General features: G+C 68.4%; 98 protein-coding genes, 2 tRNA genes and 1 riboswitch (2 of these 101 running past the window's edge). Of the genes, 54 read left to right on the top strand and 46 right to left on the bottom strand.

The window, feature by feature from the left end; all coding sequences use genetic code 11:
• The 3 genes from ligA to ACZ7OI_RS27505 all read left to right on the top strand — a co-directional run.
• Positions 1-782, top strand: partial view of an NAD-dependent DNA ligase LigA gene (gene ligA, locus ACZ7OI_RS27515; protein ID WP_470267039.1) — the final stretch only. Its footprint begins 1,378 nt before the window's first position; only the last 782 of its 2,160 coding nucleotides appear in the window; the start codon falls outside the window, past its left edge; its stop codon occupies positions 780-782.
• Positions 775-1,269 carry a GNAT family N-acetyltransferase gene (locus ACZ7OI_RS27510; protein ID WP_470267038.1) on the top strand — a complete coding sequence of 165 codons (495 nt, stop codon included), beginning with the start codon at positions 775-777 and terminating at the stop codon, positions 1,267-1,269. The genes ligA and ACZ7OI_RS27510 overlap by 8 nt, the downstream gene beginning before the upstream one ends.
• Positions 1,270-1,590: 321 nt before the next feature.
• Positions 1,591-1,995 carry a PASTA domain-containing protein gene (locus ACZ7OI_RS27505; RefSeq protein ID WP_470267037.1) on the top strand — a complete coding sequence of 135 codons (405 nt, stop codon included), beginning with the start codon at positions 1,591-1,593 and terminating at the stop codon, positions 1,993-1,995.
• Between the two features lie 232 nt (positions 1,996-2,227).
• Here the strand turns inward: ACZ7OI_RS27505 and ACZ7OI_RS27500 are convergent, their stop codons facing one another.
• Entirely contained in the window at positions 2,228-2,881 is a 654-nt protein-coding gene (locus tag ACZ7OI_RS27500; RefSeq protein WP_470267036.1) for an ACT domain-containing protein, read from the bottom strand.
• Positions 2,882-3,102: 221 nt separating this feature from the next.
• Between ACZ7OI_RS27500 and gatC the strand changes: the two genes are divergently transcribed.
• The 4 genes from gatC to ACZ7OI_RS27480 are packed head-to-tail and all read left to right on the top strand — an operon-like array spanning position 3,103 to position 6,937.
• Positions 3,103-3,402: an Asp-tRNA(Asn)/Glu-tRNA(Gln) amidotransferase subunit GatC gene (gene gatC, locus ACZ7OI_RS27495; RefSeq protein WP_009073996.1), complete on the top strand. Its 300-nt coding sequence runs from the start codon at positions 3,103-3,105 to the stop codon at positions 3,400-3,402.
• Positions 3,399-4,916 carry an Asp-tRNA(Asn)/Glu-tRNA(Gln) amidotransferase subunit GatA gene (gene gatA, locus ACZ7OI_RS27490; protein WP_470267035.1) on the top strand — a complete coding sequence of 506 codons (1,518 nt, stop codon included), beginning with the start codon at positions 3,399-3,401 and terminating at the stop codon, positions 4,914-4,916. The genes gatC and gatA overlap by 4 nt, the downstream gene beginning before the upstream one ends.
• Positions 4,913-6,418 carry an Asp-tRNA(Asn)/Glu-tRNA(Gln) amidotransferase subunit GatB gene (gene gatB, locus ACZ7OI_RS27485; RefSeq protein ID WP_470267034.1) on the top strand — a complete coding sequence of 502 codons (1,506 nt, stop codon included), beginning with the start codon at positions 4,913-4,915 and terminating at the stop codon, positions 6,416-6,418. Before gatA ends, gatB begins: the two co-directional genes overlap by 4 nt.
• Complete coding sequence (locus ACZ7OI_RS27480; RefSeq protein ID WP_470267033.1) at positions 6,419-6,937, top strand: hypothetical protein; 519 nt, start codon at positions 6,419-6,421, stop codon at positions 6,935-6,937. It abuts the gene before it with no gap.
• A gap of 762 nt (positions 6,938-7,699) precedes the next feature.
• Here the strand turns inward: ACZ7OI_RS27480 and ACZ7OI_RS27475 are convergent.
• Positions 7,700-8,908 carry a PQQ-dependent sugar dehydrogenase gene (locus tag ACZ7OI_RS27475; protein ID WP_470267164.1) on the bottom strand — a complete coding sequence of 403 codons (1,209 nt, stop codon included), beginning with the start codon at positions 8,906-8,908 and terminating at the stop codon, positions 7,700-7,702.
• Between the two features lie 58 nt (positions 8,909-8,966).
• Between ACZ7OI_RS27475 and ACZ7OI_RS27470 the strand changes: the two genes are divergently transcribed.
• Positions 8,967-9,875: a 2-hydroxyacid dehydrogenase gene (locus ACZ7OI_RS27470; RefSeq protein ID WP_470267032.1), complete on the top strand. Its 909-nt coding sequence runs from the start codon at positions 8,967-8,969 to the stop codon at positions 9,873-9,875.
• A gap of 105 nt (positions 9,876-9,980) precedes the next feature.
• A complete protein-coding gene (locus ACZ7OI_RS27465; RefSeq protein ID WP_470267031.1) occupies positions 9,981-10,556 on the top strand; it encodes a DoxX family protein in 576 nt (191 codons plus the stop codon).
• 700 nt (positions 10,557-11,256) lie between these two features.
• On the opposite strand, the gene ilvD is transcribed toward ACZ7OI_RS27465, so the two are convergent.
• Both ilvD and ACZ7OI_RS27455 read right to left on the bottom strand, forming a co-directional pair.
• Positions 11,257-13,101: a dihydroxy-acid dehydratase gene (ilvD, locus tag ACZ7OI_RS27460; RefSeq protein WP_470267030.1), complete on the bottom strand. Its 1,845-nt coding sequence runs from the start codon at positions 13,099-13,101 to the stop codon at positions 11,257-11,259.
• A 72-nt stretch (positions 13,102-13,173) separates the two neighbouring features.
• The gene (locus tag ACZ7OI_RS27455; RefSeq protein WP_470267029.1) at positions 13,174-13,764 is read right to left on the bottom strand and encodes a PH domain-containing protein; all 591 of its coding nucleotides are present in this window, start codon (positions 13,762-13,764) and stop codon (positions 13,174-13,176) included.
• A gap of 324 nt (positions 13,765-14,088) precedes the next feature.
• On the opposite strand from ACZ7OI_RS27455, the gene ACZ7OI_RS27450 reads away from it, so the two are divergent.
• The 4 genes from ACZ7OI_RS27450 to ACZ7OI_RS27435 all read left to right on the top strand — a co-directional run bounded on the left by ACZ7OI_RS27450 (position 14,089) and on the right by ACZ7OI_RS27435 (position 17,901).
• Positions 14,089-15,975, top strand: coding sequence for an acetolactate synthase large subunit (locus ACZ7OI_RS27450; protein ID WP_470267028.1), 1,887 nt, complete (start codon positions 14,089-14,091; stop codon positions 15,973-15,975).
• Positions 15,972-16,478 (top strand): acetolactate synthase small subunit, encoded by a 507-nt coding sequence (gene ilvN / locus ACZ7OI_RS27445; protein WP_184780531.1) that lies wholly within the window; start codon positions 15,972-15,974, stop codon positions 16,476-16,478. Before ACZ7OI_RS27450 ends, ilvN begins: the two co-directional genes overlap by 4 nt.
• A 42-nt stretch (positions 16,479-16,520) precedes the next feature.
• The gene (ilvC, locus tag ACZ7OI_RS27440) at positions 16,521-17,534 is read left to right on the top strand and encodes a ketol-acid reductoisomerase (protein WP_378310188.1); all 1,014 of its coding nucleotides are present in this window, start codon (positions 16,521-16,523) and stop codon (positions 17,532-17,534) included.
• Positions 17,535-17,634: 100 nt separating this feature from the next.
• Entirely contained in the window at positions 17,635-17,901 is a 267-nt protein-coding gene (locus tag ACZ7OI_RS27435) for a DUF397 domain-containing protein (RefSeq protein ID WP_009074021.1), read from the top strand.
• 184 nt (positions 17,902-18,085) lie between these two features.
• On the opposite strand, the gene ACZ7OI_RS27430 is transcribed toward ACZ7OI_RS27435, so the two are convergent.
• Both ACZ7OI_RS27430 and ACZ7OI_RS27425 read right to left on the bottom strand, forming a co-directional pair.
• Entirely contained in the window at positions 18,086-18,910 is an 825-nt protein-coding gene (locus ACZ7OI_RS27430; protein ID WP_470267027.1) for a M55 family metallopeptidase, read from the bottom strand.
• Between the two features lie 220 nt (positions 18,911-19,130).
• Positions 19,131-19,691, bottom strand: a complete 561-nt coding sequence (locus ACZ7OI_RS27425) for a TetR/AcrR family transcriptional regulator (RefSeq protein ID WP_470267026.1) — start codon at positions 19,689-19,691, stop codon at positions 19,131-19,133.
• Between the two features lie 105 nt (positions 19,692-19,796).
• Here ACZ7OI_RS27425 and ACZ7OI_RS27420 point away from each other — a divergent pair, with 105 nt between their 5' ends.
• The 3 genes from ACZ7OI_RS27420 (at position 19,797) to ACZ7OI_RS27410 (ending at position 22,146) form a co-directional block, all read left to right on the top strand.
• Positions 19,797-20,336 (top strand): cupin domain-containing protein, encoded by a 540-nt coding sequence (locus ACZ7OI_RS27420; RefSeq protein WP_470267025.1) that lies wholly within the window; start codon positions 19,797-19,799, stop codon positions 20,334-20,336.
• A gap of 107 nt (positions 20,337-20,443) precedes the next feature.
• Complete coding sequence (locus tag ACZ7OI_RS27415) at positions 20,444-21,124, top strand: HEAT repeat domain-containing protein (protein WP_470267024.1); 681 nt, start codon at positions 20,444-20,446, stop codon at positions 21,122-21,124.
• Positions 21,118-22,146, top strand: a complete 1,029-nt coding sequence (locus tag ACZ7OI_RS27410; RefSeq protein ID WP_470267023.1) for a MerR family transcriptional regulator — start codon at positions 21,118-21,120, stop codon at positions 22,144-22,146. The genes ACZ7OI_RS27415 and ACZ7OI_RS27410 overlap by 7 nt, the downstream gene beginning before the upstream one ends.
• 549 nt (positions 22,147-22,695) lie before the next feature.
• Here ACZ7OI_RS27410 and ACZ7OI_RS27405 read toward each other — a convergent pair.
• The 4 genes from ACZ7OI_RS27405 to ACZ7OI_RS27390 all read right to left on the bottom strand — a co-directional run bounded on the left by ACZ7OI_RS27405 (position 22,696) and on the right by ACZ7OI_RS27390 (position 26,996).
• Positions 22,696-23,592 (bottom strand): nuclear transport factor 2 family protein, encoded by an 897-nt coding sequence (locus tag ACZ7OI_RS27405; RefSeq protein ID WP_470267022.1) that lies wholly within the window; start codon positions 23,590-23,592, stop codon positions 22,696-22,698.
• A 92-nt stretch (positions 23,593-23,684) separates the two neighbouring features.
• Entirely contained in the window at positions 23,685-25,031 is a 1,347-nt protein-coding gene (locus ACZ7OI_RS27400; protein WP_470267021.1) for an ankyrin repeat domain-containing protein, read from the bottom strand.
• Between the two features lie 155 nt (positions 25,032-25,186).
• Entirely contained in the window at positions 25,187-25,813 is a 627-nt protein-coding gene (locus tag ACZ7OI_RS27395) for a DUF1345 domain-containing protein (protein ID WP_470267020.1), read from the bottom strand.
• A 337-nt stretch (positions 25,814-26,150) separates the two neighbouring features.
• Complete coding sequence (locus tag ACZ7OI_RS27390) at positions 26,151-26,996, bottom strand: TIGR03620 family F420-dependent LLM class oxidoreductase (protein WP_470267019.1); 846 nt, start codon at positions 26,994-26,996, stop codon at positions 26,151-26,153.
• Between the two features lie 205 nt (positions 26,997-27,201).
• Between ACZ7OI_RS27390 and ACZ7OI_RS27385 the strand changes: the two genes are divergently transcribed.
• The 9 genes from ACZ7OI_RS27385 to ACZ7OI_RS27345 all read left to right on the top strand — a co-directional run bounded on the left by ACZ7OI_RS27385 (position 27,202) and on the right by ACZ7OI_RS27345 (position 41,264).
• A complete protein-coding gene (locus ACZ7OI_RS27385) occupies positions 27,202-27,801 on the top strand; it encodes a TetR/AcrR family transcriptional regulator (RefSeq protein WP_470267018.1) in 600 nt (199 codons plus the stop codon).
• An 80-nt stretch (positions 27,802-27,881) separates the two neighbouring features.
• Positions 27,882-29,480 carry a phosphoglycerate dehydrogenase gene (serA, locus tag ACZ7OI_RS27380; protein WP_470230659.1) on the top strand — a complete coding sequence of 533 codons (1,599 nt, stop codon included), beginning with the start codon at positions 27,882-27,884 and terminating at the stop codon, positions 29,478-29,480.
• Between the two features lie 253 nt (positions 29,481-29,733).
• A complete protein-coding gene (locus ACZ7OI_RS27375) occupies positions 29,734-33,066 on the top strand; it encodes a S8 family peptidase (protein WP_470267017.1) in 3,333 nt (1,110 codons plus the stop codon).
• Between the two features lie 262 nt (positions 33,067-33,328).
• Positions 33,329-34,372: a 3-isopropylmalate dehydrogenase gene (locus ACZ7OI_RS27370; RefSeq protein ID WP_470267016.1), complete on the top strand. Its 1,044-nt coding sequence runs from the start codon at positions 33,329-33,331 to the stop codon at positions 34,370-34,372.
• Positions 34,340-34,504, top strand: a riboswitch (cobalamin riboswitch). (Overlaps the previous gene by 33 nt.)
• 1,032 nt (positions 34,505-35,536) lie before the next feature.
• Entirely contained in the window at positions 35,537-36,559 is a 1,023-nt protein-coding gene (locus tag ACZ7OI_RS27365) for a FecCD family ABC transporter permease (RefSeq protein ID WP_470267163.1), read from the top strand.
• A complete protein-coding gene (locus ACZ7OI_RS27360) occupies positions 36,560-37,348 on the top strand; it encodes an ABC transporter ATP-binding protein (RefSeq protein WP_470267015.1) in 789 nt (262 codons plus the stop codon).
• Positions 37,349-37,358: 10 nt separating this feature from the next.
• Positions 37,359-38,345, top strand: coding sequence for an ABC transporter substrate-binding protein (locus ACZ7OI_RS27355; RefSeq protein WP_470267014.1), 987 nt, complete (start codon positions 37,359-37,361; stop codon positions 38,343-38,345).
• A 209-nt stretch (positions 38,346-38,554) separates the two neighbouring features.
• On the top strand, positions 38,555-40,225 hold the full coding sequence (gene cimA, locus ACZ7OI_RS27350; RefSeq protein ID WP_470267013.1) for a citramalate synthase: 1,671 nt from the start codon (positions 38,555-38,557) through the stop codon (positions 40,223-40,225).
• Between the two features lie 268 nt (positions 40,226-40,493).
• Positions 40,494-41,264: a fumarylacetoacetate hydrolase family protein gene (locus ACZ7OI_RS27345; RefSeq protein WP_470267012.1), complete on the top strand. Its 771-nt coding sequence runs from the start codon at positions 40,494-40,496 to the stop codon at positions 41,262-41,264.
• 417 nt (positions 41,265-41,681) lie between these two features.
• Here the strand turns inward: ACZ7OI_RS27345 and ACZ7OI_RS27340 are convergent, their stop codons facing one another.
• Positions 41,682-42,920, bottom strand: a complete 1,239-nt coding sequence (locus ACZ7OI_RS27340) for an FAD-dependent oxidoreductase (protein WP_470267011.1) — start codon at positions 42,918-42,920, stop codon at positions 41,682-41,684.
• An 831-nt stretch (positions 42,921-43,751) separates the two neighbouring features.
• Between ACZ7OI_RS27340 and ACZ7OI_RS27335 the strand changes: the two genes are divergently transcribed.
• The 3 genes from ACZ7OI_RS27335 (at position 43,752) to ACZ7OI_RS27325 (ending at position 44,872) form a co-directional block, all read left to right on the top strand.
• Entirely contained in the window at positions 43,752-44,588 is an 837-nt protein-coding gene (locus tag ACZ7OI_RS27335; protein ID WP_470267010.1) for an HAD family hydrolase, read from the top strand.
• A gap of 49 nt (positions 44,589-44,637) precedes the next feature.
• Positions 44,638-44,709 (top strand) — tRNA-Gln (locus tag ACZ7OI_RS27330).
• Between the two features lie 90 nt (positions 44,710-44,799).
• A tRNA-Glu gene (locus ACZ7OI_RS27325) sits at positions 44,800-44,872 on the top strand.
• Between the two features lie 699 nt (positions 44,873-45,571).
• Here ACZ7OI_RS27325 and ACZ7OI_RS27320 read toward each other — a convergent pair.
• A complete protein-coding gene (locus tag ACZ7OI_RS27320) occupies positions 45,572-46,627 on the bottom strand; it encodes an FAD-dependent monooxygenase (RefSeq protein ID WP_470267009.1) in 1,056 nt (351 codons plus the stop codon).
• A gap of 76 nt (positions 46,628-46,703) precedes the next feature.
• Here ACZ7OI_RS27320 and ACZ7OI_RS27315 point away from each other — a divergent pair, with 76 nt between their 5' ends.
• A complete protein-coding gene (locus tag ACZ7OI_RS27315) occupies positions 46,704-47,192 on the top strand; it encodes a TetR family transcriptional regulator (RefSeq protein ID WP_470267008.1) in 489 nt (162 codons plus the stop codon).
• Here ACZ7OI_RS27315 and ACZ7OI_RS27310 read toward each other — a convergent pair.
• From ACZ7OI_RS27310 to ACZ7OI_RS27285, 6 genes are all read right to left on the bottom strand, one after another.
• Positions 47,189-47,689: a MarR family winged helix-turn-helix transcriptional regulator gene (locus tag ACZ7OI_RS27310; protein WP_470267007.1), complete on the bottom strand. Its 501-nt coding sequence runs from the start codon at positions 47,687-47,689 to the stop codon at positions 47,189-47,191. The two genes, ACZ7OI_RS27315 and ACZ7OI_RS27310, sit on opposite strands and share 4 nt — an antisense overlap.
• Positions 47,690-47,846: 157 nt before the next feature.
• Positions 47,847-48,755: a glycine betaine ABC transporter substrate-binding protein gene (locus ACZ7OI_RS27305; RefSeq protein ID WP_470267006.1), complete on the bottom strand. Its 909-nt coding sequence runs from the start codon at positions 48,753-48,755 to the stop codon at positions 47,847-47,849.
• A gap of 33 nt (positions 48,756-48,788) precedes the next feature.
• A complete protein-coding gene (locus tag ACZ7OI_RS27300) occupies positions 48,789-49,673 on the bottom strand; it encodes an ABC transporter permease (RefSeq protein WP_470267005.1) in 885 nt (294 codons plus the stop codon).
• On the bottom strand, positions 49,666-50,934 hold the full coding sequence (locus tag ACZ7OI_RS27295; RefSeq protein ID WP_470267004.1) for a quaternary amine ABC transporter ATP-binding protein: 1,269 nt from the start codon (positions 50,932-50,934) through the stop codon (positions 49,666-49,668). The genes ACZ7OI_RS27300 and ACZ7OI_RS27295 overlap by 8 nt, the downstream gene beginning before the upstream one ends.
• Positions 50,935-51,675: 741 nt before the next feature.
• Positions 51,676-52,299 (bottom strand): HU family DNA-binding protein, encoded by a 624-nt coding sequence (locus ACZ7OI_RS27290; RefSeq protein ID WP_452075716.1) that lies wholly within the window; start codon positions 52,297-52,299, stop codon positions 51,676-51,678.
• Between the two features lie 946 nt (positions 52,300-53,245).
• Positions 53,246-53,947, bottom strand: coding sequence for an IclR family transcriptional regulator (locus ACZ7OI_RS27285; protein ID WP_009074079.1), 702 nt, complete (start codon positions 53,945-53,947; stop codon positions 53,246-53,248).
• Between the two features lie 145 nt (positions 53,948-54,092).
• Between ACZ7OI_RS27285 and leuC the strand changes: the two genes are divergently transcribed.
• From leuC to ACZ7OI_RS27270, 3 genes are all read left to right on the top strand, one after another.
• Positions 54,093-55,517: a 3-isopropylmalate dehydratase large subunit gene (leuC, locus tag ACZ7OI_RS27280; protein ID WP_470267003.1), complete on the top strand. Its 1,425-nt coding sequence runs from the start codon at positions 54,093-54,095 to the stop codon at positions 55,515-55,517.
• 23 nt (positions 55,518-55,540) lie between these two features.
• Positions 55,541-56,143: a 3-isopropylmalate dehydratase small subunit gene (leuD, locus tag ACZ7OI_RS27275; protein ID WP_470267002.1), complete on the top strand. Its 603-nt coding sequence runs from the start codon at positions 55,541-55,543 to the stop codon at positions 56,141-56,143.
• Between the two features lie 242 nt (positions 56,144-56,385).
• Entirely contained in the window at positions 56,386-57,051 is a 666-nt protein-coding gene (locus ACZ7OI_RS27270; RefSeq protein WP_470267001.1) for an HU family DNA-binding protein, read from the top strand.
• An 802-nt stretch (positions 57,052-57,853) separates the two neighbouring features.
• On the opposite strand, the gene ACZ7OI_RS27265 is transcribed toward ACZ7OI_RS27270, so the two are convergent.
• From ACZ7OI_RS27265 to cofC, 3 genes are read right to left on the bottom strand one after another with little or no spacing between them, the layout of a single operon-like run.
• Positions 57,854-58,801 (bottom strand): NUDIX hydrolase, encoded by a 948-nt coding sequence (locus ACZ7OI_RS27265; protein WP_470267000.1) that lies wholly within the window; start codon positions 58,799-58,801, stop codon positions 57,854-57,856.
• Positions 58,798-61,209, bottom strand: coding sequence for an RNA degradosome polyphosphate kinase (locus ACZ7OI_RS27260; protein ID WP_470266999.1), 2,412 nt, complete (start codon positions 61,207-61,209; stop codon positions 58,798-58,800). The genes ACZ7OI_RS27265 and ACZ7OI_RS27260 overlap by 4 nt, the downstream gene beginning before the upstream one ends.
• Before the next feature lie 55 nt (positions 61,210-61,264).
• Positions 61,265-61,897 carry a 2-phospho-L-lactate guanylyltransferase gene (cofC, locus tag ACZ7OI_RS27255; protein ID WP_470266998.1) on the bottom strand — a complete coding sequence of 211 codons (633 nt, stop codon included), beginning with the start codon at positions 61,895-61,897 and terminating at the stop codon, positions 61,265-61,267.
• A gap of 175 nt (positions 61,898-62,072) precedes the next feature.
• Between cofC and ACZ7OI_RS27250 the strand changes: the two genes are divergently transcribed.
• The 3 genes from ACZ7OI_RS27250 (at position 62,073) to ACZ7OI_RS27240 (ending at position 64,577) form a co-directional block, all read left to right on the top strand.
• Complete coding sequence (locus ACZ7OI_RS27250) at positions 62,073-62,786, top strand: lysophospholipid acyltransferase family protein (protein WP_470267162.1); 714 nt, start codon at positions 62,073-62,075, stop codon at positions 62,784-62,786.
• Positions 62,786-63,811 carry an NAD(P)H-dependent glycerol-3-phosphate dehydrogenase gene (locus ACZ7OI_RS27245; RefSeq protein WP_470266997.1) on the top strand — a complete coding sequence of 342 codons (1,026 nt, stop codon included), beginning with the start codon at positions 62,786-62,788 and terminating at the stop codon, positions 63,809-63,811. The genes ACZ7OI_RS27250 and ACZ7OI_RS27245 overlap by 1 nt, the downstream gene beginning before the upstream one ends.
• Before the next feature lie 286 nt (positions 63,812-64,097).
• On the top strand, positions 64,098-64,577 hold the full coding sequence (locus ACZ7OI_RS27240; RefSeq protein ID WP_470266996.1) for a cysteine dioxygenase: 480 nt from the start codon (positions 64,098-64,100) through the stop codon (positions 64,575-64,577).
• Here ACZ7OI_RS27240 and ACZ7OI_RS27235 read toward each other — a convergent pair whose 3' ends face one another.
• From ACZ7OI_RS27235 to ACZ7OI_RS27225, 3 genes are read right to left on the bottom strand one after another with little or no spacing between them, the layout of a single operon-like run.
• Complete coding sequence (locus ACZ7OI_RS27235) at positions 64,578-65,564, bottom strand: asparaginase (protein ID WP_470266995.1); 987 nt, start codon at positions 65,562-65,564, stop codon at positions 64,578-64,580.
• Positions 65,565-65,574: 10 nt separating this feature from the next.
• Positions 65,575-66,396: a class I SAM-dependent methyltransferase gene (locus ACZ7OI_RS27230; RefSeq protein WP_470266994.1), complete on the bottom strand. Its 822-nt coding sequence runs from the start codon at positions 66,394-66,396 to the stop codon at positions 65,575-65,577.
• Entirely contained in the window at positions 66,393-66,767 is a 375-nt protein-coding gene (locus ACZ7OI_RS27225) for a VOC family protein (protein WP_470266993.1), read from the bottom strand. Before ACZ7OI_RS27225 ends, ACZ7OI_RS27230 begins: the two co-directional genes overlap by 4 nt.
• 138 nt (positions 66,768-66,905) lie before the next feature.
• Between ACZ7OI_RS27225 and ACZ7OI_RS27220 the strand changes: the two genes are divergently transcribed.
• Complete coding sequence (locus ACZ7OI_RS27220) at positions 66,906-67,607, top strand: response regulator transcription factor (protein WP_470266992.1); 702 nt, start codon at positions 66,906-66,908, stop codon at positions 67,605-67,607.
• On the top strand, positions 67,604-69,055 hold the full coding sequence (locus tag ACZ7OI_RS27215) for a sensor histidine kinase (protein ID WP_470266991.1): 1,452 nt from the start codon (positions 67,604-67,606) through the stop codon (positions 69,053-69,055). The genes ACZ7OI_RS27220 and ACZ7OI_RS27215 overlap by 4 nt, the downstream gene beginning before the upstream one ends.
• Here the strand turns inward: ACZ7OI_RS27215 and ACZ7OI_RS27210 are convergent.
• A complete protein-coding gene (locus ACZ7OI_RS27210; RefSeq protein ID WP_470266990.1) occupies positions 69,027-69,701 on the bottom strand; it encodes a pyridoxamine 5'-phosphate oxidase family protein in 675 nt (224 codons plus the stop codon). The two genes, ACZ7OI_RS27215 and ACZ7OI_RS27210, sit on opposite strands and share 29 nt — an antisense overlap.
• 89 nt (positions 69,702-69,790) lie before the next feature.
• Between ACZ7OI_RS27210 and pdxR the strand changes: the two genes are divergently transcribed.
• The 3 genes from pdxR to ACZ7OI_RS27195 all read left to right on the top strand — a co-directional run bounded on the left by pdxR (position 69,791) and on the right by ACZ7OI_RS27195 (position 73,763).
• Entirely contained in the window at positions 69,791-71,161 is a 1,371-nt protein-coding gene (gene pdxR, locus ACZ7OI_RS27205) for a MocR-like pyridoxine biosynthesis transcription factor PdxR (RefSeq protein WP_470266989.1), read from the top strand.
• Between the two features lie 141 nt (positions 71,162-71,302).
• Entirely contained in the window at positions 71,303-72,400 is a 1,098-nt protein-coding gene (locus tag ACZ7OI_RS27200) for a D-alanine--D-alanine ligase family protein (RefSeq protein WP_470266988.1), read from the top strand.
• A 22-nt stretch (positions 72,401-72,422) separates the two neighbouring features.
• The gene (locus ACZ7OI_RS27195; RefSeq protein ID WP_470266987.1) at positions 72,423-73,763 is read left to right on the top strand and encodes an MFS transporter; all 1,341 of its coding nucleotides are present in this window, start codon (positions 72,423-72,425) and stop codon (positions 73,761-73,763) included.
• On the opposite strand, the gene ACZ7OI_RS27190 is transcribed toward ACZ7OI_RS27195, so the two are convergent.
• Positions 73,744-74,283: a DUF3515 domain-containing protein gene (locus ACZ7OI_RS27190; RefSeq protein WP_470266986.1), complete on the bottom strand. Its 540-nt coding sequence runs from the start codon at positions 74,281-74,283 to the stop codon at positions 73,744-73,746. The genes ACZ7OI_RS27195 and ACZ7OI_RS27190 overlap by 20 nt on opposite strands.
• 19 nt (positions 74,284-74,302) lie before the next feature.
• Positions 74,303-74,536: an Lrp/AsnC ligand binding domain-containing protein gene (locus ACZ7OI_RS27185; RefSeq protein WP_009074118.1), complete on the bottom strand. Its 234-nt coding sequence runs from the start codon at positions 74,534-74,536 to the stop codon at positions 74,303-74,305.
• A 146-nt stretch (positions 74,537-74,682) separates the two neighbouring features.
• Here ACZ7OI_RS27185 and ACZ7OI_RS27180 point away from each other — a divergent pair, with 146 nt between their 5' ends.
• The 5 genes from ACZ7OI_RS27180 to ACZ7OI_RS27160 all read left to right on the top strand — a co-directional run bounded on the left by ACZ7OI_RS27180 (position 74,683) and on the right by ACZ7OI_RS27160 (position 78,270).
• A complete protein-coding gene (locus tag ACZ7OI_RS27180; RefSeq protein ID WP_470266985.1) occupies positions 74,683-75,642 on the top strand; it encodes a thiamine-phosphate kinase in 960 nt (319 codons plus the stop codon).
• A gap of 20 nt (positions 75,643-75,662) precedes the next feature.
• Entirely contained in the window at positions 75,663-76,142 is a 480-nt protein-coding gene (locus tag ACZ7OI_RS27175; protein WP_470266984.1) for a GNAT family N-acetyltransferase, read from the top strand.
• A gap of 26 nt (positions 76,143-76,168) precedes the next feature.
• Positions 76,169-76,699 carry a gamma carbonic anhydrase family protein gene (locus ACZ7OI_RS27170; protein WP_470266983.1) on the top strand — a complete coding sequence of 177 codons (531 nt, stop codon included), beginning with the start codon at positions 76,169-76,171 and terminating at the stop codon, positions 76,697-76,699.
• Positions 76,700-76,730: 31 nt separating this feature from the next.
• Positions 76,731-77,408 carry a uracil-DNA glycosylase gene (locus tag ACZ7OI_RS27165; RefSeq protein WP_470266982.1) on the top strand — a complete coding sequence of 226 codons (678 nt, stop codon included), beginning with the start codon at positions 76,731-76,733 and terminating at the stop codon, positions 77,406-77,408.
• Between the two features lie 73 nt (positions 77,409-77,481).
• Positions 77,482-78,270 carry an alpha/beta fold hydrolase gene (locus ACZ7OI_RS27160; RefSeq protein ID WP_470266981.1) on the top strand — a complete coding sequence of 263 codons (789 nt, stop codon included), beginning with the start codon at positions 77,482-77,484 and terminating at the stop codon, positions 78,268-78,270.
• 210 nt (positions 78,271-78,480) lie between these two features.
• On the opposite strand, the gene rpmB is transcribed toward ACZ7OI_RS27160, so the two are convergent.
• Positions 78,481-78,672 (bottom strand): 50S ribosomal protein L28, encoded by a 192-nt coding sequence (gene rpmB / locus ACZ7OI_RS27155; RefSeq protein ID WP_009074135.1) that lies wholly within the window; start codon positions 78,670-78,672, stop codon positions 78,481-78,483.
• A 134-nt stretch (positions 78,673-78,806) separates the two neighbouring features.
• On the opposite strand from rpmB, the gene ACZ7OI_RS27150 reads away from it, so the two are divergent.
• Together ACZ7OI_RS27150 and recG are read left to right on the top strand one after the other, a co-directional pair.
• Complete coding sequence (locus tag ACZ7OI_RS27150; RefSeq protein ID WP_470266980.1) at positions 78,807-80,393, top strand: DAK2 domain-containing protein; 1,587 nt, start codon at positions 78,807-78,809, stop codon at positions 80,391-80,393.
• A 2-nt stretch (positions 80,394-80,395) separates the two neighbouring features.
• Positions 80,396-82,549, top strand: coding sequence for an ATP-dependent DNA helicase RecG (gene recG / locus ACZ7OI_RS27145; RefSeq protein ID WP_470266979.1), 2,154 nt, complete (start codon positions 80,396-80,398; stop codon positions 82,547-82,549).
• 105 nt (positions 82,550-82,654) lie between these two features.
• Here the strand turns inward: recG and ACZ7OI_RS27140 are convergent, their stop codons facing one another.
• Positions 82,655-88,126, bottom strand: a complete 5,472-nt coding sequence (locus ACZ7OI_RS27140; RefSeq protein ID WP_470266978.1) for an RHS repeat-associated core domain-containing protein — start codon at positions 88,124-88,126, stop codon at positions 82,655-82,657.
• Positions 88,127-88,413: 287 nt separating this feature from the next.
• Here ACZ7OI_RS27140 and ACZ7OI_RS27135 point away from each other — a divergent pair, with 287 nt between their 5' ends.
• Positions 88,414-88,941: a GNAT family N-acetyltransferase gene (locus tag ACZ7OI_RS27135; RefSeq protein ID WP_470266977.1), complete on the top strand. Its 528-nt coding sequence runs from the start codon at positions 88,414-88,416 to the stop codon at positions 88,939-88,941.
• A 542-nt stretch (positions 88,942-89,483) separates the two neighbouring features.
• On the opposite strand, the gene ACZ7OI_RS27130 is transcribed toward ACZ7OI_RS27135, so the two are convergent.
• A complete protein-coding gene (locus ACZ7OI_RS27130) occupies positions 89,484-90,116 on the bottom strand; it encodes a TetR/AcrR family transcriptional regulator (RefSeq protein ID WP_470266976.1) in 633 nt (210 codons plus the stop codon).
• 31 nt (positions 90,117-90,147) lie between these two features.
• Here ACZ7OI_RS27130 and ACZ7OI_RS27125 point away from each other — a divergent pair, with 31 nt between their 5' ends.
• From ACZ7OI_RS27125 to ACZ7OI_RS27110, 4 genes are all read left to right on the top strand, one after another.
• Positions 90,148-91,365: an erythromycin esterase family protein gene (locus ACZ7OI_RS27125; protein ID WP_470266975.1), complete on the top strand. Its 1,218-nt coding sequence runs from the start codon at positions 90,148-90,150 to the stop codon at positions 91,363-91,365.
• A gap of 407 nt (positions 91,366-91,772) precedes the next feature.
• Positions 91,773-92,705, top strand: a complete 933-nt coding sequence (locus ACZ7OI_RS27120; RefSeq protein ID WP_470266974.1) for a S8 family peptidase — start codon at positions 91,773-91,775, stop codon at positions 92,703-92,705.
• Positions 92,706-92,847: 142 nt separating this feature from the next.
• Positions 92,848-96,225, top strand: a complete 3,378-nt coding sequence (locus ACZ7OI_RS27115) for a pyruvate carboxylase (RefSeq protein ID WP_470266973.1) — start codon at positions 92,848-92,850, stop codon at positions 96,223-96,225.
• 119 nt (positions 96,226-96,344) lie between these two features.
• Entirely contained in the window at positions 96,345-97,142 is a 798-nt protein-coding gene (locus ACZ7OI_RS27110; RefSeq protein ID WP_470266972.1) for an arginase family protein, read from the top strand.
• Positions 97,143-97,289: 147 nt separating this feature from the next.
• Here ACZ7OI_RS27110 and ACZ7OI_RS27105 read toward each other — a convergent pair whose 3' ends face one another.
• Entirely contained in the window at positions 97,290-97,676 is a 387-nt protein-coding gene (locus tag ACZ7OI_RS27105; protein ID WP_470266971.1) for a GntR family transcriptional regulator, read from the bottom strand.
• Positions 97,677-98,411 carry a hypothetical protein gene (locus ACZ7OI_RS27100; RefSeq protein WP_470266970.1) on the bottom strand — a complete coding sequence of 245 codons (735 nt, stop codon included), beginning with the start codon at positions 98,409-98,411 and terminating at the stop codon, positions 97,677-97,679.
• 350 nt (positions 98,412-98,761) lie between these two features.
• Between ACZ7OI_RS27100 and ACZ7OI_RS27095 the strand changes: the two genes are divergently transcribed.
• Positions 98,762-100,060, top strand: a complete 1,299-nt coding sequence (locus ACZ7OI_RS27095; RefSeq protein WP_470266969.1) for a PucR family transcriptional regulator — start codon at positions 98,762-98,764, stop codon at positions 100,058-100,060.
• A 367-nt stretch (positions 100,061-100,427) separates the two neighbouring features.
• Here ACZ7OI_RS27095 and ACZ7OI_RS27090 read toward each other — a convergent pair whose 3' ends face one another.
• Positions 100,428-101,972 (bottom strand): DUF6801 domain-containing protein, encoded by a 1,545-nt coding sequence (locus ACZ7OI_RS27090; RefSeq protein WP_470266968.1) that lies wholly within the window; start codon positions 101,970-101,972, stop codon positions 100,428-100,430.
• Between the two features lie 229 nt (positions 101,973-102,201).
• Between ACZ7OI_RS27090 and ACZ7OI_RS27085 the strand changes: the two genes are divergently transcribed.
• The gene (locus tag ACZ7OI_RS27085; protein ID WP_470266967.1) at positions 102,202-103,152 is read left to right on the top strand and encodes an RCC1 domain-containing protein; all 951 of its coding nucleotides are present in this window, start codon (positions 102,202-102,204) and stop codon (positions 103,150-103,152) included.
• A 47-nt stretch (positions 103,153-103,199) separates the two neighbouring features.
• Here ACZ7OI_RS27085 and ACZ7OI_RS27080 read toward each other — a convergent pair whose 3' ends face one another.
• The 13 genes from ACZ7OI_RS27080 to ACZ7OI_RS27020 form a co-directional block, all read right to left on the bottom strand.
• Positions 103,200-103,811, bottom strand: coding sequence for a DUF6801 domain-containing protein (locus ACZ7OI_RS27080; protein ID WP_470266966.1), 612 nt, complete (start codon positions 103,809-103,811; stop codon positions 103,200-103,202).
• A 330-nt stretch (positions 103,812-104,141) separates the two neighbouring features.
• On the bottom strand, positions 104,142-104,777 hold the full coding sequence (locus tag ACZ7OI_RS27075; RefSeq protein ID WP_470266965.1) for a hypothetical protein: 636 nt from the start codon (positions 104,775-104,777) through the stop codon (positions 104,142-104,144).
• A 34-nt stretch (positions 104,778-104,811) separates the two neighbouring features.
• A complete protein-coding gene (locus ACZ7OI_RS27070) occupies positions 104,812-105,282 on the bottom strand; it encodes a hypothetical protein (RefSeq protein WP_470266964.1) in 471 nt (156 codons plus the stop codon).
• A 653-nt stretch (positions 105,283-105,935) separates the two neighbouring features.
• Entirely contained in the window at positions 105,936-106,637 is a 702-nt protein-coding gene (locus ACZ7OI_RS27065) for a hypothetical protein (protein WP_470266963.1), read from the bottom strand.
• The gene (locus tag ACZ7OI_RS27060) at positions 106,616-107,821 is read right to left on the bottom strand and encodes an MCE family protein (RefSeq protein WP_470266962.1); all 1,206 of its coding nucleotides are present in this window, start codon (positions 107,819-107,821) and stop codon (positions 106,616-106,618) included. Before ACZ7OI_RS27060 ends, ACZ7OI_RS27065 begins: the two co-directional genes overlap by 22 nt.
• Positions 107,821-108,873, bottom strand: coding sequence for an MCE family protein (locus ACZ7OI_RS27055; RefSeq protein ID WP_470266961.1), 1,053 nt, complete (start codon positions 108,871-108,873; stop codon positions 107,821-107,823). The genes ACZ7OI_RS27060 and ACZ7OI_RS27055 overlap by 1 nt, the downstream gene beginning before the upstream one ends.
• Positions 108,870-109,868 (bottom strand): MCE family protein, encoded by a 999-nt coding sequence (locus tag ACZ7OI_RS27050; protein WP_470266960.1) that lies wholly within the window; start codon positions 109,866-109,868, stop codon positions 108,870-108,872. Before ACZ7OI_RS27050 ends, ACZ7OI_RS27055 begins: the two co-directional genes overlap by 4 nt.
• Complete coding sequence (locus ACZ7OI_RS27045; protein ID WP_470266959.1) at positions 109,865-110,848, bottom strand: MCE family protein; 984 nt, start codon at positions 110,846-110,848, stop codon at positions 109,865-109,867. Before ACZ7OI_RS27045 ends, ACZ7OI_RS27050 begins: the two co-directional genes overlap by 4 nt.
• Complete coding sequence (locus tag ACZ7OI_RS27040) at positions 110,845-111,846, bottom strand: MCE family protein (RefSeq protein WP_470266958.1); 1,002 nt, start codon at positions 111,844-111,846, stop codon at positions 110,845-110,847. The genes ACZ7OI_RS27045 and ACZ7OI_RS27040 overlap by 4 nt, the downstream gene beginning before the upstream one ends.
• Positions 111,843-113,084, bottom strand: coding sequence for an MCE family protein (locus ACZ7OI_RS27035; protein ID WP_470266957.1), 1,242 nt, complete (start codon positions 113,082-113,084; stop codon positions 111,843-111,845). Before ACZ7OI_RS27035 ends, ACZ7OI_RS27040 begins: the two co-directional genes overlap by 4 nt.
• Positions 113,081-113,923, bottom strand: coding sequence for an MlaE family ABC transporter permease (locus tag ACZ7OI_RS27030; RefSeq protein ID WP_470266956.1), 843 nt, complete (start codon positions 113,921-113,923; stop codon positions 113,081-113,083). The genes ACZ7OI_RS27035 and ACZ7OI_RS27030 overlap by 4 nt, the downstream gene beginning before the upstream one ends.
• Positions 113,923-114,696, bottom strand: a complete 774-nt coding sequence (locus ACZ7OI_RS27025) for an MlaE family ABC transporter permease (protein ID WP_470266955.1) — start codon at positions 114,694-114,696, stop codon at positions 113,923-113,925. Before ACZ7OI_RS27025 ends, ACZ7OI_RS27030 begins: the two co-directional genes overlap by 1 nt.
• 289 nt (positions 114,697-114,985) lie before the next feature.
• Positions 114,986-115,343 carry the final stretch of an alpha/beta fold hydrolase gene (locus ACZ7OI_RS27020; RefSeq protein ID WP_470266954.1) on the bottom strand. Its footprint extends 446 nt past the window's final position, so the window shows 358 of its 804 coding nt (coding positions 447-804); its start codon lies off the right edge, out of view — the gene reads right to left on this strand; it ends in the stop codon at positions 114,986-114,988.

Below are 115,343 nucleotides of genomic sequence, written 5' to 3'. Positions count from 1 at the left end.
AAAGGCTGTTCCACCTCGCCGGGCGCGGTGCGTTCGACATCGAGGTGCTCGGGTACGAGGCGGCTGTCGCGTTGCTTGACGCGAGGGTGGTCGCCGACGAGGGCGACGTGTTCGACCTCAGCGAGGAGTCGCTCGCCGAGGTGGAGTTGTTCCGTACCAAGGCGGGCGACCTGTCGGCGAACGCACGGAAGCTCCTGGCGAACCTCGATTCGGCGAAGGACCGTCCGCTGTGGAAAGTGATCGTCGCGCTGTCGATCCGGCATGTCGGGCCGACCGCGGCGCAGGCGCTCGCGCGGGAATTCGGTTCGCTGCAACGGATCGAGGACGCAAGCGAGGAGGAACTCGCGGACGTCGACGGCGTAGGCCCGACCATCGCGCACGCGGTGCAGGAATGGTTCGAGGTCGGCTGGCACCGGGAAATCGTCGAAAAATGGCGACGGTCCGGGGTTCGGATGGAGGAAGAGCGCGACGAGTCCATCCCGCGGAATCTCGAAGGCCTGTCGATCGTGGTGACCGGCTCGCTCGACGGGTTTTCCCGTGATGAGGCGAAAGAAGTCATCATGGCGCGCGGTGGCAAGGCCGCAGGATCCGTGTCGAAGAAAACGGCGTTCGTCGTGGTGGGCGACGCGCCGGGGTCGAAGTACGAGAAGGCTGTGCAGTTGAAGGTGCCGGTGCTGGACGAGAACGGGTTCCGCGCGTTGCTGGAGCGCGGTCCGGAAGCGGCTGCGGAACTTGCGCTCGACACCGGCGCGGACGAGGAAGCTGAGGGCGGCGATGAGTGACGTGGAGATTCGCCCGGCGCGGCCGGAGGAGTTCGATGCGCTCGGCGAGGTGACCGTCGAGGCTTACCGGATCGAGGGATTCTTCGATACTGATGCCGCGTACGAGGCGAAACTTCGGGACGTTTCAGGACGGGCGCAGCACGCCGAATTGCTGGTCGCGGTCGATCCGGACGGTCAGGTCGTGGGGTCGGTCGCGATTGTCCAGCCGGGGAGCAAGCTCTCCGAGATTTCCCAGCCGGGGGAGTTGGAGTTCCGCATGCTGGCGGTCTCGTCGGCCGCGCGCGGTCGAGGGGTCGGGGAGGCGCTTACCCAGGCGGTGCTGGCCCGCGGCCGGGAACTCGGCGTCGACCGGGTGGTGCTGAGCAGCCTCGACGTGATGCGGAAGGCGCACCGGCTTTACGAGCGGATCGGGTTCCGGCGGTTGCCGGGGCGGGACTGGCATCCGCATCCGGGGGTCAACCTGATCGCGTACGAATACGGCTTCTGAGGCTTCATTCTCGCAGGTCAGAGGCTTTTGCCGTTTTTTGGCGAAAGCGTTGGGCGGGGTTCGCCGGTGGTATTCGCCGTTGAGTGGCGACGGTTTGGTGGACCCCGCCCCGGCTCTCGTCCGCTGCTGGTGGGTGCTTGGTCTGCCTGGCCGTGAGCGTTGGTCCGGCTCGATCGGTCACGGACGTCGTTAGTGGATGGGCTGTGCGTGGCGTGTCTGCTTGGCGAGCTTCAACCGGCTATGGGTTGTAACGTGTAGATGTCTGGCTTCGACTCAAGCTGTCACGCGTTAAGTACCGACTCGTACCGAGGAAGCGTGATCATGGCGAAGTTCGTTCAAGCCGCCGTTCCGGTCGTTGGCGTTGCCGCGTTTCTTGCCGTCGCGTGTAATGCAGCACCACAGCCCGGTGGCACCTCAACGACGACGGTCACGGCGGCGACCGTGACCGCGACGGTAGCCGAGTCCGCGACGGCGACCATGAGCGCGCCGATTAGCGCTGCGCAGCCGGCGACAATCAAAGTCCCTGACGTGTCCGGCATGAATCACCAGGATGCGCAGGACGCCATGCAGGCGGCCGGGCTGTACAACTTGCGAGAGGTCGATTCGTCCGGGAAGAAGCGCATCATGATCATCGACCGGAACTGGTGTCAGACCGGGCAGGATCCCAAGCCCGGTGCCGTGGTTTCGGCCGGCACAGTCGTCACGCTCTATGCCGACAAGTGTTGATTGCCGCCGTCCGGCACGCCAAGGAACCGGTCGCCGGACAGATTCCCCCTCTCCGGGGAGATTGTCTGCACTTGAGGACAGCGGATTGCGAGTAAGGCCGCACGCAATGAACCGCTGAGCCAGCCCGCACTGCTTCCAGAAACGGTCTGAACAGTCGGGTACCAGTATCCGAAACGCCCGGCCAAACGCTCAGCTGCCCGACCTGTTTAGGACAGCCGACCCAGCACTTGGATCAGCCGTCCAGAACCACCGCGACGATCCCGGCGAAGTGCGCCAGCCGAGCGACCTCCGCGGCGCGGAAGTTGGGTCCACCAGGCCGGGCGACGAGCATCGCCTTCCCGGGCTTGCCGAGCGGAGTAGCAGCCAGCTCGGTGCCGAGTTCCTTCCACGTCTCCGGAACCCAGGAATCCTCGCCGTCCAGGACGGTCGCACGCTCCAGCGGCAGCCAAGGCAAGTCTGTGAACGGGTTCTCTGGCGCCGCACTCGACGAAGCCAAGCGTCGCGGCCCCGATTCCGTATGCTCGACGATCACCGCCCAGCCAGCACGGATGATCTTCGGCACACCTTCGGCGAGCAAGTCCAGCCCGGCTTTTGGCTGAGCGGCGATCTCTTCGACCAGCTCCAGCTCGCGGTGGGTGTCGAGGATGCCCGCGTACGGCCGCACCGCGTCGACCTCGACGCCTTCCACGCTCTCGGCCGCGGTGATCAGCGCGTCCGGGAGCCGGCCCGACGGGAGTTCGACCACCAGGTCGTCGATCGCGAGCCCGCCGCCGCGTTCCACCACGTCCACGCTCAGGATGTCGGCCCCGACTGTGCCGAGCGCGGTCGCGACCGCGCCGAGCGTGCCGGGGGAGTCCGGTAGCTGGACCCGGATCAGGAACGACACCACGCGCCCCTCTCGCCTCAGGCGTCCCAGCCCTGTCGTGGGACGCGCTTGCCGGGCGCCGATTGTGACAGACCGGGTACCCGCGGGGGCCCGCTGTCCGGCAAGCGGGACGCCCTGCCCGGCGCCCGCGGCCCGATAACCCGGTCGAACCGTCCGACGCCGTCACCATAGACTTGCAGCTTCCGAGAGCACCCGCACAGCACACCCCGGGAGTCACCCGCGTGCCCAACATTTCCCGAGACGAGGTCGCACACCTCGCCAGGCTGGCCAGGCTGGCCGTGACCGACGACGAGCTGGACGTTTTCGCCGGCCAGCTCGACCAGATCCTCGACTCGGTGGCGAAGGTCAGCGAAGTCGCCGCGGAGGACGTCCCGCCGACCTCGCACGCCGTGCCGCTGACGAACGTCTTCCGCGAGGACACCGTCCGGCCCAGCCTCGAGCAACAGGACGCGTTGGCCGCCGCGCCGGCCGCCGAGGACGGCCGGTTCCGGGTGCCGCGGATCCTGGGAGAAGAACAGTGAGCGAACTCGTCAAGCTGACCGCCGCCGAGCTGGCGGCGAAGATCCACACGCGCGAGGTGTCCGCGGTCGAGGTCGCGCAGGCGCACCTGGACCGCATCGCCGCGGTGGACGACCACGTGCACGCGTTCCTGCACGTCGACACCGAAGGCGCGCTCGGCGCGGCCAAGGCTGTCGACGAGCAGCTGGCCGCGGGGGAGCAGCCGGCGTCGCCGCTGGCAGGCGTCCCGCTGGCGCTGAAGGACGTGCTGACCACGAAGGGCGTGCCGACGACCTGTGGGTCTCGCACGCTCGAGGGCTGGCTGCCGCCGTACGACGCGACGGTCACGCGCAAGCTGCGCGAAGCCGGCGTCGTGATCCTCGGCAAGACGAACATGGACGAGTTCGCGATGGGCTCCTCCACGGAGAACTCGGCGTACGGCCCGACGCACAACCCGTGGGACCACGCGCGCATCCCGGGCGGTTCGGGCGGTGGCTCCTCAGCGGCGATTTCGGCGTTCGAGGCGGCTCTCGCGATCGGTACGGACACTGGCGGCTCGATCCGTCAGCCCGGCTCTGTCACCGGCACTGTGGGCGTGAAGCCGACGTACGGCGGAGTGTCGCGCTATGGCCTCGTGGCGTTCTCGTCTTCGCTCGACCAGGCCGGCCCGTGTGCGCGTACGGTGCTTGACGCCGCGCTGCTGCACGAAGCGATCGCTGGCTACGACCCGATGGACTCGACGTCCATCAACGCACCGGTGCCGCCGGTTGTCGCTGCGGCGCGCGAAGGCGCGAAGGGCGACCTGACCGGCGTACGCGTCGGCGTCGTGAAGGAGTTCAGCGGCGACGGTTACCAGCCGGGCGTGCTGCGGTCGTTCGAGGCGGCCGTGGAGCAGCTTCGCGCTCTCGGCGCCGAAGTGGTCGAGGTGTCGTGCCCGCACTTCACGTACGCGCTGCCTGCGTACTACCTGATCGCGCCGAGTGAGGCGTCGTCGAACCTCGCGCGCTTCGACGCGATGCGGTACGGCCTGCGCGTCTCGGACGACGGCCAGCACAGTGCCGAAGAAGTCATGTCGCTGACGCGCGAGAAGGGCTTCGGCGCTGAGGTGAAGCGTCGCATCATGCTTGGCACGTACGCGCTTTCGTCGGGCTACTACGACGCGTACTACGGCTCCGCGCAGAAGGTGCGCACGCTCATCACGCGCGACTTCACGCAGGCCTTCGAGAAGGTCGACGTGCTCGTGTCGCCGACGACGCCGACCACGGCGTTCAAGCTCGGCGAGCGCGTGGACGATCCGATGGCGATGTACCTCGCCGACTTGTGCACCATCCCGTCGAATCTCGCCGGGAACGCCGCCATGAGCGTCCCGAGCGGACTGTCCGACGAGGACGGGCTGCCGGTCGGCCTGCAGATCATGGCCCCCGCGCTCGCCGACGACCGGCTGTACCGCGTCGGCGCCGCGTACGAGGCCGCGCGCGACGCCGCTGCCGGCGGCTCGCTCGTGCACCAGGCTCCGGAGCTGGGAGGAACGAAGTGACTGCCGTGGCCGAGTTGATGGACTACGCCGAGGTCCTCGAGCGCTTCGACCCCGTGCTCGGGCTCGAGGTCCACGTGGAGCTCAGCACGAACACCAAGATGTTCTGCGGCTGCGTCAACGAGTTCGGCGGCGAGCCGAACACCAAGACGTGCCCGACCTGCCTCGGCCTGCCCGGTTCGCTGCCGGCCGTGAACGGCAAGGCGGTCGAGGGCGCGATCCGGATCGGTCTCGCGCTCAACTGCGAGATCGCGGAGTGGTGCCGGTTCGCCCGGAAGAACTACTTCTACCCGGACATGCCGAAGAACTTCCAGACGTCGCAGTACGACGAGCCGATCGCGTTCGACGGCTACCTCGACGTGACGCTGGACGACGGCGAGGTCGTGCGCGTCGAGATCGAGCGCGCGCACATGGAGGAGGACACCGGCAAGTCGCTGCACATCGGCGGCGCGACCGGTCGGATCCACGGTGCCGAGCACTCGCTGCTCGACTACAACCGCGCCGGCGTGCCGCTGATCGAGATCGTCACCAAGCCGATCACCGGCACCGGCGAGCGGGCGCCCGAAGTGGCGCGCGCGTACGTCACCGCGTTGCGCGACCTGCTGCGGGCGCTTGACGTGTCCGACGTCCGCATGGACCAGGGCTCGCTGCGCTGCGACGCGAACGTGTCGCTCATGGCCAAGGACGCAACGGAATTCGGCACGCGCACGGAGACGAAGAACGTCAACTCCCTGCGCAGCGTCGAACGCGCGGTGAGGTACGAGATGACGCGCCAGGCGGCAATTCTTGCCGAGGGCGGGTCGATCCGGCAGGAGACGCGGCACTTCCAGGAGGCCGACGGCACCACGTCGTCCGGGCGCGCCAAGGAAACCGCGGAGGACTACCGGTACTTCCCGGAGCCCGACCTCGTGCCGATCGCGCCGTCGCGCGAATGGGTCGAGGAACTGCGCGCGACGCTGCCGGAGATGCCGTGGGAGCGGCGCAAGCGGATCCAGGAAGAGTGGAAACTCTCCGACGAAGCGCTGCGTGACCTGCTGAACGTCGGTGCCGTCGACCTCGTCGCGGCAACGGTCGAGGCTGGCGCGAAGCCGGACGAGGCGCGCGGCTGGTGGGTCAACACGCTGGCGCAGGAAGCGAACACGCGCGAGGTCGAGCTGACCGAGCTGGCGATCACGCCGGCGCAGGTCGCCGAGGTGATCGGGCTCGTGTCCTCCGGTGAGCTGACGAACAAGCTCGCCAAGGAGGTCGTGCAGGGCATTCTCGCGGGCGAGGGTTCGCCGCGCGAGGTCGTCGAGAAGCGCGGTCTGAAGGTCGTCTCCGACGATTCGGCGCTGCTCACCGCTGTCGACGAAGCGTTGGCCGCGCAGCCGGACATCGCCGACAAGATCCGCGGCGGCAAGGTCGCCGCGGCGGGCGCGATCGTCGGCGCGGTGATGAAGGCGACCAAGGGCCAGGCCGACGCCAAGCGCGTGCGCGAGCTGATCATCGAGCGCGTCGGTTCCTGAGTGGCTTTCTCGCTCCGACGCGTCACCTGGCGCGAGTGGCTCGGCCTGGCGGCCGGGCTGCTCGCGGTCGGGTCGACGCCGCTGCCCTGGACTGTGCTGTCGGCGGACACCGCGACGTCGGACGTCCGCGACGCGTTCGGGACGTTGCCGCACAGCGACGTCGTGCGTACGGCGTGGCATTCGGATCTCTTCTCGTGGGGTCCTCCGCTGTTGCTCGTCGTGGTCGGGCTGGCGGTGGTGTTGTTCGGGCAGGTCACGAAGGCGCGCGTGAGCGGGTTGCCGCAGCTGTGGCTGGTCGGCGGACTGGTGACGGTTTTGCTGATGGTGATCGGCTGGACGACGCTGGACTGGGTGTTCGACAGCGATCAGCGTGCGTTCCTGGACGCTGCCGGGGTGTCGATCTCTGGCGGGATCGGGCGATATCTGGGGATGGCGTTCGCGGTCGGGTCGGTCGTGGTGGCGATTGTGGACATCCGGGCGGCTCGGGCGGAGAGCCGGGCTTCGCGTCGTCGCCGCTGAACGGCGATCCGGTGGTGCCTGGATTAGGGAACTTCTGGCGGATTCGCCGTTGAACGGCGACGGGGCAGGGACTCCTGGTTGATGCGGGTTTTGGCGGATTTGCCGCTGTGTGGCGACGGTGCTCCGGGTTGAGAGGTGCCGTCTCGCAGATTCGCCATCAAGCGGCGACTAGGCGCTCTCGATTGGGCGGCGGCTTCGGACGGATTTGCCGTTGAGCGGCTGTCAGGTGCTCTCAGCTGGGGCGGTTTGAGGGATTTGCCGTTGAGTGGCTACGGGGTGCTCCTGGTTGAGAGGGCAGTTTTTCGCGGAGTTGCTTCCGACTGACGGGGTTTCGGAGTTGTGCTGCCGTTGCTACCGAGTTTGCCGTTGGGTGCCGAAATGGGTAGCGGGGTGCTCGGAGCGGGCTGTCGTCGCTACCGAGTTTTGCCATTGGCCGACGACAGGGACAGCGGCGGATCTCGCGGGTGGCCGTTGAGCGGCGACGGCGACGGACCGATGCCGATGTTGGTGGTGATGTCGGGGCGACGTCGATCTTGAGTCGGTGCCGTCAGCGTCGATGGCGGGTCGGTGATCGTCGCCGTTTAGTGGCGACTCCCGCCGGAACCGATGCCGACCGGGAGCGCACGGCAGGGGAGACAGGCGGCTTGCGTCAGGCCGAGTCGCTGGCCGCGGCGACCGGATCGGTTATTGCCACTAAACGGCTAACCGCAGGTCAACCAGCCAAACGACCCGGAAACGGCTCTCAACCAGACGCGCCCGGCATCAGTCCTTGCCCGGACCGCCGCCCGTGTCGCTCACCACGATCAGGACCACGCGGTCATCGCTGGAGACTGGCTTTCCGCCGTCCTTGTTGACGGTCCCGGCGACCGCCAGCTGGGGGTTGATCATGCTCATGGAAGAGAGCCGGCCGTACGTCGTGGCGGCCTTGCTTTTGCCGTCGAGGGTGACCGTCGGCTTGCCGGTGACCGCGCCGTCCTTGTTGACCGGCACGTTCTGCATGCCGGTGGAGGACGCGATGCCGAGGATGCCGTTCGCGTCGACGAAATCGACGCACCCGCCTAGAGAGGGCTTGTCCTGCCAGGTCCACGCGGGTGCGCTGAGCGGCTGCCCGGACTGGAGGCGGTACACGGCGTCCGGACCGCTGGCCGGGTGGTCGGTCACCCAGGTGCGCTTCCCGTCGGACGAGCGGCAGACGCCGCCGGGGGAGTGCAGGCCCGAGGAGTAGACGGCGGATCCGGATGTCGGATTTCCGGTCGCCGGTTTTCCGGACACGTCGATGCGCAGGACCTTGCCTGCCAGGGAATTCGGGTCCGCGGCTGCGGCAGGATTGCCCGCGTCGCCCGTCGCGACGAGCAGTGCGCCGCTTCCGTCGCTGGCCAGTGCGCCGCGGTTGCCGGTCGAGCCCTTCGGGATTCCGGTCAGCACCGGCTTTGGAGCCTGGCCCTTGGCGAAGCGCACGACTCGGTTGTCCGACGCCGTGGTTACGTACGCGAAGACCAGCTGGTCCTCGACGTAACTAGGCGACAGCGCAAGGCTGGTGAGCCCGCCATCGCCGTCGGCTCGGACGTCCAGTTGCGCGAACGACGTCGCGTCGTGTCCGGAGCTGGCCAGCATGACCCGGCCGGTTTTCCGTTCGCCGGCGAGAGCGGCGGGTGCGGATCCCTCGCCGGGAAGTCCCGCGACGGCGGCGACCGTGTCCAGGCAAGTCGCGATGACCGCCTTGTCGAAGTCCTTGCAGCCCTGCGGAGGCGGAACCGGCGAGGGCGGCGCTTGCGCGGGCCCGGTGCGCGGACCGTTGCCGGAGCCGTCGCCGTGCTCCTGGACCTGCGGCGGAGATTCAGGGCTCGGCACCGGTGCGGGAGTGAATGTCTGGCCGGCGGCAGTGTCGTCGAACCGGGCGCAGCCGGAGAGCACGAGGCCGCCGCAGGCGAGGAGGGCCAGCGGCGCCGACCACCGGTACCGGGTACGCATGATGCCCCAGCCTAGGTGGCGCGGCGTGAGCCACTGGTAAGTGGCTACCGTGGTGATCATGACAGTCACCGTGCTGGTCCCGGACGACGAGGGCGTCGCCGTGCTGTCCGAAATCCCTCTCGTCAACGCGGTGCGTTACGAATGGGGCCGCCCGCTGCCACCGGAGGCTGCGAAAGCCGAGGTGCTCGTCCCGGCCATGGATTCGGTGGGCGACGACATCTGGAGCGATCTGCCGAACCTCAAGCTGGTGCAGCTCCTGACCGCGGGCGCGGAAGACTGGGTCGGTCGGGTCCCGGACGGCGTCTTGTTGTCCACCTGCCGAGGTGCGCACAGCGGCAGCCTGGCGGAATGGGTGGTTGGCGTCCTGCTCTCGATGTACCGGAACCTGGACGTTTACGCGGCGGCGCAGCGGGCTGGGCGTTGGGAGCAGTTGCCGTCGGACACTCTGCAGGGCCAGCGCGTATTGATCGTCGGGGCTGGGGACGTCGGGCGGCAGCTGCGGCGGCGGTTGGAACCGTTCGACGTGCGCTGCACGATGGTGGGGATGTCGGCGCGTGAAGGCGTACACGGTGTCGACGAGTTGCCGAAGCTGCTGCCGAACCACGATGTGGTGGTCATGATGGTGCCGCTTACTTCGCGGACGCGGGGCATGGTCGACGCCGACTTCCTCGCGGCGATGCGTGATGAAGCGGTGCTGGTCAATGCTGCTCAAGGGCCAGTTGTGGTCACTGACGCGCTCGCGGCGGAACTCGCTGCGGGAAGGCTTCGTGCCGCGCTCGATGTGACCGATCCGGAACCGTTGCCAGCGGGCCATCCGCTGTGGACAGCACCTGGTTTCGTGCTGACGCCGCACGTGGCGGGCGCGGTGCGGGGCGTCCGGCGGCGCGCTTATTTGGTGGCCGCGGCGGAAATCGCCCGGTACGCTGGCGGTGAGCTACCTGGCAATCTCGTGCGCGGCGAATACTGATCATTTCCCGAATGTCGGCTCAGGCCTCAGGGTGAACCCTGAAAGAGCCCCTGACCTCGGCGTGCTCGCTCGCGGGTCACGGCTGAATCCCCTAACCTTCGCCGCGTGACCACTCAAGGGGACGACTACCAGACCAGCGTGCTGTCCGGTGTCGAGGACTCTGCCGGCAACGACTACGACGAACCGCGGCAGGGCGGTCTCGGCTTCGGCCTGCTCGTCTTGCGCCTGGGGCTCGGCGTGATCATGGGTGCGCACGGGCTGCAGCATTTGTTCGGCGCTTTCGGCGGGCCGGGCGTCGGCGGGTTCGCGCAGGTGCTCGAGATGTTCGGGTACCACAAACAGACGACGCTGCTGTCCTGGATCACGGGCATCACCGAGGTCGCGGGCAGTGCGCTGCTGATCGTCGGCCTGTTCACGCCGCTCGCCGCTGCGGGGCTGCTGGGCGTGGCCGCGAACATCGTCTACGCGAAGTTCCACGGCGGCTTTTTCGAGGGCAACGGTCAGGGCTGGGAGTACGAGCTGCTGCTGGGGCTCTGTGCGCTGACGCTGATCTTCACCGGGGCGGGCACCATCTCGCTGGAGCGGAACACACCGTGGCGGAAGCGGCCGTTGCCCCTGGGGCTTATTTCGCTGCTGTTGGCCGCGGCTGCGTCTGTGGTGGTCATCGTTCTGACTCGCTGACGCGTCCGGCGGCAATGTTGCTGACGCCTCCGGCACCCCGACGGTGCTTACGCGTCCGATGCTGCCGTTGCTGACTGTCTGGGCGGACGTCATTGACACGTCGGCGACTGCACGAGGCCGCGCCGGGGTCGATGGGTCGTTTCGCCGCTTACCAGGCCGTGGGTGTGTTGCCGTTCCGTGGCGAATGCCTGGTCAGAGGGCAGAATTCAGGCGATGGCAGGTCGTTCGTCGCCGACGGATTGGCTCGTGAGCGGCGAGGGCGTTGACAGCTGGAGGCTAAACCGCGACCGGGCAGTCTGAGGCGAGAGACCCGGCGGCGTGTTGGTGAGAGGTCAGCAGGGGCGCGACGGCAGAGAGCTCGGGTGGTGTGGGGACCGTGTGCGCGGGCGGCCGGGCTCGACCGGTGGCTCTTGCACGCGGAGCGTGCGGCGGGTTCGCCGCCGGGCGGAAGGTTCTCCAGGCGTGGCGGTGGGTCTGCCTCGATGCGCGCGTGTGACAGCGGTCGGTGGCCCGGGCCTCGGGTTCTGGCGCAGCCGAGGGGACCGTTAGCCGTTTAGCGGCGAATTGCGTTGACCAGGGCTCTGACGACAGCGGACCTGAGAGCTCAGCGGTCGAAGCCGTCTAGTCGAAGCACAAGAAAGGGGCCCGTGCACCACGCGCGGGCCCCTTCCCTCAAAAGCAAAACCGGAACAGCGGGGGATCAGCGGCTCGGGTCCCGAACCGCGCCGGTGTCGGCCGACGTGGCCATCCGGGCGTACGCCCGCAGCGCCGCGGTGATCGGACGCTGCCGGTCCTTCGGCTGCCACGGACGTTCCGAAGCGTCCATCTTCGCCCGCCGCTCGGCCAGAACCTCCGGTTCGACCAGCAGCTCAAGCCGGCGCTCGTGGACGTCCAGGACGATCTGGTCGCCGTTCTCCACCAGGCCGATCAGGCCGCCCGCGGCGGCTTCCGGCGAGATGTGGCCGACCGAGATGCCCGAGGAGCCGCCGGAGAACCGGCCGTCGGTGATCAGGGCGCACTTCTTGCCGAGGCCGGAGCCCTTGAGGAAGGCCGTCGGGTGCAGCATTTCCTGCATGCCGGGACCGCCTGCCGGGCCCTCGTAGCGGATGACCAGCACCTCGCCCGGCTGGATCTCCTTCTTGAGGATCGCCGAGACGGCTTCCTCCTGGCTCTCCAGCACCCGTGCCGGGCCCTGGAAATGCCACAGATCCTCGTCGATTCCCGCGGACTTGATCACAGCGCCGTTCTCGGCCAGGTTGCCGCGCAGGATCGCGAGGCCCCCGTCCTTCGTGTAGGCGTGTTCGACGTCCCGGATGCAGCCGCCGGCGGCGTCGGTGTCCAGCGACGACCAGCGGTTTTCCGTCGAGAACGCCTTCGTGGTCCGGACTCCGCCCGGCGCGGCGTGGAACAGCTCCACCGCCCTTTCTGACGGAGACTCGGCGCGGATGTCCCACTCGTTCAGCCACGTGGCGATGTCCGGAGCGTGGACCGCGTGCACGTCGGTGTTCAGCAGCCCGCCGCGGTACAGCTCGCCCAGGATGGCGGGGATTCCGCCGGCCCGGTGGACGTCTTCCATGTGGTAATCGGAGTTCGGCGCGACCTTCGACAGGCACGGCACCCGCCGCCCGATGGCGTCGATGTCGCTGATCGTGAAGTCGACCTCGCCCTCCTGTGCGGCGGCGAGGATGTGCAGCACGGTGTTCGTCGACCCGCCCATGGCCATGTCGAGCGCCATCGCGTTCTCGAACGCCTTCTTCGTGGCGATCGAACGCGGCAACGCCGACTCGTCGTCATCGCCGTACCAGCGCTTGCACAGCTCGACCACCGTGCGTCCGGCGTTGGAGAACAGGTCTCGCCGGGCGGCGTGCGTCGCGAGCGTGGAACCGTTGCCCGGCAGCGACAAGCCCAGCGCTTCGGTGAGGCAGTTCATCGAGTTCGCGGTGAACATGCCGGAGCACGAACCGCAGGTCGGGCAGGCGGAGCGCTCGACCTCGGACAGGCCCGCCTCGTCGATCGCCGAGTTCGCGGACGCCGCGATGGTGGTGATCAAGTCGGTCGGGGCCTGCGCGACGCCCTCGACGACCACAGCCTTGCCGGCTTCCATCGGACCGCCGGAGACGAACACGGTCGGGATGTTCAGCCGCATCGCGGCGTTGAGCATGCCCGGCGTGATCTTGTCGCAGTTGGAGATGCACACCAGCGCGTCGGCCTGGTGCGCGTTGACCATGTACTCCACCGAGTCGGCGATGATCTCGCGCGAGGGCAGCGAGTAGAGCATGCCCGAGTGGCCCATCGCGATGCCGTCGTCGACCGCGATCGTGTGGAATTCGCGCGCGATGCCGCCGGCTTCGGCGACCGCCTCGGCGACGATCTCGCCGAGGTCCTTGAGGTGCACGTGGCCGGGCACGAACTGGGTGTAGGAGTTGGCGATCGCGACGATCGGCTTGCCGAAATCGCTGTCGGTCATTCCGGTCGCACGCCAGAGCGAGCGTGCGCCCGCCGCGTTGCGACCGTGGGTGGTGGTCCGGGAACGGAGGTGCGGCACGGCATTCTCCCAGGTCAGAAGGCTGAACCAGGCGGAGGGGAACTGCGGCTCCGCAAACTGGTCCTACCAATTCTACTCGGCTGGTTTGCCGTTGCCTCCGCCGGTCCGTTCCGCCTCGGCGGAAGGCTCCGGTTCGACGGGCTCCGGAGCCTGCTCTGGAGCCGATTCCGGGGCAGACTCAGGAGCAGGTTCAGGAGCGGTCTCCGGCGACGTCTCAGCGGCCGGTTTCCGCCCGGTGAGCTCCTCGTCGCTCAGCACGCCCGACGGGTCCTTGATCTTGCCCTCGCTGACCAGAGCCAGTACCGGAAGGTGCCGCGTCCGCACCGTGGGAAGGCCGACCTGGGTGTCGTCGCCGAGAACCGCGCGCACGCGGGCCTTGTTCGTGATCGCCAGGCCCTTCAGCGACGACCACGGCAGATCGCGCTTCCCGAAGACCGTCCGGATGTGCAGTCCTTCGCGCGTCGCGACGGTGCGCGTGCGCGCGACGAACACGAGCAGCGCGAGCGGGAAGACGTACAGCCACTGGAATCCGCCGATCTCGCCCAGTGCGATAGGTGTCACACAGACGGTCAGCAGACCGATCGCGAGATACGCCGTGGTCGGGATGCGGAACACGGCCTTCCGGCCCTCGTCCGCACGCTGGTCCTGCTGTTTCTTGGCCACGCAGGAATGGTGCACCGATGCCGGGAGTGACCTGCGTCCGGGTCGCGCGGGAGCAGTACTGGCCGTCCACGATGCGGAATCGCCGTCCCGCAGAGTTGACACTCGCCTGGGCGCGCGACTAACGTCGGGGCCGTGATTACGCAGACCGGTCTCGTACTTCCTCAGCGCGCCGACGCTTAGGAAGAGTCCTCTGCGTCGACGCGCGACCCTCGTGCGACCTTACGGTCGGCGGGGGTTTTTTGTTGCGTGAAACCGGTTCCCCGACCGGAAGTACGGCCCAGACAACCCGAACGAGTGACACCGAGAACCCACGAGGCAGAACCGATGACCAGTGCCACGTCGCGCAGCGACGCGAAGCCCGGGCCGACCGCGCCCGGTGTCCCAGGAGCACGTCCGAAGCCCGCCCCGCCGGCGGGTACGCCGGTGCGCGTCACCGGCGCGCAGTCGCTCGTCCGCTCCCTCGAGGCGGTCGGCGCGGAGGTCGTGTTCGGCATTCCGGGTGGCACCATCCTTCCCGCCTACGACCCGTTGCTCGACTCGACGAAGGTCCGGCACGTCCTCGTCCGCCACGAGCAGGGCGCCGGGCACGCCGCCACCGGTTACGCGCAGGCGACCGGCAAGGTCGGCGTCTGCATGGCCACCTCGGGTCCGGGCGCCACGAACCTCGTCACTCCGCTGGCCGACGCCAACATGGACTCGGTCCCGGTCGTCGCCATCACCGGGCAGCAGTCGCGCAGCCTGATCGGCACCGACGCGTTCCAGGAAGCCGACATCTGCGGCATCACCATGCCGATCACCAAGCACAACTTCCTCGTCACCGACCCGGCGGAGATCCCGCGGGCGATCGCCGAGGCGTTCCACCTGGCCGCGACCGGACGTCCGGGCCCGGTCCTGGTGGACATCCCCAAGGACGTGCTGCAGGAGATGACCTCGTTCTCCTGGCCGCCCGAACTCCGGCTGCCCGGCTACCGCCCGACGCTGCGCCCGCACGGCAAGCAGGTCCGCGAAGCCGCGAAGCTGATCGCGCAGGCCCAGCGGCCGGTGCTGTACGTCGGCGGCGGCGTGATCAAGGCCGAGGCGTCCGAGCAGCTGCTTGCGCTGGCCGAGCTGACGGGCATCCCGGTCGCTACCACGCTGATGGCACGCGGCGCTTTCCCCGACTCGCACCGCCAGCACGTCGGCATGCCGGGCATGCACGGTTCGGTCGCCGCAGTCGCCTCGATGCAGCGTGCCGACCTGCTGGTCGCGCTCGGCGCCCGGTTCGACGACCGCGTCACCGGTCAGCTGTCGTCGTTCGCGCCGGACGCGAAGATCGTCCACGCGGACATCGACCCGGCCGAGATCTCCAAGAACCGCAAGGCGGACGTGCCGATCGTCGGCGACTGCAAGGAGATCATCGGCGAGCTGATCGACGCGGTGAAGACCGAGTTCGAGCGCGAACGTCCCGACCTGAGCGACTGGTGGACGCAGGTCGACTCGTGGCGCGACGACTACCCGTCGGGCTACGAATGGCCCGACGACGGTTCGCTGTCGCCGCAGTACGTCATCGAGCGGATCGGCGAGCTGGTCGGCCCGGACGCGGTGTACGCCGCGGGCGTCGGGCAGCACCAGATGTGGGCCGCGCAGTTCGTGAAGTACGAGAAGCCGCGCACCTGGATCAACTCCGGCGGCCTCGGCACCATGGGCTTCGCCGTCCCGGCCGCGATGGGCGCGCAGTTCGGCCTGCCGGACACGCCCGTCTGGGCGATCGACGGCGACGGCTGCTTCCAGATGACCAACCAGGAACTCGCCACGTGCGCCATCGAGGGCGCGCCGATCAAGGTCGCCGTGATCAACAACGGCAACCTCGGCATGGTCCGCCAGTGGCAGAACCTGTTCTACTCCGAGCGGTACTCCAACACCGACCTCGGCACGCACAAGCACCGCATCCCGGACTTCACGCTGCTGGCCGAGGCTCTCGGCTGCGCCGGCCTGCGCTGCGAGGCCAAGGAGGACGTCGACGCGACGATCCGGCGCGCGATGGAGATCAACGACCGCCCCGTCGTGATCGATTTCGTCGTGGGGAAGGATGCCCAGGTGTGGCCGATGGTCGCCGCGGGCACCGGGAACGACGAGATCATGGCCGTGCGCGGCATCCGGCCGCTGTTCGACGACGACGAGGTTTCGCAGGAAGCCGCCGAGGCCGCGGCCGCGGAGGGAGAGCAAGCATGACTGTCCACACGCTGAGCGTGCTGGTCGAGAACAAGCCCGGTGTGCTCGCCCGGGTCTCCGGACTGTTCTCCCGCCGCGGCTTCAACATCGAGTCCCTTGCTGTCGGGCCCACGGAGAACCCCGAGGTGTCCCGGATGACGATCGTGGTCGCCGTTGAGGAGCTACCGCTCGAACAGGTGACCAAACAGCTCAACAAGCTGGTGAACGTGATCAAGATCGTCGAGCTGGAAGCAGGCAGCGCGGTGCAGCGCGAACTGCTCCTCGTCAAGGTCAGGGCCGACGCCACCGTGCGCAGCCAGGTCCTCGAGACCGTCCAGCTCTTCCGCGCCAAGGTGGTGGACGTCTCGCCCGAGGCGCTCACCGTCGAGGCGACCGGGACGTCGGACAAGATCGGCGCGCTGCTGCGGATGCTGGAGCCGTACGGCATCCGCGAACTCGTCCAGTCCGGCATGGTCGCGGTGGGCCGCGGGGCCCGCTCGATCACCGCCACTTCTCCCCGCTGAACCAAAGATTTCGTGTAAGTACGGAAGGAAGTAGTACCCCCCATGGCAGTGGAAATCTTCTACGACGACGACGCCGACCTGTCGATCATCCAGGGTCGCAAGGTCGCCGTGATCGGCTACGGCAGCCAGGGCCACGCGCACTCGCTCAGCCTGCGCGACTCGGGCGTCGACGTCCGGATCGGCCTGCAGGAGGGGTCCAAGTCCCGGGCGAAGGCCGAGGAGCAGGGCCTGCGCGTGCTGTCGGTCGCCGAGGCGGCCGCCGAGGCCGACGTGATCATGATCCTCGCGCCGGACACGAAGCAGCGCTTCATCTACGACGAGCACATCGCGCCGAACCTCAAGGACGGCGACGCGCTCTTCTTCGGCCACGGCTTCAACATCCGGTACGACCTGATCAAGCCGCCGGCCAACGTCGACGTCGCCATGGTCGCTCCGAAGGGCCCGGGCCACCTGGTCCGCCGCCAGTTCGTGGACGGCAAGGGCGTGCCCTGCCTGATCGCGGTCGAGCAGGACGCTTCGGGCAACGCCCAGGCGCTCGCGCTGTCCTACGCCGCGGCGATCGGCGGCGCGCGGGCCGGCGTCATCAAGACGACCTTCACCGAGGAGACCGAGACCGACCTGTTCGGCGAGCAGGCCGTGCTGTGCGGCGGCGCGTCCGCGCTGGTGCAGACCGGTTTCGAGGTGCTCACCGAGGCCGGCTACGCCCCGGAGATCGCCTACTTCGAGGTGCTGCACGAGCTGAAGCTGATCGTCGACCTCATGTACGAGGGCGGCATCGCGCGCCAGCGCTACTCCATCTCCGACACCGCCGAGTACGGCGACCTCACCCGCGGCCCGCGCGTCATCTCGCCAGCCGTCAAGGAGGAGATGAAGAAGATCCTGGGCGAGATCCAGGACGGCACCTTCGCCCGCGAGTGGGTCGCCGAGGACGAGGCCGGACGGCCGAAGTTCACGAAGCTCGAGGAAGAGGGCAACCAGCACCCGATCGAGAAGACCGGCAAGAAGCTGCGCGACCTGATGTCGTGGGTGGACCGGCCGATCACCGAGACCGCCTGACCCGGTATCTCAGGAAGAGGCCCTGTCGTCCGTTCGCCGGACGGCGGGGCCTCTTTTCCGTTCCAAGGCGGTGCCGCCGAACGGCGGATACGCTGTGCCGATGAGCCGCCCGACCGACGACAAGGCGCACATCAGGCACGAACTCGACCTGACCGGCGCGACCTGGATCCGCGCCGAACCGGCGGGCGTGACCCTGGAGCATTGCGCGGAGTACGCGTTCGTCCCGCATTCGGACGGGGTGACCTACGTGGCCATCCGGCAGCCGACGGACCCGGACGGGGCGGTGCTGGTTTTTACGCCTTCGGAATGGGACGCGTTCACGCGCGGGGTCCGGGATGGCGAGTTCGAGTTGCCGGGGGAGTCGTAGGCCTTCGCTTGCGTGGCTTCGTGCTGGGAGGAGCGGGATGGGCTGGATGCCTGGCCTGTGGACGGTAGTTGCCCCGTAGAGGCGAATGTGACGTTTGCGGCGTGACTGTCTAGGCCGGAGGTCAGTGTCGAGTGCCCGCGCCTCCGGCGTTCCCTGCCAGTGGGTTAGACCGGGTCGTCCGGGATCAGACGGCTCCGAGGGTCGCGATGAGTTCGATGACCTGGTAGGCCGTCGGAAAGTCCGGCGCCTGGTAGCGCAGGGTGCGGCCGTCGGCGAGTTCCATTCCCGGCACCAGCAGCGCGTGTTCGGTCATCCGGGGCCGATGTACCTGGACTTCCAGCTGGACCAGGCCGTCGAAGCGCAGCGGCCGGACGTCCTCGCGACCGGCCAGCGCCTCGGGTACCGCCTGCTCGATACGGTCGCATGCCTCGTCAGGATGCAGCATCGCCGCTGCGAGAGCACCCAGCGCGCGTTTGACCACTACTGAGCGGATGCCCGGCGCAACCTCGGCCGCCTCGGTCGCGACAGTGTCATCGCCGCTTACCAGCACGGGCGGTGCGCCGAAGTGCGCCGCGAGCGCGGTGTTCAGACCGAGTTCGCCCAATGAACGGCCATTGCAACGCACGTCCGCGACGGTCCCGCCGGAGATGGTGTGCGACATGACCGAACGGGGCGTGCCGGCCTTGCCGTGATAGCCGATGAACAGCACAGCGTCCGTCTCTTCGGCCAATCCCGCCATCATCCCGCCGGGTTTGGGCGTGCCGCGGAGCAACTCGACTCGTCGGTCCAGCAATTCGGGCAGGAGGTTCCGGAAGCTCGCGTGCGCCTCGGTGACCTGTACCTGTGCGGCCGCGTCGAAGGCGTAAATCCCTCGGACTGCGGCATTGGCCTCCGCGGTGAGCAGCTTGCGGTTGCGCTCGTATTCGCTGTGCCCGGGAATGACCTCTTCGCCGTGGACCACCCCGGCGATTCCCTCCATGTCGACCGAGACGAGCACCCGCATCCCCATCACACCTTCCTCGGCGTCGCGCGGCTAGAGATGCCACCTTATCGAGCGATCCGGTGCGATCACCTTGTCTCGCTGGGATGAGTTCTCGGGCCGGCTAATCCCCAGCTGACCAGGGATTAGCCGATTCGCGGCGAATCTGTCTTCGTCGGACCATCGCGTGTCCCGGCGATTCGCCACCAGGAGGCCAGAGCGGCCGCTGCCGGTCTGCTCGGGCCGGCCGTCAGGACGGCAGGAAGATCGCGGCCGCCGCGTCCGCGAGTGCGTCGGGGCTCGGCGAATCCGACTCGGTTTGCGCCAGGTGCTGTAGCCCGAGAATGGCCGCGTAAGCGACTCGCGCCCGGTTCGCCGCCTGGTCCGGCGGGAGGCCAAGCTCGCGGTAAGTGTTGGTCAGAAGGTTCAGCCTAGCTTGATTGACGCGGCTGACCGCTTCCTTGACCCGAGGGTCGTTCCGGTCGCCGAGCAAGCTCAGGTGCACCGACGGCGCTAACGGCTGGACGGAGCGCACGACGGCGGTGAGCAGCTCGCGCAGTCGTTGCCCCGGATCGGCGATCGCGGCGTACTCGGCGAGTCCCGCTTCGCCGTGGTTTCGCCACCAATCGGCGAGAGCCGCGGTGATCAGCTCGTCCCGGTTGCGGAAGTGCGCGTAAAAGCTGCCCTTGGTCACGCCGAGCGTCCGCGCGAGCGGTTCGACTCCGACCGCGGCCAGCCCGCCGTCCGCGATCGCCTTCAGCGCGGCCCGTGTCCAGTCCTGGGCGGACAGCCGGGGCGAATCGTTCACCATGCGCGGAGGATACGCCACCGTATTGACGGCTTGCCTCGCGCTGGATACGGTGGCGTATCAATACGCACCCGTATCCATACGCTGCCGTACTGGGGAGTGATCGAAATGGCACATCCGAAGGTTCGCCGAGTAGTCACCGGACATGACTCCGACGGCAAGTCCCGTGTGGTCGACGACTGTGTCGTCGAGCCGATCACTTCCGACCTGATGCCCGGCTGCGCGGTCTACCGGCTTTGGGGGCGGGACGAACGGCCGATGTTCCCGGACGACGGTTCGCCACGTCGCGGCGAGGCGTACTACCCGTCGCGAGACGGTTCGCGGTTCATGATCAACACGATCGCGCCCGGCGAGCTGACACCGTCGCCGGATGTCGACCTGACTACCGCCTGGGAAAAGCTGGAGCGCCAAGCACCGGGCGCAGCCGCCGTGATGGAGCCTGACGCGCCAGGCATGCACACCACCGACAGCCTCGATTACGTCCTCGTCGTCTCGGGCGAGGTCACGTTGGAACTGGACGACGGAGACCAGGCGGTCCTGCGTGCAGGCGATGTCCTCATCCAGAACGGCACGCGGCACGCCTGGCGAAACCACGGTGCCGAACCGTGCACGATCGTCGGCGTCGCTGTCGGCGCGGATCGGGCGTAGACCAGGTTTCGCCGCTGAGTGGCGACGGCTCTTTTGCGGATCTTTGCCCGCCGGGTTTGACATTGACATTGTGACAAGGTCTTCACTGGTCGGCGGAGGTGATCCCGATGAACTCGACACAAATGAAATCCCAGCTCACGCGACTGATCGAGGCGTTGGGTGCCGGGGACTCGTCGACGCGGCTGCGGGTCGCGCTGAGGATCGGAACGCACCCGGACGGCCCTGGTCTCGTCGAGGCGCTCGTCGCACGGTGCGCGATCGAGCCGGACTTTTTCGTGCGCGACATGCTCACCTGGGCGTTGACCCGGTTCCCGGCAGAGGACACGGTGCCGCGGCTTCTCGAGGAACTGCGGTCCGCGGTCGCGCAGGCCAGGAGCCAATCGCTGCACACGTTGTCGAAAATCGGTGACCGGAACGTGTGGCCAGCGATCACCCGATCGTTGCTGCGCGACGCCGACGACGAGGTCGCGAGAAGCGCCTGGCGGGCGGCTGTCGTCCTCGTGCCCGACGAGGACAAGGCCGGACTGGCCGCAGAACTGGCGACACAGCTCGGCCGCGGCGACCGGGCACTGCAGCTCAGCCTCAGCCGGGCGTTGGTCGCGCTCGGCACCGTGATCGAGCCGGCATTGGAGGCCACACTGATGAGTGCTGACCCGGCCGTTCGGGCACACGCCGTCGCCACTGAGCGGCTGCTTCGTGACCCGGACACCGGTTTCGACCAGGCCGTGGACGAGGCGAAACGGATCGTCGCGCTGGGTCCGGAGCGGGCTCAGGAAACCGCGTGCTGATCGGCGAGGTCGCCCGCCGCTCGGGGGTGAGTACCCGGATGCTCCGGCACTACGACGCCCTCGGGCTGGTGCGGCCGACCGGCCGCACCGTGGGCGGCTATCGCGAATACTCCGCCGACGACATCCGCCGGATCTTCCACGTGGAGAGTCTCCGGTCGCTCGGGATGTCGCTGCGGCAGATCGGCCGAGCGCTGGAGGATCCCGCTTTCGTGCCGGCGGAGCTGGTCGGCGATCTCATCCGGCGGACTGAAGACCGGCTGAAGCGGGAGCAGGAACTGCTCGACCGGCTCCGTGCGGTCGATGCGTCGGCACCCTCCGGGTGGGAGGGTGCCTTGCGCATCGTCGAGCTGCTGCGCGGGCTCAATTCGCCTGGTGCTGCTCGCCGGCAGCAGACCGTTTTGTCTCCCACCGACGACGTGCCGGTCCCCGCTGAGGTCCTGGCCAGAGCAGTCCTCGCCGAATCCGATCCGAACGTCGCCGGTGCCTTGCGATGGGCTCTTGCCCGGACTGAGGGCGACATAGTGGCGAATGTGGCGTCCGGTCTTCGCTCGGAAAACGCCGAAATCCGCCGACGCGCGATCCTGGCGCTCATCGAGTTGCCCGGCGACGACTCGACGGCGGTGTTGATGGACGCGCTCGCCGCCTCGGACGTTGTGGTCCGTCGGCATGCGGCGCTCGCCTTGGGGGCACGCGGTGCCGAGGAAGCTGTGCCGACGCTTGTCGAAATGGTCGTCGAGGGGCGAAATGACGTCGAGGCGGCTGAAGTTTTGGGCGCGCTGGCGGATGAGGGTGTGGATGGGATTGTCGGCGCGTTGGCTGATGCGGTGGCGGCGCATCCCGCGGATTCCGCGGTGCGGATCCGGTTGACGCAGGCGCTCGCGGAGATGCCGGGGACTCTTGCGCTGGAGGCGTTGCGGTTGCTGGCGGGGGACAGGGACCCGGCTGTGGCGTTGGTGGCTTCGGCGCTTGCGAAGGTTGTTGGAGAGCGTGGGGGCACTGGTGGGGTCGCTGGAAGCAACTAGGGCTTGCGCGGCTGGCTTGGGGAGATTCGGGGATTGGCGCTGGTCAGAGGTATTTGCCATTTAATGGCGAAAGCTGTGATCGGGCGCGTTGTTGTTCAGCGGCGACTGGGGCGTGGCCGGTTGGGCGGCGGCTTACGGGATGAATTGCCGTTGCTTGGCGAAAGCTGTCGGGTTGTCTGCGGCCAGCCAACGGGGGCGGGCATTCGCCGTTCAGCGACGAGAGTTGCGGGGGATTCGGCTGAGCAGCGAAAGCTGCGATGGCGGGTGTTTGCCGTTTAGAGGCGAGGGCTGGGCTGAGTTCTTGCTGCGCATTCGCCGGGAGCCGGTGGTGGATGTTGCCGCTGAATGGCGACGGTGGTTTCAACGGTCGGTTGGTTGCTGCCCGGCGAGGTGAAGCCGAGTTGCCGTTAAGGGGCGAGGTTGTGGTGAACCGTCGCTGTGCGGTGACGGTGTCCACCATCGGTGAGGATGTCGCCATTTAGTGGCGACGGTGGTCCAGTCCCGGCCGAGGCGTTGCCGTTCGGCGGCGACACTGTGGTGGAGTTGCCGTCATTCGGCGACGCGGGCGATGAGTTCTGGCAGGCGGCCGGTGGCCGCGGCCAGGGCGAGGTGGTCGCCGTAGTCGCGGGATTCGATGATCTGGCCGTCGCGGATGCGCATGGCGAAGATGTTGTTCACCTGGAACGCCGTCCCGGAACTGGTTTCGCCTACGTAGGTCGACTCGCCGATGATGACTTCTGGGTCGGTGCTCAGATGGAGCACTAAGTCGGTCACTTCGATTTGGAGGGCCAGCGCGGCACCGGCGGCGAAGTGCGCGCGCAGGTCATCTCGGGTGCGGAGGATGGGGGCACCGGGCAGAAACGGGTGTCGGATATCGGTTTTTGCCGCATAGAGGTCGGGGAGTTCGGACCAGCGTCCGTCGGCGACGCCGAAGACGACTCGCTGGAATACGCCTTCGCGGCTGTTCGCGGGGAAGAGCTCAGCCGGGCGTGGTGCGACGGGGCGAGGTTCGTAAGCGGGCGCTTGGGCGTACGCCTCGGCTAGGCCGGTGGTCGCGTTCTGGATGGCGGCCAGGCGTAGGTAGTCGTGGTAGTCGCGGGTGTGGGCGAGGAGTCCGTCGCGGGCGCGGAGGACTTGGATGTTGGCCGTTTCGGTCGTCTGGCCGGTTTTCCTCGACTCGGCTGTGTACTGGTATTCGGCGACGATGACCTCGGGGTCGGCGGTTTCGTGGATGGTTACGTCGTGGCGTTTCAGACGGAGGGTCTGGCCAAGGCCGCTGATGAAACGGTCGTGCAGTGCGGCGCGGCCTTCTAGCCGTCCGGGCCTGGGTACTGCGGTGGGGTGCTCTACGACGGTGTCTTCGGCGTAGAGCTGGGCGAGGTCGGCGAAGCGGCCGTCGGTGATTCCGGTGGAGAGCTGGTCGAACAGGTCGCGTGGGGTGCGCATGAAGGCCTCCGCAGGCGTTGAGTTAACCGGAGTCTGTAGTCCGATAAGATACGGACTACAGACTCCGATTGTCTAGCGGGGAGAGTTGCCGATTAGTGGCGACGGAGGCGGTGCAGTAGTTCTTGCGCGGCGGGGCTGTCGCAGGCTTCTGCCCAGCCTTCGGGGGTGCTGTTCCAGAGAGCGTCGCGGGCGGTGAGGTCGGCGCCGGCATTCACGAGGATCTCGATGACGTCCAGTCGGTTGCTCTGGGCCGCCAGGTGCAGCGCCGTGACGCCGACGCCGTGGCGTGGGCCGCCGAAGGTGGCGACGTGGTTGACATTCGCGCCGAGCGACAGCAGGGTCTCTGTTGCCGCTGAGTGGCCATACTTCGCTGCCCAGGTGAGAGCGGTGCCGCGGTAGACGTCGGCGTCCAGGTTTGCGCCGCGCGACGTCAGGGTGCGCAGTGCGGCTACTTGGTTGTTGCGGGCGGCCCAGGACAGTGATTCGTCGAGGATCTCTGTGGGGTCGTTTGTTGGTTGCCAGAAGGGAAAACCGCTGTGGGGGCGATAGAACTCACGGTGCGCTCCGGCTGCTGGGGAAAGAGTCCCCTGTGGACTGACGAGTTCATCCAGTAGTGCTTCATCGCCGAGACCGGCTGCGACGCGCAGGTTGTGAGGGGACCGTTCGTGCGTTGCCAGTTTTTCGGCAACGGCGCGATTTCCCCAAAATAGGGCCACAACGAGCGGGGTTCCGCCGTCGCCGCGGCCTGAGACGGCCAAGGGCGCGCCGGCGTTGATCAAGAGGTCGGCGATCAGCGGTAAATTGCTGTAGGCGGCTTGATGGAGGGCAGTCCATCCATGCGCGTTGGCTCGCGCGGGGTCGGCACCGTGGGCGAGAAGGATGCGGACGAGGCGTTCGTCGTGGGTCGCGGACGCCATGCCGAGGAGATCGTTCCCGTTGGTGCCTCGGGCGTGGGCCAGGTGCGGGGCTTCGGTGAGCAGCGTTGACAGGCCGTCCAGGTCTCGGGCTTCTACCAGCTGATAGGCCCGGGCGAACGGTTCGCCGTTTTTCGGCAAATCCTCGACATGGGCCTTCAACGCCCGCCAGGTTGGAAAGCCGTGCTCCTGGGCGATGACGGTTAGTGCGCCGGCGCGAGTCAGCGGTTGGTCGTGGCGGTCGAAGGCGGCGCGGGCGGCCGGAGTGTCGTCTTCGGCTGAGGCGAGGAGGCCGACGGCGCGGCCTCGGTAGTACTCGACGTCCTGGTGGTAGGCGTGCTGGACGTCCGGGCCGTGCTCGGCGATTCGGCGGACGTACGTCTGAAGCTGCGGCCAGCTGGGGAATCCGTAGCGGCGAGCGAGCCGGAACTGCGCTTCCGACAGCGCGATCGAGTCGGCGCGGGCGAGTTCCTTCGCCTGTTTGCGGAGTTGGCCGAGGTCGGGTTTGGCGGGCAAGGCCGTCATCAGGGAGTCCTTCCTTCCCTTGCGCGCCCCGTGGTCCGCCGGCACCGGGCAGGGAAGAAGGAAAGCTCGGCAACTCGTGGTACGGGGGTGGGCTCGGCCCTTTCCGCGGACAGGACGCGGCCCCTGCCGCGCGAGAAACACTGTAACTCAAAGGGTCAATGCCCGCCGGTGATGACGCTGACCGCGATGCCGAGCGTGGCCGTGTTGTACATGAACGACAGCACGCTGTGCGCGAGCACCAGGGAGCGGATCGACGTCGTCCGCGTTTCGACGTCCGAGACCGCGAAGCTTGTTCCGATGGTGAAGGCGAAATAGGTGAAATCGGCGAGCGTGGGACGCTCGGTTTCGGGGAAGCGGAAGTGCTGCGTCGGGAGGCTGTCGTAGTAGGTCTGTGCGTAGCGTTCCGCGTAGCCGAAGTGCAGGATCGCCCAGGCCAGGAGGACTGCCGGGACGCCGACGACCTTCGCGTCGGTCGGGTCGATGCCGGTCGTTTCCGGCAGCACGATCGACAGTCCGCCGGTGACGCCGACGAGACTGGTCAACAGCGTGAACAACAGTCCGAGCCGACGGCCGAGAACGCCTTTAAGCCACCGGGCGTCGGTGTGGTCGATTTTCCGGCTACGGGACACTCGCGCGATGCGGATGCCGAGATAGATCAGCGCGAGCAGATCCCAGAGGAGAAGGGCGAGGACGTTGTCGTCGTTGACTAGGGTGACGATCCCCAGCGCCAGCAGGATGAATTCGACCATCCGGGACGCGGCGAGGGCGAGTTTCGTGAACACCGGCGGCTCCGGGGGCGAACGCGGGCGAGGCGTCTGGCGAAGATAACAGCGGGTTTGTGGTCGCTGGGCGGCGAAACGGCCCTGGCGAGGTCGCCTGTTCAGGGGAAGTTCCGTGTCCGCCGGGGATGTCTCCGGTAAAGATGGAGGTGTCGGTACGTCGGAGGTGGGCGGTTTCGCCGCTCACTGGCGAATCGGTGGTGAGCTGGGTTTCCAGCGGTTGTCGGGATGGTGTCGGCAATCGCGGGTCGGCCAGTGGCCGAATTTTGGCGAGACCCCGGCGGGCAGGCCGGGGCGGGGGTGGGGCTTTCACGAAACCTCTCGAAAGCCCCACCGGGAATCAGGACACGAGCGAGGCGAGGTGACGCCAGCCGTCGAGCGGAATCTCCGGTCCGGCACCGAGGACTTGGACGCAGACGTGGTCTGCGCCGGCTTCGAGGTGTGCGCGGATTCGGTCGGTGACGTCCTGCTCGCTGCGGTAGGCCACGATCGCGTCGACGAGGCGGTCGCTGCCGCCGTCGGCCAGATCTTCTTCGGTGTAGCCGAGGCGGCGCAGATTCGCTCGTTGGTGTGCGGCCAGCCGCACGTATCCGGCGACGTGTTCGCGGGCGATTTGCCGTGCCCGCACAGGATCCGGGTCGAGGACGACGGCTTGTTCGGCGGCTAGGTAGGCGTCGGGTCCCATCGCTTCCCGGGCGGACGCCGTGTGCTCCGGAGGGACGAAATACGTGTGGGCGCCGTCGGCCTGGGCGGCCGCTAGTTTCAACATCTTTGGTCCGAGGGCGGCTAACAGCCGACGCGGTCGCGTACTGGAAGCGCCATCAGCGGGGAAGTCCAGGTCTGCCGCATCCATGGCGGCGAGGTAGTCCTGCATCGCACGGCCTCCGCCGCCGGGCCGATGTCCGCCGAGTCCGAGCGTGAACCGGCCCGGATACGCCTCGGCCAGCGTGCGTCCAGCAGCTTCCGCGGCCGCTGCCGTTCGTTCAGAAAAGCGCGCGATCCCGGTTGCCACAGTCAACTTCGTCGTCGCCTCGAGCAGCAACGCCGCCTGGGCGAACGCCTCCCGCCCGCGGTACTCGCCGAACCACAGCGCGGCGAAACCCAGCGACTCGATCTCGCCCGCAGCCGTGCGTACCTCGCCGATTTCCTTGCCGTCAAAGGCGAACGTCCAGATTCCCACTGTCATCGCGTCCCGCCTTCCCCGGTGGTGGTCAGCATTGCGAACACATCCACAACAGACTCCAAGAAGTTCCTGGCCGCGGAAGCGCGGCGTCGGTCCCGGCGCAGCCCGGCTGGTCGTCCACTGAGGACGCACCCCAGAACCGGAGGCTGCCTCCGGTTACTATACGGAGGAAGCCTCCGATTTGTCACGGGTTAAGCTCGGACCCGAGATGACCGACGCCAAGCCGATGCGCGCGGACGCCCGCCGCAACTACGAACGCCTGCTCACCGAAGCGAGGCGCGTCTTCGCCGAACGCGGCGTCGATGCCTCGCTCGAGGACGTCGCGCGCAGCGCCGGCGTCGGGATCGGCACCCTCTACCGCCACTTCCCGACCAGGGGAGACCTGGTCGAGACGCTGCTGCGGGACCGGTTCGACACCCAGGCGGAGAAGGCGCGCGAACTGCTTCTCGCCGAAGATCCGCTCGAGGCCCTGTACGCCTGGCTTATCGGCTTCGGCGAAACCTCCGCCGTTTACCGTGGGCTTACCGAAATGCTGGCCGACGCCTTCGACGATCCCGAATCGCGGCTGCACGCCTCCTGCGACGCGATGCGCGACGCCGCGTCCCAACTAGTGGACAGGGCGCAGGCGGCCGGCGTTTTCCGCGCCGACGTGACCGTCCAGGAGCTGCTTTTGTTGCTGCACGGTGCTTCCTGGGCCGGATCCCACCTGCCGGGCGAAGGCGGTACAGAGCGCCTGATGGCGCTTGTCTTCACCGGATTACGAACAAGTGAACAGCGGGGGCAGCGGGCTGTCAGCGCACCGCGTTAAACTCCCGCGAGTCCGGGCACAACGACGTGCGCCGCGAGAGAGCGTCCTCGATTTCGTGACCAGATAGTGGGAGCCGCATCGTGACCAAGCCCAGCAAACCCGTAGTCCTCATCGCGGAGAAGCTCGCGCCCTCCGTGCTGAGTGTGTTCGGTGAAGAGGTAGAGGTCCGGCACGTGGACGGCACCGACCGTCCCGCTCTGCTCGAGGCGGTGAAGAGCGCCGACGCGCTCTTGGTCCGATCCGCCACCAAGGTCGACGCCGAGGTGCTCGGGGCGACCACTCAGCTGAAGGTCGTCGCCCGCGCGGGCGTCGGCCTGGACAACGTCGAGGTCCCGGCCGCCACCGAGCGCGGCGTGCTCGTGGTGAACGCGCCGACGTCGAACATCGTCTCCGCCGCCGAGCACGCGGTCGCGCTGCTGCTCGCGGTCGCCCGCCGCGTTCCCGCCGCCGACCAGAGCCTGCGCGGCGGCGAGTGGAAGCGCAGCTCGTTCTCCGGCGTCGAGATCAACGGCAAGACGGTCGGCGTCGTCGGGCTCGGCAAGATCGGCCAGCTGTTCGCGCAGCGGCTCGCCGCCTTCGGGGCCAAGCTCATCGCGTACGACCCCTACGTATCGGCCGCGCGCGCCGGCCAGCTGGGCATCGAGCTGGTCACCCTCGACGAGCTGCTGGAGCGCGCCGACGCGATCTCCATCCACCTGCCGAAGACGCCGGAGACCAAGGGTCTCATCGACGCCGAAGCGCTCAAGAAGACCAAGCCCGGCGTGATCATCGTCAACGCCGCCCGCGGCGGTCTGATCGTCGAGGAAGCGCTGGCCGACTCGGTGCGCAGCGGCCACGTCGGCGGCGCGGGCATCGACGTGTTCGTCACCGAGCCGACCACCGAGAGCCCGCTGTTCAACCTGCCGAACGTCGTCGTCACGCCGCACCTCGGCGCGTCCACCGCCGAGGCGCAGGACCGCGCGGGCACGGACGTCGCGCGTTCGGTGCTGCTTGCGCTGCGCGGCGACTTCGTGCCGGACGCGGTGAACGTGTCCGGCGGCGGCGCGGTCGGCGAGCACGTGCGGCCGTACCTGTCGCTCACCCAGAAGCTCGGCCAGGTGCTGACCGCGCTGAACCCGAAGGCCCCGACGTCGCTGACCGTCGAGGTCAAGGGCGAGATCTCCAGCGAAGACACTGCGGTGCTGAAGCTGGCGGCGCTGCGCGGGTTGTTCGCGGGCGTGGTCGAGGACCAGGTCACCTTCGTGAACGCGCCGCGGCTAGCCGAGGAGCTCGGCGTGCAGGCGGAGCTGGTTACCGAGTCGGAGAGCCCGAAGTTCCGCAGCCTGGTCACCCTTCGCGCGGTGCACGGCGACGGCGCGACGCTCACCGTGTCCGGTTCGGTCACCGGCAAGGACGAGGTCGAGAAGATCGTCGAGGTCAAGGGCAGGCACTTCGACCTCCGCGCCGAGGGCGACGTCCTGGTCATCGAGTACCCGGACCGTCCTGGTGTCATGGGCCGCGTCGGCACGCTGCTCGGCGAGGCCGGCATCAACATCGAGGCCGCGCAGATCAGCCAGAGCACCGACGGTTCCGACTCGATCATGCTGCTGCGCGTCGACCGGCACGTGGACGCGAATGTGCTCGAGCCGATCGGTGCCACCGTAGGTGCGCACACCATCCGCGCCGTCGACTTCAGCTAGTCCAGATTCCGCGCAGGCGGCCCCTTTCCCGGACTTCGGGAGAGGGGCCGTTTCGTCGTTCACCCGGACCGGCAACATTCGGGTAACGGAGCTTTTTCCGCACGAAAGTAGGGGTTTCGGACAGCTAGGTTCTTGCCGCGAGGCTGAACCACGCGCCGTGAGAGCACGGTGCGGCGCCGGTGCTCACCGTCGGGGGTACGAGTGGGGAGCGCGGGCAGGTTCGTGATCCGGGCCTCGAGAAGGGGTTACTCACATGAGCAGAACCCGGTTGCCCGGGTGGGCTGCCCGCTCGGTGGTCGTGGGTTCCGCGGTGGTGCTGGCGGCGGCCGTCGCCGTGCCCGCGGCGTCCGCGCAGAGCGCGCCGCTGGCCGAGCCGGTCGCTCCGGCGAAGGTCGACGCCAGCAAGGTCCAGGGCAAGCTTTCGCCCCGGCTGAGCGCGGCGCAGGGGCAGATCACCGCGTTCGTCGAGCTGGCCAAGAAACCCGCGGTGGACGCGTTCAAGGAGGAACAGGGCAAGGGCAAGGAGAAGGCCAAGCAGGCGGCGAAGGCGGCTAAGGCCGACGTCGCCGCGGCGGTCAGCTCCGTCGTGGGGCAGCTGCGGTCCGCGGATGCGGGCACGAAGCTGGTCACGCAGACGGCCAACGCGGTGCCCGGCGCGGTCGTCACCGCCGACGCGGCCAAGATCCGCGAGCTCGCGCAGCGGCCGGACGTCGTCTCGGTGCGCACTGTCGTGCCGAAGAACCGCACCAACGCCAGCGCCGAACAGCTCACCAATACGCTTGTCAGCTGGCAGAAAACCGGCAAGTTCGGCGACAACATCCGCGTCGGCGTGATCGACGACGGCATCGACTACACCCACGCCGACTTCGGCGGCCCCGGCACGCCTGAGGCGTACAAGGCGGTCGACCGGGCGAAGCCGTCGCCGTTGTTCCCGAGCGCCAAGGTGGTCGGCGGCACCGACCTCGTCGGCGACGATTACGACTCGGCGGGCAAGACTGGATCGCCGACGCCGGTGCCGGACCCCAACCCGATCGCGTGCGGCGAGCACGGCACGCACGTCGCGGGCACGATCGGCGGCTTCGGCGTCAACGCCGACGGCAGCACGTTCACCGGCGATTACAAGAAGCTGAACAAGAAGACGCTCGACGCCATGCGGATCGGGCCGGGCACCGCGCCGAAGGCGTTGCTGTACGCGATCAAGGTGTTCGGCTGCAAGGGTTCCACGAACGTCACGTCGCAGGCGCTGGACTGGGCGCTCGACCCGGACGGCGACGGCGACTTCACCGATCACCTCGACGTCGTGAACCTGTCGCTGGGCAGCGACTTCGGCGCGCCGGACGACCCGGACTCGCTGTTCGTGCGCAAGCTCGCGCAGAACAACGTGCTGCCGGTGATCTCGGCGGGCAACGGCGGCGACATCAACGACATCGCCGGTTCGCCGGGCAACACCCCGGAAGCGCTCACCGTGGCCAGCAGCCGCGACGCGGGCGAACTGCGGGACGCGATCGAGGTCAAGACGCCGACCGCCGGACAGCAGCCGGGCCAGTACAGCCAGGAATACACCGGCTACGACACCCTCGACCTCACCGCGCCGGTGGTGCCGATTTCGGCGAGCAACAACGCCGGCTGTGCCGCCTATTCGGCTGAGGACAAGGCAAAGGTCGCGGGCAAGATCGCGTGGCTGGAGTGGGACGACAACGACGCCACCCGGCCGTGCGGTTCCGCCGCGCGGGCCAACAACGCGCAGGCCGCGGGTGCCAAGGGCGTGCTGCTTTCGTCCACTGTGGAGCACTTCGGTGCGGGTATCGCGGGCAACGCGGCGGTTCCGATGTTCCAGCTCACCGGCAAGGCCACCCAGGCCGCGCGGACGGGCTTGACCGCGGGCACGCTCACTGTTCGGCTCTACGGTGCCGGACGGACGACGCTGCAGACCTACGACCAGTCCATCGTGGACACTCCCAGCTCGTTCACCTCGCGCGGCGGACGTGGTCCGTCGGTGAAGCCGGACGTCGCAGCTCCTGGCGACACGATCACGTCGGCGTTCCGCGGCAGCGGTAACGAGCGTCTGGTCATCTCGGGCACGTCGATGGCCGCGCCGCACACGTCGGGCATCACGGCGCTGGTCCGCCAGGCGCATCCGGACTGGAGCGTCGAAGAGGTCAAGGCCGACGTCGTGGGCACTGCGGTGCACGACATCACTGACGGAGCCGGCCACACCTACGGCCCGCAGCGCGTCGGTGCCGGCCGGATCGACGCGAAAGCCGCGCTGGACAACCAGGTTCTCGCGTACGTGCAGGATGACCCGGGCGCAGTGAGCGTCACGTTCGGCACTGTCGAGGCGGCCGGTCCGGTGACCTTGAGCAAGACGATCAAGGTGGTCAACAAGGGCGTCAAGGCGGCTGAGTACTCGGTGGGCTACGAGGCGGTCAACAACCTGCCCGGTGTCGAGTACACAGTGGACAAGAGCTCGGTGAAGCTGAACCCGCGCGGGGTCGCGACGGTGAAGGTGACGCTGAAGATCACCGACCCGAAGGCGCTGCGCAAGGTTCTCGACCCGACCATGGCGGCTTCGCAGGCCGGGCTCGCCCGCCAGTTCGTGGCCGACGCTTCGGGCCGGGTCGCGTTCACCCCGAAGAACGGCGCGACCGTTCCTCTGCGGGTGGCCGTGTACTCGTCGCCGAAGCCGGTTTCGGCGATCACCACCCCGGGCGGCGTGCGCTTCGGCGCGAACGCCGACCAGGCCGTGCTGAACCTCGGCGGCAAGGGCATCGACCAGGGCAGCGGCTCCCAGCGGTACCGCTCGCTGATCAGCGTGCTCGAACTGCAGGCCGAATCGCCGCAGCTGCCGGAATGCGACTCGCACGTCACGTCCGACTGCACCCTCAACCGCACCGCGAAGGGCGGCGACCTGCGCTACATCGGCGCGGCGTCGACGGCCCCGCTCGCCAAGGCGCAGGGCGAGCCGGAGAACGCGACGCTGGCGTTCGGGATCACGACCTGGAGCGATTTCGCGAACCTCGGCAGCAACACGGTGCCGTTCGTGGACATCGACACCAACGGCGACGGCAAGCCGGACTTCGAAACCTTCGTGACGAAGGCGAAGGGGTCGGACGTGCTGCTCGTCAACACGGTCTCGCTGACCAAGCCGGGCAACCCGTCGGTGGACCTGCAGGCGATCAACGGGCAGCTCGGAGACGTCGACACCAACGTGTTCGACTCGAACGTGATGGTGCTGCCGGTCAGCATCGCCGCGCTCGGCATCGACCCGAAGGAGGCGTCGCACCGGATCAGCTACACGGTCGGCACCAGCGGGTACTACGTCGCGCCGGGTACCACGAACGGGTTGATCGACCAGGTCAGCACTCCGCTGTCGTTCGACGCGCTCGCGCCGGCGTACTCGGTCCAGGGCGGCGGCGACGCGGCGCTGGGCTACGTCGCCAAGCCGGGAACGGCTCTGGTGGTCAACCGCGACAAGGCCGCCGTCGCCGGGGACAAGGCGAAGGGCCTGCTGGCGATCGAGCACCACAACGCGACCGGGCAGCGCGCCTCGGTCGTGCGGATCGAATCGGAGCTCCCGCGCGGCTGACCTGGTTCACCCTTTAAGGGGAACCTGAGGTGAGTCGCGGAAGCGGCCGCATCGCGAGACGCGGGGGCTTGCCCAGGCTGTCCGGCCTGGGCAAGCCCCCGTTTCCGTTCGCCCGAACGGGTGTCTCACCCTGTGGGAGGATGCGGCATAAGGGTGGTGCGGCTACGGCACCTTGTCTACGGCCGGTAACCTTCCGCTGCTGGCGTTTTTGTGCGAATGGGCCATCGGTGCGCCCGGTGGCCTGGGCTACGGAGGTGTGTGGATGCGGCTCGCGGTGATCCCAGGGGACGGGATCGGGCCCGAGGTGGTCTCCGAGGCGCTCAAGGTGCTCGGTGAGGTAGCACCGGCGGCGGAGATCACGAACTACGACCTCGGCGCCTCGCGGTGGCACGCCACCGGGGAGTTGCTCCCGGAGTCGGTGCTGGGCGAATTGCGCCAGCACGACGCGATCCTGCTCGGCGCGGTCGGCGACCCGACGGTGCCCAGCGGAATCCTCGAACGCGGCCTGCTGCTGCGGCTGCGGTTCGAGCTGGACCACCACGTGAACCTGCGCCCGGCGCGGCTGTACCCCGGAGTGCGCGGCCCGCTGGCCGACGCCGGGGACGTCGACATGATCGTGGTGCGCGAAGGCACTGAAGGCCCGTACGCGGGCAACGGCGGCCTGCTGCGCAAGGACACCGAGCACGAGATCGCCACCGAGGTCAGCGTCAACACGGCCTTCGGCGTGCGGCGCGTGGTCGCGGACGCGTTCAACCGCGCCGAGGAGCGTCCGCGCAAGCACCTCACGCTCGTCCACAAGACCAACGTGCTGGAGCACGCGGGTTCGTTGTGGTCGCGGATCGTCGAAGAGGTTTCGCTGGAGCACCCGGACGTCACCGTGGCGTACTCGCACGTGGACGCCGCCACGATCCACATGGTCACCGACCCGTCGCGGTTCGACGTGATCGTCACCGACAATCTCTTCGGCGACATCATCACCGACCTCGCGGCAGCGGTGACCGGCGGCATCGGCCTCGCGGCCAGCGGGAACCTCGACATCACGCGCCGGAACCCGAGCATGTTCGAGCCGGTGCACGGCAGCGCGCCGGACATCGCGGGCCAGGGTCTTGCCGACCCGACCGCCGCGGTGCTGTCGGTGTCGCTCCTGCTGGACCACCTGGGCCACAAGGAAGCGGCGCGGCGCATCGAGGCTTCGGTGGCCTTCGATCTCGCTACGCGCGACCAGTCGTCGCCCGGCGCGACCCAGGCGATCGGCGACCGCCTCGCGGCGCTGGTCTCGTCGAACGCCCCCCGTCAGGCCGGCTGACCGCCTGAGCATTTTCGGACCCCCGCCGCGGAAGCCGGTCGAAATCCGGCGCTGACCCGCAACGGTAGGCCTTCGGCTCCTTTTTCTGGAGCCGAAGGCGAGCCCGATACCGGCGGAGGTTCCTCGAACCTCGTCCCCTCCCGTCGTGGTCTGCGGGAGACGACACTCCCGCCGCCGGCGGCTGCCGTCTTTTGCGGGCCCAATGTTTCGATTGGGTCGTCGCCGGTGGTGTCTTCGTCTACGCCTTCGTCTGAAGGGCGTTCTGCTTGTCCTGGTCCTGTGTATGGCGGGGCTGGGGGTTCGCCGGTTTTCGGCGACGGCGGTTCTGGTGGGGTTTCGCCGCCTGCTGCCGGTGGGGATTCGTCGGCGGTTTTCGGGGGCGGCTCTCTTTCGCCGTTGAGTGGCGAGAGTGTTTCGGTGCCGTCTGGCGGTGGTCCGCTGGCGGGTGGTTCCAGCGGTTCGGGTTCCTCGCCTTGTGGTGGCGAGGACGCTTTTGGCCGTTCGCCATCTCACGGTGACGGTGTTCCGGACGTTTTGCCTTTGAACGGCGACGGTGCGTCGGCCCATTCGAGCTCGCGTGGTGGCGATGCCGCGGATCATGCGCTGTCTAGTGGTGATGGTTGGTCGGCCAGTTCGGGTTCGCGGGCTGCTCGTGCCTCGAGTGTTTCGCCGTCTCGTGGCGACGGTGCGTCGGATGATTCGAATCCAGGCGGTGGTGGCACAGATGGATCGCCGTCCGGCGGCGACGGTGCCTTGGACGGTTCAGGTCCGTGCGGTGACGGTGCTTCAGATCTTCCGTCGCTGAACGGCGAAGGTGGTTCAAGCGCTTCGCCATCCAGCGGCAATGGCGGTGCACCCGACCTGAGCCGAGCTGACGGTGCGGCGGCAGGGGAGGATTCGCCATTTCGCGGCAACGCAGTGCACCGTCGCGGTGGGCTGCCGATCGACGAGCCACAACCTGACGACTCGGTTAGCCGCGAACTGACCGACTCCGGTGCTCGCGTCGTTTCGCCGCCGGATGACCAATCCGCGCGTGAAAGCACCGTTTCGCCGCGGGTCGGCAAATCCAAGCGCCAGCGGGTCAAATCCGAAAGCCAGCGGGTCGCGTCGCCGTTCAGTGGCGAATCCCAGGTCAGCGCCGTTGCCGTTCAGCGACGACGGCCGTTGACCCCGGTGCTCCTCGGGCTCGGCGTGGCGTTGCTCGGGTCGATTGTCATCGCTGTCGGGATCGGGACGGTAGCGGTGCCGGTCACTCACACGTGGGCCTTTCTCCGCGCGGGGTTGTTCGGCGGGACGATCAGTCCGGACGAAGTCGGGCAGTACCGGATCATCTGGGACCTCCGGCTTCCTCGCGTTCTGCTCGCGGTGGTCGTCGGCGCTGGGCTGTCGACGGTCGGCGTCGCGATTCAAGCCATGGTGCGCAACGCGCTCGCCGAGCCGTATGTGCTGGGGATTTCCTCTGGCGCATCGGTCGGGGCGACAGCGGTGACGTTGTTCGGCGTTTTCGCGTCGCTCGGGATCTATGCGTTGTCGGTCGGGGCGTTCGTGGCTGCGCTCGCCGCGACTTTGATCGTCTATCTCGTCGCCCGTACGCGGCAAGGGCTTACGCCGTTGCGTCTGGTTCTCACCGGAACGACGTTGTCCTACGGGTTTTTCGCAATCACCACGGTGATCGTCTTCCAAGCGCCGAACGGAGAGGCCGCTCGGTCGGCGCTGTTCTGGCTTCTCGGCAGTCTCGCCGGCGCGAATTGGGGCACGTTGCCGATCGCCGCGATCGTGGTGGTGGGTGGGGTCTTGTTGCTGATGGCACTGGCCGGCCGGCTCAACGCACTCGCGATGGGCGACGAAGCGGCGACGACTCTCGGCGTCGACGTCGGGAAGCTGCGGATCCTCCTGTTCATCGTTTGTGCAGCCATGACCGGGGTTTTGGTCGCGGTGAGCGGAGCGATCGGATTCGTCGGCCTGATCCTTCCGCACCTGGTACGGCTGGTCGTCGGTGCTGATCATCGTCGGGTGCTTGCGGTCGCGCCGCTTGCTGGTGCGGTCTTCCTGGTGTGGGTGGACGTCGCGGCGCGGGTGCTCGCCGCGCCCGAAGAGTTGCCGATCGGGGTGCTCACCGCGGCGGTCGGGGTGCCGGCCTTCCTGCTCTTGATGCGCCGGCGCGCATACGTGTTCGGAGGTGCGTGAATGGACCTCTCGCTCAACGGCGTCAGCGTGACCGCGGCCGGCCGCAAGCTGGTCGACGACGTGACCCTCGAAGCTCGGCAAGGCCAATTCGTCGGACTGCTCGGCCCGAACGGCAGCGGCAAGTCGACGACTTTGCGCGCCGTCTACCAAGTGCTCAAGCCATCGGCCGGAGCAGTCCTCGTCGATGGTCAGCCGGTGGACGGCATGGCACCGCGAAAGCGGGCACGCGCGATCGCTGCGGTCGCGCAGGAATCGCATGCGGAGTTCGACTTCACCGTCGCTGAGGTGGTGGCGATGGGGCGAATGCCGCATCACGGCCTGCTCGACCGCATGAGCGCAGCCGACCATCAGCTGTGCGCAGCCGCGCTGGATCAAGTCGGCTTGGCGCACCTGGCCGACCGGGGCGTACTCACGTTGTCCGGCGGCGAACGGCAACGCGTGCTGATCGCGCGCGCACTCGCGCAGCAGCCACGGCTCCTGGTGCTCGACGAGCCGACCAACCATCTCGACATCCGGCACCAGCTCGAAGTCCTAGCGCTCGCTCGTGCCAGCGGGCCGACGGTGCTGGCAGCGCTCCACGACTTGAACCTGGCCGCAGCTATGTGCGACATGGTGCACGTGCTCGACCACGGACGCCTCGTCGCGAGCGGAACCCCGGCTGAGGTGCTCACGCCTGCTTTGCTCGCGGACGTGTTCGGGGTGCGCGGCCATGTCGTGCCGCATCCCGCTACGGGGCGTCCGCAGTTGTTGTTCGACCGGCTCGGGTCCCAGGAGGACAGTCATGCGTAGGACAGTCGCGGTGATCGTGACGGTCGCCCTCGTCGCCACGGGATGTGGCGCTCAAGTGTCCGAAGGGGACGGTGGCGCGTCCCCGGCCGGATTTCCCGTGACGGTGACCAACTGCGGTTCGTCGTTGACCGTGTCCAAACCTCCTTCTCGGGTCGTGACAAATGACATTGGCATCACCGAGCTGATGTTCGCGCTCGGCTTGGGCGACCGGATGGCCGGTTACGTGGTCGACAAAGGACAGTCCAGCGGGGTGGCATCGTCGCCCTGGAAAGCCGATTTCGCCAAGGTGCCCAAGCTCGCGGAGAAGATCAACCGCGAGGTGGTGCAGGGCGCGGGAGCGGACCTCGTGTTCGCGGGCTGGAGCTACGGCTTCTCGGAAGCAACCGGGTTCACCCCGGATTCCCTGGGGAAGCTGGGCATCTCCAGCTACTTGCTCACCGAGGCGTGCCGCAACGGGAATGGCAAGCAGCGAGGCATCATGCGACCGCTCGACGCGCTGTACACAGATGTGCGCAATGTGGGGAAAATGTTCGGAATCAGTGATCGTGCAGAACGTTTGATCGAAGAGTACCGCGCTCGGGTCGCCGCTGTCACGAACGCGGTGCCTGCCGGACGGCCGAAGCCCAAGGTCTTCCTCTACGACGACGGCCGTGACCAGCCATTCACCTCCGGACGCAACGCGGGCCCGGACGAAATCATCACCAAATCGGGTGGTGCCAACATCTTCGCGGACCTCAACGACAGCTGGACGAGTGTCAGCTGGGAAGCCGTGATCCAGCGTGCGCCGGACGTCATCCTCATCAATGACTACGGCGGCGAGGTCGGCAGCGTGGCCGACAAGGAGAACTTCCTCCGCTCGCGCCCCGGCCTGCGCGACATTCCGGCGGTCAAGGAAGGGCGCTTCTTCGCGCTGCCGTACGCGGCCTTGGTGGAGGGACCGCGAAATGCGGCGGCCGTCGAAGAATTCGGCCGCTACCTGGCGAAGCTGCCCGGCTGACGCTCTCAGAAGGTGGGAAGCTTCGCCCGGCGTTTGGAAGCCGGGCGAAGCTGTGGCATGATGGCCGACATGACCGCCCTCTCCATCATTATTGCCTTGCGCGCCGGATAGACGCTCCACAAGAGCTACCGGCGCGCAACCTCTCGCACCCATGCGGGAGGTTTTTTTGTTGCCTGGACCAGGTTCTGCCCCGCCACAAGGAGAACACCGTGACCCGCACGGAACCCGCCGGCACGCCGCTCGGCGATGCCTTCCACCTCTACGACACCACTTTGCGCGACGGTGCTCAGCGCGAAGGAATCACCTACTCCGTCACGGACAAACTGGCCGTCGCGCGGCTGCTGGACGAGCTGGGTGTCGGGTTCATCGAGGGCGGCTGGCCGGGTGCGCTGCCGAAGGACACGGAGTTCTTTTCCCGTGCGGCAAAGGGAGAATTGCCGCTCAAGCATGCTGCGCTCGTCGCGTTCGGGTCCACGCGCAAGGCGGGAACGACGGCAGACAAAGACCCGCAGGTCCGTGCCCTTTTGGATTCGGAGGCTCCGGTCATCACATTGGTGGCCAAATCAGACCTCCGGCACATCGAGCGGGCGCTGCGGGTCGACGTCGACGAGGCGTGTGCGATGGTACGGGACACGGTCGCGTTCCTCGTCGGCGAAGGACGTCGCGTTTTCCTTGACGCAGAACACTTTTTCGACGGCTACACTTTCTCTCCCGAAACTTCGCTGCGGGTGCTCGACGCGGCGGCGCACGCGGGCGCGGACGTTCTCGTGCTGTGCGACACCAATGGCGGCCAGTTGCCGCTAGGACTTGCTGAAACCGTAGGCAAGATCAAGGAAAAGACCGGATTCCGGCTCGGAATCCATTGCCAGGATGACACTTCCTGTGCCGTGGCGAACTCTGTCGCCGCGGTGCAGGCCGGCGCGACGCACGTGCAGTGCACCGCGAACGGCTACGGGGAACGGGCAGGCAACGCCGACCTGTTCGCCGTAACGGGAAACCTCGTGACCAAGCTCGGAATGGAGGTCCTCCCGACCGGAGGCGCCGCCGAGCTCACTCGCGTCTCCCATGCTTTGGCCGAAATCGCCAACCTCGCACCCGACACCCACCAGGCCTACGTCGGGTCGTCCGCTTTCGCCCACAAGGCGGGGCTGCACGCGAGCGCGATCAAGGTGGATCCGTTGTTGTACAACCACATCGATCCGTCTTCTGTCGGCAACGGCATGCGAGTACTGGTCACGGAGATGGCCGGCAGGGCCAGCCTCGAGCTCAAGGGACGTGAACTCGGGGTCGACCTTGCCGGCCGGCCTGACGCACTCACGAACGCGGTGCGGAAGGTGAAAGCACTCGAATCGGAAGGCTGGTCGTTCGAGGCGGCCGACGCCTCGCTGGGGTTGTTGCTGCGCCGAGAGGTCGAGGAGGTTTCCGGCGAAAAGTCGGATCCGCCGCCGTTCGAACTGGAGTCGTATCGGGTGGTGCTGGACCACCGTCCGGACGGCGAGGTTGTTTCCGAGGCGACGGTGAAGGTGCACGTCGCGGGCGAGCGGGTCATCGCCACGGCGGAAGGGAACGGCCCGGTGCATGCGCTCGACGCGGCGCTGCGCCAGGCGTTGACGCCGTATCTGTCCTGGTTGGACAGCATGGAGCTGGCCGATTACAAGGTGCGGATCCTGCCTTCGAACCCAGGCACGGACGCCGTTACGCGGGTACTTCTCGAAACTAGTGACCGCGAACACGAATGGACGACTGTCGGGGTGCACGGCAGCATCGTCGAGGCGAGCTGGCTGGCGTTGCGTGACGCGTTGGTGCACAAGAGCCTGACGGTCGCGTCGGGGCGGGAGCAGGCGGTGGCTGAGCTGGGAGTGGCTGCTGTGGGCAGGTGAGTCTGGTCTGTGGGTGAGTCGCGTTGGGACGTTTGCGAGTCCTTCGTGTGGGTGGGTATCGCGGCTCACAGTTGGGTCTATCGGCGACCGTTTGTGCTGGGTGCTGAGAGGAGTGGTCGTTTCTTGCTGGTGTGAAGGGTCCCTTCACACCAGTGCGGTCACGGCCGGTTAGCCGGTGCGAGGGTCCCTTTGCTCGGAATCGAGCGAAGGGGACTGTTGCGCACGCTCGGGGTGCGCGACAGTCGGTGGGTATACGTAGACTGGTGTGGTGCGTCTAGCTCGTATTGCTCATCCCAGTGGTGTCGCGTTCGCTTCGATCGAGGGGGACGGCGACGATGCCCAGGTCCTGGAGATCGCGGAACATCCGTTCGGCCAGCCGAACTTCACCGGCAAGCGCTGGCCGCTCGCCGACGTGCGGCTGCTCGCGCCGATCCTGCCGTCGAAGGTGATCGCCGTCGGCCGGAACTACGCGAAGCACGCGGCAGAGCTCGGCAATGAGGTGCCGTCCGCGCCGATGCTGTTCATCAAGCCGTCCACGACGGTGGTCGGGCCGAACGCGCCGATTCGCCGTCCGTCGGATGTCGGCCGCGTCGACTTCGAGGGCGAACTCGCGGTCGTCATCGGACAGCCGGTCAAGAACGTGCCCGCAGCCCGCGCGGCCAGTGTGATCCTCGGTTACACGGTCGCGAACGACGTGAGCGCGCGCGACCTGCAGAAGTCCGACGGCCAGTGGGGCCGGGCGAAGGGGTTCGACACCTTCTGCCCGCTCGGTCCGTGGATCGACACGTCGATCGACCCGTCCGACCTGGCGCTCCGCAGCGAGGTCGACGGGGAGCTGAAGCAGGACGGCCGGACTTCGGATCTCGTGCACAAGGTGCCCGAGCTGGTGGAGTTCGTGTCGCGGGTGATGACGCTCCTTCCCGGCGACGTCATCCTCACCGGCACGCCGGAGGGAGTCGGTCCGATCGTCGACGGTCAGTCGGTGTCCATCACGATTGACGGTCTCGGGACTCTGACGAATCCGGTGCAGGACCTCTGAGCTGGCTGTCGCCATTTTTCGGCGACAGGGGGTCGGCGGGTGGGTTCGGGTGTTGCCGTTTAGTGGCGAATCCCTGGTCGGGGCTGGTTTTCTGGCCGTTGGGGTCGGGCGGCGGCTCCGGCTCTTGCCACTAAGCGGCGCGGCGGGTTGCTGATGTCGGAGTTGGCGGACACATGGTGGCGTTGCCGCTGAGCGGCGAATGGTGTTGGCGCTCCGGTTGGTGAGCGATTGACGCTGTCGTCGTTGAGTGGCGAGAGACGACTTGGTGCTCGGTTGGTCGGGCAGCCGTTGCTGTTGCCGTTAAGCGGCGAGAAGTGAGTTGGTGCTCGCGTCGGTGAAGCAGCGGGTGCAGTTGCCGTTGAGTGGCAGGTCGGCGGGCAAGAGGCGTTGCCGTTTGGTGGCGAATCGGTGGTTGGGTTAGTGGTGTGCCGGTTCTGCTGGGCGGCGGGCGAAGGCTGGTGCGGATTCCCGGCGGATGCCTACGCCGATGAGGAATGCCGGGATGCGGGCGAGTTTCGGGAAGCGCTTGAGCAGCGTGATCAATTGCGGCGGGGGTCCGTCGGCGAGGCCGCTCATCACGGGGCCCATGACGCGGCGGTGAAGAAGGCGTTGCAAGCCCTGGACGGCGACAGTCGGCAGGAGGCGACGGCTGCGGACGGCGGTGAGGTCCTTTTCGGTCGGCCTGCCTCGCAGGAGCGGGTCGGCCAGTAGCCTCGCGGCGGCGACGGCGTCTTGTACCGCCAGGTTGATTCCGACGCCGCCTATCGGTGACATCGCGTGGGCGGCGTCGCCGATGCAGAGCAGGCCGTCGACGTGCCAGCGGTTCAGGCGGTTGAGGCGGACGTCGAGGAACTTGACGTCGTCTATGGATTTCAGCTCGTGCACTCGGTCGGCGAATTCCGGGCAGACCTCGGTGACGTCGCGGCGGAAGCTTTCGATGCCTGCCTCGTTCAGGTCTTTGCCCTTCGGCGTGAGGTAGGCGATCTGGTAGTAGCCCTTGCGTGGCAACGGCACTGCGAAGTGGCGCTTGCTCATCCTCGGCATCAACGTGGCTTCCCGCTCTTCGGCCTTGCGGGAGAGGCGGAACCACCAGGCGTCGAACGGGGTGTAGTACTCGCGCGGGGTCAGACCGGCCGAGCGGCGGGCCAGTGACCAGCGGCCGTCGGCGGCGATTACGAGGTTGGCCGTTAGTTCGCCTTCGGTTCCGTCGGCGGTGCGGTAGCGGACGCCTGTGACCCGCCGGCCGGAGCGGAGGAGGCCGGTCATTTCGGTTTCCAGGCGCAGGGTGAAGGTTGGTTCTTTCTGAGCTGTCTCGGCGAGCAGGTCTAGGAAATCCCATTGGGGGACCATCGCGACGTACGGGCGGGGGACCTTCAGCAGCGACATGTCGGCGAGGGTCAGCGGGGCGCCGTCGGGGGTCGGGAGTCCGACGGTGGTCACTTTGGTGTGCGGCAGCGCCTCGAACTTCTCGCCGAGGCCCAGTTCGTCCAGGAGCGCGAGGGTGGACGGATGGACGGTGTCGCCGCGGAAATCGCGGAGGAAATCCGCGTGCTTCTCCAGCACCGTGACCTCTACGCCTGCTCGGGCCAGGAGCAGTCCCGCCACCATGCCAGCCGGTCCGCCGCCGACGATGACGCACCCCGTGTGCTCGGTCATCTTCCCCAGCTCCCCTCTTATTCATCGTCTGATGAATAACTTGAGGATGCACCTTGGGTGGACGGTGCGTCAAGTCGGCCGTTGGGGTGTGTTCGTGACCGCGGAGAGCTGGGATGGATGTTGCGGTCGAGGCGGGGGTGGTGAAGGCGCCAAGAGGCGGGGCTGGTGTCGGGAGTTCCAAAGGCGGCTGGGGGAGTGTTTGCGGCAGTCGGGCGCGGTGGGTGAGGGCGGTTGGTGGTTTGCGGGTGGCGAAGTCGTGAGGTGGGCGTTGGAGAAGGGTTGCCGCCTTGGAGCGGGATTGCGGAGGCGGGAAGTGTGACTGGTCGGTGTCGGCAGGGGAGTTGATGTTGCCGCGCGGGGACCAGAATGTGGGGAGTTTGCGTAATGGTGTGTGGATCGCGTATGTGGATCTCGGGAGAGCGATGGGGGTGCTGCCGTCCGGATCGGAAAGAGCGAAGTGTCGATATTTTTCGGGAAAAGATTTCGGGCGGTTGGTTCGGTGGCGGAACTTATGCGTGGTTGTTGTTGCTTTGGGGTGGCGGTGTCCGGGAGGGCACGTTCTGCGGCGGGAAAGGGTTGGGGTGACAGGGTTTTCAGGCGAGAGCGCGAGCGGAGGTCGGCGCGAGGGGGCGAGGAGATCGTTCGGAATTTGTAAGTTCCCGGGGAGAGTGGAGTAAGCGTCTTTCACCCGCTCGGCCCTCTGGGGCGGTGGTGAACGTCACCGGGCGGACACTTTGTGCACCGGCGGTAGAGCCGGTCAGCGGCAACGGCTCGGAGGTAATCACCTTTTTGGCCGCGTTGCGAACGCGGCGAGTGCCCTAGCCTCACGGGGTGGATTTCGCCCCGGCCGCTCTGTCGCGTGCTCGTACTGCCCCGCCGGCCGCTGTCGGCCGCGAACCGTGGGTGCCTCCTGAGCTGAGCCTGGTTTGCCTCGACATCGATGACACGTTGATCGATTGCACCGCCGCGATCCGCCGTACGCTGCACGCGCTTACTGGGCGCGACGACCTCTGGCCGTTGTGGGATTTGATCACCGAGGAGCACGTCGCGCTCGTTGTCGCCGGGAAGCTCGGCTACGACGTGATGCATCACCGGCGTACTGAATGTTTCCTCGCCGAGTTGGGGATCTTCGGGGACTCCGCGCAAGTGAGCGCGTTCGAGGCGCGCCGGCGGGAGATTTTGGCGCGGTCTTGGCGATTATTCGATGATGTTGTTCCCTGTCTTGAATGGCTGCGCGCCGCCGGGTTGCAGCTCGCAGCCGTGACGAACGCCTCAGGGGTGCATCAGCGGCAGAAAATCGCGGAACTCGGGCTCGCGCCGTTTTTCGACCATGTCGCGATTGCGGGCGAGGTCGGGGTCGCCAAACCCGATCCGGTGATGTTCCACTCGGTGTGCTTGGCGCTGGACTGTCCACCGGAGCGCACGGTGCACGTCGGGGACAAACTCGACACCGACGCCATCGGAGCGTTCGACGCCGGGCTCGGCGCGGTCTGGCTCGACCGCGACGGGACCAGTCGCACTGGCGAGCGCGCGCCGGAGGGAGTACGCACGGTGACGGGTCTCGACGAGCTGCCTGAGCTGCTGGTTTCGGAGTACGCGACGGTCGGCGTGCCCGCCCCGCGGGCGGCGGGGACCCCCGCTGCGACGGTCCGCGGCGGGATGTTCTAGTATTTCTTCTCGTGCGGCACTGACCTGGGCAACCGGGAAAGTACCTCACTGGGGTATGGTGTAATTGGCAGCACGACTGGTTCTGGTCCAGTTAGTCTAGGTTCGAGTCCTGGTACCCCAGCTGCAGAGAGGACCCCCTCTCGGAAGTGCGAAATCGCTTCTGGTAAGTTCTCTCTCGCAAGAAAAGCCCCGGAAACGGGGAAGTTCCTAAGCCCCCGTCGTCTAGCGGCCTAGGACGCCGGCCTCTCACGCCGGTAGCGTGGGTTCGAATCCCATCGGGGGTACAGCCAGCCCGGTTGATCTTTTGATCAACCGGGCTTTGTTGTGTTTATGGGAAAAGCCCGGGGCTGATGGGGTGGGCGGGGCTGGTGGGGGAGGTCGGTGTGGCGCGGGTTGCGAGTGGTGCGCAGAGCTGCTGGGGAGCGGGGAAAGCGGCGGGCGGGGAACGGCGGCGGGTCGGGCGATCGGGAACCGCGGGTGGGGAACGGTGACGGGCGGGTCGGGAACCGCGGGTGGGGAACGGTTGGCTGGCGGGGCGTTCGGGAACCGCAGGTGGGGAACGGCGGCGTGCAGGGCGATCGGGAACCGCGGGTGGAGAACGGTTGCTGGCGGGGCGATGGGGAGCCGCGGGTGGAGAACGGTGGCGGATGGGGCGATCGGGAGCTGTGGGTGGAGAACAGCAGTGGATGGGGCGATCGGGAACCTTGGGTGGGAATTGGCGTGAGCAAGCCGCGCGGAAGCTATTAGACGGGGCACTGCGGCCAGCGCGGTGAGAGGGAACCCGCGGGTGGTAATTGGGATGAGCGAGCCGTGCGGAAGCTGTTAGACGGGGCACTGCGGCCAGCTCGATGAGGGGGAACCGCGGGCGAAAACGGCTGCGGGCCAGCAAAAGCCGAGAGTTGCAGGCGAGTCTCGGCAGGAGGACGGCGGCCGCAACGAAGCGAGCAAGAAAGCCACGGGCCGCGAGTGGGGGAGAGTCCGGCTCAACCCTCCTCGCCGCCGAACATCGCGGCTGCGGAGCGGCCGTTGGCCTGGTTTTCCGTGACATACGGGCGGAGTTCGGCCTCATACCGGGCGAACGCCTCCGGGTGATCCGCAGCTGCCAAGTGGCGGGCCAGCGAACGGGCGCCTAGCAGGGCTTGGGAGGTGCCCATGCCCGCGGCGGGCGCGGCGCAGTATCCGGCGTCTCCCAGCAGGGCGATTCGGCCTGTTGACCAGCTGTCCAGATGCACCTGTGCGTTCGAGCTGAAGTAGAAGTCCGAAGCCTCCGACATCGCCTCCAGCAACAGCGGGGTGTGCCAGGTGTCACCGGCGAAAGCGGCGCGCGTCGCTGCTTCCTGGTCGGCTCGGGAGAGCCGGTCCAGGGCTCCGGAAGGGGTTCCGAAGGACAGGCTCACGGTCAGGCGGTCCGGGTCCGCCGAATTGAACAGGTAGACCGCGGTGCCGTTGGCGGTGCGGAGGAGTCCGTTGTGGTCCAGGCCCAGGAAGTTGGGCATGGTGAAGCCTGCACCGGAGAGGCCTAGGTGTTGCAACGCCGCAAAGTGCGGGGCGAAGGCCAGTTGGCGGACTTTCGAGTACACGCCGTCGGCACCGAAGACCAGGTCATAGGTCTCGGTCGAACCGTCGGTCAGGTCGGCGGTTACGGCGGTCTCAGTTTGCGCCAGCGACGCGATCGAGGTGCCGAAGCGGTACTCGACATGATCGACAGTCAGGTCGTACAGCAGCTCGTTCAGGACGCGTTTCGGCACCTCCAGCTCACCGGCGAAAGCCTCGGCGGGGAGTCGGTCTACCTGCGTGCCGTCGCGGTCGACGAGGGTGGTTCCGGTCATTTTCGTGTCGTGGCGGCGGACTGCGTCGAGGATGCCCAGCTCGGACAGGACATCGAAGGCGGCGCCGCGGAAATCCACGGCGTAGCCGGTGTGCCGGAGGGCGGGCGCGCGTTCGACGAGCGTCACGCGGTGGCCGGCGCGGGTGAGGAGTTCGGCGAGGGTCGTGCCTGCTACGCCGGCACCGGAGATGAGGACGTTCGAGGAGGTCATGGGGGAAACGTAGCGCGGGTTTGTCCATTTGGCCAAACCATTTGGATAAACCAGGTGGGCAAGCTAGGGTGTCGCCATGGGCAATCGCGAGGATCTGCTGGCCGGGGCGAAGCGGTGCTTGATCGAGCGGGGCTGGGGCAACACGACGGTGCGCGACATCGCGGCCGCGGCGGGGGTCAGTCACGCGGCGATCGGGTATCACTTCGGGTCGCGGGACGCGTTGCTGACGCAGGCGCTCGTGGCGGCGGTCGACGAGCTCGGCGGCGAGGTCGCGGATTCGTCGTTCGACCTGTCCGAGCAGGGGCTGAAGCGGATGATCGGCAGCTTCGGCGAGCATCGGGCGCTGTGGGTCGCGCAGCTGGAGGCGATCGTGCAGGCGGAGCGGTCGTCGGACGTGCGCGAGCATCTCGTGCAAGGGCTGCGGGAAGCTCGCAAAGGGGTCGGCGGGGCGGTGCAGAGCGCGTTGGTGATCGGGCTGATGGTGCAGTGGCTGCTGGACCCGGAGGAAGCGCCGTCGGCGAAAGAGGTGACCGACGGGATTCGCGCGGTGGCGGCGGAAATCTAGACCCAGACCGCGTCGGCCGGGTTTCCGGCCGGGGGTTCGCCGCCGGCTTCGGCGAAGGCGGTCAGGGCGTCGACCAGGCCGCGGCGGGCCGATTCGGGCATTTTTTCCACGATGGCGGCGATTTCGCGACGCCGGCGATGGGTGACGACGCGGACGATCCGGTCGCCTTCCTGGGTGAGTTCGATGACGACCTCGCGCCGGGACGACGGATTGCCCAACCGGGCGACCAGCGCGACCGCGACCAGGCGGTCGATCATCCGGCTCGCGGTGGAAGGGGTGACGCCGAGATGTTCGGCGAGCGCGGCCTGTTTGAGCGGGCCGCGGGAATGCAGCACTACCAGCAGCCGGAACTGCGGCACCGTGATGAGATCGCCCGCCGAGGCGATGGACCGCGCGGACACGGCGACGAGCAGGCGGGAAGCGGTGAGCACGGCTTCGGTGACCGCGTCGACGTCGTCGGGTCCGTCGGTGCGGGCAGGAATCGGCGCGCGAGACATGCGACCAGTGTGCCGTATCGCGCGGCGGATTCCGCTCGATAACGGGGCTGGGCAACGAATCAGGAGGAGCAGGGCCTCATCAACTGCCCTGCGCGGTTGAAAAAGAAACGACCCCGCCGTCCCGGAGAGCGGGAGGCGGGGTCGTTCCGGCGGCTGCTCAGAGACCGGCGAAAGCCTGGTCCACGAACTGCTTGTGCTGATCCGCCCACTGCTTCGCGGCGGTCTTTTCCTGGCCCTTCGGGGCCTTCTGGATCGCGTCCTCGAGCGAACCGAGGTCCTCGTCCGACATCTTCAGCTTCTTGGCCACGCCGGCGAGCGCCGGGAAGTCCTTGTCGAAGCCCTTGCGGCCCAGCGCGTGGATCTGCTCGCCCTTGCCCATGGCGCCCTTCGGGTCCTTGAGATCCTTGAGCTGGTAGCGCGAGTACGCCCAGTGCGGGTGCCACAGCGTCACGACGATCGGCTTCTTCGCCTTGATCGAGCTGTCGAGCGCGGCCAGCATCGCGGTGGTCGACGAGTTCTGCAGGGTCAGCGCGCCGTCGAGGCCGTACTGCGGGACCGCGTTCTTCTGCACGATGCCCGTCTCGCCCGCGCTCGCCTCGATGCCGGTGATCTTGCCGCCGAACATGCTCGCCTTGTCCTTGAGGTCGGCGATGCTGTTGACGTCGCTCACGTAGTCCGGCACCGCGAGGTTGAGGGTCGCGTTGTCGTACCAGACGCCGAGGTCTTCGAGCTTGTCCTTGTACTGGTCCCAGTACTGCTTGTGCGTCGCGGGCAGCCACGAGTCGAGGAACAGGTCGACGTCGCCCTTCGCGAGGCCCGCGTAGATCGGGCCGACGTCGAGCATCTGCGTCTTGACCTTGTAGCCCTTCTCCTCCAGCACCGCCTGGTACAGGTTGGTGAGGGCGACGTCCTCGTCCCAGTTGATGTAGCCGATGGTGACGCTCTTGGCTTCCTGGCTGTTGCCCGACTGGGACTCCCGGCCGCCGCACGCCGCGGTGAGGCCGACCAGGGCCGTCACGGCGGCGCCCACGGCGAAGATCCGGCTGAGCCGTTTCGATGTGCGCACTCGTTCGTCCTTTCTCGTTGCGGTGGAGGTGGATCAGGCCGCGTCGGCCCGGCGAAGGGCGCGGCCCACCGCAGAGCGCGCCCCGAGCGAGGAGGTGAGCCGGTCGAGGTAGATGGCCAGCACGACGACGCCGAGACCGGCCTGGAAACCCAGGTCCAGCTTCAGGCTCGTGACCGCGGCGTACACCTCGGCGCCGAGCCCTGGCGCGCCGACCATGCCGGAGATCACGACCATGGACAGCGAAAGCATGATGATCTGGTTGATGCCGGCCATGATCGACGGCATCGCGAGCGGGATCTGGATCTCCCGCAGGATCCGCCGCGGCGGCGAGCCGAACGCCTCGCCCGCCTCGACCATTTCCGGATCGACCTGGCGGATGCCGAGTTCGGTCAGCCGCACGCCCGGCGGCAGCGAGAACACGACGGTCGCCACCACGCCCGGCACCGGGCCGATCGAGAAGAAGAAAATGACCGGGATCAGGTAGACGAACGCGGGCAGCGTCTGCATGAAGTCCAGGACCGGCTTCACGATCCGGCTCACCGTTTCGTTGCGCGCGGCCGCGATCCCGACCGGCACCGCGATCGCCACCGCGACCACGCCGGAGATCAGCACCTGCGAAAGCGTCTGCATCGCGGACGGGAATTCGCGCAGGCTGTCGATGAGCGCGAACCCGATCGCCGAGCCGAGGCCGAACTTCCAGCCGCGCAGCCACCAGCCGAGCCCGGCGAACACCACGACCAGGACCGGCCACGGAAGCCAGGTCAGCCCCGAGGCGAGCCCGGTGACCGCGCCGTTGACGATTTTGTCGACGAAATCGAAGAAGGGGCCGATGTTGCCCTGCAGCCAGTCGATGATCGCCTTGAACCAGGTGCCGACGGGAATCTGCGGCAGGTCGCCGACGAGGACGTTGTCAGACACGGGCGTTCACCTCCTGGTCGTTGTTTTCTTCTGTGCTCAGCGCGTTCAGCAGCGCCTCGCGGGTCACCATGCCGAGCAGCGCGCCCTCGGCGTCGACGACCGCGAGCGGCGCGGGCGCGGAAGCGGCGTGGCCGAACAGGTCGGCCATCTGGGTTTCCGGCGCGGTGCGCGCGGCGGAACGGTCGACGATTCCGGCGATCGTTTTCTCGCCGCGGTCGGCGGCTTCGCTCACCGCGCGCCGGTCGACCGCGCCGGCGAACTTGCCGTCCTCGGTCACCAGCACGCCGGCGAGTTCGTTCCGGCGCATCGTTTCCAGCGCTTCGGCGGGCGTCGTCGCCGGGGTGAACGAGATTTCCGCGGGCTTCATCACGGCGGACGCGGTGAGCACCCGGCTGCGGTCGACGTCGCGCACGAACTTCGCGACGTATTCGTCGGCCGGTTCGGTGAGCATCTCCTGCGCGGTCGCGACCTGCACGATCCGGCCGTCGCGCATCATCGCGATCCGGTCGCCCAAGCGCATCGCCTCGTTGAGATCGTGCGTGATGAACACGATCGTCTTGCCCAGCTGCCGCTGCAGGTTCAGGAGCTGGTCCTGCATCTCCTTGCGGATCAACGGGTCCAGCGCGCTGAACGCCTCGTCCATCAGCAGGATCTCGGTGTCCGCGGCCAGCGCGCGGGCGAGGCCGACGCGCTGGCGCATCCCGCCGGACAGCTGACCGGGCAACCGGTCCTCCCATCCGGTGAGGCCGACCATCTCCAGCGCTTCGGCGGTGCGTTCGCGCTGCCGCTCGCGCGGCGCGTTCTGCACGCTCAGCCCGTAGGCGACGTTCTCCGCGACCGTGCGGTGCGGGAACAGCGCGAAGTGCTGGAACACCATGCTCATCCGCCGCTGGCGCAGTTCGCGCACCTCGGCCGCGGACTTTTCGGTGAGGTCGATGTCGTCCACCAGAACCCGGCCGGAGGTGGCCGGGAGCAATCCGTTCAGCGTGCGCAGCAGGGTCGACTTGCCCGAACCGGACAGCCCCATCACCACGAAAATCTCGCCGCGCTCCACGGTAAAGGAGGCGTCGATCACCGCCGCGGTCACGCCGGGCAGCTCCAATTCGGCGCGATCGGCGCCGTTCTCCAGCTTGCCGACCGCTTCTTCCGCCCGGCGGCCGAACACTTTGTACAGCTTCTCCACACGAACTATCGGCACAGTCGTCTCATGTTCTTCGCATTCGGGGTCCTTGCCGGGCGACATGATTGCATAGACCAACACTGATCGGAGCCGATCGCGCGACCGGTTCACCGATGACGGCCGGTTTTCGTGGCCCGGCACCCACTTTCGCGGACGCGGCGCGCGCGCCCGCGAGACACCGCTGCGGCAGCGGGGAAAAGACGGTGTGCGCTGGCGAAACCAGTCCGGATTCGCCCGTTCGCCCGACTGGATTACGCGTGGCCACAGTGCGTGGTTGTCACGTTCGCATAACAACCCGAAAGTCTGTTGTGGACCTTGCGCGGCCTGGGTGATCGCGGACACCCGACGGCCACGCAAGGTGGCGAATCGGGCACAGCAAGGAAACCCCGGCGACCGCTTCGCGCGGGTGTTCGCACTTGCTTGGGGGAACAGGTGATCGAATGGAGGCGCGTGCGAGATGGCCGATGTGATCAGGAAAACGCCGCGGCCGTCCCTCGGTTTCCTTCGCGCTGCGCGGAGATGCGGTCGAGACGGCGGAAGGGGTCTGCTGGCTCACAGTCTGCCGATCGCACGGCCCTGAGCGCGCTTCGAGATCCGGACGGGCAAGCGTGCCAACGGATCTTGAGAACGGTCGGCGGAACGCTCTTCTGCCGCTTCGGAATCGGCGGCGGCGCGGGCGCGGACTTCATCGGCGGGGCGGTCGAGCCCGGCGTCCCGATGTCGGGCAGTGCCTCCAGAGCGGGAAAAAAGGGCAGAGATGCGACAAGCCCCGCCCGGGGAGAAGCCGGGCGGGGCTTGTCTTCTGCTTCCGGAAAACCGGAGTTACTTCTTCTTCGCGGCCGAGGTGCGCTTGGCCGGAGCCTTCTTCGCGGTCGCCGTGGTCTTCTTGGCGGCCGGCTTGGCGGCGGCCTTCGCCCGCGTGGTGGTGGCCTTCGGAGCCGCCTTGGCCGCGGTGGCCTTGGTGGCGGTCGCCTTGGCGCGGGTGGTGGTGGCCTTCGCGGCGGTGGCCTTGGCGGGAGCCTTGGCCGCGGTGGCGCGGGTGCGGGTGGCGGCCGGCTTGGCGGCGGTGGCCTTGGCGCGAGTGGTGGTCGTCGCCGTGGCGCGGGTCGCGGTCGCCTTCGCGGTGCTGGCGGTCGCACGCTTCACGGCAGTCGCCTTCGGCAGCTTCTTCGTGCCGGAGATGACGTCCTTGAACGTGGTGCCCGCGCGGAACGCCGGAACGTTGGTCTTCTTGACCCGCACGGCTTCGCCGGTGCGCGGGTTGCGAGCGGTGCGGGCGGCACGCGCGCGCTTCTCGAAGACACCGAAGCCGGTGATGGTGACCTTTTCGCCCTTGTGGACGGTGCGGATGATGATGTCGACGAGACCGTCGACGGCTTCCGCTGCTGCCTTCTTGTCGCCGATGCGCTCCGACAGAGCTTCGATCAGCTGGGCCTTGTTGGCCATTCCAGTTCCTCCAACCAGAACTTGTTTTATACGGCCATACAGGCCGAACGCAGTCATTATCACCCATAGACTTCGCAAGTCCAATCGGGACCTGCCTTTTTCGTTGCCGCGTCCGGGTTACTGACGACCCTCGCGAGGCTCGCGGCTCCGGATTCTTTCACTGGCCGGAAGACCCGCGAGAGTGCTTGCGGCGTCGGCAAAGTCGCATGTAGACACCCGCTGTCCTGCGGTTTTGTCTTTTCTTGAGGTGGGGCGGCCGAGTCGTGCGCGGCCGCTCGGGCGACCCGCGAAGCGGCCGGACGGTCTACTGAGGACGATCGAAAACCGCGCGAAAAAGACTGTCTCCCACGGGCGTGGCGGAGAGGCGGACCGGGGTTGGGGCGTGGTGGGAGCGGGGCGTTGGGGCTTCCTCGATCGGGTCGGCGGGGAGGGGGCGGCGCGCCGGGTTTGCGGCGGATGGGTTCGATTGGGCCGGAGGGGAAGGCTGCGGCGGGGGAATCGCGCACGGGGCGGAAAGGTTCGCGGTGCCGGGTTCGCGTTCGGCGGGGTTTGGCTGACGGCCGCGGTGTGCTTCCGGCGGAGTGCGTTCGCCGTGTACCGCTTTGGGGAGGGTTGCCGGTGCGGGAAAGGCTGCCTCCCGACGGTGTGGCGGAGAGGCAGTTGGAGTTGGGGCCGGGCGTTAGGGGCGTTCCTGGAGTGCGTCGGCGGCGAGGAGATTGGCCGCCCGTCGCGCGCCTGGCTTGCGGTCGATCGGGCCGGGGCGGGGGGATTACGCACGGGGCGGAAACGTTCGCGACACCGGGTTCGCGCTTGGGGGACGGCCGCGGTGTGCTTCGGGCGGAGTGCGTTCGCCGCGCCGGGTGAAGGCCGCCGGTGCGAAAAAGGCCGCCTCCCGCCGGGGTGGCGGAGAGGCGGCCTGAAGTTGGGGCGCGGTGGGAGCGGGGCGTCAGAGGCGTTCCTGGAGCGCGTCGGCGGCGGCGAGGAGATCGGCCGCCCATCGGGCGCCGGGCTTGCGCCCTATGCGTTCGATCGGACCGGACACCGACACCGCGGCGACGACGGTGCCGGAGGAATCGCGCACCGGGGCCGAAACGCTCGCGACGCCCGGCTCGCGTTCGGCGACGCTTTGCGCCCAGCCGCGGCGGCGCACTTCGAGCAAAGTGCGTTCGCCGTAAACCGCGTCGGCGAGGATCGTCCGCTGCGTGTGCGGATCCGACCACGCGGCAAGGACCTTCGCGCCCGAGCCCGCCGTCATCGGCAGCCGCGAACCGATCGGAACCGTGTCGCGCAAACCGCTCGGCGGTTCCGCGGTCGAAACGCACACGCGCTGCACGCCGTCGCGCCGGTAAAGCTGAACGCTTTCGCCGGTGATGTCCCGAAGCTTCGGCAGCACCGAACTCGCCGCGTCGAGCAACGGGTCGGTCGACCCGCCCGCGAGTTCGGCGAGCGCCGTGCCCGGCCGCCAGCGCCCGTCCGGCCCTCGCCGCAACAGGCGGTGCACTTCGAGCCCGACCGCGAGCCGGTGCGCGGTCGCGCGAGGAAGCCCGGTGCGCGTGCAGAGTTCCGCCAGCCCGCACGGGTCCTCGGCGACCGCCTGCAGTACGGCCACGGCTTTGTCCAGTACTCCGATACCGCTATGCTGTCCCACGACGCGATACTATCTTCCCGCACTGTGGGAAGTCCAGAATCTGGGAAAAACGAAACCCGGAGCCGCGGACAGCCGCGGCTGCCCCCTCCTCACCGGCACTGTCCGGGTTCCGTGCTCCCGGCCGATCCCGTGGAAGGAGCCGGAGATGACCAGCCCCACCGGCAAGGCTCGTACGCTGGCGGAGAAGGTGTGGGACAGCCACCTCGTGCGCCGAGGCGAAGGCGCCGAACCGGATCTGCTCTACATCGACCTCCACTTGGTGCACGAAGTGACCAGCCCGCAGGCGTTCGACGGACTGCGGCTGGCCGGGCGGCCGGTGCGCCGCCCCGACCTCACCATCGCCACCGAGGACCACAACGTCCCCACGGTGGACATCGACCTCCCGATCGCCGACCCGGTGTCCCGCACCCAGGTCGACACGCTTCGCCGCAACTGCAAGGAGTTCGGCGTCCGGCTGCACCCGATGGGCGACGCCGAACAGGGCATCGTGCACGTGATCGGACCGCAGCTCGGGCTGACCCAGCCCGGAACCACCGTGGTGTGCGGCGACAGTCACACCTCGACGCACGGCGCGTTCGGCGCGATGGCGTTCGGCATCGGCACTTCCGAGGTCGAGCACGTGCTCGCCACCCAGACGCTGCCGCTGCGGCCGTTCAAGACGATGGCGATCAACGTCGACGGCACGCTGCAGCCGGGCGTCACCGCGAAGGACGTGATCCTCGCGGTGATCGCCAAAATCGGCACCGGCGGCGGTCAGGGCTACGTCCTGGAGTACCGCGGCAAGGCCATCGAAGAGCTGTCGATGGAAGCCCGGATGACCATCTGCAACATGTCGATCGAGGCGGGCGCGCGCGCCGGCATGATCGCTCCGGACGAAACGACCTTCGCCTACCTCAAGGGCCGTCCGCACGCGCCGAAGGGCGAGGACTGGGACGCCGCCGTCGCCGCCTGGCGCGAGCTGCGCACCGACGAGGGCGCGGAATTCGACGCCGAGGTCCACCTCGACGCGGACCAGCTGACGCCGTTCGTGACGTGGGGCACCAACCCCGGACAGGGCCTGCCGCTGGGCGACTCGGTGCCGGATCCGGCCGCGATCGCCGACGAGAACGCGCGCTTCGCCGCCGAGAAGGCGCTGTCCTATATGGATCTCGAACCGGGCACCCCGCTGCGCGAGATCGCCGTGGACACGGTCTTCCTCGGCTCCTGCACCAACGGCCGGATCGAGGACCTGCGCGCCGCGGCGGAGGTGCTGCGCGGGCGGAAGGTGGCCGATTCGGTCCGGATGCTCGTGGTGCCCGGTTCGATGCGGGTGCGCAAGACCGCCGAGGAGGAAGGCCTGGACAAGATCTTCTCCGAGGCGGGAGCCGAATGGCGGCAGGCGGGCTGCTCCATGTGTCTCGGGATGAACCCGGACCAGCTCGCCCCCGGCGAGCGCAGCGCATCCACCTCCAACCGCAACTTCGAGGGACGGCAGGGCAAGGGCGGGCGCACGCACCTCGTCTCGCCGCTCGTGGCCGCCGCCACCGCCGTGCGCGGGACGCTGTCCTCGCCCGCCGACCTGCCCGCCTGACTTCCCGGAGAGGAGCTCCCACCATGGAACCGTTCACCCAGCACACCGGGATCGGGGTCCCGCTGCGCAGGTCCAACGTGGACACTGACCAGATCATCCCGGCCGTCTACCTCAAGCGCGTGACCCGCACCGGATTCGAGGACGGGCTGTTCGCCGCCTGGCGCGCGCAGGAGGACTTCATCCTCAATCAGGAACCGTTCTCCAACGGGTCGGTGCTCGTCGCCGGACCGGACTTCGGCACCGGTTCGTCGCGCGAGCACGCCGTGTGGGCGTTGCTGGACTACGGCTTCCGGGTCGTCATCTCGTCCCGTTTCGCCGACATCTTCCGCGGCAACTCGGGCAAGGGCGGCCTCGTCGCCGCGCAGTGCGAGCAGTCGGATGTCGAACTGCTCTGGAAGCTGCTGGAGAACGAGCCCGGCACCGAGGTGTCGGTGGACCTCGAAGCCAAGACCGTGCGGGCCAAGGACTTCACCGCGCCGTTCCAGATCGACGACTACGTCCGCTGGCGGCTGCTCGAAGGACTCGACGACATCGCGCTGACTCTGCGCCACGCGGGGGACATCGACTCGTTCGAGTCGAAGCGGCCTTCCTGGAAGCCCGCGACGCTTCCCGCCGCGACCTCCTGACCCGCGCCGCCGGGGCCGGATTCCCTGCTCGGAAAGGGAATCCGCCCCCGGCGGGCCCCGTCCACGCCCATGCCAAACGGAGCCTCCCGGGACCGGAATCGGGTCCTTCGGGAGGGCGGAACCGTTCCCGCCGCAAGGGAAAATTTCGCATGCCGTTTGGAATTTGTGCTGTCTTGGTAATACCGTGTGCGTTAGTCGGCCGACCTGGCCGTGGACGAAGAGTTCTTCTTGGAGGGACTGGAATGGCCAACAAGGCCCAGCTGATCGAGGCGCTGTCGGAGCGTCTGGGCGACAAAAAGGTTGCTTCGGAGGCCGTCGACGGTCTCGTCGACATCATCATCCGGACGGTCAACAAGGGCGAGAAGGTGAACATCACCGGCTTCGGGGTGTTCGAGAAGCGCGCTCGTGCCGCCCGCACCGCGCGGAACCCGCGCACCGGCGAAACCGTGCGAGTGAAGAAGACGAACGTTCCGGCGTTCCGCGCGGGCACCACGTTCAAGGACGTCATTTCCGGTTCGAAGAAGCTGCCGAAGGCCACGGCGGCGAAGCGTGCCACCGGCACCACCGCGCGCGCCACGACCACCCGCGCCGCGTCGACGACTGCCACGCGCGCCGCGTCGACCACTGCCACGCGCAGCACCCGTGCCACGGCGGCGAAGCCCGCTGCCACGCGCACCCGCGCCACCGCGGCCAAGGCTCCCGCCAAGGCCGCCGCAGCCAAGACGACGACGCGCGCGACGGCCGCGAAGGCCACCACCACGCGTGCGAAGGCGGCCCCGAAGGCCACCACGACGCGGGCGAAGGCAGCCGCCAAGCCGGCCGCGAAGACCACTGCGGCAGCGAAGAAGACCACGGCCGCGGCCAAGAAGGCCCCGGCGAAGCGGACTTCGGCGGCCAAGAAGAAGTAGCCTCGGTATTCGTTGCTTCGCGGCAGGGCCCCGACCTCGGGTGAGGTCGGGGCCCTGCCGCGTTTTCGGGGGCTGATCGGCTGGACGGGTGGAAAACGGCGTGGCGGGAGGGTTTCGCGGGGCAGTTGCTAGGAGCCGCGCGGGGACGGATTGAGGTGTCGTGGGGGCTGGGGTTTCGGGGACACCGCCGGGGGCGGCGGGCTGGGGGATGAGTTGTTGTGCTGGTGGGTCGGGAGCCGGGTGGGGCTTGCGGAGCGGCTGAGCCGTTGTGGGGCGCGGAGTTTCCCGACCGGGTGAGGGCGGCCGGTCCGGTGAGCTGATCCAGGGGCAGGGGCTCTGAGCCGGCGCTGGGAGCTGTTGTGATCGCAGGGCTTTCGGGAGGGACGAGACGGCGGACAAGCGTGCGGAGATCAGGAATCCGCCGCACCGCAGGGGTTGGCCCGGCCTCGGTCCGGAAGAGCCTGCGGCAGCGGGAAGACAGCGTTTCCCGAGGTCGGAGAGCTGCGAAGCCCGCGAAAAGAACCCGCAGGATTGCTGATAAGACAACAGTTCCAGGCTGTCCCAGCCGCACGCGGAGGCGGGCCGGGAAGGCAATCGGATTGGCTGATCCGACGCTCGGAGATAAATCCCCGTCGGGGGTAATTAAACCCTTCGAACCTGTCTGGGACGTCGCTTATGCCGGGACCGGGGATAAGTCCTGAGCGTCGCTCAGCAATACCGGTCTCTATAGAAACCGCGGCTCGTCGAATGGAGACGAGAAGGGCCCGGCGTCGCCGAAGCAACGCCGGGCCCCGCGAAAAGATCAGCCTGCCGAAGGCACCGGCGCGGGAAGGGGGCTCGGGTAATAATCCGCGCCCACCAGAACCGGCCCGTCGTCGCCGGGAGAGAACGACAGGACCCACAGCGAGCCCTTCTTGCTCGGCACCACTCCGTCGCGGGCGGCGGGCAGTTCCAGGCCGTCCCGGTCCGCCAGTGCGCTCACCAGGTCCGGGATCACCCCGCCCTGGCTGCTGATCAGCGGGGTGCCCCCGTCGGCCGCGATCGCCAGCAGGCGGCGGATTCCCTGCAGCGGGTCGGGCCAGTAGCCCTCTTCCGACAGCAACGGCTCGTGCCGCACCTCGACGCCGAGTGCGTCCGCGACTCCGCCGACGGTCTGCACGCACCGCAGCCGCGGCGCGGAGAACACCCGGTCGGGGCCGAAGAGCGGCAGCAGGTCTCGCAGCGCCGCAGCTTGGCGCTGACCGGCTTCGGACAGCGGACGGAGGTCGTCGTCGCCCGTCCAGTCTTCGCGTTTGCCTGCTTTGGCGTGGCGCACCAGCAACACCGTCGTCGGCGCGGGCGGGAGGGCGCAGAACTCGCGCAGCACCCGGACATCCGCCGGTCGCGTGAGCAACTGCTCGGCCGTGATCGGGTCCAGCCAGCGCAGTTCGTCGACCTCTTCGTTGGGCTCGAAGGCGCCGGAAACGGCTTCGCCGCTGAAGTAGTCGACGCTCTTGCGCAGCAGCCGCCCGTTGTTCTTCGCCGGGACCTCGTACCTCGTCTGCGCGACATAGCGCCCCAGCACCGCGCGGAACCCGGTCTCCTCGGCGATCTCGCGCACCGCGGTGGCCGCGATCGTCTCGCCCGGGTCGACCTTTCCTTTCGGCAGCGACCAATCGTCGTAGCGGGGCCGGTGCACGAGGGCGACCTCGAACCCGGCTCCGGCGCGGCGCCAGAGCACCGCGCCGGCGGCCCGGACGTCCACGCTCATCCGACGGCCCCGTGCCGCTTCGCGAGTTCGAGCTGGTGGTCGCGCACCTGCGAACCGGCGGCCGGGAACGGCTGCCATTCGCCGGAGGAGCTGAGCACCCAGCAGCGCGTGTGCGGGTCGAGCGCCGAATCGAACACGTCGTCCAGCTGCCGCGTCAGCCTCGGGTCCTTGACCCGCACCAGCGCCTCGATCCGGCGGTCGAGGTTGCGGTGCATCATGTCCGCGCTGCCGATCCAGTGCGTGCCGCCCGCGCGGAAGTGGAACACCCGCGAGTGCTCGAGGAACCGGCCGAGGATCGAGCGGACCCGGATGTTCTCGCTCAAGCCCTCGACGCCCGGCTTCAGCGAGCAGATCCCGCGCACCACCACGTCGACCGGAACGCCGGCTTGGGAAGCGTGGTACAGCGCGTCGATCACCTGCTCGTCGACGAGCGAGTTGCACTTGATCCGGATGCCCGCTTCGAGCCCGGCGCGCGCGAGTTCGATCTCCTCGCCGATCGCGCGCACGATGCCGCGGCGGATGCCGTGCGGCGACGTGAGGATCGTGCGGTAGGTGTCCTGGCGCGAGTAGCCGGTGAGGACGTTGAACAGATCGGTGATGTCCGCGCCGATGCTCGGGTCCGCGGTGAGCAGCCCGAGGTCTTCGTACAGCCGCGCGGTCTTCGGGTTGTAGTTGCCGGTGCCGATGTGGCAGTAGCGGCGGATGGTCGAACCCTCCTGCCGCACCACCATCGACACCTTGCAGTGCGTTTTGAGGCCCACCAAGCCGTACACCACGTGCACGCCCGCGCGCTCCAGCGTGCGCGCCCAGGTGATGTTGGCCTGCTCGTCGAACCGCGCCTTGATCTCCACCAGCGCCACGACCTGCTTGCCCGCCTCGGCGGCGTCGATCAGCGCGTCCACGATCGGCGAATCGCCGGACGTCCGGTACAGCGTCTGCTTGATCGCCAGCACCTTCGAATCGGCCGCGGCCTGTTCGATGAACCGCTGCACGCTCGTGGAGAACGAATCGTAGGGGTGGTGCACCAGGACGTCGCCCTCGCGCAGCGTCGCGAACACGCTCTTGGGCGTCTCGCGTTCGCCGAACGCCGGATGCGTCGCGGGCACGAACGGCCGGTCCTTCAATTCCTTGCGGTCCACCGCGGACAGCTGGAACAGGCAGGTGAGGTCGAGCAGCCCCGGTACCTCGACGACGTCCTCGGGGTCGACTTCCAGCTCGCGCAGCAGCAGTTCGAGCATGTGCTCGCTCATGTCCTGCGCGACCTCGAGCCGCACCGGCGGGCCGAACCGGCGTTGCGCCAGCTCGCGTTCCAGCGCCTGCAACAGGTCCTCGTCGCGGTCTTCCTCGACCTCGAAGTCGGCGTTGCGGGTGACGCGGAAGACGTGGTGCTCGGTCACCTCCATACCGGTGAACAGATCGCTCAGGTGCGCGGAGATCAGTTCCTCGAGCGGCAGGAAGGTGGCGGTCCGGCTGCCGCGCTCGGTTTCCACGCGCATCAGCCGCGGCACGTTGCTCGGCACCTTCACGCGCGCGAACCGTTCGAGCCCGCCTTGCGGGTCCCGCACGGTGACCGCGAGGTTGAGCGACAGCCCCGAGATGTACGGGAACGGGTGCGCCGGGTCGACCGCGAGCGGCGTGAGCACCGGGAAGATCTGCTCGGAGAAGTAGCTCGACAGCCGCAGCTGGTCGGCCCCGGACAGGTCGGCCCAGCCGACGAGCCGGATGTCCTGCTCGGCCAGCTGCGGGCGCAGGTGGTCCTCGAACGCGGCGGTGTGCCGCTCGACCAGGTCCTGGTTGCGCTTGGCGATGTAGTCCAGCTGTTCGCGCGGCGTGAGCCCGTCCGCGCTGCGCACCGACAGGCCGGTGCCGTCGCGCCGTTTCAGCCCGGCGACCCGGACCATGTAGAACTCGTCCAAATTGGACGCGAAAATGGCGAGGAACTTGGCCCGTTCGAGCAGCGGCTGCGATTCGTCCTCGGCCAGCGCGAGCACGCGGGCGTTGAAGTCGAGCCAGGACAGCTCGCGGTTGAAATAACGGTCGTCGGGAAGCGACTCGACGGCGGTGGGCGCGGAGGTGACGGCGGGCGGGGCTGAGGGAACGGAACGGAATTCCTCGCCGCTCTCAGTAGTGGTCCGGCGCGATCGCACGGCGGCGGGCGGCGCGGCGGGCTTCTTCGCGGTGGTGCGCAGCGCGCTCGAAGCGGTGCTCTTGCGCTTGGCCGGTTTGGCGTTGTCTTCCGAAGCCGCCTTGGGTTTTGCCCGACGGGCCGCAGCGGCGTCAGCGGTCCCGCGCGAGGTCGCCTTCCCGCCCGCGGTGCGCGGGGCCGGGGACGAGGGGGATGCGCTGCTGCCGCTCTTCACGCGCCGCCGGGCCGGAGTGCTGCCGTCTTCTGTGCTCACGCTGCCCATTGTTCACTACGAAGCCGCGGTTTGCGCAGGCCGCGATGAAGGTCGAGTGAACACGTCAGCGCAATTGCGCCCGTTCGGCCGGGAGCAATGCCGCAGTGCGCTTCCCCAGGCCGAGCTTCGCGGCGTGGCGGAGATCATCTTCGGTGTCGACGTCGCTGCGCAGCGACGGCAGCGCTTGGGTGAGAGGAATCGCACCGGACGCGCGATGCAGTTCCGCGGAGCCGGCGCCGAACCGCGGGTCGAGAGGTTTCCCCGGAGCGGACAGCAACAGCGTGGTCCCGGTGCCCTGCCGGTCGAACACCACCGCGCGGCGGCCCGCGGCTTCGGTCAGCGCCTGCTCCAGGTCGACCGCGCGCAACGCCGGAAGATCCGCTTGGAGCGCGCCGACTACTCCGTCCGGTGCGTCCGCGCGCAGCAGCTCCGCACCGTGGCGCAACGCTTCGTTGAGCCCGCCGCCCGCCGGTTCGGCGACCAGCTCGACGCCGAGACCGGCCAATTCGGACAGCGCGGCCGGATCGGCGGTGACGACGAGCACCCGCCGGACCCCGGCGACCGACGTGACCGCGGCCAGCGTGTCGCAGGCCAGCGCCAGCACCAGCTCCGCGTGCCGGTGCGCGGCGACCGCCCCGCGCAGCCGGGACTTGCCCGTGCCCGGCGGTTTCAGCGGCATGACCAGGTCTGCGTCCACCTGTCCATCTTTACCCGAAACCCGTCTCGCGCGCGGTGAGCGCACCCTCCCTGGACTGCGCGAACCGGAGCGCGGCAGGATCACCCGGAGCAGAGGCGACCCGAGGAGGAGAACTGTGGCACGGCGTGAGAAGGGCGGATTCTGGGTGGGGCTGGCCGCCGCCGCGTTCTACCCGATGACCGCGATCGGCAAGCGGGTGTACCTCGGCGCGGAGAAAATCCCCCGGCAAGGGCCCGCGGTGCTGGTGATGAACCACATCTCGCACCTCGACCCGCCGGTCGACGCGGTGTTCGTGCACCGGCAGAAGCGGGTGCCGCGGTTCTTCCTCAAGGCGAGCCTGAAGGACGTGCCGGTCTTCGGCCGGATCGTGACCGGGTCCGGGCAGATCCCGGTGGCGCGCGGGTCGAGCGCCGCGGGCGACAGCCTCAAGGCCGCGCACCAGGCGCTCGAAGAGGGCAAGGTCATCGTGATCTACCCCGAGGGCACCATCACGAAGGACCCGCTGGGCTGGCCGAAGGAGGCCTACAGCGGCGCGGCGCGGCTGGCGCTGCAGAACGACGTCCCGGTGATCCCGATCGCGCGCTGGGGCACGAACAAGATCTTCAACGGCTACACCAAGAAGTTCACGCCGTTCCCGCGCAAGACGGTGACGCACCTGGTCGGGGATCCGATCGACCTGTCGCGGTTCCGCGGCGCGAACCCGCGCAGCGCCTCGACGCTGCGTGAGGTCACCGCGGTGATGATGGACGAGGTCACCCGTCTGCTGGCGGAGATCCGGCAGGAGGAACCGCCGGTGAAGAAGCCGGATACCGAGGCCGCAGCGGAGACCAAAGCGGAGATCACCGCAGAGCCCAAGGCGGAGACCGAGAAGCCGGAGGACGGTGCCTGATGGCGGGTTTCGCCGCCGACGTGCAACGGGTCACCGTGCTCGGCGCGGGTTCGTGGGGCACCGCGTTCGCGAAGGTGCTCGGCGACGCGGGCCGGGACGTGACGATGTGGGCGCGCCGGGAAAGCGTCGCGGAGGAGATCCGGGAGCGGCACACCAACGAGTCGTATCTGCCGGGAACCTCGTTGCCGGAGCGGATCACCGCGACGGCCGACGCGGCAGCGGCATTGGACGGCGCGCAGGCAGTGGTGCTCGGGGTGCCGAGCCAGAGCCTGCGCGCGAACCTCACCGGCTGGCAGCCGCTGCTGCCGCCGGACGCGATCCTGGTCAGCCTGGCCAAGGGCGTGGAACTGGGCACGCTCAAGCGGATGAGCGAGGTGATCGCCGAACTCGCTCGCGTCGCGCCGGGCGAGATCGTGGTGGTGTCCGGGCCGAATTTGGCCCGCGAGATCGCCGACGGGCAGCCTGCCGCCGCGGTGGTCGCGTGCGCGGATCACGAGCGGGCGAAAGCGGTGCAGCAGGCGACGTCGAACCAGTATTTCCGGCCCTACACCAACACCGACGTGGTGGGCTGCGAGCTGGGCGGCGCGTGCAAGAACGTGATCGCGCTCAGCTGCGGCATGGCCGCCGGAATGGGCTTGGGCGCGAACACGACGGCGACGCTCATCACGCGCGGTCTCGCCGAAATGGCGCGGCTCGGCGCGAAACTCGGCGCGGACCCGCTGACCTTCGCCGGTCTCGCCGGGCTCGGGGACCTGGTGGCGACGTGCTCGTCGCCGTTGTCGCGCAACCGCACCTTCGGCGAACGGCTCGGCCGCGGCGAGACGCTGGCCGAGGCGCAGGCGGCGGCCGGCGGGCAGGTCGCGGAGGGCGTCGCGTCGTGCTCGTCGATCCGCGAACTGGCGCAGCGGGCCGGCGTCGACATGCCGATCACGGACGCGATGTACCGGGTGTGCCACGAGGGCGTCGACCCGCGGCAGGCGGGCGCGGAGCTGCTCGGGCGGTCGCGGAAGCCGGAGTGGAGCTGAGTCTCGTGAGCGGCGGCGCCGGTGAGAACCGGGATTGCCGCTCACGAGGCCTGGGCGGGTACCGGGGAGTGTGAACCTGCGCTCACCAGGGCGGTCCAGGGGGTGAGACGGGTTGACCGGGCGGTCCGGGGCTGGTTCTCTGTGCGGCATGCTGACGTGCGAGATGACGATGCGGCCGGGGTCCTCCGACCTCCGCCCCGTCATGGGCATGTCGTGTCGCTGTTGTCGGTGAACTCAGCCCCGGCCCAGTTCGACACCCATCTTCTTCCCGTGAGGACTTCTTTTCATGTTCGCCGTTCCGGACAACACCCTGCTGCGTCCCGAGAACCCCGCCCTGCGCCACCCGGTCCGCGTCGCCGTCGACGTGGCCGCCGACCGGGAACGCTGGGGCAGCCTGCTGCGCTACGACCCCGACGAGCGGTTCTCGGCGCTGGTCGAACGCACTGAGGACCAGGAGATCTGGCTGCTCAGCTGGCTTCCCGGCCAGTACACCGACCTGCACGACCACGCCTTCGCGACCGGCGCGTTCACCGTCGTGTCCGGGCGGCTGACCGAAACCGTCGCGCGGCGTGCCCCGGGCGGGCGCGCGGTGACCGAGGTGCACGGGCTGTCCGCCGGGCAGTCACGGGTGTTCGGGCCGGGTTACGTGCACGAGGTGCGCAACGACGGCCCGGATCCGGCGATCAGCGTGCACGTCTACCGCCAGGGCGGCCGGCAGATGCGCTCGTACCAGGCGAATCCGGTGGACGGCCCGTTCCGGGCGTGATCAGCGGTCGAGGTCGCCGCGCAGCCTGAACTGCCGCTCGATCTCCTCCCGGCCGACGCCCGCGGCCAGCAGAACCTGCAGCAGGATCCGCGATTTCCGCGGGCACAGCCAGCCGGCCATCGTCGCGCCCATCCGGATCAGGCTCGATTCGGAGCCGTGAAACCCGTATGTGCTGCGGAAAGTCGGGCCCGCGCCGGTCCGGGACGCGACGACGACCGGCACCTCCGCCGCCGCGATCACGTCTGCCGTGGAGGTCGACACGTGCCCCACTCCATTGGCAGCGACCACGACACCGCGCGCACCGCCCTTGAGCACCATCGACAGCAATTCGCCCGAATCGTCGAGCCCTGATTCCACCAGCGGAACGAGATCGACATTCTCGGCTCCCGGCAGCACCGGCAACCGCGGCGGCGACGGGTGGAAGTAATGCACCGCGCCTTCGGCGACCATGCCGAGCGGGCCCGCGGGCCGCGACGAAAACGTTTCGACGTGGCTGGAATGCGTCTTCCGCACCCACCTCGCGGCGTGCACGTCGTCGTTGAACGCCACCAGCGCGCCCCGGCCGCGGCTGCGCGGATCGGCGGCGACGGTGAGCGCGGCGAGGATGTTCGCCTGTCCGTCCGGACTGGGCAGGCTCGGGTTCCGCATCGCGCCGGTGATCACCACCGGCGCGTCGGACGGCCACGTGAGGTCGAACAGGTACGCCGTTTCCTCCAGCGTATCCGTGCCCTGCACCACCACGAAACCGTCCGCGCCCGCCTCGATCTGCTCGATCCCCCACTGCCGCGTCCGCGCGAGCGTCGCGTAATCCATCGACGAACTCGACAGCCCGGCGAGCGTCGCCGCGGTGACCTCCATCGGCAGCCGGGAACCGAGGTCTCCCAGCAGGTCCTCGGCGCTCAGCCGCGGCACGACGCCGTCTTCGATCGAACGTCCGGGAGCCATCGAGATGGTGCCGCCCAGCGCGGCGACGGCGATGCGAGTCATGCCTCGCACTCTATGCGGGGCGCTGGGCCTGCAGGGTGTAGCTCGCGGCGATCCGGCGCGGGTTGTCGCGCAGCCGCCATTCGCCGTTCCCGGCCTCTTCCATCTCGTGCGGCAGCGCGTTCCACGCCGCGGTGTCGTGCTCGGTCAGCCCGGTCAGGATCAGGCCCTGGTCGAGCAGCGCGGTGACGATCTCGCCGAGCGAATGGTTCCAGCTGTGCGTGGTCGTCGTCTTCACCGGTTCGTCCGTGTCGACGTAAGTGGTGTCGTCGCTGAACACGAGCGGTTCGTCGTGCTCGAAGTAGTCGTACTTCGGCCACGCGCGTTCGGATTCGTCGTCGAGCGTCCACAGCATCGGGTGGCCTTCGCGCAGGAACAGCCGTCCGCCCGGCCGCAGCAACCGCGCGACGACCTCCGCCCAGGGCGCGATCTTCGGCAGCCAGCAAAGCGCGCCGATCCCGGTGTACACCAGGTCGAACGTGTTCTCGCCGAACACTTTCACCGCGTCGTAGACGTTCGCCTCGCGGTAGTCGATGTCCGCGCCGGTGGCGTCGGCGAGCTTGCGCGCCTCGGCGAGCGACGCCGGGGAAAGGTCCAGACCAGAGACCTCGGCTCCGAGCCGGTGCAGCGACAGCGTGTCCGTGCCGATGTGGCACTGCAGGTGGACGGTGCGCAGCCCGGAAACGTCGCCGAGGCGCGGCTGGTCGAAGCGCACGATCTGGCTCAGATGCGCGGGATCGGCCTTGAACTTGTCGAACTCGTAGTACGCCGAGCGCGCGTGGATCGGCGCGCGGTCGTCCCAATTGGCTCGGTTGATCTCGAACGAATCCGTCACGCCATCTCCGCCACGCTGCGCTGCACGCAGAACTCGTTGCCTTCCGGGTCCTGCAAAACGACCCAGCCGCTGCCGTCTTCGCGACGGTGATCGGAATGCAGCCTCGCGCCGATTTCGAGCAGCCGCTCTACCTCTTCGTCGCGGGTCCCGTTGTCCGGCTTCAGGCAGACGTGCAGCCGGTTTTTGATCGTCTTGGGCTCCGGAACGGCGATGAACAGCAGCGTGACGCCGGAGTCGAGCGTGATGCCGATCTCCTCCTCGCCCGGTTTGTCGTCCTCGCCGACCGGGCGGCCGGTCACCTTGGTCCAGAACTGAGCCAGTTCCCACGGGTCGGCGCAGTCGACGGTGATGTTGTCCACGTACGAGGTCATCGGGCTCCTTGTGCCAGGGTTGCTGCCGGTCCGGAGTCTGCCCGGATTGCCCGATGCGCGCGAGCGCTTTCCTGTCGAGTCGCTGTCAGCTGGGGGTTCGGCTCGCGCGCCCGCTCGGACGTCGCGGAGGATGGCAGGGTGGAGAACCCGAACCCGGTGCGGCTGCTCGTCGTGGACGACGAGCCGCACATCGCCGACCTGGTCGCGACCGTCGCCCGTTACGAGGGCTGGCAGGCCGTCACGGCCGGATGCGGCGCCGACGCGCTCGCGCGCGCCGCGGAGTTCGCTCCCGACATCGTCGTGCTCGACCTCATGCTGCCGGATTTCGACGGTTTCACCGTGCTCGACAAGCTGCGCGAGAAGCACGACGCGGTCCCGGTGGTTTTCCTGACCGCGAAGGACGCGACCGCCGACCGCATCGCCGGCCTCACCCGTGGGGGTGACGACTACCTCGTCAAGCCGTTCTCTGTCGAGGAGTTGATGGCGCGGCTGCGCGCGGTGCTGCGACGGACGTCCGAAAAGCCGGAGACCCGCACGGTTGTCCTGCAGGTGGGCGACCTCACGCTGGACGAGGAGACGCACGAAGTCCGCCGTGGAGGTCAGCTCGCCGAGCTGACGCCGACCGAGTACGAGCTGCTGCGCTACCTGATGCGGCGCTCGCCGGCGGTGCTCACGAAGGCGCAGATTCTCGACCACGTCTGGGAGTACGACTTCGGCGGACGGTCCAATGTGGTCGAACTCGCGATCTCGCGGTTGCGGCGCAAGCTCGACACCGAGGCGGAACCGCTGATCCACACCGTGCGCGGCGTCGGGTATTCCGTGCGACAGGCGGAGCGGTGAACCGGATCGGGCGCTGGGCTCGCCGGTGGTACCGGGCCTGGCGCGCTTCCCGGCTTGGCACGCGGCTGGCGTTCGGGCTGGGTGCGTTGTCGCTGGTGGTGTTCGCGATCGTCGGGGCGCTGACGGTCGAGCTGATGCACGATTACCTCAACCGGCGGCTCGACGAGCAGCTCAAGACCAGCCAGGTCGCGCAGGTGCCGCATCTGCGCGAATCGAAGGACAATCCGGAAGTCGTCTACTCCTGGTACTCGGCGGTTTTCGACGTGCGGGAGGGGCACGCGACCCCGCAGCCGGGCAGCACGTTGCCCAGCGATGTGCGGCCGCTGGCGCGGATCGCCGAAGAGACGACCAGCGGCGACCTTTTCCGCACGATCACCTTGCCCGGTCAGGGTTCTTACCGGGTGCGGGCGTGTCCGGTGGAGACTTCGCAGAACGGGACCGGCACCGTGCTGCTGAGTGCCGCGCCGCAGGCCGACCTCGACAACACTGTGCAGCAGTTGATGTTGATCGAGGTGATCGCGTTCCTGATCGCGTTGGCGATTCTCGTCGTCGCCGGGCGAGTGGTGCTGCGGCGTGGATTGCGGCCGTTGTCGGACATGGCCGGTACCGCGCACGACATCGCCTCGCACGACCTCACCGCCACTGCGGATTTGCCGGTGCGCGCATCCGGCACTGGCGGTGGCGCGGAGGTCGAGGAGTTGCGGACGGCGTTCAATCTGATGTTGAGCCACATCGAGTCGTCGCTGGCCGCGCGCACCGAGGCGAATGATCGGCTGCGCCGGTTTGTCGCCGATGCTTCGCATGAACTGCGGACGCCGTTGACGTCGATCCGCGGCTATGCCGATCTTTTCCGTTACGCCGCCGCGAATGAGCCGGAGGAACGCGAGGCGCATCTGGAGAAGATCCGGGCCGAGACCGCGCGGATGAGCGTGCTGGTGGACGATTTGCTGCTGCTCGCCCGTCTTGACGCGCGCGACGCCGAACCGCCGGTGCGTCCGCAGCGAATGGATCTCACCGAGGTCGCCGCGGCTGCCGCGGACGCGTTCCGGGCCGGTCGTCCGGGGTATCCGCTGGCGGTGTCGATTCCGGAGGAACCGGTGCTGCTGCACGCGGATCCGGCGCGGGTGCGGCAGATTCTGGACAACCTGCTCGCGAACGCGGCGGTGCATACGAGCGAGGGAACGCCGGTCGAACTGGCGGTGACGGTGACCGGCGGAATGGCCGTCGCCACCGTCGCCGATGCCGGGCCGGGGATTTCGCCGGAGGACCAGCAGCGGATTTTCGACCGGTTCTATCGCGTCGACAACTCCCGCACCCGGGCCGCCGGCGGAACCGGGCTGGGGTTGTCGGTGGTGCATTCGCTGGTGGTCGAGCACGGCGGGACGGTTTCGCTGGACAGCCGTCCTGGGCGGACGGTGTTTACCGTGCGGTTGCCGCTGTCTTCGTGACGCGCGCGGCGACGTGCTCGGGCACTTCCCAGCCTGGCGGGAGGTCGGCGGAGGGTTCCGGCTCGCCGAAGGTCGTGCGCACCGGCAGCACTCCTGCCCAGGCGGCGTTCGCGGCGACGTCTTCGGGTTCGTCGTCGGGTCCTTCGGCTCGGAGCTTCACCGACGCCTCAGCCAGGTCGAGCGCGATCACCGAAACCGCCGCAAATTCCTTCTTGTTCACCGGACGCGCGTGTTCCCACGAACCAGGGGAGAGGTGGTCGGTGAGCACGTGCAGGCCGCGCATCTTCTCGTCCGGGTCGGTCACCAGCCGGGCCCGGCCGAGGATCACCGCGCTGCGGTAGTTGACCGAGTGGTTGTTCACCGAGCGGCAATAGACGATGCCGTCGAGCAGGGTCACCGTCACGCAGATGTCGGTTTCCCCGGCGGCGGCTCGCAGACTGGCCGCGCCCGTGGAACCATGCAAGTACAGGGTGTCGCCGTCGCGGCCGTATCCGGTGGGCAGCACCAGCGGGACGCCGTCGCGGACCACGCCGAGGTGGCAGATCAGCGCCTCGTCGAGCACGGCGTGCAGCGCGGCGCGCTCGCTGGCGGCGCGGTGGCGTTTGCGGCCGAGCGTGGTGCGTTCGGTGGGCGAAAGGCTGCTCATGCGTTCAGTGTGCGGCGAGCAAGTGGCTACGTTGAATGTCCACTTCTTCTACACTTGAGAAGTCCACTTCGCTGTAACGGAGGTCCGCCGTGTCTTACGCCGACACCGCCCTGCCGGTGAGTCTCGACCGCGACGCGGCCACCCCGCTGGCCGTGCAGCTGGCCGACGCGCTGCGCGAAGCCGCGGCCGGCGGACACCTCCGCGGCGGCGATCGGCTGCCGTCCACGCGCGCGCTGGCTGAACGGCTCGGTGTCTCGCGCACGGTCACTTCCGCTGCGTACGAGCAACTTCACGCGGAGGGCTGGATCGCCGGGCGACACGGCTCTGGCACCTATGTGACTACTCCGCCGACCCGTGCCGCCGCGTCCGTCACGGTGCCCGGTTCGCTTCTCGCGGAGCCGGAATCGAGCCCGGTGCTCGACCTCACGCCGGGCGCGCCGTGGGCTGGCGGGCTCGACCGTGCGGCGTGGCGGCGAGCGTGGCGCGCAGCTGCGGATCCCGAACCGCTCACGCGGGCGCACCGCGCCGGGCTGCCGGAATATCGCGCGACTGTGTCGGAACACCTGCTGCGCCACCGCGGTCTGGCGGCGGGCTCAGTGCTGGCGACCGGCGGTACCACCGCGGCTGTCGTGGAACTCGCCGCCGCGGTGTTGCGCCGAGGTGCGGTCGTCGCCTTCGAGGAACCTGGTTATCAGCGTGCGGTGCAAGCGTTCCGGCAGGCCGGACTCACCGTCGTGGGCGTGCCGGTGGACGAGGAAGGCCTGCGCCCGGACGCGATTCCCGCCGGTGCGCGCGCGGTTTACTGCTCGCCCGCGCACCAGTACCCGATGGGCAGCCGGATGAGCGCGGCCCGGCGCGTGCAGCTCGTGGAACGCGCTCGCGCGGAAGGCATGCTGGTCATCGAGGACGACTACGACGGCGAGTTGCGCTTCGACGTCGCCCCGCTGCCGATGCTGGCCGCGCTCGCCCCGGATGTCGTCGTGCACCTCGGGACCACCAGCAAAATCCTCACTCCGACGCTCGGCGCGGGCTGGCTCGTCGCGCCCGCCGCGGTGGCTGATTCCGTGCTGGCGTACCGAGATCTCACCGGCACCCGCCCGTCGCCGGCGGGGCAGCGGGTGCTGGTCGAACTGGCCCGCACCGGCGATCTGGGACGGCACCTGCGGAAGCTGCGCCGGGAAATGGCCGAACGCCGGACGGTGCTGGTGGCCGCGCTGTCGACCGCCGGGATCCCGTTCGTCGGCGACGACGCCGGTGCGCATCTGGTGGTGCCGACGGAAAGCGCCGAGGCGGAGGCACAGTTGATCGCCGCGGCGGAAAAACATTCGATCCGGCTCGACGGGCTGGCACGCCATTTCGCCGGAACGCCGACGATGCACGGCATCGCCCTGGGGTACGCGGGCTGCTCGCGGGAGGCGTTGATGGCCGCGGTGCCGACGCTGGTCGATCTTCTCCGCTGAAAGCACGACTGGGATGTCTGTGAGGGCCACCCTGAGGGAATCAGATTCCCGCAGGGTTCCCTTCACGGACATCTGCGGCGACCAGCGCAGACACCCCCGGCGCGCGCTGTCGGCGATCCTCACCCGGTACGGTGACCGGCTATGAGCGCTGAAAAGATCCGGGTCGCGGTCGTGTTCGGTGGCCGCAGCAGCGAGCACACCATCTCGTGCCTGTCCGCGGGCAGTGTGATCTCGAACCTGGATCCGGACCGCTTCGAGGTGCTCCCGGTCGGTGTCACGCCGAGCGGCGGCTGGGTGCTCGGCACCGGCGACCCGAAGCAGCTCAGCATCCAGGGCCGCGAGCTGCCGACGGTCGAGTCCGGCCGCGCGCTCGTGCTCGCCGGAGACCCGACCAGTCGCGAGCTGCGCACGGTCGACCCTGGCCAGGCCACCGAGGTGCTCGGCACCGTCGACGTCGTCTTCCCGGTGCTGCACGGCGCCTTCGGCGAGGACGGCACCATCCAGGGCCTGCTCGAACTCGCCGACCTCCCGTACGTCGGCCCTGGCGTGCTCGCCAGCGCGGCGGCGATGGACAAGGAATACGCGAAGAAGCTGCTCGCCGCGGAAGGGCTTCCGGTCGGCACCTACGCCGCGCTGCGCCGCGGACAGTCCACTTTGGCCGAACAGGACCGCGAACGCCTTGGCCTGCCGGTGTTCGTGAAGCCCTCGCGCGCCGGTTCGTCGGTCGGCATCTCGCGGGTCGCGGACTGGGCCGACCTGGACGCCGCGATCGAGCTGGCCCGGCGCACCGATCCCAAGGTGCTCGTCGAGGCCGCGGTGCGTGGGCGCGAGGTCGAATGCGGCGTGCTGGAATTCCCGGACGGCCGCGTCGAAGCGTCGCTCCCGGCCGAGATCCGGGTGCTCGCCGAGGGCGAGGACGCCTGGTACGACTTCGAAACCAAGTACCTCGGCGAGGACGCCGAGCTGGACATCCCGGCCAAACTGGACGACGCCCTCACCGACCGGCTGCGCGCGATGGCCGTCGAGGCGTTCCGCGCGCTCGACTGCCAGGGGCTCGCCCGCGTCGACTTCTTCGTGACCGAGGAGGGCGACTTGGTGATCAATGAGGTCAACACGATGCCCGGCTTCACCACGAAGTCCGCCTACCCGAAGATGTGGGAGGTGACCGGGGTGGATTATCCGACGTTGTTGTCGACGCTGATCGACACCGCGCTCGCCCGGGGCACCGGCCTGCGCTGACGCGACCGGAGGGACTCAGCGCGTGCAGATCGCATCCCGGCTCGACCGGCTCCCGGTCACCCGGCGGCACCGGTATTTCGTCGCAGTGGTCGGCATCGCCACCTTCTTCGACCTCTACGACCTGTTCCTCGCCGCGACCATCAGCACCGTCCTCACCAAGGAATTCGGCGTCACCCCGACGACGCTGAAGTACGTCCTGGCGTCGGCGTTCGTCGGCGCGTTCGTGGGCGCGGTGTTCCTCGGCAGGCTGGCCGACCGTTTCGGCCGGCGGCGCGCGTTCCTGCTCACGCTGGGCCTGTACTCGGTCTTCACGCTGCTCGGCGCGTTCAGCACCGATGTGTGGATGCTGGTGATCTGCCGCTTCATCGCTGGGATCGGCATCGGCGCGGAACTGCCGATCGCCGACGCCTATCTCGCCGATCTGTTGCCCGCTCGCGCCCGCGGCCGCGCGACAGCTTGGGCTTACACGATCGGCTTCTGCGGCGTGCCCGCCGCCGGCTTCCTCGCTCGCGCGCTCGTCGGCCACTCGCCACTCGGCATCGACGGCTGGCGCTGGCTGTTCGTGATCGGCGCGCTGGGTGCGGCGGTCGTGTGGGCGTTGCGGTTCACGCTGCCGGAATCGCCGCGTTGGCTTGCGGCACAAGGCAGAATCGGCGAAGCGGACGAGATCGTGCGCAAGCTCGAAGCGAGCGCGCCGCAGCCGTTGCCCGAACCGGAGCCGGAACCGCCCGCGCCCGAACCGGTGCGCGCGTCGGCGTTGCTGCGTCCGCCGTGGTTCCGCCGCACGGCGATGCTGTACGTCTTCCAGCTGCTGCAGTCGTTCGGCTACTACGGCTTCGGCTCGCTGGTGCCGATTGTGCTGGCGGCCAAGGGTTTCGGCCTCGTCAGCTCCCTGACCTTCGCCGCGCTCACCTTCCTCGGCTATCCGATCGGCTCCGCGCTGTCCATCCCGATCATCGAACGGCTGGAACGCAAGTGGCTGATCGTCGCGAGCGCGGCGGCGATGGCGGTGTTCGGGCTGGCCTTCGGCTACGCCACATCCGGCGTCCTGATCGCGGTGTTCGGCTTCTGCTACACCGCCGTCAGCAACGTCTTCTCCAACGCCTTCCACACCTACCAGGGCGAGCTGTTCCCGACGTCGCTGCGCGGCACCGCGGCCGGTTCGGCCTACGCGCTGTCCCGGCTGGCGACGGCCGCGATGCCGTTCGTGCTGCTGCCGGTCCTGCATTCGGCGGGCGCGACGACGATGTTCGCCGTGGTCGCGGCTGCGATGGTGCTGCTGATGATCGACGTCGCGGTGCTCGGGCCGCGCACCACCGGCGAATCGCTGGAGACGATCGCGGCTAGAACTTCAACGGCTTGACCGGAAGCTTGGCCGCGATCGCGTCCGAAATGGTCTGCAGCGGACCCGTTCCCGCGCTCGCCGGGACGGTCAGCGCCAGGTAGACCGGCCGGTCGACGGCGTACCAGGTGGCCGAATCGCCCTGCTCGATCTGCAGCCACTGCACCTTGTTGACCACGCGCAGCGGCGAGGTCCGGGTGAGGTCCGGCGGGCGTTCCAGACCGCAGCGCAGCACGACCGGATCCGGTTCGCCCCACGCGACGGTGGCCTTCGGCGCGGGCTCGGCGAGCGTGCGCGGCGACAGTTCCTTGCCGTTCGACGTGAGCGTGGCCGGGATCCCGGCGATCAGCTTCGCGCAGTCCGGCGACCCGGCCTGCGGCGCGGGAACGGAAACGAGCGCGAGCGGCTGGTTCGGGTCGGGCTGTCCGGAGGAGCTCTTCGTCAGCGCGACGACCGCGACCGCGACCGCCAGCGCGGCCACGAGCAACGACGCGGTGACGAGGACGACCTTCGGCGGAGCCCCGGTGTCGGTGTCTGCCACCGCCTCAGTGGACCACGCGTCAGAGGTGGACGACCGGGCAGGTCAGCGTGCGCGTGATCCCTTCCACGTTCTGCACGCGGGCGACGACGAGCTGGCCGAGCTGGTCCACAGTGTCCGCCGCGGCGCGCACGATCACGTCGTACGGACCGGTGACGTCCTCGGAGCTGGTCACGCCCGGGACCCCGGCGATCTCCGCAGCCACCGCGGCCGCCTTGCCGACCTCGGTCTGGATGAGGATGTATGCGTGGACCACGGCGTGCCCTTTCGTCGGTGGCGGTCTAGTCGAGGTAGGAACGGTGTAGACGGTGTAGGAAACGTAGCGCCAGCCCTGGGAAAAACCTAGGGGATCCGATAGTCGGTGGCCGATCCGACACAGGCAAGGGAAACGGGAGGTGACCGGTGTCACCGGACGAGCACTCGGTGGCCGCGACAGGCGAGTTCGGCCTGATCCGGCGGGTCACCGAAGGACGCGCGCAGCCCGCGTCGACATTGCTGGGCCCCGGCGACGACGCGGCGGTTCTCGCCGCGCCGGACGGCCGCGTGGTCGTGACGACCGACGTGCTGGTGCACGGCGTGCATTTCCGGCTCGACTGGTCGAGCCCGGAACAGGCCGGGCGCAAGGCGGTCGCGGTGAATCTGTCCGACATCGCGGCGATGGGCGCGAAACCGACGTCGGTGGTCGTCGGGCTCGCGTGCCCGGCCGACACCCCGGCGCGGGTCGTGACCGAGATCATGGACGGCATGTGGGCCGAGGCGAAGACGGCGGGCATCGGGGTGTCCGGCGGCGATCTCGTCAGCGCGGACCAGCTCGTGATCAGCGTCACCGCATTAGGCGACCTCGAAGACCGCGAACCGGTGACCCGTTCCGGCGCGCGTCCCGGCGACGTGCTCGCGGTGTGCGGACGGCTCGGCTGGGCCGCGGCCGGGCTCGCGGTGCTGCGTCGCGGATTCCGGTCGCCGGTCGGCGTGGTGAACGCGCAGCGCTGCCCGGAACCGCCGTATACCGCCGGTCCGCAGGCCGCGCGCGCCGGTGCGACGGCGATGATGGACATCTCCGACGGCCTGCTCGCCGATCTCGCGCACCTGGCCGCGGCTTCCGAGGTCGGGCTCGACGTGCAGACCGCGCTGCTCGAGGTGTCGACTCGGCTGAAGGAGGTCGGCAGCGCGCTGGGCGCGGATCCGCTGCAGTGGGTGCTGACCGGCGGCGAGGACCACGCGCTGGTCGCGACGTTCCCGCCGTTCGACGACCTTCCCGAGGGCTGGCGCAAGATCGGCGTGGTCACCATGCCCGGCTCCGGGGTCACTGTGGACGGCAAGGAGTTCGACCAGCAAGGCGGCTGGGAGCACTGGCAGCAGTGATCCTTCATTAGGCTGTTCGCGTGGACATCCGTGTCGTCGCCTTCGACCATCCCGACGCCGTCAAGCTGATGGCCGAGGTGCAGCTGGAGTACGTGCGCCGCTACGGCTCCGAGGACGAGACCCCGATGGACCCCGCGGAGTTCGCGCCGCCGCGGGGCCTGTTTCTGGTCGGGTACCTGGACAACTCGCCGGTGGCGTCCGGCGCCTGGCGCGCGCACGACGGTCCCGCGCCGACGTTCCGGCCCGGCGATGTCGAGATCAAGCGGATGTACGTGATCGAATCCGCGCGGGGCCGCGGTTTCGCCCGCGCGATGCTCGCCGAACTGGAACGCACCGCGGTCGACGCCGGACGGCGCCGGGTCGTGCTGGAGACGGGCACCGAGCAGCCGGAGGCGATCGCCCTCTACCGTTCGTCGGGTTACGACGAGATCCCGGCTTTCGGTTACTACGGGGACATGCCCGAAAGCCGTTATTACGGCAAGGATCTCGTCCACGGCTGACGACACTGAACGATTCGGAGGCGGCCTTGGCCATCTACGCGCTCGGCGACCTGGTCCCGACCATCCACCCGGACGCCTACGTCCATCCCGACGCCACGGTGATCGGCGATGTCCGGATCGGACCGCGCGCGTCGGTCTGGCCGCAGACGGTGCTGCGCGGCGACCACGGGTACATCGAGATCGGCGAACGCTCGAACGTGCAGGACGGCTGCGTCATCCACTGCACCGCGCGGCATCCGACGATCATCGGCCCCTCCTCGGCGGTCGGGCACGCGGTGCACATCGAGGGCGCGAAGATCGGCACCGGCTGCCTGATCGCTTCGGGTTCGGTGGTGCTGAACGGAAGCGTGATCGAGGACGGCGGCATGGTCGGCGCGGGCGCGGTGCTGTCGTACGAATCGACGGTCGGCACCGGCGAGATCGCGCTGGGTGTTCCGGCGAAAACGCGGCCGAACAAGTCGTTTTCGGAAGACCAGATCGCTTCGGTGGTGGATTCCTACGTCCGGCGCGGGGCCCGGTTCCGCGCCGAGTTGCGCAGGCTGGACCCGCCACAGTGACCCCGGGCACGTGCCGCTAGGCTCGCGGGCCGTGACTGGACGACCGCTGGACGAAATCGTCGAAGCCGGCTGGGCGAAGGCCCTTGAACCAGTGGCCCCGCAGGTAGCCGCGATGGGGGAGTTCCTCCGCGCCGAGATCGCCGCGGGCCGCACCTATCTTCCCGCGGGCGAGCACGTGCTGCGCGCGTTCAAGCAGCCGTTCGACGACGTCCGCGTGCTGATCGTCGGGCAGGACCCGTACCCGACGCCCGGGCACGCGGTCGGGCTGAGCTTCTCGGTGGCCCCGGACGTGCGGCCGATCCCGAAGAGCCTGATCAACATCTACCAGGAGTACTGCGAGGACCTGGGCCATCCGACGCCCGCCAACGGCGACCTGACCCCGTGGGCGGAGCAGGGCGTGCTGCTGCTGAACCGGTCGCTCACCGTGCAGCCGCACAAGTCCAACTCGCACCAGGGCAAGGGCTGGGAGCAGGTCACCGAGCAGGCGATCAAGGCGCTCGCCGCGCGCGGCGGACCGCTGGTGGCGATTCTGTGGGGCCGCAACGCGCGGAACCTGCGGCCGATGCTCGGCGAGGTGCCGTGCATCGAATCGGCGCACCCGAGCCCGCTCTCGGCGCGCAACGGCTTCTTCGGGTCGCGTCCGTTCAGCCGGGCGAACCAGCTTCTGGTCCAGCAGGGCGCGGAACCGCTCGACTGGAAACTTCCCTGACGCGGCGTGTCCAGTTCCGGCGATCGGCGCCGACCACCAGGGTAAGCAACGACTGAAACCCTGGAGGAACGCCATGACCGCCACCGTCACGTCCGCCGACGGCACCCCCATCGCCTTCGACACTTACGGCTCGGGTTCGCCGGTGCTGCTGGTCGGCGGCGCGGTGAACGACCGGACGACCGTCGCCGCACTGGCCGCGGTGCTCGCCGACGCGGGATTCACCGCGATCGCCTACGACCGGAGAGGCCGCGGCGACAGCGGCGACGCCCAGGTCTACGCGGTCGAGCGCGAGATCGACGACCTCGAGGTGCTGATCGAGGCGGTCGGCGGATCGGCCGCGCTGTTCGGCCACTCGTCCGGCGCGATCCTGGCCCTGGAAGCGGCGGCGCGCGGCCTGCCGGTCACGAAGGCGGCGGTGTACGAACCGCCGTTCATCGTCGACGACCGCCCGCGTCCCGCCGAAGACCTGATCGACCGGGTGAGCGCCTGTCTCGCCGACGGCGACCGAGACGGCGCGGTCGAGTTGTTCCTGGTCGAGGGCGCCGGGACCCCGGCGGAGATGGTGGAGTCGATGAAGGCCGCGCCGGTGTGGGGCTGGTTCGTCGGCCTGGCGCACACGCTGCCCTACGACCTGGCCGTCTGCGGCCGTGGGAGCCGCCTGCCGGAAGACCGGCTGGCCGCGATCACCGTGCCGGTGCTGTCGCTGTCGGGCGGTGAAGGGGACGCGTGGATGACGTCGTCCGCGAAGGCTGTCGCGGCTGCTGTCGCGCATGGACGGTACGAGGAGGTCCCGGGACAGGACCACGGGGTGCTGAACGCGCCGGAGTCCCTGCGGAAGGTCCTGACGGACTTCCTGCGGTGACGCGGTGACGAAAAAGGGGCGGGCGCCGAAGCACTCGCCCCTCCAACCTCAAAGACAAACCCCAAGGGAAAATCTCAAGGCGACCCAACGCGGGGGTCCAGGGGGCTAGCCCCCTGGCGGGGGCCCGGGGGTTCGACCCCCGGAAGACACCCGAAAAACGAAAATGGCGAGCGCCCTCCGCGAGCACTCGCCACCGTTCGTTTTTCCGGCTCAGCCGCGGACGACCTTGCCAGCCTTGATGCACGAGGTGCAGGCGTTCAGGCGCTTGCGCTGGGACACGCCGACCTTCGCGTGCACAACCTGGATGTTCGGGTTCCACCGGCGGTTGGTACGCCGGTGGGAGTGCGAGACCGACTTGCCGAAGCCGGGTCCCTTGCCACAGACGTCGCACACGGCAGCCACGTCGAACTCCTCTGGATATGGGACAAAGAATGCGCGCCTGAACTTGCCAGGCAACTCGACCATAGTAACGAGTGGTCTCGGAGGCCTTGCCGCGGGGTCGTTACCCTCGCGGGGACCGGCTAGGAGGTTACGGGGTGCGGGTGCTGGACGCGGCGGCGGTGTCGGGCTGGGCGGCGGCTTCTGTGCGCAGCTTGGACAGGCTGCGCACGGCCATCGACGGCATCAACGTCTATCCGGTCGCGGACTCCGATACCGGCTCCAACCTGCTGTACACGATGACCGGCGCGCACGAGGCGCTCACCAGTGCGGAACCGGTCGACGCCGCGGAGGCGCTGGCTGTCCTGGCGCGCGGGGCGGTGGCGCACGCGCGGGGCAACTCGGGCGTGATCCTTTCCCAGGTCGTGCGCGGGATGGCCGACTGGGCTTCCACCGGCGGGGATCTCGACGGCACCGGCCTCGCCGCCGCGCTCGGGCACGCGGACCAGGCCGCCACGGGCGCGGTCAGCAGGCCGGTGGCCGGGACGATGCTGACCGTCCTGCACGCTGTGGCCGCCGCTGTCCGGGGGACGTCGCGGACGTTGCCCGAGGTCGCGCACGAGGTCGTCACCGTGGCCGCAGCGGCTCTCGAAGAGACGCCCAAGCAGCTGCCCGCGCTGGCCAAGGCCGGAGTCGTCGACGCCGGGGGCCGCGGGCTGGTCGCGGTGCTCGACGCGCTGGCAGGCGTGATCACCGGCGAAACCGAAGAACCCGGGCACGACCTGCGGGCCGTCGCTTCGCTGCCGGAGCAGGTGCCGTACGCGTGGGAGGTCATGTACTTGCTGGACGAGGTCGACGAGGCCCGGCTGCCGGCGTTGCGGAAGGAACTGAGCGGGTTCGGCGACAGCGTGACCGTGGCAGGCGACGGTTCGGGCAGCCACGCGGTGCACGTCCACTGCGCGGACATCGGCGCGGCCATCGAAGCCGGGCTGCAGCTGGGCAGGCCGCGGCGGATCCGGGTCGAACCGCTGATCACGCCGACGCCGATCGAACCGGGCGCCGGGATCGACCGGTCCGTGGTCGCGGTGGTGCGCGGCGGCGGGCTCGCCGAACTGCTGCGGGCCGAGGGCGTCGCCGTGCTGGCGGTCGCCGACGGCGAGCTTCCCAGCGTCGAGGACATGATCGGGCTGTTCAACGAGGCGGCCGGGCAGCATCTGAGCGTGCTGCCGGGCGGCCCGGACCTCACCGCGGCCGCCGACACCGCCGCCGGGCATCCGATGACGGGCGAGCGCGACGTCGTGGTGATCCCCTGCTCGTCGCCGGTGCAGGTGCTGGCCGCGCTCGCGGTGCACGACGGCGAGCGCCGGGTCAACGACGACGTCGTCGCGATGGCCGAGGCGGCGGGCGCCACCAGGCGTGGCGAGCTGCGGATCGCCAGGGAAGAGTCGCTAACCTGGGTGGGCCGGGCCCAGTCCGGCGACGTGATCGGTCTGGTCGACGACGAGGTGGTACTGATCGAACCCGCCCCGGCGTCGGCGACGAATCTCGTCGCGGCCGCGGTCAGCGTGCTCAACCGGATGCTGGCGCTCGGCGGCGAGCTGGTCACCGTCCTGAGCGGGGCGGACGCTCCGCCGAGGGTGGCCGCGGAGCTCGCCGAGCAACTGCGGCTGGAGCACCCCGAGGTGGAGTTGACGAGTTACGCCGGCGGTCAAAGCGACGCTGTGCTGCTGATGGGGGTCGAATAATCATGGCCGGGCTTCGCGACAAACTCCCGCTGCTGCTGGGCGCGAAAACGGCGAAAGCGCTCTCGAGTGCGCTCGACATCGAGACGGTTTCCGATCTGCTGCGCCACTATCCGCGCCGCTACGCCGAACGCGGCGAGCTGACCGACATCGCCGGGCTGGAGCTCGGCGAGCACGCGACCGTGCTGGCGCGGATCGAGAAGATCAGCAAGCGCCGGATGAAATCCCGCAACGGCACCATCCTCGACATGGTGATCACCGACGGCAAGCGACGGCTCGCGTGCGCGTTCTTCAACCAGGCGTGGCGCGAGAAGGACCTGGCGCCGGGCAAGACCGGGCTGTTCGCGGGCAAGGTCACCGCGTTCCGGGACACGCTGCAGCTGGCCAACCCGGAGTACGAACTGCTCGACGCCGAACGCGAGGCCGAGGCGGTCGACAACTTCCTCGCCGAGATCATCCCGGTCTACCCGGCCGCCCAAGGCATGCCGACCTGGTCGATCGCCAAATGCGTGCGGCAGGTGCTGGACGTGCTGGAGGTCGGCGAGGACCCGATGCCCGACGAACTGCTCAAGCGGCACGGGCTGCCCGGCCTCGAGCGGGCGTTGCGCGGCATCCACCGGCCGGAGGACTGGGCGCACCTGGAGTCGTCGCGGCACCGGCTCAAATGGGACGAAGCGATGGCCGTGCAGCTGATTTTCGCGCAGCGACGGCATTCCGCGGTGTCGCGCCCGGCGAAGGCGAGCCCGCACGTCGACGGCGGCCTTCTCGACGCGTTCGACAAGCGGCTGCCCTTCGATCTCACTGCGGGCCAGCGCGCGATCGGTGACGAGATTGCCGCTGACATGTCGACCGAGCACCCGATGAACCGGTTGCTGCAGGGCGAAGTCGGGTCTGGCAAGACGGTGGTCGCGCTGCGGGCGATGCTGCAGGCCGTCGACTCCGGACGGCAGGCGGCGATGCTCGCGCCCACCGAGGTTTTGGCCGCGCAGCACGCGCGCTCGCTGCGCGAAATGCTCGGCGACATCGGCATGGCGGGCGAACTCGGCGCGGCCGAGAACGCCACCCGGATCACGCTGCTCACCGGGTCGATGGGTGCGAAGGAACGCAAGAAAGCTTTGCTGGAGACGGTAAGCGGCGAGGCGGGCATCGTCGTCGGCACGCACGCGCTGATCCAGGACACCGTGCAGTTCGCGGATCTCGGGCTCGTGGTCGTGGACGAACAGCACCGGTTCGGTGTCGAGCAACGGGATGCTCTGCGCTCGCGCGGTGCGGATTCGACGAGCCCGCACGTGCTGGTCATGACGGCGACGCCGATCCCGCGCACGGTCGCCATGACGGTCTACGGCGACCTGGAAATCTCGGCGCTGCGCGAAATGCCGGTCGGCCGCTCGCCGATCAAGACGACGGTCGTGCCGGTCGCGGAGAAGCCCGCGTGGTTCGACCGGGTGTGGCAGCGGGTCAGCGAGGAAGTCGGCAAGGGACACCAGGCGTACGTCGTGTGCCCGCGCATCGGCGACGAACCGCCGTCGGACAAGAGCGACAAACGTCCGCCGCTCGCGGTGCTGGACGTCGCGCCGGATCTCGCCAACGGCGCGTTGAAGGGCTTGAAGATCGCCGCCCTGCACGGCCGGATGCCGACGGACGAGAAGGACGCCGTCATGCAGGCGTTCGGCGCGGGGAAGGTCGAGGTCCTGGTCGCGACGACCGTGGTCGAGGTCGGCGTGAACGTCCCCAACGCGACGGCGATGGTCATCCTCGACGCCGACCGCTTCGGCGTGAGCCAGCTGCACCAGCTGCGCGGCCGCGTCGGGCGGGGGAGCGTGCCCGGATTGTGCTTGCTGGTAACGGAAACCCTGGACGGGACTTCCACGCGCGAACGGCTGGCTGCGGTCGAGTCCACAACGGACGGTTTCGAACTGTCCCGATTGGACTTGGAGCTTCGCCGGGAGGGCGACATTCTCGGTGCGGCGCAGTCGGGCAAGCGGTCTGGGCTGAAGCTGTTGTCGTTGCTGCGCGACGAGGACGTGATCACTGAGGCGCGGGCGCAGGCTCAGGAGATCGTGACGAGCGATCCGGAGCTGGCCTCGTTGCCTGGGCTGGCGCAGATGGTGGCCGACGTGGTGGATCTGGAGCGGGCGGAGTACCTCGAGAAGAGCTGACGCGCCTGTCGGGCGAGGACTTCGTCCGATGCGCGAAGGGGGCCTGGACTTTTCGTCCCGGCCCCCTTCGCGCGTTGTCAGTTCGTGTCCGGTCGGCTTGGGTGCTCAGGCGTCGTAGATGTCGTCGTCCGAGTCGTAGCCGTGCCTTCCTCCGCTGGAGTGGCCGCCGCTGTAGCCGCCACCGCTGTAGCCGCCGCCACCGCTGTAGCCGCCGCCGCTGGAGTGGCCGCCGCTGTAGCTACCGCCGCCGCCGCTGTAGCCACCACTGCCGCTGTAGCCGCCTCCGCTGCTGTAGGAGGTGCCGCCGGAATGACTGCCGCTGCTCGGCCCGTAGACGTACTGGGTGCCGTTCCGGCCGCTGGTGGTGTAGCTGCCGCCCGAGTGGCCGCTGCCGCCGTAACCGCCGGAATGACTGCTCCCGCCGTAGCCGCCGCTGGAATGACCGCCGCCGGAGTGGCTGTAACCGCCGCCGGAGTGGCCGTAGCTGCTTCCGCCGTAGCCCCCGCTGGAATGGCTGCCGGTGCTGGGTCCGTAGACGTACTGGGTGCCGCCGTGCCCGCTGCTGCTGTATCCGCCTGAATGGCTGCTGCCGCCATGACCGCCGGAATAGCTGCCGCCGCCGGAATAGTGGCTGCTGCCTCCGTAGCCGCCGCTGCTGTAGTGGCCGCTGCTGCCGTAAGTACCACCGCTGCTGTAGTGGCCGCCGCTCGAGGAGCCCGGCGGATGGACGGTCTGGACATAAGGCGCCGAACTCGACGACGACCCGGCGTGCCCGCCGGAGTAGCTCGTGTGCCCGCCGCCGCCGGAATAACCGCCGCCGCTGTAGCCGCCGCTCCCGCTGCTCGGCTGGACCTTCTTGACCTCCGGCCGGTACTCCGCGACCGGGTTGCCGCGGTAGTTGGGGGCCTTCGGATCCCACCATTGCCGGTTGGCGCCGTTGCTCGGGGTCGCGTCCCGGTACTTTTGCTCCTTGCCGCCGCTCTTGTCGGAATCAGCGCGCTTCTCGAGCCAGCCGAAGGAATTGGGGTCTTCGTTGTGCGCCTTGTTCTGCGGGTAGGTGTTCTTGTAGCCCTTTTTGTTCCAGTGCGCGCTGGCCGAGGGGTTGTGCCCCATGACGAGGTTGCTGTGGCCCTTGACGATCCCGGTCGGCTTTCCCTGGTAGTCCCGGGTGTAATAGCGCCGGTTCGGGTCCATGTACCACTTGGTGTCTTCGCCCCGCTTGTTGAACGAGGGCGGCGGCGACACCGCGTTGCGCTTGAAGATCGGCCGCATCTTCCCGCTGCTGTGGGACAGGTTGGTGTACCCGTAGTCCTTCCGCCGGTTCTTTTTCCCGGACTTCTTGTGCTCCACGTACACCGTCCCGCCCGGTGACTGCTTGCGCGAACGGCCCTGCGGGTCCGGCGTGAGGCTGGGCCCGCGGTCGTAGGGGTCGGGGCTGGGGCTGCGGCTCGAACAGCTGCTGCCCGCGAGGCCGAGCGGGTCGACCAGGACGTGCGGGTTGCTGACGTAGGCGTGCGGGTCCGGTCCGCCGGCCAGCCCGATCGGGTCCGGGCTCACGTAGCGGGCGAGCGCCGGGTCGTAGTAGCGGTGCAAGTTGTAGTGCAGACCGGTTTCCGCGTCGAAGTACTGGCCCTGGAACCGCAGCGGCGTACCGGTTTCCCCGGCAGTGTCGACTAGCAGGCCGAACAGGCTGGTGCGGGCGTGCCAGACGACCTCGCCCTGGTCGTCGAGCAGTTCGGTCGGCGTGCCGGAGGGTTCGGCCACGATGGCGAAGAACTGCTCGTCGATGTTGTCCTGCGAGTCCTCCGAAACGGGACGGCGGCGCTGCAGCAGCGGCCGGAAGCTGTCCATCTCGTAGTCCCACACAGTCGTTTCGGCTGTGCCGTCGACGGTGCGGGTCTCCTCGACCAGAGTGTCGCCGTCCCAGACGAAATCGACGCGTTCGAGCGAGGCGTCTCCGTCGGCGGCGAAGTGCTCCTTGCGGATCCGGCGGCCGATCGGGTCGTAGGTGTAGCGCCACGAGGTGCCGTCCGGGACCTGGACCGCGACCAGCCGTTCCAGCGGACCCCAGGTGTACTCCCAGGTCCGCCCGTCCTCATGCTGGCGAGTGAGCATCCGGCCGGCGTCGTCGTAGGTGTAGCGGACGCCGCCCGCCTCGGTGATCACCGACGCCGGGCCCGCGCGCCTGCCGAGCCGGTCCTCTTCTTCCGGCGCGGGCCAGGCGGCGTCGACGAGCCGTCCGGTCGCGTCGTAGGCGTACTGCTCGCTCCAGCCCTCCGCGCGGACCGACGTGACCCGGCCGCGGACGTCGAGGGTGAACCAGCGCGAGCCGGACGTCTGGTCGTCGATCCGGGCGGGCACCCCGTCGGGCCGGTAGTGGTAGCGCCGGTCGCGGCCCAGTTCGCCGGACGCGGCCTGCACGGCCTGCCCCGACAGCTGCCCGGCCGGGTCCCAGGAGCGCAGGATCGCCGCGCCCTTGCCGAACGTGCGGCGGACCTCGCGGCCGGCCGGGTCGTACTCGAACCGCGTGGTCCGGCCAGAGGCGTGCATCGCGGCGAGTTCGCCGGCTTTGCTGTACTCCCACACGCTTTCCGCCCCGGACGGTGTCTGCCGCCGGACCAGATTGCCCGCGCTGTCGTATTCGGAACGGAGGGTGCGCCCGTTGACCGTCTCGGAGATCACGCGACCGGCCGCGTCCCGCGTGTACTCGACGCGGGTGGTTCCGTCGTCGACAGCGGCGAGCTGGCCGAGGACGTCGTGTTCGAACCGGGTCCGCACGGTCCCGGACGGCCCCTCGACGACCTCCTCGACGAGGTTGCCGCGCAGATCGCGGCTCATGGTCACGACGTCGCCGGACTGGCTGCGGATCTCGGTCAGCTCGCCTGCCGCGTTGTAGCGGTAGGTCGAGGACGCGCCGCCGAAATCGGTTTCGCGGACGAGGTTTCCGGCCGGGTCGTACTCGTACCGCCAGACCTGGCCGTGTTCGTTGGTGACGCCGGTCAGCCGCAGTTCGGTGTCGTAGGAGTATTCGAGCCGGGTGCCGTCGGGCCGGATCTCGGCGGAGATCAGGTCGAAGTGGGTCACTTCCTGCTGGGTGATCGCGGACGAGGCGTCGGCGTGCAGGCGGTTGTTTCCCTCGCCGTCGTAATGCCATTCGTCCGTCGACCCGTCCGCGCGGCGGTGCCAGGCGAGCGAGCCGTTGACGGTGTAGCCGAATTCTTCGACCGCGCCGGTCGGGTCGACGGTCGAGGAGAGCCTGCCGAAACAGTCGTACCGGTACGCGGTCGTCGCGCCGTGCGGGTCGGTCACGGTGATCGGGTTGCCCGCGTCGTCGGACACCACGGTCAGCTTCACGCCCGCCGGATCGGTGACCGAGGCGAGATGGCCCCACTCGTCGTAGGTGTAGACGGTGGTGCCGCCGCCGGGTTCGACGAACCGGGTGACGTTGCCGCGTTCGTCGTATTCCCACCGGGTTTCGACGCCAGGAGCCTCGACCAGCCGCAGCGGCTGGCCGAACTCGTCGCGCTCGACGGACCATTCCGTGCCGTCCGGCCGGTGCATGCCGATCAGGTTGTTCAGCTCGTCGTAGCGGTAGCGCTGGGTGCGGCCGAGTTCGTCGGTTTCGCTGAGCAGCCGGTCGCGGTCGTCCCATTCGTAGCTGCGGGACGCGCCGAGCGCGTTGACCTCGCGCAGCAGCTGACCGGATTCGTTGAGGTGGAAGGCGGTGCGGTTGCCGAGCGAATCGACGACGTGGGTGACCAGGTTGACCAGGTCGTACTCCATCGTGACGGTGAGGCAGTCGCCCGAGCCCTCGGTGCGCACGACCCGGCCGGTCTCGTCGTAGTGGAAGCGGTACCACTCGCCGTTGCGGTCGGACCACGCCTCGATCCGGCCCGAGCGGTCGTAGACGTACCGGAACGGGAGCCCGGATTCGTTGGTGACCTCGGTGAGGTTGCCGTCGACGTAGCCGTAGCGGACCAGTTGCACCTCGGCGCCGTCCCCGGTGACCGTCGACAGCCCGGTGACGAGCCCGTCCTCGGTGGCGACGATGATCCGGTAGCCGCCGCTGTGCCGGATCGCGACCGGCGTGCCGCGCGGGTCGCGCTCGAAGTAGATGTGCTCGTCGTTGCGGTCGGCGATCGAGCGGATCGGCCGGACCTGCTGGCTGCCGCGCTCGAAGGTGAGGATCCGCTGCCGCTCCCGGTCTTCGAGGACGAACCCGCCGCCGGGCTCCTGCGCGAGAAACCGCGCGGGCCCGTGCTCGGCGGCCACCCACTCGTCGCCGTGCGGACGCGGGAAGACCTGGACGATCCCGTCCGAGCCGGCGAACCACACCTGGTCGTCGTGCACCTCGACCCGTACGTCCAAAGTGGACACCCAAGCCCCGCCGAGCCAGCCGCCCGCGCGGAACGCGGAGAAGTGCGCGCGCTCGAAGACCATCGGCAGCGCGCTGCGGAACACCGCGTCGGTCTCGGTCATCACCATCTGCCCGCTCGCGACGTCGATCGGGTCGCCGGTGGTGCAGATGTTGTCCAGCGAGCGCGAGTTCTCGCCCTGTTTGTCCAGCGACCGGGCTCCGCCCTGCCCGCCGCGTGCCCCGGACGCCGACGTGTGGCCGTCCGACCCGCCCCTGACCCCGTTCGGCCCGTCGGGTCCCGGCTCGGGCTTGTCCGTCTGGTGGTGGCCACCGCCGTGCTCGCCGGACGTGTGGGCGTTGCCGCTGTGGTCGCCGGACGCCGTGGTGCTGTCGTCCTTGGGATTGGACCTGGGTTTTTCGGACTTGACGTTGATGTCCTTGGGCGTGTGCGCCGGCGCGTTCTTGCCGCTCTTGAGTCCCTTCAACGCCTTTCCGGCGTCCTCGAACAGCGTCCCGGCCTTCTTCAGCAGCGGGATCAACGCCTTGAGCGCCTTGACCAGCTTCGTCGTCACCTGCGTGATCTTGGAAGCGGTTTTCGCCACCGCCGACACGACCTGCGGCACCACCCAGGCCATGCCGATCCCGAGCGTGAACAGCACCTGCAACGCCCACGAGATCAGGTGCCCGACCAGATCCGCGATCGTGTCCCGCACCAGCGACCGGACCGCCGCCACGATCTCGCCCGCGGTCTTGACGCCGCTCGCCGCGCCCTCGCTGCCCTTCTGCGCACTGCCGATCAGAGCGGAGGTGTCTTCCGCCTTTTTGCGGTAAGTGTCGGCTGCTTCGCCTTGCCAGTCTTGAAGATCCTTCTTGACCAGCTCGCCCAGCTCGGCCGAAACGCTCTCGAGTTCTTTGGCGACATTCGTCCAGGTCTCCGCCTGCGACTTGATCTCGTCCGCCTTGCCGGTGAGCGCGTCGAGCGCCTCCTTGAGCGGCCCGACATGCTCCATCAACCACCCGACCCCCGCGGCGAAAATCGCGCCGAACGGATCCATCACCGCGGTGAGCACGTCGAGCGCGGTCCCGACCGCCCCGATCGCGACGGCCGCCCAGTTCTTGCTCTCGATCGCGGTCTTGAGTCCGGTCGCGTCCTCCAGCAGAGGAATCCCGGACATCGCGGTCGTGGAGTCCTTCACCGGCGCGATCAACGGGTTGGTCATCGGTTGTCCCATTTCCTGGTACGCACGGGCATGACGAACGAGCGGAGCCTGATCCGCCAATCTGCCGAGGCTATCGGCTGGGCGCCGCAGGTGCCGCCGGGGCGCGGCGGTGATGCCTGAAGTCCCGGAACCCTTGCCCGAACACACTCTTCCCGCCCTCCGGCCCGGTCCCTTTTGCCTGGCTCGGTGACTGTCCTTTGTGGTCACTCCGGTAAACCGCATGCGGGCCGGCGGGCTGGTGTGCTGAACTGCCCGCGGATGATCGTCGCCGAGCCGCTGGAGGAATGGTGCCCGAACTCGTGATCCGCCCCGCGACCCCGGATGACGCGCGCGGCATCGCGGCCGTCCACGTAGGTTCCTGGCAAGCGGCCTACGCGGGTCTGCTGCCGGACGAGTTCCTGTCCGGCCTGTCGATCGAGACGCGGGAAAAGTTCTGGGCCTCGAACCTGGCAGACACCTCCCGACCGCACACCGTACTGGCGGCAGCCACCGCCGAGTCAATCACCGGTTTCGCGGTCTTCGGCCCCAGCCGCGACGACGACGCCACCCCGCGGACCGGCGAACTGTCGTCGATCTACCTCCTGCCCTCAGAGTGGGGCCGGGGGATGGGACGAGCGCTGCACGAGGAGTGCGTACGCGGCCTGAAGACCCAGTTCGAGACGGCGACGCTGTGGGTGCTGTCGACGAACACTCGGGCCCGGAAGTTCTATGAACGAGCCGGGTGGGTTACGGACGGAAAGACCAAGGTAGAGACGATGTCCGACGGGGCGGTGACTTTGGAGGAGGTCCGGTACCGGTTGGTGGGTGAGGGCTAGGCTTCGTTGCTTCGTTGCTTCGTTGCTTCGTTGCTTCGTTGCTTCGTTGCTTCGTTGCTTCGTTGCTTCGTTGCTTCGTTGCTTCGTTGCTTCGTCACCGCTCGCCCTTGCTCACTCGGTAGCTCCTCGCCGCCGCCGAATCGTCACCAGTCGGCAGCCGTCTACCGGCGATTGCTGCTCCAGCCGCTGACAGGCGGCCCCGGGACCTGCTCCCACCGTTGTCGCCAATGCGGTCGCGGGCAAGCGGGTCGCCGCTGAGTGGCGACTGCCTGCTCAACCTGGACCCGGCGGAACATTCGCCGTTTTGCGGTGAATGCCGAGTCGGTTCATCTGCGAGCCCCGCCGCCGCGCGGCGAGCGGAGAGTCATCTCGCCTGCCAGCTTTGCTTCGCTGTCGCCGTTTTGCGGTGAACGCCGCCAGTTCACCTGCCAACTTCGCTCCGCCATCACCGTCGAACGGCGAATCCCAAGTCAGCCCACCCGCCAACCCCACTCCACCCGTCGCCATTTTCCGGCACCAAGCCTCCTCGCCCCAGCCGTGAATCAACCCCCGTCGCCATTCCCCGGCACCCGCCTGCACAACACCCCCGCCCGAGCCGCCGCTGCCCCCGCCTCCGCCGCGACCTCGGCCGTCTCCTCCGACACCGGCTCTCGCGACACGAACAACCGGTAAAACACCGGCCCGCACACCGTCCGCGTCACCTCGTCCGGATCAGTGTCAGCCGGAACCTCCCCACGCGCCACCGCCCGCTCCACGATCACCGCGGCTCGGGCATGCCGATCCTCGTAGAACTCGCGCAGCGCTTCAGCCGCTCGTTCCGAGTGGAATGCCGCCAGCACCGCGGCCGTCGGCAGTTCGCGTTGCCCCGGAGAGGTCAACGCGATCACCACGTCCAACGCCATTTGCCGCAAATCGGCAACAAGCGAACCGGTGTCCGCCGGGCTCCACGGTTCGTCCGTGCCGAACCTCAACGCCGCCGCGACCAGCCCTTCGCGCGATTCCCATCGCCGATAAACCGTCGTCTTGTGCACTCCCGACCGCTCGGCGACGGCTTCGACTGTCAGGTCGGTGAACCCGACCTCCGCCAGCAGATCGAGCGTTGCCCGCAAAACGGCGACGCGCGTGCGTTCGGTACGCCCGCCCGGCCGGCTGGTCCCCGGTAACTCAGTTGCCAATCGCTACCCCTGTTGCATTAGTGTCCTCAGTATGACACCGCTGAGCACCCGTTCGCCGCTGGAGGGCGACGTCGCCTCGATCACCGACCTGATCGGCGACGCGCGCATCGTCGCGATCGGCGAGAACAACCATCACATCCGCGAGTTCGGCGAGCTCCGCACTCGGTTGCTCCGCCGGCTCGTCGAAGACCACGGGTTCACGGTGCTCGGCTTCGAATCGGGATTCGCCGAGGGCGACCTGGTGCAGCAGTGGCTGAGCGGCGGCCCCGGCACCGTCGGCGACGTCGGGCGAGAAGGATTCACCTTCTCCCTCGGCGAGTCGGCCGAAGTGCACGAAATGCTGACCTGGATGCGCAGCCACGGCGGCGTCCGCTTCTCCGGACTCGACCTGCCCAGCTCGGCCGGTTCGCCGCAACCGGCGTTGCGGATTGTCCGCACCTTCGTGGAGGAAGTCGATCCGGAGGTGCTTCCGCTGGTCGACGCCGCGATCACCGCGTCCGAGCCATATTCGGCGGTCAGCAGCGCGGTCGCGCCTGGCCGTTATGCGGCAATGACCGCCGCTGACCGGGACGCGGCGACCGCTGCGTTGACGACTCTCGTAGCGCACCTTCGTTCCCTGTCGCCAGTTTATCGGCAACGGAGTGAGCCGGCCCGGTACGCCATCGCCGAACACCACGCGGTCGGCGCGCTTCGCGTCGACACGTACCTGCGCGAACTCAGCGCGATGATGGCGGGAACGGCACCGTCGCTCCAGGGGTCGTCTCGCGACACGTACATGGCCGCCACCGTGAAGCTGCTCCGCCAGCTACACGGCGAAGGCGAGAAGATCGTGATGATGGTCCACAACGGACACCTGCAGCGAGTGCCCTTCGCCGCATTGCCGACCATGACGTTCCCTTCCGCAGGCACGCACCTCGCCGCAGAGTTCGGCGACGACTACTTCGCTCTCGGCCTGACCGCAGGCACCGGCACGACCACCGGCCTCGAACCGGACGAGACCGAGCGTCTCGGGTTCCGTGTCTATGAGCAGGAACTTGAGCCGCCTGTCGAGGGCAGTGTCGAAGCGGCTTTGGCCGGTTCGGATCCGTGCGTGGTCGATTTGCGGCAAGACCGAGCGCACGGCCTGACCGGACCGTCGAGCCTGCGGCACGCGCACATGTTCACGAAGGTCGACGTCGCGCAAGCCTTCGACGCGCTGGTCTATCTGCCGACGATGTCGGTGAGCGCGCACGTCTCTGCCGCGAAGTAGACGCCGGTCGGTCAGTGGCTCGCCACTCAGCGGCGAATCCTGTCGGTCGCCAATGCTTGGCCGCGTAGTGGCGAAGCCGATCGTTCGGTCAACAGTTAGCCGCCGAGCGGCGAAACCTGTCGGTCTGCCAGCGGTTGGCCATCCAGCGGCGAAACCTGCCAGTCGGTCAACGGTTCGCCACGCATTGGCGAGTCCTGCCAGCCTGCCACCCGGTAGCCGCTCAGCGGCGAAACTTGTCGGTCGACCACCCGTTAGCCGTCCAGCGGCGAAACATCGATAGTCGCGGTCCATCGTCCCCCTCACTGGTCGCCTACTGGTGCGTCCGGCCGGGCGGACGCCGGACAGGGACCAGCCCATCGTGTGACGTCGAGTTGCCGCCGAATGGCGACCGGGATACGACCGCAGGCATGCGGAACCGAGCGGCTCGTGGCCTTTTTTCGGCAACACTGACATTCCTGCTGGTCGCCGGTGTGCAACCGGCCGCGCTGGCGGCGAGCGGAACTCAGGCCAACCCGCCGAGTTGGGCGCTCGACCGGATCGACCAGCGAACCGGCCTCGATCAGAAATACCGCTACGACTCGGACGGCTCCGGCGTCACTGTCTACGTGATCGACAGCGGCGTCGATGCCAAACACCCGGATCTGCAGGGCCGAGTCATGCCTGGCAAGGATTTCCTCACCGCCGGCTCGGACACGTCGGACACCAACGGCCACGGCACCCGGGTCGCGGGAATCGTTGCGGGACACAGCTACGGCGTCGCCAAAGGCGCGCAGATCTTCCCGGTCCGAGTGCTCGACAAGGCCGGCGGCGGCGCGACCGACACGATCATCGCCGGCTTGAACTGGGTCGCCCAGAACGCGCATCAGCCAGCGGTCGCGGTGCTGGGCATCGGCGGGGTGCCGAACGAGCAGCTCGACAACGCGGTCAAGGGCGTCGCCGCGGTGATGCCGATCGTGATCCCGGCGGGGGAGGGCAGCACCGACGCGAGCCAGACCTCGCCCGCCCGAGTGCCTGAAGCGCTCACCGTGGGAGCGACCGACGTCCAGGACCAGGTCGCGCCCTTCTCGAACTTCGGCACGTCGCTCGACCTGTACGCACCGGGCGTCGACATCCCCGCCCCGATCGCCGGCACCGCTGATGCCGGGACCTTGTCCGGCACCGCGATGGCGGCCGCGGTGACGGCCGGCGCGGTAGCCCTCTACCGGTCTGCGCACCCCGATGCCGCGCCCAATGCGGTCGGCGAAGCAATTGTGCAGGACGCAACGCAGAACGTGGTCAAGAATGCGCCCTCCGGAACTGCGAATCGGCTGTTGTGCACACTGCCTGCGGGAACGCCCTGACGGTTGCGGGACGACGGCTCGGCCAGCATCATGCATGCAGGTCGGCGTGCATGATGTCCATCACCTGGACTACGGCTCCCGCACCGCGGGACGAACCGGGTAACGTGCCTTCGATACCGATCCGAAAAGGGAAGGACCGGGCATGTTCCGCAAAGTGCTGGTGGCCAATCGCGGCGAAATCGCGATCCGGGCGTTCCGCGCAGGCTACGAACTGGGCGCGGGCACAGTGGCTGTGTTTCCGCACGAAGACCGCAACTCTCTGCACCGGCTGAAGGCCGACGAGGCCTACGAGATCGGCGAACCGGGTCATCCGGTCCGCGCGTACCTCTCGGTCGAGGAGATCGTCAAGGCCGCCAAGAAGGCGGGCGCGGACGCGGTCTATCCGGGCTATGGCTTCCTGTCGGAGAACCCCGACCTGGCCATGGCCTGCGAAGAAGCGGGGATCACCTTCGTCGGCCCGAGCGCCGACATCCTCGAACTGACCGGCAACAAGGCGCGCGCGGTCAAGGCAGCGCGCGAGGCCGGTGTGCCGGTGCTCGGTTCGTCGCAGCCGTCCAGCAATGTCGACGAACTGGTCGCGGCGGCCGACGAACTCGGTTTCCCCGTGTTCGTCAAGGCGGTCGCCGGCGGCGGCGGTCGCGGCATGCGGCGCGTCGAGGACCCGGCTTTGCTGCGCGAGTCGATCGAGGCCGCCGCGCGCGAGGCCGAATCCGCGTTCGGCGACCCGACCGTGTTCCTGGAGAAGGCCGTGGTCGAACCGCGGCACATCGAGGTCCAGATCCTCGCCGACGGCGAGGGCAACGTGATCCACCTCTTCGAGCGCGACTGTTCCGTGCAGCGTCGCCACCAGAAGGTCGTCGAGCTGGCCCCCGCGCCGAACCTCGACCCCGAACTGCGCGACCGCATCTGCGCCGACGCAGTGAAGTTCGCCCGGCAGATCGGCTACCGCAACGCGGGCACTGTCGAATTCCTGCTGGACCGCCAGGGCAAGCACGTGTTCATCGAAATGAACCCGCGCATCCAGGTCGAGCACACGGTCACCGAAGAGGTCACCGACGTCGACCTCGTGCAGTCCCAGCTGCGGATCGCCTCCGGGGAAACTCTCGACGACCTCGGCCTGTCGCAGGACAAGATCTACCTGCGCGGCGCCGCGCTCCAGTGCCGCATCACGACCGAGGACCCGGCCAACGGTTTCCGCCCGGACATCGGCATGATCAGCGCCTACCGTTCGCCGGGCGGTTCGGGCATCCGGCTCGACGGCGGGACCGCGTTCTCCGGCACCGAGATCAGCGCCCACTTCGACTCGCTGCTGGTGAAACTCACCTGCCGCGGCCGCGATTTCCGCACTGCGGTCGGCCGCGCCCGCCGCGCGGTCGCCGAGTTCCGTATCCGCGGAGTGGCGACGAACATCCCGTTCCTCCAGGCGGTGCTGGACGACCCGGACTTCCGCGAGGGCAACGTCACCACGTCGTTCATCGAGGAACGGCCGCATCTGCTGACCGCGCGCCACTCCGCCGACCGCGGCACGCGCCTGCTCACCTACCTCGCCGACCAGACGGTGAACCGGCCGAACGGCGAGCGTCCGCGCACTCCCGAGGCCGCGGCGAAGCTGCCGAAACTGCCCGCGGACCTCACTCCTCCGGACGGCTCCAAGCAGCGGCTGACCGAACTCGGCCCCGAGGGATTCGCGCGCTGGCTGCGGGAAACGCCGCAACTCGGCGTCACGGACACCACCTTCCGCGACGCACACCAGTCGCTCCTCGCGACGCGTGTTCGGACGAAGGATCTGCTCGCCGTCGCACCGGTTGTTGCCGCGACGGTGCCGCAACTGCTGTCCCTGGAGTGCTGGGGCGGCGCGACCTACGACGTCGCGCTGCGCTTCCTCGCCGAGGATCCGTGGGAACGGCTGGAGCGGCTCCGCAAAGCCGTGCCGAACATCTGTCTGCAGATGCTTCTGCGCGGTCGCAACACCGTGGGCTACACGCCTTATCCGACCGAGGTCACCACGGCTTTCGTCGAGGAGGCCACCGCGACCGGCATCGACATCTTCCGCATCTTCGACGCGCTCAACGACGTCGAGCAGATGCGGCCGGCCATCGAAGCCGTCCGTGCCACCGGCACCGCGGTCGCCGAGGTCGCGCTCTGCTACACCTCCGATCTGTCGGATCCGAACGAAAAGCTCTACACGCTCGACTACTACCTCAAGCTCGCCGAGCAGATCGTCGGAGCCGGGGCGCACGTCCTGGCGATCAAGGACATGGCCGGCCTGCTCCGCGCGCCGGCCGCGGCTCGGCTGGTGACCGCGCTGCGCAAGGAATTCGACCTTCCAGTGCACATCCACACGCACGACACCGCCGGCGGTCAGCTCGCCACCTACCTGGCTGCCATCCAGGCTGGCGCCGACGCTGTGGACGGTGCTGTGTCCTCGATGGCGGGCACCACGTCGCAGCCGTCGCTCGGTTCGATCGTCGCGGCGACCGACCACTCCGACCGCAGCACCGGCCTCGACCTGCACGCGATCGGCGACCTGGAGCCGTACTGGGAGAGCGTCCGCAAGATCTACGCCCCGTTCGAGGCTGGTCTCGCTTCGCCCACCGGTCGCGTCTACGACCACGAGATTCCCGGCGGTCAGCTCTCCAACCTGCGCACGCAGGCGATCGCGCTGGGCCTCGGCGACCGGTTCGAGGACATCGAGGCCATGTACGCCGCGGCGGACAAGATCCTCGGCCACCTCGTGAAGGTCACGCCTTCGTCCAAAGTGGTCGGCGATCTCGCACTGCACCTCGTCGGCGCAGGCGTTTCCCCGGCGGACTTCGAGGCGGAGCCGAACAAGTTCGACATCCCCGACTCGGTGATCGGGTTCCTGCGCGGCGAACTGGGCGACCCGCCCGGCGGCTGGCCGGAACCGTTCCGCACCAAGGCGCTCGAAGGCCGTTCGGCGGCCAAGCCGGTCGCCGAACTGTCCGAAGAGGACCACAAGGAACTCGCGGAGAACCGCCGCGGCGCGTTGAACCGGCTGCTGTTCCCCGGGCCTACCAAGGAATTCCTCGCGCACCGCGACGCATACGGCGACACCAGCGTGCTCCCGAGCAAGGACTTCTTCTACGGTCTGCGCCCGGGCGAGGAGTACTCGGTCGACCTCGAGCCCGGCGTCCGGCTGCTCATCGAGCTGGAAGCCATCGGCGAGGCCGACGAACGCGGCATGCGGACCGTCATGTCCACGCTCAACGGCCAGCTGCGGCCGATCCAGATCCGGGACCGTTCCATCGCCTCGGACATCCCGGCCACCGAAAAGGCCGAGAAGGGCAACCCGAAGCAGATCGCCGCGCCGTTCGCGGGCGTGGTGACGCTGCAGGTGGCCGAGGGCGACCAGGTGGCGGCGGGAGCGACCGTGGCGACGATCGAGGCCATGAAGATGGAAGCGTCGATCACCGCTTCGGCGGCGGGCAAAGTCGGTCGGCTGGCAATCACCTCCGTTCAGCAGGTCGAGGGCGGAGACCTTCTCATCGTGCTCGAATAACCCGCTCTCGCGCCACTTTTTGCCGCACGAGGGGTCCCTTCGCTCCAAAACGGAGCGAGGGGACCCCTCGCACCATTTACTGCTCGCCTTTTCCGGGGTGTTCGCGCTAGCGTCGATGCATGCTGATCAACGCGGTGCCGCAATGGCAGGGCGCGATCAGTCCCAGAGCCAAGGGGCTGGTCGAGGGCTGCCGCGCACTTTCCGAACTGGCCGGGCACGTGCTCGGCAAACCGGTGCACCACGTGCGCCAGGACGCAGCGACGTCCGACGTCGTGACCGGGATAGCCAACCGGGCCGTGCTCACGGGCACGAACCGGCAGCTGCAGCTCGCTGCGCTCGAAGCGCCGGAAGGCCCGGTGCTCACGATCGGCGGCGACTGCGGCGTTGAGCTGGTCCCGGTCGGCGTCGCGCGTTTCCGTTACGGCGCAACGCTTGGCGTCGCGTGGTTCGACGCGCACGCGGACTTGAACACGGCGGATTCCTCGCCGTCCGGCGCGTATCACGGCATGGTGCTGCGGTCGCTGCTCGGCGAGGGCGACAAGGATTTCGCCGCGAGCCCGGCGCTCGAACGAGGCCGGGCAGTGCTGTTCGGCACCCGTTCGCTCGATTCCGCGGAAGAGGAGGCCATTGCCGGCGGTCTCGCCGTGCGCTCCGACGATGTCGCCGGAGCGCTGAACGCCGCGGGAGCCGACCGCGTTTATCTGCATGTGGATTTGGACATTCTCGATCCCGAAGAGTTCCCCGGAGTGAATTATCCGGAGCCGGGCGGGATCACGATTGCCGAATTGGCCGAAGCGATCGACGGACTTTCCGGAATGGATGTCGTCGGTGCGGGCATCACGGAATGCATCGGCACGGAAGTCGCCGCGCTGGAACCCGTGCTGGCCGCGGTGGGGAGGGTGCTGATGGAGGGCTGAACCTCCGCATCGAGGCGGTGAGATCCGCGCCTCGTCCGGTGAGTGGACCACGGGAACGCACGGGCAAGAAGGAGGTGTGCCCGAGACCGTGCGGAAGACGGTTCACAGAACGGCGAAAACCGCGCCGGCCGGATGAGCAGCCCGGATTCACTGCGGCGGTGCGTCCAGGCTCGCCAACGCCACGCGCACGGCGTCGACGGCTTCGTCCGGCGCGACCCCGAGTTCCCGGCTGTGCCGGGCGTATTCGGCGGCCGCGTTGCGAAGCAGGGTGCCCGGATCCGGTCGTTCGGCCGGGCCGGTCACGACGGTTCCGCGTGCTCGTGCGGTGGTGACCCAGCCGGAGGCCTCAAGCTCGCGGTACACGCGGGCGACGGTCCCGGAGGCGAGCCCGAGATCCCTCGAAAGCTGACGGATCGGCGGCAGGCGGGCGTCCCTGGCAAGGGCGCCGGTCGTGATCGCGCGGACGATTTGGTCGTGCACCTGACGCCAGGGCGGAACCCCGCTTTCGGCGTCGACCACTACTCGCAGCGGCATCTACCGCGCTGCCGTGGTTGTCGTGCGCTGCTTCGGCGGCGGGCCGACGATCGCGAGGAACGCGGCCACGGTGAGCACGAACGCGAGGAACGTGGCGATGTCCCCGATCCTCCCGACGGTCCAGCCGAGTGTGGCAGCCGTTCCGGTGCCGAGCCCGAGAGCGACGCGGGCGCTGCGAACGCGCAGTGCCAGGTCGACCTCCGGGTCGCCGGCGGCCGGACGCCGCACAGCGAGGAGCACGATGATCCAGGACACCGCGGCCGCGCCGACGGTCACCGCGAGCGGGCCCCATTGCCGCAAAACGGCGAGATGCACGACGGCGGCGACGGTGGCCAGTCCGGAGACGATGACCGTCCACAACGGAGCGAAATCGAGCACGCCGCGCGGTGCGAGCATGGCTTCCCTGCGGGGTCCCCGCGTGGGTCGCTGCGCGAGGATTTCGGCGGCGAGGCTGCCGAGCAGCACCACGAACACCAGCGAGTTCGCGTTCCGTTCGCCGACGAGATCCGTCGCGCCCGGGATGAGCGGGAGGCCGAGGAACAGCCACGGATACCAGAATCGCCGACGGCGCAGGTAGCGCACGGCCACCGACACCTGGTCGGCGGCCGGGTTCCGCACGCCCCATTTCGCGAGCAGCCGAGCGCCTTGCTTCTCGCCTGGCCACAACGCGACGAGGATGATCAGGCCGAACAAGCCGGTGATGCCCGCGACGGCGAGTGCCGAGTCGAGTTGCATCGTGGACCCCTCCCTCTTGTATCAAGCACATGCTACAAGAGGGCTGTCGACTTTGCCGTGTGACGCTCTGTGGTCGTATTCGTTGCCCGCTGGGTCGCCGCTGAAGGCAGGCACTCTGGTTCGCCCGTTCGTACGCACGGCGTAGCGCGCCTGGTGGTGTGTTGTCGCGATGTGCCGCTCCGACCTCGTGAACTTGTCACGAACGTGACAAGAAATCGGTTTCTTCGGCGACTCGTGACACATTTGGCGTTGGTTTTTCGATGTGTCGGGTGTCACCCCTCAATGGGCGCGGGGGCTTCCGGCGGCGCTGCGGCGCCGCCGGGGAACCGGGGCGGAGCGAAGGAGCTGCGATGTCGGTGGAGCGGGGACTCGATCACGCTGTGCCGCCGGCTGCGCTGCCGCGCAAACTCGCCGAGATCCTGCGGCCCGAGCTGGCGAGCCTGTCCGCCGAGATCGTCGACGAAATCCGCGCGACGATTCCCGCCTACGCGCGCCCGCTCGACGGTCCGTACGGGAGATCGATCCGTGCGGGTGTCGAGTATGCGATCACGCTGTTCGTCGCGCAGATCGCTGACCCGCGGGCGTCGAAAGAGCAGTCGCACGAGGTGCACCATCGGCTCGGGCAGAACGAGATGCGGGAGGGGCGGAGCCTCGACACCTTGCAGTCGGCCTATCGCGTAGGCGCGCGTGTGTCGTGGCGCCGGATCATGCGCGTCGGACGGCGGGCTGGTCTTTCGTCGGCAGTGATGTCGCAGCTGGCTGATGCCATGTTGGCGTTTATGGACGAATTGGCGTCTGTCGCGCTGGATGGCTACTTGGAGGCGAAAGCCCGCACAGCTGGCGCATTGGACACTTGGCGGCGACGGCTGCTCGGCGTGTTGCTGGAAGTACCGGCCGCTCCGCCGAAGGCTATTGCGGAGCTGGCGCAGCTCACCGGTTGGGCTGTGCCGGAACAGGCGTCGCCGATTGCCGTCCATTCGCCGCTGAACGGCAGGGCTCGCCGGCACGCGACGCTGGACTCCGATGTCCTGGCGGAACTGGACTCCGCCGAACCGTGCATCGTCGTCCCTGGCGCGGTTAACGGTGCCCGGCTGGCGACACTTCAGGCAGCGCTCCCGAATTGCCAGCTGTCGGTTGGGCCGTGTGTTCCGTTGGCCAGCCTCGCCGATTCCCTGCGCTGGGCACGCCGGACGTTGGTTCTCGCCGATAGGGGGCGAATCCCCTCCGAGCGGGTCCTCCGCGCGGAGGAACACCTTGCAGCTCTGCTGGTGCATTCGGACGGTGCGCTGACGGAACTCCTTCGTGCTCGGCTGTTCGCTCCCTTGACGGACATGACCGACAAGCAACAGGATCGTTTGCTCGAAACGCTGCGCGCCTGGCTCGACAGTCAGGGGAACGTGGTCGAAATCGCTGAGCGTCTGCAGGTGCATCCGCAGACGGTGCGGTATCGCATGCGCCAGTTGCAGGCGACGTTCGGCGAGCTGCTGCGCGATCCGGCCGCGCGGTTCGAAATGGAACTGGTCCTGCGCGCGGCCGCGCCCGAGAACCTGCGGGCGGAACTGCTATGGCCACCACCGCTCAAGAGCGCGAGCGTGGTGCCGGCCAGTCGACGGCCCAGCTCGTACGAGGATGCGAAAAGCCGCCGCTGACCAGCGGGTCCCGGCTGTTGCCGAAAAATGGCGAAACGTCGGCGAGCGCCTTTCGACGCCGGGTTGACGTGCTTCGGGCCGGCCGCGGCTGAGTTGGCGTAATGCGGACTGGCTGCGGCTGAGTTGGCAGCAGTTGGTCGTGTCGATGGTTCGCCGACGGTGTGGTGGATAGCGATTGGTCAGGTCGGCGGAGGAGAGGGTGTCGCTGGTTTGGCGGTCCAGCGTCGAACCAGCGAGTGGCTGAACCGACGTTGTGCGAGGTGTTGTTTGGTGGCGGCGAGGATTTGCCGTTCCGCGGCCATAGCCCGTCAGATCATCGTGGCTGCGGCGCGGGGCTGGGGGCGGCGTTGGCTGAAGGCGGTGTTTGTCAGTTCGGCCGGGGAGACGGGGAGCCGGCTGTGGCGGGGTGGTTCGTTGTCGAGCCGGGGGTTGGCGGGGTTGTCTCTGTCCCGGTATTGAGTGTCCGTCCGGTGTTTGGCGCGGTGTTCGGTTTGGGGGTCGAGCCCGGCGGGGTCGGAGGTGGCGGGCACTGGGTGTGGTTCGGCTTGGTGCATTCGCCGAAGTTGACCGCGACGACCTTGGCCTGGTTGATGTTCGTCGTGGTGGAGGCCATGCCGGTCAACAGGGGGCTGAGCGGTTCGGTGACGCCGCAGTGGACGAACGGGGGCAACGTGAAACCGCGGTAGTCGGGGTCCGGCGCGTTCGGGTCGGTACCGACGGTGCCGCCTTGCAGTGCGTTGTACGGGCCGAAGAGGTTGAGGGAAATCGGCGAGGCGGAGACGCAGTCCGGGCCGAGGTCGAGGGGGACGCCATTGACCTCGGCGTTGCTCATCCTGGCCATGACCTTGACGTGAGTGGTCAGGATCGTCTCGCCGGGCGGTGCGCTGAGCTGCGCGTTGAGTTCGATCAGCTTGCCGTTGCGGTAGTCGACGGGGAGGAACTCGACCGTGGCGCTTACCGGCACGAAGCCGAAACCCAGGACGGTCGCCGTGACCGGCTTGAAGCCGACGGACCCGGTGATCGTGCTCGGATCGTGCTGGATGCCGTTGTCGTCCAGCACAATCGTCCAGACTCCGTTGAGCAGGCCGGTCGGTTTGCTGGTGACGGTCGCGCCCAGCCGGTAGATCGACGAACTGGCGACGATTTGCACCAGGTTCAGCGGCGTCACGATGGTGAACCCGCCGCTGTCCTGCGGGGCGGCTTCATCGCGCGGCGCGGCGGCCGGCGGAGTGGCCGGGTTGCCTGTGCTTGGTTTGGCGGGAGCTGGGGCGACGAGGATCGAGGCCAGCGCGGTCTTCTGGCCCGGGGCCAGAGTGCACCGGACTGGCGTAGCCTCGGAGGTGGCTTCGGTCGCCGGTTTTAGAGCGATGGTCGGGGCACCGACATCGAAGGTGACTTCGCCGGGGACGGTGATCGCCTGGTCCGGCAAGTCCGCGGTAGCGGTGAACTGGATGTCGCCGTTTTCTGGCAACGGCGTGGGAGCGATCGTGAACGGCGCGGGGATCGCGGTGCTTTTGTCGCCTTGATGTGCGGTCAGGCCCAGGGTCAAGCCGCCGCGGAGGCTGGTGGCGGGGGCCGGTGCCAGTTGGGTCGCGACGGCCCTGGGAAGCGTGAACGACGCGGTCAAGGAACGGAATTTGACCGCGGTGCCGACTGTCGCCGTCACGGGCAGGGTGGCGGTCGTCTTGAGAGTGATCCGCTGGGGGCCGGCGGGGGCGGCGAACGGGCAGTCGAGGGCGACGTCCGCGGACGCTTGTTGTTCGCCGGACGAGCGCGGGGCGGCCGGGGGCGTCGTGTCGGTCGCGGCGGAGCTGATGCCGGTGAGGCCGCCAGTTCCGATCGACAGGGCGGCGAGGATCGCCAGCGCGCTGAAGGTCGTGCGGCGGGCAGTCAGTCTGCGGAGTGCTGGCATTGAGACGCCCTCCTCGCCCGCGGGAAATCGTTCTCGGGCGAAGTTACCGGTGGGTTTACCAGGCGGGCAAGAGGGTTGGCCGCGAGGGCGTATTTCCCTTGGCGGAGCAGGGTTTTCTTATGCTCGCGGGCTAGTTCGGAGCGGTGTTTTCATCGGAATCTGACAAAGAACCCGCGCGCCCGCCGACGGCTGCGATTATCGCCGGAAAAGTGCGGAGAAAGGGGCTGCGATGGCGACCGGATACAGACGGTGGGGCAGGGCCGCGGCACTCGTTGCCGCGGTCGTCGCGCTCGGGACGGGCGAGGTGACTGCGGCTGCCGCGAGTGCGCCGCAGTTGACGGCGGCGAACGGTGTCTACGCGTGGGGGGTGACGAATGCGATTCTCCGGACGCCGACGACAGTCTCGTCCGGCGTCTCAGCGGTGTCGGCTGGGGGACTGGTCGCGCTGGCACTCAAGAACGGTGCCGTGATCGCCTGGGGGGACAACAACTTCGGCGAGACCGAGGTGCCCGCGGACCTCGCGTCCGGGACGAGTCAGATCGCCGCCGGCTGGACGCACGGGCTCGGCCTCAAGGGCGGCAAGGTGTACGCGTGGGGGAACGACTGGTACGGCCAGACCGATCTTCCGGCAACGGTGGCCAGCGGCGTGACGGCGATTTCCACCAGTTCGGTGCACAGCCTCGCATTGCTGCAGAATGGCCAGGTCGTGAGCTGGGGCAGCCGATCGGACGTGCCGGACTTCGCGCAGTCGGGCGTCACCGCGATTTCGGCGGGCGGGGACCACAACCTCGTGCTGAAGAATGGCGGCGTGCTCGCGTGGGGCAGCAACACGTACGGCCAGGCAACGGTTCCGGCGGCGGCGCAATCTGGGGTGACGGCGATTTCGACCGGGTTCGAGCACAGTCTCGCGCTCAAAAACGGCGGCGTGCTCGCATGGGGGCGCGACAACGTCGGCCAGACTGACGTGCCGTCGGCGGCGACGAGCGGGGTGGTCGCGATCGACGCGGGATGGAACCACAATTTCGCGTTCAAGGCGGACGGGTCTGTCGTCGGCTGGGGCAACAACACCTACGGCCAGGCGACCGTGCCCCGGCCGCCGATCTGCGGGCCGGTCGTCAGCGGGTCGGCGGGCGACGAGTTCAGCCTGGTGGTGACGGATCGTTCAATTCCCTGCCACTGAACCGACGGCGGAGGGACGGCCGTTCGCCGCCCCTCCGCCGGGATGGGTCAGGAAATGGTGCCCGACGGGCTGAAGCTGGTGCCCGACGGAGCGGTGCACTGCATGGTCCAAGGGGTCCAGCTGCCGTCCGACGCCTTGTGGAACTCGAGTTGTGCGGAGAGCCCGGTGTCGAGGCCGAACGTCACCGTGCCGGGGCTGGCGGGCGCGGTGTAGGTCGGGATCGACGACGTCGACGTCTGCGCGATGTTCACCGTGATCGGGCCGCCTGCCGGGTAAATCTGCTCCGGGATCTGCAGGCCGGAGGCGTCCGACGGGGAGAGCGAGCCGTTGTCGACGGTGATCGGGACGTCGGCGGTGCCGCGGATTCCGTCGTATCCCGCGGCGGTGAGCAGCGCGTGGACCAGCGAGGTGATGGTCGCGGTGCCGGAAACGTTGGTCGGCGTGGTGGTTCCGTTGACAGGGATCGTGTCCGGGCCGTTGAACTGCGCGGTGACCGCCACGTTCTGGGCCGGGATGGCCGGGAACGTGCAGCTGTACGTCGCGGGGCCGGCCTGGTAGGTCGCGGTGGCGGCCGAGGCCGTGCCCGCGGTCAGGACCGCGATCGCGCCTACGGCGACGCCGGTCATCACGCCTGTGGACAGTCTGCTGAGCCGGGGCATACCATTCTCCTTAGATCGGATTGCAGTTTTCGCGGCGATCCTGCGCAGTGGGGACGGAGGTTTCCGCGGATTCCGTTCCGGGACATTCGCCGGGAACGGGGATCGGCTCGGTAGGGAATCCCGGCCGCGAGCCCAAGGTTACCCGTGAGTTCAGTCGGCAACAACCCTGGTCCGCGCCTGTTTCGCGGGTTGGCAACTGGACCGATTCTTTTGTCAGCGGCAGCGTAAACAGTATCGTCGTTTCGTTGAGGGATGACAATTCCGGGAAGGTCGGGTATGCGAAAACGGAGTGCCGGAACAGTTTCCGGCACTCCGTTTTCGTGTTGTTGATCAGTTCTTGGAGGTGAGAGTCAGGGAGATCGTGTTGTCCGGGCCGGACACCAGTGCGCCCAGTGCGAGATCGGCGATGAAGCAGTTCTTGAAGTCTGGAATGGTGTAGTTTCCGGTAAGCGTGATCGGCTTGGTGATGTCGACGTTCGCCGCGGCCAGGGTCAGGTCGATCGGTTTGACGGTCGTGCAGCTGCCGGGCACCGTCGGCACCGGGAAGACCGGCACGATCGGGCCTGCCCAGATGTCGCTGATCTCCATGTTCGCGGTCTCGTGGGTGGTGAGGGTGCCGTTCGCGAGGGTGCCGGTGGCGGGCGCGGTCGGGGTGACGGTGACCGTCGCCTTGATCTTGAAACCGCCCGCGAGCAGTGAAATGTGCGCGGTGGACGGCGGCAATTGCAGATTGGCGTTGAGGCCCACGGCTCCGGTTTGGTCGTCGACGAGGAGATTTCCGGCGAGACTTCCGGGGCCGAGGTCGAGCGTGCTGCCGGTCTTCTTGACGACCGTGCTTCCGGTCACCGAGTAAGAGATCGGAATGGGTATTTCGGTCGCCGACGCGGGAACGGCGGAGGCGAGGCTGACCGCGGTCGCGGCGGCCGCTGCGAGCACGCCGATTCGGGCGATCCGGGAAATGGGCATGACGGTACTCCTTCGGCGGTGAGGAAACAGAATTTCATCGGGGCGAGAGGTCGGTGATGCACCAGTTTCCGTCAATTCGCTGAGCGGTGACGGACAGTTGTGCGGCGGCTGTCTCCGGAGTGGCGGAATTCCCTCTCGTGGCGGACTGGTCCAGGAAAACGAGCAACTGCGCGTGGTCATTCGCGAGTTGCTGCACGGAGGCAGCGGAGACGCGAGAGGTGAGGGTCAGGCGTTGGTTCGGGGCCATGGTGCGGACCTGGGCGAAGAGCTTTTCGTAGGAATCGCGGGCGTGGCCGCGAAGCAGGGTGGCTGCGGCGTTCTCGGTGACGTCGGTTTTGTCGTAGGTGTAGGAGAAGATCTTGTTGAGGGCGAGGCTGACGGCGGAGGTGACTTCGGCGGTGGCGGGTTGATCGGTGAGCGCGTGGTTGGAGGCGGCGTCGGACGCGGAGGTGGAGCGAGCTTCGACGGTGCACCAGACGCCGGCTGCGGTGAGGAGTGCGGTCAAGGACAGGAGGAGTGCGGGGAGACGGCGGGTGTTGGCCGGGGTGGAGGGGGCGGGATCTGTGGGAGGTGGGGAGTCGGCGGGATCTGAGGGAGGCGGGGAGTCGGCGGGAGGTCGGGAGTCGGCGGGGCCTGCGGGAGGCGGGGAGGGAGTTGGCTCGGCGTCGAGCGGGTCGGGAGCGGAGGGTTGGGCAGCTTGGGGTTCGGCGGCCGGGGGTTGGGCGGTTTCGGGTTCGGAGACGGGAGGTTGGGTGGGCTCGATGGCGGCGGGTGGTTGATCTGGACGGGAGGTTGTTGCGGACAGGTGGGGAGTTGAGGCGGACGGTGGGGGAGTTGAGTCGGTGGGGTGCGGGGTGGTTTCTGCGGTGATGGGAGGGCGAGTGGCTGCGTTGGCCGGATGGGCGGCTGTGTTGGCTGACTGAGTGGCTGCGTTGGCCGGATGGGCGGCTGCGTTGGCTGGCTGGGCGGCTGTGGTTTCTGCGGTGATGGGCGGGTCGGCGGCTTTGTCTGCTGTTTGGGCGGCTGCGGCTTCCGCTGTCGTTCGCGGATCGGCAGCTGATACCACGGCAGAAGCGGCGGACGGCTGTTCGGCTTCCGTTGCGTCCGCTGGGGAATCGACCGGCCCGGTGGATGACTTCGACCGGCGCACGGTGAGTTTCATGATCCGGCCACCCCCCATTGCTCCAGTGAGCTGAGTTTCCAGCCGGAGGCTGTGCGGGTCATCGTCGCTGCCAGGCGGGTGCGGCGGATGGGTTGTGCGGTGCCGTCCTTGGTGACCGTGATTTCCACTGAGGCGAGGAGTTTCGCGGTGCCTGCTTCGGCGTCCAGGTCGGAGAGTCCGGCGTCGAGGACGTGGCCGGTGGTGGTGGAGCCGTCGGACGGGATGTTGCTGGGCAGGGACGTCTGCAGGGTGCCGGTCGTCGCGGATTGCCAGTGGGCTAGGGCTTGGTCTCGGTGTTGTGGATCGAAGGTGGTCACGGTGGTGATCAGGGTGCGGCCGACGGTGACGGCCTCGTCTCTGGTCGTGCCCGCGGTTGAGGTGGGGGCGGTCGCGGCGGCGTGCCACGACCAGGCTGACCAGGCGGCGAAAGCGGCGGCTGCGGTCAGGGCGATTCCGGCGGCCCAGATCAGGGGGCGGCGGGGTTTGGCGGTGGAGGGGGCCGGGGTGTCTGCGTCGACGGGTGGGGCAGAGGTCTGATCGTTGGCGGCGGGGCGCTCGGAGCCGCTGGTAACGGGACAGGAAGCAGCAGTAGACGGCGAGGTGGCGTCACCGGAAGAAGCAACCTCAGCAGAAGGCAAGGCGACATAACCGGAAGAAGCAACCTCCGGCGACACCTTCAGTTTCCCCGGCGTAGCCACAGCATCTCCTCCAGATCAGTCGACGTCGGAAGCCCTCCGGCCACCCCGGAAACTCCCCCGGGCTTGGCCGGCTCCGGCACCCCGGGATGCGGAGCGTTCTGCGAACCGCGCACCGACGACGGGTCCCCGGCGGGCAAGGTGCAGGCGGCGGAGGTGTTGAACGGGAGCACCGGCAGTTCCGCGCTGCTGCGGACCTTCGTGCTCTCGTACCCCTTCCTGCACGGAGGCGGGTCGAAGAACGTCAAGGCCAGCGACAGTTTCCCGCCGTCGGGAGTGATGGCCGACGACGTCGCGGCGACGGTTTTCGGCAGGGTCACCAGCAACTGCTCGAGGCCGTCGGTTCGGGCGCTGAAGACGTCGGCCGTCGTGAGCAGGTTTGCCATCAGGATGGGCAGGCCGGGGCTGGTGTCCCGCAGCAAACCCGTCACCTGGGTCGCGGCGGGCGGGGCGGTGGCGATCAGTTTTCGCAGGTCGCCGTCCGAGGAGGCCAGTTGCGAGGCGAACAGGCGGGCGTTTCGGCTGAAGTCTCGCCACGCTGTCGAGGAGGCGGCTTGGGTTTTCAGCACCGTCGAGCCGTCGTCGATGAGTTTCACTGTCTGCGGCAGGTGGGCGGAGGCGGAGTTCGTGAAGGATCTCGCGGTGTCCATCAGCAGTTGCAGGTCAGGGCCGCTGCCTTGCAACGCGTTGTCCAGTTCGTTCACCACTGTGCGCAGGTCCTCTGTCGGCACCGAAGCGGTCAATGAGTCCACATCGGACAGGAACGTCTGCACCGGAAGCGGCAGGGCGGTCGCGCTGCGGGGGATTACGCTGCCGTCCTCCAGAAAAGGCCCGCGGTCGGTTGACGGTTGCAGGTCGACGTACTGCTCGCCGACGGCGGACCGGTTCGCGACGATTGCGCGGGAGTTGGAAGGGATCGGCGGGGCGGACGTGTCCAGCAGCAGGTCCGCTTCCATGCCGTGGTCGGTCAGGCGCAGCGGGCCGATCCGGCCGACGGCCACGCCTCGGTAGGTGACCTCGCCGTTGGTGAAGATGCCGCCGCCTTCGGAAAGTTCCAGGCGGACGGTGTAGGTGCCGGCGCCGACAAGGCGCGCGATTCCGGCGTATTTCGCGCCGACGAAGGAAGTCGCGGCCAAGGCGACGATCACGAAAGCGATGACCTGAAGCCGGATCCGTCTGGTGAGCATCAGTGGCCCCCTGGCGAGAGCGGGAGCGTCGGGAGGCCTGGCGGGACGCCTTGGCCAGGCGGGGGCAGCGGAACGCCGGAGCCGGGAACCATCGAGGCGTAGACGTTGACGTAGTCGCCCTTGATCGCGTCCAGCACGGGGTCGGTGAACGGGAACGAGGGCAGGATTTCCAACGCCTTGGGCAGGTTTTGGCCCGCATCGGCCAGGCGGTGCAGGATGGGGGCGAGTGCGCGCAGGTCGGCGGCGAGGTCGTCGCGGCTCTTGTTCGTGACGTCAGTGGCCACTGTGGACAGTTGGTCCAGCGATTGCAGCATCGTCACCAGTTGCGGTCGCTGGTCGGTGAGGGTCTTCAAGCCCGGGGTGAGATCGGTGAGGGCGTCGGCGATCTGGGAGTTTCGGTCAGCCAGCGTCGCGGAGAGGTGGTTGAGGCCGTCCAGGGCGGCGGTGATGTCGCGGCGGTGGGCGTCCAGGTTCGTCATGAGCTGGTTGACTCCGGCGAGGAAGCTGCGGATCTCCTCCTCGTTGCCGTCCATGGCCTTCGTCAGTTCGCGGTTGATCGTCTGCAGCTGACCGATTCCGCCGCCGTTGAGCAGCAGGGACAGCGCGCCGAAGATCTCCTCGAACTCCGGGTTGCGGTTGGTTCGCGACACCGGGATGACGGCCTTGTCGCCCAACTGGCCGGAGGGTGCGGTGACGGGCGCGGCCAGTTCGACGAATTTCTCGCCCAGCAGCGACGATTGCCGCAGGCGGGCGACGGCGTTCGCGGGCAGGTGGACGTCGCCGTTGACGGCCAAGACGGTTTCGGCGGTCCAGCCGTCGGAGCCCAGCCGGATCGACTGGACGCGGCCGACGGGGACGTCGTCCACCTTCACCGCGGCCTGCGGGACCAGGTCCAGGACATCGGCGAACTGGACGGTGATCTCGTACGGATGCGCGCCGAGGTCCGCGCCGCCGGGCAGCGGGAGGTCGTAGACGCCCCGGAAGCCGCCGGGTGCGGCGCAGCCGGCGAGCGTGCTCACTGCCAGCGCAAGCAAAAGCCGTCGCGCCTTCATCGGCCGCCTCCCGTCACGGCCACGTCCGTTGCCGGCAGCGGCAGGTATTCCAGCAGGTTGGAGCGTCCCTGCAGACGTCCGGTGGCCGGATCGACCGCGTTCAGCACGTTCTGGGCGGCCAGCGGGGCGACGTCCAGCGCTTCGGCCAGCGAAGCGCGTTGGTCGACCAGGAGCTGCGTCGTCTTGGCCAGTTTGTCTACATTGGACTTGATCGCGGCTCGGTTGTCCCGGATGAAGCCCTGGACGGAGGCGAGCGCGCCGGCGAGCGAGCGCAGGGCGTCGGAAAGCTCGAAGCGGTTCGCGGCGAGGGTGTCGGACACTTTGGCCAGCTGCTGGTTGACGTCCGCGACCTGGTGGTCGTTCGTGGCGAGCATGGTGGTGAACTTCTGCAGCTCGTCGACCGTTCCGAACAGGTCCGAGGAGTTGCCCGCCAGCGTGCGCGCGAGGCGGGCGAAGTCGCGGACGGAGGTGTTGAACGCCTTGCCGTTGCCGTCCAGGTTTGCCGCGCCGGTGCGCAGAAGATCCGACAGCGCGCCGTTGGCGTTCGCGCCGTTCGGGCCGAGGGCTTTGCTCAGCGTGTCCAGGCTCGAGTACAGCTGGTCCAGCTCCACCGGCGTGCCCGTGCGGTCGGTGCCGATCACCGCGCCGTCGGCCAAGCGCGGGCCGCTTCGGGCGAGTTTGCCCAGCTGGACGTAGCGGTCCGCGACCACGCTCGGCGCGATGACCAGCGCGGTGGTGTCGGCGGCGACCGGGATGTGCGGATCTACCGATAAGTCGACACGGACCTGCTCGCCCTGCGGGAGGACCGCGGTGACTTCGCCGACCTTCACCCCGAGCACCCGGACGTCGGATCCACTGTAGACACCGACGGCTCGCGAAAAATAAGCCGTGACACGGTATCGGCCGGATCCGGAGAACACCCACCACAGCACGCCGCAGACCACCAAGGCCATCACCAGCAGGAAGACGACGAAACGGTATGCGCGCGCGGTCATTTCGCGCCTCCCTTCGGCGGGGTGCACGGATCGCGGTTCTCCGGGATGAGCCCGCACAGATAGCTGTCGATCCAGCGGCCGTTGCCCGCCGTGTTGTTCAGCACGCGGAAGTACGGCCCGGCGAGCTTGAGGCTTTGCGTGAGGTTCGCGTCTTGGCGTTGCAGCAGATCGGTGACCTGGTCAAGCTGCTTGAGCGCTGGAGCGAGCTGCGCGGTGTTGTCCGAAACCAGGCCGGACAGCTGTTTCGCGAGCTGCTGGGTTCCGACGAGCAGCTGGTGGATCGCTTCGCGGCGGTGGTCCAGTTCGGTGAGCAGCAGATCGCCGTCCTTGACGAGCTTCTCGAAGTCGTCATTCGAGCTGGCGAGGGTGGTGGTCAGCTTGCGCGCGTTGGCCAGCAGTTCGGCGATCTCGTTGTCGCGCGACGAGACCGTTTTCGACAGCGCGCTGAGCCCGTCGAGCGCGGTGCGGACGTGCTGCGGCGAGTTGCGGAAGGTGTCGCTGATTGTCGAGAAGCTGGTCGCGAGCTGTTTCGTGTCGATCGCGCCCGCGGTGTCGGCGAGGCCGTTGAACGCGTCGGTCACGTCGTACGGGGTCACCGTGCGGTCGCGCGGTATGGGCTGGTCCGGGTTCTGCTCCGCGCGCCCGGACGGGTCGAGGGCGAGGAATTTCCGGCCCAGCAACGTTTTGATCTTGATCTGCGCGGACGTCCGGTCGCCGATCCAGGCGTTCTTCACCCGGAAGCTGACCAGCACGTGGTCGTCGTCCAGGTCGACCCGGGACACCTCGCCGACCTTGATCCCGGCGATCCGCACCTCGTCGTCCGCCTGCAGCCCGGCGGCCTCGCCGAATTCGGCCTGGTAGGTGGTGCCGCCGAGGAACGGAAGGTTGTTGTAGTTCAGCGTGCCGGTGAGGATCGCGGCCAGCACGACGCTGCCGACGACCCCCAGCACGAGCGGATTGCGCTCCCGGAACGACTTCACGCGCCACACCTCGCCGCGGTCGCCGGCACCCCGCGCGGCGGTGTCGTTTGCAGGACGGCGCTGCAGAGGTAGAAGTTCATCCACGAGCCGTACGACCCGAGCGCGCCGATGCCGTTCAGCTTGCGCGGCAACGTGGTCAGAGCCTTGTCCACGTCGGCTTCCCCCTTGTTCAGGTTCTGGGTCAGCGCGTCGAGCCCGGAGATGCTGTCCTTCAGGCCGGGCCGGATTTCGGTGAGCAATCCGCTGGTGGACTGCGTCAGCTCGGCCAGGCCGGACACCGCGTCGCCGATCGCCGTGCGGTCCTCGGCGAGGCCGGACACGAGCTGTCGCAGGGTCGACACCAGCGTCGCGAGCGAATCTCCCTTGCCGTTCACGGTTTTCAGCACCGAGTTCAGGTTGCCGATCACCTCGCCGATCACGCGGTCCCGGCTGGCGAGCGTGCTGGTGAGCGATCCGGTGTGCTGCAGCAGTTCGGTCACTGTGCCGCCTTCCCCTTGCAGCACTTGGACGATCTCGCCGGACAGATCGTTGACGTCCTTGGGCGACAGTGCTTGGAAGAGCGGTTTGAAGCCGTTGAAAAGGTCGGTCAAGTCGAGCGCGGGAGTCGTGCGGTCGAGGGGGATTTCGCCGCCCGGCGGCAATACTCCGGAGTTGGTGCGGGGGCGTTCCAGTGCGAGATAGCGCTGGCCGACCATGTTGCGGTACTTGATCACCGCGGTCACGTTGGCGGGCACTGTGCGGCCGTTCTCGAGCGAAAAACTGACGTGCGCGCGGTTGTGGCCGGTCACGCCGAGGTCTTCGATCTGCCCGACCTTCACGCCGGAAATCCGCACGTCGTCGCCGACATTCAACGCGGTGGCGTCGAGGAAAGTGGCCCCGTACCGCTGGCTCCCGCCGACCGAGCCGCCGGTGATCGACAAGGCGAGAATGACCGTCGCGAGGACCGTGACCAGGATGAAGATCAGGCTTTTGACCAGGGGAGCGGCAAGGTTTCTCACTTCGCCGTCACCTCCGTTCCGCGGTAGAGCGGGCCGACGAGCACGCTGCCCCACGTCGGCACGTCAGCGGTCGAAATGCCCAGTGACGGCGCGACCAACGAAGCCAGGAACTGCTGCTCCTGCGGGGAATTGGCGATGCCGAGGTCGCCGGGCGACGGCACGGTCGCCGGAGTTCCGGCGGTCGGCGCCACCCCGCTCGGGTAGCAGCGCGGGCCGGTTTTCTCGGTGTACGCCGGATCGTCCTTGCCCGGCACGTATTTCCCGCGCGACTTCGACACAGTGACCTCGACGTGTATTCCGGGTTCTTTCGACCCGGCGCCGAGGACCCGGTCCATCGACGGTTTTAAGTCGGTGAGCGCCTGTAGAGTGCAAGGGAAGCTGGGGGAGTACTTAGCGCCGATTTCGAGCGGACGGCGGCTGTCGGAGGACAACGCGATGATGTTGTTCCGGTTCTGCCGCAGGAACGTCGTGAGGTCCCGCGACGACGTCGTGACCTGCTGATACAGCGAGCCGAGGTCCGTGCGCTTCGCGTCGACCGTGCCGAGGGTGACTGACGAATCGGTGAGCGCGTCGAGCAGATCGGGTGCGATGTCGCCGTACATCTGGGTGACGGTGGCCAGGTCGCGCACGTTTCGGTCCAGCTGCGGCAGGTTCGGGTTGAACCGCCGCAGGTAGTCCGACGCGGTCGCGAGCGTCTGGCCCAGTTGCGCGCCCCGGCCTTGCAACGCAGTGGAAACCGCGGTCAGCGTGGTCGCCAGTTTCTGCGGCTGCACGGCTTTCAGCACCGGCAGCAGGTTGTCGAAGACCCGCTCCAGTTCGATCGCGTTCGCCGACCGGTCCTGAGAGATCACGTCTCCGGCCCGCAACGGCCGCTTGCGCTCAGTGTCCGGAATGGACAGTTGCACGTACCGTTCGCCGAAGAGGGTCTTGGGCACCAGCAGCGCGGAGACGTTGACCGGCAGCCATTTCACCTGCTCCGGATCCAGCGCCAGCGAGATCTCCGCGCCGCCGCGGATCGCGTGCACGCCCCGGATTTCGCCGACCACGACGCCGCGCGCCTTCACCTGCCCGCCCGCGCGCAGCTGGTTGCCGACGCGGTCGGCCTGCAGCGTCACTGGGACCGTGGTGGTGAAGTCCTTGTTGTAGATCTTCACCGTGAGCAGCACGAACGCCGACAGCGCCGCGAGGAACAGCACCCCGGCGGTGCGGACTCGGGTCTTGTGCCAGCGCCGGTTCATCCGGCCACCTGGACGGTCGTCGTGGCGCCCCAGATGGCCAGGCTGAGGAAGAAGTCCAGGACGCTGATCGCGACGATCGCCGTCCGCACCGCCCGTCCGACCGCGACGCCGACGCCCGCCGGACCGCCGCTCGCGCGGAAGCCGTAGTAGCAATGCGCGAGCACCACGACGACGCTGAAGATCAGCACTTTCCCGAACGACCAGAGCACGTCGCCGGGTGGCAGGAACAGCAGGAAGTAATGATCGTACGTGCCCGCCGACTGCCCGAAGCCCCACACCGTGACCTGCCGCGACGCGAGATACGACGACAACAGCCCCACGGCGTACAGCGGAATCACCGCGATGAACCCGGCGATCACCCGCGTGGTCACCAGATACGGCACGCTCGGGATGCCCATCACCTCGAGCGCGTCGATCTCCTCCGAGATCCGCATCGCGCCCAGTTGCGCGGTGAACCCGCAGCCGACCGTCGCCGACAACGCCAGCCCGGCCACCAGCGGCGCGATCTCGCGCGTGTTGAAGTACGCCGAAATGAACCCGGCGAACGCCGAAGTGCCCACCTGGTTCAGCGCCGAATACCCTTGCAGCCCAACGACAGTTCCGGTCGCGACGGTCATCCCGACCATGACGCCGATGGTCCCGCCGATCACCGCCAGCGCGCCGCTGCCGAAGCTCACCTCGGCCAGCAGCCGGACGATCTCGCGCAGGTACCGGCGCAGCGCGCGCGGCACCCAGCCGAGCGCGCGCAGGAAGAACAGGATCTGGTCGCCGAGAGTGTCGAGGAAGCCGAGCCTGCGGTCGATGGCTTCGAGCACGCGCGTCGGAGTCGGGGTGGCCATCAGCTTCCCTTCGGCGGCACGAGCTGGAGGTACACCGTGGTGAGGATCAGGTTCAGCACGAACAGCAGCAGGAACGTGATGACGACGGACTGGTTCACCGCGTCGCCGACGCCCTTCGGCCCGCCGCGCGGGTTCAGCCCTCGATACGACGCGACGACTGCGGCGACGAAGCCGAACAGCAGCGCCTTGACCTCGCTGATCCACAGGTCGGGAAGCTGCGCCAGCGCGGAGAAACTCGCCAGGTACGCGCCCGGAGTGCCGCCCTGCATGATCACGTTGAAGAAGTAGCCGCCGAGGACGCCGACCACGCTGACCATGCCGTTGAGGAACACCGCCACGCCCATCGCGGCCAGCACGCGCGGCACGATCAGCCGCTGGATCGGCGAAACCCCGAGGACCTCCATCGCGTCGATTTCCTCGCGGATCGTGCGGGAGCCGAGGTCCGCGCACATCGCGCTGCCGCCCGCCCCCGCGATCAGCAGGGCGGTCACGATCGGACTGGCCTGCTGGATGATCGCCAGCACGCTCGCCGCGCCGGTGAACGACTGCGCGCCGATCTGCGTGGTCAGCGACCCAATGTGCAGTGCGATCACCGCGCCGAACGGGATCGACACCAGCGCGGTCGGCAGGATCGACACGCTCGCGATGAACCAGAACTGCTGCACGAGTTCACGGAACTGGAACGGACGGCGGAACGTCAGCCGGACGACGTCGAGCCCCAGCGCGTAAAGCCGGCCGGTCTGGTGCAGTGCCGCGGCGCCGGGAAACGCCATCGCCCGACCTCCCAGCAATTTCCGGGCACGGCGGAATGCCCGCCGAACGCCCGTTCCGGTGCTGATCCGTTTGGCGGATCGGGACGGAAGGAAAGCGTCGGCAGGGTTACCGTGCGGTTTCGTTACTGGTCAGTACGCTAACGAGGGCCTTGCCCGCAGACAAGAACTTGCCCCGTCCTGCGGGGTCACGGCGTCGTAACCGCCGAATTCTTGTGCGGTTGTGACAACTGCCGGGAATGCGGTTGTCAGTGCCGGAAAATAAATACCGGTGCGGCGGTTTCCGGATATTTCAGCGGGCGAGCCAGCGGTGCAGGGAAGCCGTCAGCGCCTCGGGTGCGTCGAACTGGATCAGGTGTCCGGCCGAACGGACCAATTCCAGCCCGGCGCCCGGGATCATCCCGGCGAGCCGGTGCGCGCGGTCGACCGGGATCCAGGTGTCCTCGGTGCCCCAGACGACGAGCGTGGGCACGTTGATGTCGCGATAGCGCGGCTCGATTTCGTCGGTGTACCGCTGATCGGCCTGTGCGATCTGCCGGTAAAAGGCTGCCTGTCCAGCCGAACCGAGCCACGGCGTGACAAGCACGTCGTGCGCTTCGGCGGACAACGGACGGTGGGCGGCACCGGCGATGTACTCCCGCACCAGAGCT

The organism is Amycolatopsis sp. NPDC114503, assembly GCF_055633655.1.
The sequence above is the reverse complement of the archived record's forward strand: the minus strand, read 5'-3'. Positions and strand labels throughout refer to the sequence as shown.

Excerpts from the sequence above, each read along its gene's own strand:
- ACZ7OI_RS27110 (WP_470266972.1), top strand. The coding sequence starts at position 96,345 with ATGCTGATCAACGCGGTGCCGCAATGGCAGGGCGCGATCAGTCCCAGA.
- recG (WP_470266979.1), top strand. The coding sequence starts at position 80,396 with ATGGCCGGGCTTCGCGACAAACTCCCGCTGCTGCTGGGCGCGAAAACG.
- ACZ7OI_RS27505 (WP_470267037.1), top strand. The coding sequence starts at position 1,591 with ATGGCGAAGTTCGTTCAAGCCGCCGTTCCGGTCGTTGGCGTTGCCGCG.
- ACZ7OI_RS27100 (WP_470266970.1), bottom strand. The coding sequence starts at position 98,411 with ATGCAACTCGACTCGGCACTCGCCGTCGCGGGCATCACCGGCTTGTTC.
- ACZ7OI_RS27475 (WP_470267164.1), bottom strand. The coding sequence starts at position 8,908 with ATGCGTACCCGGTACCGGTGGTCGGCGCCGCTGGCCCTCCTCGCCTGC.
- ACZ7OI_RS27035 (WP_470266957.1), bottom strand. The coding sequence starts at position 113,084 with ATGAACCGGCGCTGGCACAAGACCCGAGTCCGCACCGCCGGGGTGCTG.
- ACZ7OI_RS27200 (WP_470266988.1), top strand. The coding sequence starts at position 71,303 with ATGAGCGCTGAAAAGATCCGGGTCGCGGTCGTGTTCGGTGGCCGCAGC.
- ACZ7OI_RS27085 (WP_470266967.1), top strand. The coding sequence starts at position 102,202 with ATGGCGACCGGATACAGACGGTGGGGCAGGGCCGCGGCACTCGTTGCC.
- ACZ7OI_RS27405 (WP_470267022.1), bottom strand. The coding sequence starts at position 23,592 with ATGCGCACCCCACGCGACCTGTTCGACCAGCTCTCCACCGGAATCACC.
- ACZ7OI_RS27320 (WP_470267009.1), bottom strand. The coding sequence starts at position 46,627 with ATGACCTCCTCGAACGTCCTCATCTCCGGTGCCGGCGTAGCAGGCACG.
- ACZ7OI_RS27360 (WP_470267015.1), top strand. The coding sequence starts at position 36,560 with ATGGACCTCTCGCTCAACGGCGTCAGCGTGACCGCGGCCGGCCGCAAG.
- ACZ7OI_RS27160 (WP_470266981.1), top strand. The coding sequence starts at position 77,482 with ATGACCGCCACCGTCACGTCCGCCGACGGCACCCCCATCGCCTTCGAC.
- ACZ7OI_RS27420 (WP_470267025.1), top strand. The coding sequence starts at position 19,797 with ATGGCACATCCGAAGGTTCGCCGAGTAGTCACCGGACATGACTCCGAC.
- ACZ7OI_RS27240 (WP_470266996.1), top strand. The coding sequence starts at position 64,098 with ATGTTCGCCGTTCCGGACAACACCCTGCTGCGTCCCGAGAACCCCGCC.
- leuD (WP_470267002.1), top strand. The coding sequence starts at position 55,541 with ATGGAACCGTTCACCCAGCACACCGGGATCGGGGTCCCGCTGCGCAGG.
- ACZ7OI_RS27430 (WP_470267027.1), bottom strand. The coding sequence starts at position 18,910 with ATGGGGATGCGGGTGCTCGTCTCGGTCGACATGGAGGGAATCGCCGGG.
- ACZ7OI_RS27425 (WP_470267026.1), bottom strand. The coding sequence starts at position 19,691 with ATGGTGAACGATTCGCCCCGGCTGTCCGCCCAGGACTGGACACGGGCC.
- ACZ7OI_RS27235 (WP_470266995.1), bottom strand. The coding sequence starts at position 65,564 with ATGACTCGCATCGCCGTCGCCGCGCTGGGCGGCACCATCTCGATGGCT.
- ACZ7OI_RS27225 (WP_470266993.1), bottom strand. The coding sequence starts at position 66,767 with ATGACCTCGTACGTGGACAACATCACCGTCGACTGCGCCGACCCGTGG.
- ACZ7OI_RS27260 (WP_470266999.1), bottom strand. The coding sequence starts at position 61,209 with ATGGGCAGCGTGAGCACAGAAGACGGCAGCACTCCGGCCCGGCGGCGC.
- ACZ7OI_RS27060 (WP_470266962.1), bottom strand. The coding sequence starts at position 107,821 with ATGCTCACCAGACGGATCCGGCTTCAGGTCATCGCTTTCGTGATCGTC.
- ACZ7OI_RS27125 (WP_470266975.1), top strand. The coding sequence starts at position 90,148 with ATGACACCGCTGAGCACCCGTTCGCCGCTGGAGGGCGACGTCGCCTCG.
- ilvN (WP_184780531.1), top strand. The coding sequence starts at position 15,972 with ATGACTGTCCACACGCTGAGCGTGCTGGTCGAGAACAAGCCCGGTGTG.
- ACZ7OI_RS27385 (WP_470267018.1), top strand. The coding sequence starts at position 27,202 with ATGACCGACGCCAAGCCGATGCGCGCGGACGCCCGCCGCAACTACGAA.
- ACZ7OI_RS27245 (WP_470266997.1), top strand. The coding sequence starts at position 62,786 with ATGGCGGGTTTCGCCGCCGACGTGCAACGGGTCACCGTGCTCGGCGCG.
- ACZ7OI_RS27075 (WP_470266965.1), bottom strand. The coding sequence starts at position 104,777 with ATGCCCATTTCCCGGATCGCCCGAATCGGCGTGCTCGCAGCGGCCGCC.
- ACZ7OI_RS27270 (WP_470267001.1), top strand. The coding sequence starts at position 56,386 with ATGGCCAACAAGGCCCAGCTGATCGAGGCGCTGTCGGAGCGTCTGGGC.
- ACZ7OI_RS27140 (WP_470266978.1), bottom strand. The coding sequence starts at position 88,126 with ATGACCAACCCGTTGATCGCGCCGGTGAAGGACTCCACGACCGCGATG.
- ACZ7OI_RS27265 (WP_470267000.1), bottom strand. The coding sequence starts at position 58,801 with ATGAGCGTGGACGTCCGGGCCGCCGGCGCGGTGCTCTGGCGCCGCGCC.
- ACZ7OI_RS27375 (WP_470267017.1), top strand. The coding sequence starts at position 29,734 with ATGAGCAGAACCCGGTTGCCCGGGTGGGCTGCCCGCTCGGTGGTCGTG.
- ilvC (WP_378310188.1), top strand. The coding sequence starts at position 16,521 with ATGGCAGTGGAAATCTTCTACGACGACGACGCCGACCTGTCGATCATC.
- ACZ7OI_RS27050 (WP_470266960.1), bottom strand. The coding sequence starts at position 109,868 with ATGACCGCGCGCGCATACCGTTTCGTCGTCTTCCTGCTGGTGATGGCC.
- ACZ7OI_RS27470 (WP_470267032.1), top strand. The coding sequence starts at position 8,967 with ATGACAGTCACCGTGCTGGTCCCGGACGACGAGGGCGTCGCCGTGCTG.
- ACZ7OI_RS27390 (WP_470267019.1), bottom strand. The coding sequence starts at position 26,996 with ATGACAGTGGGAATCTGGACGTTCGCCTTTGACGGCAAGGAAATCGGC.
- ACZ7OI_RS27400 (WP_470267021.1), bottom strand. The coding sequence starts at position 25,031 with ATGACGGCCTTGCCCGCCAAACCCGACCTCGGCCAACTCCGCAAACAG.
- ACZ7OI_RS27055 (WP_470266961.1), bottom strand. The coding sequence starts at position 108,873 with ATGAAGGCGCGACGGCTTTTGCTTGCGCTGGCAGTGAGCACGCTCGCC.
- ACZ7OI_RS27105 (WP_470266971.1), bottom strand. The coding sequence starts at position 97,676 with ATGCCGCTGCGAGTAGTGGTCGACGCCGAAAGCGGGGTTCCGCCCTGG.
- ACZ7OI_RS27290 (WP_452075716.1), bottom strand. The coding sequence starts at position 52,299 with ATGGCCAACAAGGCCCAGCTGATCGAAGCTCTGTCGGAGCGCATCGGC.
- ACZ7OI_RS27450 (WP_470267028.1), top strand. The coding sequence starts at position 14,089 with ATGACCAGTGCCACGTCGCGCAGCGACGCGAAGCCCGGGCCGACCGCG.
- ACZ7OI_RS27370 (WP_470267016.1), top strand. The coding sequence starts at position 33,329 with ATGCGGCTCGCGGTGATCCCAGGGGACGGGATCGGGCCCGAGGTGGTC.
- ACZ7OI_RS27510 (WP_470267038.1), top strand. The coding sequence starts at position 775 with ATGAGTGACGTGGAGATTCGCCCGGCGCGGCCGGAGGAGTTCGATGCG.
- ACZ7OI_RS27315 (WP_470267008.1), top strand. The coding sequence starts at position 46,704 with ATGGGCAATCGCGAGGATCTGCTGGCCGGGGCGAAGCGGTGCTTGATC.
- ACZ7OI_RS27095 (WP_470266969.1), top strand. The coding sequence starts at position 98,762 with ATGTCGGTGGAGCGGGGACTCGATCACGCTGTGCCGCCGGCTGCGCTG.
- leuC (WP_470267003.1), top strand. The coding sequence starts at position 54,093 with ATGACCAGCCCCACCGGCAAGGCTCGTACGCTGGCGGAGAAGGTGTGG.
- ACZ7OI_RS27025 (WP_470266955.1), bottom strand. The coding sequence starts at position 114,696 with ATGGCGTTTCCCGGCGCCGCGGCACTGCACCAGACCGGCCGGCTTTAC.
- ACZ7OI_RS27080 (WP_470266966.1), bottom strand. The coding sequence starts at position 103,811 with ATGCCCCGGCTCAGCAGACTGTCCACAGGCGTGATGACCGGCGTCGCC.
- ACZ7OI_RS27115 (WP_470266973.1), top strand. The coding sequence starts at position 92,848 with ATGTTCCGCAAAGTGCTGGTGGCCAATCGCGGCGAAATCGCGATCCGG.
- ACZ7OI_RS27415 (WP_470267024.1), top strand. The coding sequence starts at position 20,444 with ATGAACTCGACACAAATGAAATCCCAGCTCACGCGACTGATCGAGGCG.
- ACZ7OI_RS27090 (WP_470266968.1), bottom strand. The coding sequence starts at position 101,972 with ATGCCAGCACTCCGCAGACTGACTGCCCGCCGCACGACCTTCAGCGCG.
- ACZ7OI_RS27210 (WP_470266990.1), bottom strand. The coding sequence starts at position 69,701 with ATGAGCAGCCTTTCGCCCACCGAACGCACCACGCTCGGCCGCAAACGC.
- ACZ7OI_RS27435 (WP_009074021.1), top strand. The coding sequence starts at position 17,635 with ATGAGCCGCCCGACCGACGACAAGGCGCACATCAGGCACGAACTCGAC.
- ACZ7OI_RS27310 (WP_470267007.1), bottom strand. The coding sequence starts at position 47,689 with ATGTCTCGCGCGCCGATTCCTGCCCGCACCGACGGACCCGACGACGTC.
- ACZ7OI_RS27120 (WP_470266974.1), top strand. The coding sequence starts at position 91,773 with ATGCGGAACCGAGCGGCTCGTGGCCTTTTTTCGGCAACACTGACATTC.
- ACZ7OI_RS27340 (WP_470267011.1), bottom strand. The coding sequence starts at position 42,920 with ATGACCGAGCACACGGGGTGCGTCATCGTCGGCGGCGGACCGGCTGGC.
- ACZ7OI_RS27250 (WP_470267162.1), top strand. The coding sequence starts at position 62,073 with ATGACCGCGATCGGCAAGCGGGTGTACCTCGGCGCGGAGAAAATCCCC.
- ACZ7OI_RS27030 (WP_470266956.1), bottom strand. The coding sequence starts at position 113,923 with ATGGCCACCCCGACTCCGACGCGCGTGCTCGAAGCCATCGACCGCAGG.